Annotated in this window: 102 protein-coding genes and 1 tRNA gene (2 of these 103 cut by a window edge); 67 read left to right on the top strand and 36 right to left on the bottom strand. The window is 70.8% G+C overall.

Annotated features, from left to right (window positions below):
* Nucleotides 1–138 carry the 3' end of a VOC family protein gene (locus RBR11_RS06715; RefSeq protein WP_308488548.1) on the top strand. It extends 258 nt beyond the left edge of the window, so 138 of the gene's 396 nt are visible here — the last part of the coding sequence; the start codon falls outside the window, past its left edge; its stop codon occupies nucleotides 136–138.
* Between the two features lie 124 nt (nucleotides 139–262).
* Here RBR11_RS06715 and RBR11_RS06710 read toward each other — a convergent pair whose 3' ends face one another.
* From RBR11_RS06710 to kynU, 3 genes are all read right to left on the bottom strand, one after another.
* Complete coding sequence (locus RBR11_RS06710) at nucleotides 263–1,465, bottom strand: pyridoxal phosphate-dependent aminotransferase (protein WP_308488547.1); 1,203 nt, start codon at nucleotides 1,463–1,465, stop codon at nucleotides 263–265.
* Nucleotides 1,466–1,626: 161 nt separating this feature from the next.
* Entirely contained in the window at nucleotides 1,627–2,763 is a 1,137-nt protein-coding gene (gene ald / locus RBR11_RS06705) for an alanine dehydrogenase (RefSeq protein WP_308488546.1), read from the bottom strand.
* Between the two features lie 141 nt (nucleotides 2,764–2,904).
* Nucleotides 2,905–4,173: a kynureninase gene (gene kynU / locus RBR11_RS06700; protein ID WP_308488545.1), complete on the bottom strand. Its 1,269-nt coding sequence runs from the start codon at nucleotides 4,171–4,173 to the stop codon at nucleotides 2,905–2,907.
* 181 nt (nucleotides 4,174–4,354) lie between these two features.
* Here kynU and RBR11_RS06695 point away from each other — a divergent pair, with 181 nt between their 5' ends.
* The 14 genes from RBR11_RS06695 (at nucleotide 4,355) to RBR11_RS06630 (ending at nucleotide 19,618) form a co-directional block, all read left to right on the top strand.
* A complete protein-coding gene (locus RBR11_RS06695) occupies nucleotides 4,355–4,825 on the top strand; it encodes an Lrp/AsnC family transcriptional regulator (protein ID WP_308488544.1) in 471 nt (156 codons plus the stop codon).
* A 280-nt stretch (nucleotides 4,826–5,105) separates the two neighbouring features.
* Nucleotides 5,106–6,347, top strand: a complete 1,242-nt coding sequence (locus tag RBR11_RS06690; protein ID WP_308488543.1) for an amidohydrolase — start codon at nucleotides 5,106–5,108, stop codon at nucleotides 6,345–6,347.
* A 147-nt stretch (nucleotides 6,348–6,494) separates the two neighbouring features.
* On the top strand, nucleotides 6,495–7,436 hold the full coding sequence (locus RBR11_RS06685) for an ABC transporter substrate-binding protein (protein ID WP_308488542.1): 942 nt from the start codon (nucleotides 6,495–6,497) through the stop codon (nucleotides 7,434–7,436).
* A gap of 5 nt (nucleotides 7,437–7,441) precedes the next feature.
* Nucleotides 7,442–8,422 carry an amino acid ABC transporter permease gene (locus RBR11_RS06680; protein ID WP_308488541.1) on the top strand — a complete coding sequence of 327 codons (981 nt, stop codon included), beginning with the start codon at nucleotides 7,442–7,444 and terminating at the stop codon, nucleotides 8,420–8,422.
* 35 nt (nucleotides 8,423–8,457) lie between these two features.
* Complete coding sequence (locus RBR11_RS06675) at nucleotides 8,458–9,210, top strand: amino acid ABC transporter ATP-binding protein (RefSeq protein WP_308488734.1); 753 nt, start codon at nucleotides 8,458–8,460, stop codon at nucleotides 9,208–9,210.
* A gap of 88 nt (nucleotides 9,211–9,298) precedes the next feature.
* The gene (locus RBR11_RS06670) at nucleotides 9,299–10,495 is read left to right on the top strand and encodes an amidohydrolase family protein (protein WP_308488540.1); all 1,197 of its coding nucleotides are present in this window, start codon (nucleotides 9,299–9,301) and stop codon (nucleotides 10,493–10,495) included.
* An 84-nt stretch (nucleotides 10,496–10,579) separates the two neighbouring features.
* The gene (locus RBR11_RS06665) at nucleotides 10,580–11,827 is read left to right on the top strand and encodes an MFS transporter (protein ID WP_308488539.1); all 1,248 of its coding nucleotides are present in this window, start codon (nucleotides 10,580–10,582) and stop codon (nucleotides 11,825–11,827) included.
* A gap of 29 nt (nucleotides 11,828–11,856) precedes the next feature.
* Nucleotides 11,857–12,672, top strand: coding sequence for a PaaX family transcriptional regulator (locus RBR11_RS06660; RefSeq protein ID WP_308488538.1), 816 nt, complete (start codon nucleotides 11,857–11,859; stop codon nucleotides 12,670–12,672).
* 188 nt (nucleotides 12,673–12,860) lie between these two features.
* Nucleotides 12,861–13,301, top strand: coding sequence for a cupin domain-containing protein (locus RBR11_RS06655; RefSeq protein ID WP_308488537.1), 441 nt, complete (start codon nucleotides 12,861–12,863; stop codon nucleotides 13,299–13,301).
* On the top strand, nucleotides 13,298–14,164 hold the full coding sequence (locus RBR11_RS06650; protein WP_308488536.1) for an acyl-CoA thioesterase: 867 nt from the start codon (nucleotides 13,298–13,300) through the stop codon (nucleotides 14,162–14,164). Before RBR11_RS06655 ends, RBR11_RS06650 begins: the two co-directional genes overlap by 4 nt.
* 31 nt (nucleotides 14,165–14,195) lie before the next feature.
* The gene (locus tag RBR11_RS06645; protein ID WP_308488535.1) at nucleotides 14,196–15,854 is read left to right on the top strand and encodes an AMP-binding protein; all 1,659 of its coding nucleotides are present in this window, start codon (nucleotides 14,196–14,198) and stop codon (nucleotides 15,852–15,854) included.
* A 1-nt stretch (nucleotide 15,855) separates the two neighbouring features.
* Entirely contained in the window at nucleotides 15,856–18,246 is a 2,391-nt protein-coding gene (locus RBR11_RS06640) for a bifunctional salicylyl-CoA 5-hydroxylase/oxidoreductase (protein ID WP_308488534.1), read from the top strand.
* 113 nt (nucleotides 18,247–18,359) lie between these two features.
* Nucleotides 18,360–18,791: a RidA family protein gene (locus RBR11_RS06635; protein WP_308488533.1), complete on the top strand. Its 432-nt coding sequence runs from the start codon at nucleotides 18,360–18,362 to the stop codon at nucleotides 18,789–18,791.
* Nucleotides 18,791–19,618: a fumarylacetoacetate hydrolase family protein gene (locus RBR11_RS06630; RefSeq protein ID WP_308488532.1), complete on the top strand. Its 828-nt coding sequence runs from the start codon at nucleotides 18,791–18,793 to the stop codon at nucleotides 19,616–19,618. Before RBR11_RS06635 ends, RBR11_RS06630 begins: the two co-directional genes overlap by 1 nt.
* 53 nt (nucleotides 19,619–19,671) lie before the next feature.
* Here the strand turns inward: RBR11_RS06630 and RBR11_RS06625 are convergent, their stop codons facing one another.
* The 13 genes from RBR11_RS06625 to aceB form a co-directional block, all read right to left on the bottom strand.
* The gene (locus RBR11_RS06625; RefSeq protein ID WP_308488531.1) at nucleotides 19,672–21,147 is read right to left on the bottom strand and encodes a chlorohydrolase family protein; all 1,476 of its coding nucleotides are present in this window, start codon (nucleotides 21,145–21,147) and stop codon (nucleotides 19,672–19,674) included.
* A gap of 47 nt (nucleotides 21,148–21,194) precedes the next feature.
* Complete coding sequence (locus tag RBR11_RS06620) at nucleotides 21,195–21,872, bottom strand: FadR/GntR family transcriptional regulator (protein ID WP_308488530.1); 678 nt, start codon at nucleotides 21,870–21,872, stop codon at nucleotides 21,195–21,197.
* 154 nt (nucleotides 21,873–22,026) lie between these two features.
* Nucleotides 22,027–23,652 carry an ABC transporter substrate-binding protein gene (locus tag RBR11_RS06615; protein ID WP_308488529.1) on the bottom strand — a complete coding sequence of 542 codons (1,626 nt, stop codon included), beginning with the start codon at nucleotides 23,650–23,652 and terminating at the stop codon, nucleotides 22,027–22,029.
* Nucleotides 23,649–24,731, bottom strand: coding sequence for an ABC transporter ATP-binding protein (locus tag RBR11_RS06610; RefSeq protein WP_308488528.1), 1,083 nt, complete (start codon nucleotides 24,729–24,731; stop codon nucleotides 23,649–23,651). Before RBR11_RS06610 ends, RBR11_RS06615 begins: the two co-directional genes overlap by 4 nt.
* Nucleotides 24,728–25,765 carry an ABC transporter ATP-binding protein gene (locus tag RBR11_RS06605; protein WP_308488527.1) on the bottom strand — a complete coding sequence of 346 codons (1,038 nt, stop codon included), beginning with the start codon at nucleotides 25,763–25,765 and terminating at the stop codon, nucleotides 24,728–24,730. The genes RBR11_RS06610 and RBR11_RS06605 overlap by 4 nt, the downstream gene beginning before the upstream one ends.
* A 19-nt stretch (nucleotides 25,766–25,784) precedes the next feature.
* Entirely contained in the window at nucleotides 25,785–26,810 is a 1,026-nt protein-coding gene (locus RBR11_RS06600; RefSeq protein WP_308488526.1) for an ABC transporter permease, read from the bottom strand.
* A gap of 11 nt (nucleotides 26,811–26,821) precedes the next feature.
* Nucleotides 26,822–27,718, bottom strand: coding sequence for an ABC transporter permease (locus RBR11_RS06595; RefSeq protein WP_308488525.1), 897 nt, complete (start codon nucleotides 27,716–27,718; stop codon nucleotides 26,822–26,824).
* A complete protein-coding gene (locus RBR11_RS06590; RefSeq protein WP_308488524.1) occupies nucleotides 27,715–28,674 on the bottom strand; it encodes a sugar phosphate isomerase/epimerase family protein in 960 nt (319 codons plus the stop codon). The genes RBR11_RS06595 and RBR11_RS06590 overlap by 4 nt, the downstream gene beginning before the upstream one ends.
* Nucleotides 28,675–29,139: 465 nt before the next feature.
* Nucleotides 29,140–30,243, bottom strand: coding sequence for a ring-opening amidohydrolase (locus tag RBR11_RS06585; protein WP_308488523.1), 1,104 nt, complete (start codon nucleotides 30,241–30,243; stop codon nucleotides 29,140–29,142).
* A gap of 107 nt (nucleotides 30,244–30,350) precedes the next feature.
* The gene (locus RBR11_RS06580) at nucleotides 30,351–30,845 is read right to left on the bottom strand and encodes a 2-oxo-4-hydroxy-4-carboxy-5-ureidoimidazoline decarboxylase (RefSeq protein ID WP_308488522.1); all 495 of its coding nucleotides are present in this window, start codon (nucleotides 30,843–30,845) and stop codon (nucleotides 30,351–30,353) included.
* Nucleotides 30,846–30,942: 97 nt separating this feature from the next.
* On the bottom strand, nucleotides 30,943–31,407 hold the full coding sequence (gene rraA, locus RBR11_RS06575) for a ribonuclease E activity regulator RraA (protein ID WP_308488521.1): 465 nt from the start codon (nucleotides 31,405–31,407) through the stop codon (nucleotides 30,943–30,945).
* Nucleotides 31,408–31,562: 155 nt separating this feature from the next.
* Entirely contained in the window at nucleotides 31,563–33,158 is a 1,596-nt protein-coding gene (locus RBR11_RS06570; RefSeq protein ID WP_308488520.1) for an isocitrate lyase, read from the bottom strand.
* A gap of 49 nt (nucleotides 33,159–33,207) precedes the next feature.
* Nucleotides 33,208–34,800, bottom strand: coding sequence for a malate synthase A (gene aceB, locus RBR11_RS06565; protein ID WP_373889777.1), 1,593 nt, complete (start codon nucleotides 34,798–34,800; stop codon nucleotides 33,208–33,210).
* A gap of 323 nt (nucleotides 34,801–35,123) precedes the next feature.
* On the opposite strand from aceB, the gene RBR11_RS06560 reads away from it, so the two are divergent.
* From RBR11_RS06560 to RBR11_RS06535, 6 genes are all read left to right on the top strand, one after another.
* A complete protein-coding gene (locus tag RBR11_RS06560; protein ID WP_308488518.1) occupies nucleotides 35,124–36,560 on the top strand; it encodes a helix-turn-helix domain-containing protein in 1,437 nt (478 codons plus the stop codon).
* A gap of 289 nt (nucleotides 36,561–36,849) precedes the next feature.
* Nucleotides 36,850–37,962, top strand: a complete 1,113-nt coding sequence (locus RBR11_RS06555; protein WP_308488517.1) for an ABC transporter substrate-binding protein — start codon at nucleotides 36,850–36,852, stop codon at nucleotides 37,960–37,962.
* Nucleotides 37,959–38,756, top strand: coding sequence for an ABC transporter ATP-binding protein (locus RBR11_RS06550; RefSeq protein WP_308488516.1), 798 nt, complete (start codon nucleotides 37,959–37,961; stop codon nucleotides 38,754–38,756). Before RBR11_RS06555 ends, RBR11_RS06550 begins: the two co-directional genes overlap by 4 nt.
* On the top strand, nucleotides 38,749–39,597 hold the full coding sequence (locus RBR11_RS06545; protein ID WP_308488515.1) for an ABC transporter permease: 849 nt from the start codon (nucleotides 38,749–38,751) through the stop codon (nucleotides 39,595–39,597). Before RBR11_RS06550 ends, RBR11_RS06545 begins: the two co-directional genes overlap by 8 nt.
* Nucleotides 39,598–39,702: 105 nt before the next feature.
* Nucleotides 39,703–41,055: an NtaA/DmoA family FMN-dependent monooxygenase gene (locus RBR11_RS06540; protein WP_308488514.1), complete on the top strand. Its 1,353-nt coding sequence runs from the start codon at nucleotides 39,703–39,705 to the stop codon at nucleotides 41,053–41,055.
* Between the two features lie 14 nt (nucleotides 41,056–41,069).
* Nucleotides 41,070–41,936 carry a ribokinase gene (locus RBR11_RS06535; protein ID WP_308488513.1) on the top strand — a complete coding sequence of 289 codons (867 nt, stop codon included), beginning with the start codon at nucleotides 41,070–41,072 and terminating at the stop codon, nucleotides 41,934–41,936.
* Nucleotides 41,937–41,952: 16 nt separating this feature from the next.
* Here the strand turns inward: RBR11_RS06535 and RBR11_RS06530 are convergent, their stop codons facing one another.
* Nucleotides 41,953–42,558 carry a PadR family transcriptional regulator gene (locus RBR11_RS06530; RefSeq protein WP_308488512.1) on the bottom strand — a complete coding sequence of 202 codons (606 nt, stop codon included), beginning with the start codon at nucleotides 42,556–42,558 and terminating at the stop codon, nucleotides 41,953–41,955.
* Between the two features lie 101 nt (nucleotides 42,559–42,659).
* Here RBR11_RS06530 and RBR11_RS06525 point away from each other — a divergent pair, with 101 nt between their 5' ends.
* Together RBR11_RS06525 and RBR11_RS06520 are read left to right on the top strand one after the other, a co-directional pair.
* Nucleotides 42,660–43,172, top strand: a complete 513-nt coding sequence (locus tag RBR11_RS06525) for a flavin reductase family protein (RefSeq protein WP_308488511.1) — start codon at nucleotides 42,660–42,662, stop codon at nucleotides 43,170–43,172.
* Nucleotides 43,169–43,555, top strand: a complete 387-nt coding sequence (locus RBR11_RS06520; RefSeq protein WP_308488510.1) for a riboflavin kinase — start codon at nucleotides 43,169–43,171, stop codon at nucleotides 43,553–43,555. The genes RBR11_RS06525 and RBR11_RS06520 overlap by 4 nt, the downstream gene beginning before the upstream one ends.
* 15 nt (nucleotides 43,556–43,570) lie before the next feature.
* On the opposite strand, the gene RBR11_RS06515 is transcribed toward RBR11_RS06520, so the two are convergent.
* Complete coding sequence (locus RBR11_RS06515) at nucleotides 43,571–44,146, bottom strand: TetR-like C-terminal domain-containing protein (RefSeq protein WP_308488509.1); 576 nt, start codon at nucleotides 44,144–44,146, stop codon at nucleotides 43,571–43,573.
* A gap of 73 nt (nucleotides 44,147–44,219) precedes the next feature.
* On the opposite strand from RBR11_RS06515, the gene RBR11_RS06510 reads away from it, so the two are divergent.
* The gene (locus RBR11_RS06510) at nucleotides 44,220–44,918 is read left to right on the top strand and encodes an MBL fold metallo-hydrolase (RefSeq protein WP_308488508.1); all 699 of its coding nucleotides are present in this window, start codon (nucleotides 44,220–44,222) and stop codon (nucleotides 44,916–44,918) included.
* 205 nt (nucleotides 44,919–45,123) lie between these two features.
* On the opposite strand, the gene RBR11_RS06505 is transcribed toward RBR11_RS06510, so the two are convergent.
* Both RBR11_RS06505 and RBR11_RS06500 read right to left on the bottom strand, forming a co-directional pair.
* Nucleotides 45,124–46,467, bottom strand: coding sequence for an HNH endonuclease (locus RBR11_RS06505; protein WP_308488507.1), 1,344 nt, complete (start codon nucleotides 46,465–46,467; stop codon nucleotides 45,124–45,126).
* A 649-nt stretch (nucleotides 46,468–47,116) separates the two neighbouring features.
* Nucleotides 47,117–48,628, bottom strand: coding sequence for a PucR family transcriptional regulator (locus RBR11_RS06500; RefSeq protein WP_308488506.1), 1,512 nt, complete (start codon nucleotides 48,626–48,628; stop codon nucleotides 47,117–47,119).
* Between the two features lie 99 nt (nucleotides 48,629–48,727).
* On the opposite strand from RBR11_RS06500, the gene gabT reads away from it, so the two are divergent.
* The 19 genes from gabT (at nucleotide 48,728) to RBR11_RS06405 (ending at nucleotide 68,822) form a co-directional block, all read left to right on the top strand.
* Nucleotides 48,728–50,089 carry a 4-aminobutyrate--2-oxoglutarate transaminase gene (gene gabT / locus RBR11_RS06495; protein ID WP_308488505.1) on the top strand — a complete coding sequence of 454 codons (1,362 nt, stop codon included), beginning with the start codon at nucleotides 48,728–48,730 and terminating at the stop codon, nucleotides 50,087–50,089.
* A gap of 104 nt (nucleotides 50,090–50,193) precedes the next feature.
* Nucleotides 50,194–51,552 (top strand): flavin monoamine oxidase family protein, encoded by a 1,359-nt coding sequence (locus RBR11_RS06490; RefSeq protein ID WP_308488504.1) that lies wholly within the window; start codon nucleotides 50,194–50,196, stop codon nucleotides 51,550–51,552.
* Nucleotides 51,549–52,454, top strand: coding sequence for a universal stress protein (locus RBR11_RS06485; protein WP_308488503.1), 906 nt, complete (start codon nucleotides 51,549–51,551; stop codon nucleotides 52,452–52,454). Before RBR11_RS06490 ends, RBR11_RS06485 begins: the two co-directional genes overlap by 4 nt.
* 58 nt (nucleotides 52,455–52,512) lie before the next feature.
* On the top strand, nucleotides 52,513–53,976 hold the full coding sequence (locus RBR11_RS06480; protein WP_308488502.1) for an NAD-dependent succinate-semialdehyde dehydrogenase: 1,464 nt from the start codon (nucleotides 52,513–52,515) through the stop codon (nucleotides 53,974–53,976).
* Between the two features lie 67 nt (nucleotides 53,977–54,043).
* A complete protein-coding gene (locus tag RBR11_RS06475; protein ID WP_308488501.1) occupies nucleotides 54,044–55,405 on the top strand; it encodes an NAD-dependent succinate-semialdehyde dehydrogenase in 1,362 nt (453 codons plus the stop codon).
* A gap of 456 nt (nucleotides 55,406–55,861) precedes the next feature.
* A complete protein-coding gene (locus tag RBR11_RS06470; protein WP_308488500.1) occupies nucleotides 55,862–57,106 on the top strand; it encodes a M24 family metallopeptidase in 1,245 nt (414 codons plus the stop codon).
* Between the two features lie 225 nt (nucleotides 57,107–57,331).
* Nucleotides 57,332–58,921: an ABC transporter substrate-binding protein gene (locus tag RBR11_RS06465; protein ID WP_308488499.1), complete on the top strand. Its 1,590-nt coding sequence runs from the start codon at nucleotides 57,332–57,334 to the stop codon at nucleotides 58,919–58,921.
* 5 nt (nucleotides 58,922–58,926) lie between these two features.
* Nucleotides 58,927–59,964 carry an ABC transporter permease gene (locus tag RBR11_RS06460; protein ID WP_308488498.1) on the top strand — a complete coding sequence of 346 codons (1,038 nt, stop codon included), beginning with the start codon at nucleotides 58,927–58,929 and terminating at the stop codon, nucleotides 59,962–59,964.
* Between the two features lie 11 nt (nucleotides 59,965–59,975).
* Nucleotides 59,976–60,848 (top strand): ABC transporter permease, encoded by an 873-nt coding sequence (locus tag RBR11_RS06455; RefSeq protein ID WP_308488497.1) that lies wholly within the window; start codon nucleotides 59,976–59,978, stop codon nucleotides 60,846–60,848.
* An 8-nt stretch (nucleotides 60,849–60,856) separates the two neighbouring features.
* Nucleotides 60,857–61,885, top strand: a complete 1,029-nt coding sequence (locus tag RBR11_RS06450; protein ID WP_308488496.1) for an ABC transporter ATP-binding protein — start codon at nucleotides 60,857–60,859, stop codon at nucleotides 61,883–61,885.
* On the top strand, nucleotides 61,882–62,706 hold the full coding sequence (locus tag RBR11_RS06445; RefSeq protein ID WP_308488495.1) for an ATP-binding cassette domain-containing protein: 825 nt from the start codon (nucleotides 61,882–61,884) through the stop codon (nucleotides 62,704–62,706). The genes RBR11_RS06450 and RBR11_RS06445 overlap by 4 nt, the downstream gene beginning before the upstream one ends.
* Nucleotides 62,706–63,839: a sugar phosphate isomerase/epimerase family protein gene (locus tag RBR11_RS06440; protein ID WP_308488494.1), complete on the top strand. Its 1,134-nt coding sequence runs from the start codon at nucleotides 62,706–62,708 to the stop codon at nucleotides 63,837–63,839. Before RBR11_RS06445 ends, RBR11_RS06440 begins: the two co-directional genes overlap by 1 nt.
* 100 nt (nucleotides 63,840–63,939) lie before the next feature.
* Nucleotides 63,940–65,229: a hypothetical protein gene (locus tag RBR11_RS06435; RefSeq protein WP_308488493.1), complete on the top strand. Its 1,290-nt coding sequence runs from the start codon at nucleotides 63,940–63,942 to the stop codon at nucleotides 65,227–65,229.
* A 222-nt stretch (nucleotides 65,230–65,451) separates the two neighbouring features.
* Nucleotides 65,452–65,524: transfer RNA gene (locus RBR11_RS06430), tRNA-Trp, on the top strand.
* A gap of 40 nt (nucleotides 65,525–65,564) precedes the next feature.
* Nucleotides 65,565–65,840: a preprotein translocase subunit SecE gene (gene secE / locus RBR11_RS06425; protein WP_159576732.1), complete on the top strand. Its 276-nt coding sequence runs from the start codon at nucleotides 65,565–65,567 to the stop codon at nucleotides 65,838–65,840.
* A gap of 55 nt (nucleotides 65,841–65,895) precedes the next feature.
* Entirely contained in the window at nucleotides 65,896–66,897 is a 1,002-nt protein-coding gene (nusG, locus tag RBR11_RS06420) for a transcription termination/antitermination protein NusG (protein WP_308488492.1), read from the top strand.
* 311 nt (nucleotides 66,898–67,208) lie between these two features.
* Nucleotides 67,209–67,640, top strand: a complete 432-nt coding sequence (rplK, locus tag RBR11_RS06415) for a 50S ribosomal protein L11 (protein ID WP_308488491.1) — start codon at nucleotides 67,209–67,211, stop codon at nucleotides 67,638–67,640.
* A gap of 11 nt (nucleotides 67,641–67,651) precedes the next feature.
* Entirely contained in the window at nucleotides 67,652–68,341 is a 690-nt protein-coding gene (rplA, locus tag RBR11_RS06410) for a 50S ribosomal protein L1 (protein ID WP_308488490.1), read from the top strand.
* A 121-nt stretch (nucleotides 68,342–68,462) separates the two neighbouring features.
* Complete coding sequence (locus tag RBR11_RS06405; protein ID WP_308488489.1) at nucleotides 68,463–68,822, top strand: iron chaperone; 360 nt, start codon at nucleotides 68,463–68,465, stop codon at nucleotides 68,820–68,822.
* 28 nt (nucleotides 68,823–68,850) lie between these two features.
* On the opposite strand, the gene RBR11_RS06400 is transcribed toward RBR11_RS06405, so the two are convergent.
* Entirely contained in the window at nucleotides 68,851–69,324 is a 474-nt protein-coding gene (locus RBR11_RS06400; protein WP_308488488.1) for a DUF1772 domain-containing protein, read from the bottom strand.
* A gap of 53 nt (nucleotides 69,325–69,377) precedes the next feature.
* On the opposite strand from RBR11_RS06400, the gene RBR11_RS06395 reads away from it, so the two are divergent.
* A complete protein-coding gene (locus RBR11_RS06395; RefSeq protein WP_308488487.1) occupies nucleotides 69,378–69,941 on the top strand; it encodes a TetR-like C-terminal domain-containing protein in 564 nt (187 codons plus the stop codon).
* Between the two features lie 16 nt (nucleotides 69,942–69,957).
* On the opposite strand, the gene RBR11_RS06390 is transcribed toward RBR11_RS06395, so the two are convergent.
* Nucleotides 69,958–70,632 carry a LysE/ArgO family amino acid transporter gene (locus tag RBR11_RS06390; RefSeq protein ID WP_308488486.1) on the bottom strand — a complete coding sequence of 225 codons (675 nt, stop codon included), beginning with the start codon at nucleotides 70,630–70,632 and terminating at the stop codon, nucleotides 69,958–69,960.
* A 70-nt stretch (nucleotides 70,633–70,702) separates the two neighbouring features.
* On the opposite strand from RBR11_RS06390, the gene RBR11_RS06385 reads away from it, so the two are divergent.
* Both RBR11_RS06385 and ligD read left to right on the top strand, forming a co-directional pair.
* Nucleotides 70,703–71,593, top strand: coding sequence for a LysR family transcriptional regulator ArgP (locus RBR11_RS06385; RefSeq protein WP_308488485.1), 891 nt, complete (start codon nucleotides 70,703–70,705; stop codon nucleotides 71,591–71,593).
* Nucleotides 71,594–71,651: 58 nt separating this feature from the next.
* The gene (gene ligD, locus RBR11_RS06380; RefSeq protein WP_308488484.1) at nucleotides 71,652–72,734 is read left to right on the top strand and encodes a non-homologous end-joining DNA ligase; all 1,083 of its coding nucleotides are present in this window, start codon (nucleotides 71,652–71,654) and stop codon (nucleotides 72,732–72,734) included.
* A gap of 98 nt (nucleotides 72,735–72,832) precedes the next feature.
* Here ligD and RBR11_RS06375 read toward each other — a convergent pair whose 3' ends face one another.
* Nucleotides 72,833–73,876, bottom strand: coding sequence for an ATP-dependent DNA ligase (locus tag RBR11_RS06375; protein ID WP_308488483.1), 1,044 nt, complete (start codon nucleotides 73,874–73,876; stop codon nucleotides 72,833–72,835).
* Nucleotides 73,877–73,897: 21 nt separating this feature from the next.
* The gene (locus RBR11_RS06370; RefSeq protein ID WP_308488482.1) at nucleotides 73,898–75,349 is read right to left on the bottom strand and encodes a phytoene desaturase family protein; all 1,452 of its coding nucleotides are present in this window, start codon (nucleotides 75,347–75,349) and stop codon (nucleotides 73,898–73,900) included.
* A 156-nt stretch (nucleotides 75,350–75,505) separates the two neighbouring features.
* Here RBR11_RS06370 and RBR11_RS06365 point away from each other — a divergent pair, with 156 nt between their 5' ends.
* The gene (locus RBR11_RS06365) at nucleotides 75,506–76,015 is read left to right on the top strand and encodes a hypothetical protein (RefSeq protein ID WP_308488481.1); all 510 of its coding nucleotides are present in this window, start codon (nucleotides 75,506–75,508) and stop codon (nucleotides 76,013–76,015) included.
* Nucleotides 76,016–76,092: 77 nt separating this feature from the next.
* Here RBR11_RS06365 and RBR11_RS06360 read toward each other — a convergent pair whose 3' ends face one another.
* A complete protein-coding gene (locus RBR11_RS06360; RefSeq protein WP_308488480.1) occupies nucleotides 76,093–77,325 on the bottom strand; it encodes an acyl-CoA dehydrogenase family protein in 1,233 nt (410 codons plus the stop codon).
* Nucleotides 77,326–77,457: 132 nt separating this feature from the next.
* Entirely contained in the window at nucleotides 77,458–78,129 is a 672-nt protein-coding gene (locus RBR11_RS06355) for a TetR family transcriptional regulator (protein WP_308488479.1), read from the bottom strand.
* Between the two features lie 188 nt (nucleotides 78,130–78,317).
* Between RBR11_RS06355 and sucC the strand changes: the two genes are divergently transcribed.
* The 10 genes from sucC (at nucleotide 78,318) to RBR11_RS06305 (ending at nucleotide 91,246) form a co-directional block, all read left to right on the top strand.
* Nucleotides 78,318–79,484 carry an ADP-forming succinate--CoA ligase subunit beta gene (gene sucC / locus RBR11_RS06350; protein ID WP_308488478.1) on the top strand — a complete coding sequence of 389 codons (1,167 nt, stop codon included), beginning with the start codon at nucleotides 78,318–78,320 and terminating at the stop codon, nucleotides 79,482–79,484.
* A gap of 40 nt (nucleotides 79,485–79,524) precedes the next feature.
* Complete coding sequence (gene sucD, locus RBR11_RS06345) at nucleotides 79,525–80,436, top strand: succinate--CoA ligase subunit alpha (RefSeq protein WP_308488477.1); 912 nt, start codon at nucleotides 79,525–79,527, stop codon at nucleotides 80,434–80,436.
* A gap of 197 nt (nucleotides 80,437–80,633) precedes the next feature.
* Entirely contained in the window at nucleotides 80,634–81,872 is a 1,239-nt protein-coding gene (locus tag RBR11_RS06340; RefSeq protein ID WP_308488476.1) for a cell division protein PerM, read from the top strand.
* Between the two features lie 73 nt (nucleotides 81,873–81,945).
* A complete protein-coding gene (purN, locus tag RBR11_RS06335) occupies nucleotides 81,946–82,575 on the top strand; it encodes a phosphoribosylglycinamide formyltransferase (protein ID WP_308488475.1) in 630 nt (209 codons plus the stop codon).
* A gap of 24 nt (nucleotides 82,576–82,599) precedes the next feature.
* The gene (gene purH, locus RBR11_RS06330; RefSeq protein ID WP_308488474.1) at nucleotides 82,600–84,207 is read left to right on the top strand and encodes a bifunctional phosphoribosylaminoimidazolecarboxamide formyltransferase/IMP cyclohydrolase; all 1,608 of its coding nucleotides are present in this window, start codon (nucleotides 82,600–82,602) and stop codon (nucleotides 84,205–84,207) included.
* Between the two features lie 217 nt (nucleotides 84,208–84,424).
* Nucleotides 84,425–85,975, top strand: a complete 1,551-nt coding sequence (locus RBR11_RS06325; RefSeq protein WP_308488473.1) for an AlkA N-terminal domain-containing protein — start codon at nucleotides 84,425–84,427, stop codon at nucleotides 85,973–85,975.
* Entirely contained in the window at nucleotides 85,972–86,478 is a 507-nt protein-coding gene (locus tag RBR11_RS06320; protein WP_308488472.1) for a methylated-DNA--[protein]-cysteine S-methyltransferase, read from the top strand. The genes RBR11_RS06325 and RBR11_RS06320 overlap by 4 nt, the downstream gene beginning before the upstream one ends.
* A 104-nt stretch (nucleotides 86,479–86,582) precedes the next feature.
* The gene (locus tag RBR11_RS06315) at nucleotides 86,583–87,143 is read left to right on the top strand and encodes a cysteine hydrolase family protein (RefSeq protein ID WP_308488471.1); all 561 of its coding nucleotides are present in this window, start codon (nucleotides 86,583–86,585) and stop codon (nucleotides 87,141–87,143) included.
* Between the two features lie 336 nt (nucleotides 87,144–87,479).
* Complete coding sequence (locus RBR11_RS06310) at nucleotides 87,480–89,432, top strand: ABC transporter ATP-binding protein (RefSeq protein WP_308488470.1); 1,953 nt, start codon at nucleotides 87,480–87,482, stop codon at nucleotides 89,430–89,432.
* Nucleotides 89,429–91,246 (top strand): ABC transporter ATP-binding protein, encoded by a 1,818-nt coding sequence (locus RBR11_RS06305; RefSeq protein WP_308488469.1) that lies wholly within the window; start codon nucleotides 89,429–89,431, stop codon nucleotides 91,244–91,246. Before RBR11_RS06310 ends, RBR11_RS06305 begins: the two co-directional genes overlap by 4 nt.
* Nucleotides 91,247–91,393: 147 nt before the next feature.
* Here the strand turns inward: RBR11_RS06305 and RBR11_RS06300 are convergent, their stop codons facing one another.
* The 6 genes from RBR11_RS06300 to RBR11_RS06275 form a co-directional block, all read right to left on the bottom strand.
* Complete coding sequence (locus tag RBR11_RS06300) at nucleotides 91,394–92,902, bottom strand: sulfate adenylyltransferase subunit 1 (RefSeq protein ID WP_308488468.1); 1,509 nt, start codon at nucleotides 92,900–92,902, stop codon at nucleotides 91,394–91,396.
* The gene (cysD, locus tag RBR11_RS06295; protein ID WP_308488467.1) at nucleotides 92,902–93,852 is read right to left on the bottom strand and encodes a sulfate adenylyltransferase subunit CysD; all 951 of its coding nucleotides are present in this window, start codon (nucleotides 93,850–93,852) and stop codon (nucleotides 92,902–92,904) included. Before cysD ends, RBR11_RS06300 begins: the two co-directional genes overlap by 1 nt.
* The gene (locus RBR11_RS06290; RefSeq protein WP_308488466.1) at nucleotides 93,849–94,589 is read right to left on the bottom strand and encodes a phosphoadenylyl-sulfate reductase; all 741 of its coding nucleotides are present in this window, start codon (nucleotides 94,587–94,589) and stop codon (nucleotides 93,849–93,851) included. The genes cysD and RBR11_RS06290 overlap by 4 nt, the downstream gene beginning before the upstream one ends.
* Nucleotides 94,586–96,307, bottom strand: coding sequence for a nitrite/sulfite reductase (locus RBR11_RS06285; RefSeq protein ID WP_308488465.1), 1,722 nt, complete (start codon nucleotides 96,305–96,307; stop codon nucleotides 94,586–94,588). Before RBR11_RS06285 ends, RBR11_RS06290 begins: the two co-directional genes overlap by 4 nt.
* Before the next feature lie 186 nt (nucleotides 96,308–96,493).
* The gene (locus RBR11_RS06280; RefSeq protein ID WP_308488464.1) at nucleotides 96,494–97,837 is read right to left on the bottom strand and encodes an HNH endonuclease; all 1,344 of its coding nucleotides are present in this window, start codon (nucleotides 97,835–97,837) and stop codon (nucleotides 96,494–96,496) included.
* Between the two features lie 240 nt (nucleotides 97,838–98,077).
* On the bottom strand, nucleotides 98,078–98,773 hold the full coding sequence (locus tag RBR11_RS06275) for a sirohydrochlorin chelatase (protein ID WP_308488463.1): 696 nt from the start codon (nucleotides 98,771–98,773) through the stop codon (nucleotides 98,078–98,080).
* Between the two features lie 300 nt (nucleotides 98,774–99,073).
* On the opposite strand from RBR11_RS06275, the gene RBR11_RS06270 reads away from it, so the two are divergent.
* The 10 genes from RBR11_RS06270 (at nucleotide 99,074) to RBR11_RS06225 (ending at nucleotide 108,949) form a co-directional block, all read left to right on the top strand.
* Nucleotides 99,074–100,414 (top strand): MFS transporter, encoded by a 1,341-nt coding sequence (locus RBR11_RS06270; RefSeq protein ID WP_308488462.1) that lies wholly within the window; start codon nucleotides 99,074–99,076, stop codon nucleotides 100,412–100,414.
* Between the two features lie 96 nt (nucleotides 100,415–100,510).
* Nucleotides 100,511–101,158 (top strand): GntR family transcriptional regulator, encoded by a 648-nt coding sequence (locus RBR11_RS06265; protein WP_308488461.1) that lies wholly within the window; start codon nucleotides 100,511–100,513, stop codon nucleotides 101,156–101,158.
* Nucleotides 101,159–101,197: 39 nt separating this feature from the next.
* Nucleotides 101,198–101,980: an aspartate/glutamate racemase family protein gene (locus RBR11_RS06260; RefSeq protein ID WP_308488460.1), complete on the top strand. Its 783-nt coding sequence runs from the start codon at nucleotides 101,198–101,200 to the stop codon at nucleotides 101,978–101,980.
* Nucleotides 101,977–103,398: an amidohydrolase family protein gene (locus RBR11_RS06255; protein ID WP_308488459.1), complete on the top strand. Its 1,422-nt coding sequence runs from the start codon at nucleotides 101,977–101,979 to the stop codon at nucleotides 103,396–103,398. The genes RBR11_RS06260 and RBR11_RS06255 overlap by 4 nt, the downstream gene beginning before the upstream one ends.
* Nucleotides 103,395–104,141, top strand: coding sequence for a maleate cis-trans isomerase family protein (locus RBR11_RS06250; RefSeq protein WP_308488458.1), 747 nt, complete (start codon nucleotides 103,395–103,397; stop codon nucleotides 104,139–104,141). The genes RBR11_RS06255 and RBR11_RS06250 overlap by 4 nt, the downstream gene beginning before the upstream one ends.
* A gap of 138 nt (nucleotides 104,142–104,279) precedes the next feature.
* Complete coding sequence (locus RBR11_RS06245; RefSeq protein ID WP_308488457.1) at nucleotides 104,280–104,744, top strand: DUF3817 domain-containing protein; 465 nt, start codon at nucleotides 104,280–104,282, stop codon at nucleotides 104,742–104,744.
* 152 nt (nucleotides 104,745–104,896) lie between these two features.
* Nucleotides 104,897–106,756, top strand: coding sequence for a molecular chaperone DnaK (gene dnaK / locus RBR11_RS06240; protein ID WP_308488456.1), 1,860 nt, complete (start codon nucleotides 104,897–104,899; stop codon nucleotides 106,754–106,756).
* Nucleotides 106,756–107,361 carry a nucleotide exchange factor GrpE gene (locus tag RBR11_RS06235; protein WP_308488455.1) on the top strand — a complete coding sequence of 202 codons (606 nt, stop codon included), beginning with the start codon at nucleotides 106,756–106,758 and terminating at the stop codon, nucleotides 107,359–107,361. The genes dnaK and RBR11_RS06235 overlap by 1 nt, the downstream gene beginning before the upstream one ends.
* Before the next feature lie 28 nt (nucleotides 107,362–107,389).
* A complete protein-coding gene (locus tag RBR11_RS06230; RefSeq protein ID WP_308488454.1) occupies nucleotides 107,390–108,379 on the top strand; it encodes a DnaJ C-terminal domain-containing protein in 990 nt (329 codons plus the stop codon).
* Between the two features lie 114 nt (nucleotides 108,380–108,493).
* The gene (locus RBR11_RS06225) at nucleotides 108,494–108,949 is read left to right on the top strand and encodes a heat shock protein transcriptional repressor HspR (RefSeq protein ID WP_308488453.1); all 456 of its coding nucleotides are present in this window, start codon (nucleotides 108,494–108,496) and stop codon (nucleotides 108,947–108,949) included.
* A gap of 50 nt (nucleotides 108,950–108,999) precedes the next feature.
* On the opposite strand, the gene RBR11_RS06220 is transcribed toward RBR11_RS06225, so the two are convergent.
* The 4 genes from RBR11_RS06220 to RBR11_RS06205 all read right to left on the bottom strand — a co-directional run.
* Nucleotides 109,000–110,106: an exo-alpha-sialidase gene (locus RBR11_RS06220; RefSeq protein ID WP_308488452.1), complete on the bottom strand. Its 1,107-nt coding sequence runs from the start codon at nucleotides 110,104–110,106 to the stop codon at nucleotides 109,000–109,002.
* Nucleotides 110,103–111,467: an MFS transporter gene (locus tag RBR11_RS06215; protein ID WP_308488451.1), complete on the bottom strand. Its 1,365-nt coding sequence runs from the start codon at nucleotides 111,465–111,467 to the stop codon at nucleotides 110,103–110,105. The genes RBR11_RS06220 and RBR11_RS06215 overlap by 4 nt, the downstream gene beginning before the upstream one ends.
* Before the next feature lie 43 nt (nucleotides 111,468–111,510).
* The gene (locus tag RBR11_RS06210) at nucleotides 111,511–112,371 is read right to left on the bottom strand and encodes a dihydrodipicolinate synthase family protein (RefSeq protein ID WP_308488450.1); all 861 of its coding nucleotides are present in this window, start codon (nucleotides 112,369–112,371) and stop codon (nucleotides 111,511–111,513) included.
* Nucleotides 112,372–112,518: 147 nt separating this feature from the next.
* Nucleotides 112,519–113,114, bottom strand: partial view of a GntR family transcriptional regulator gene (locus RBR11_RS06205; RefSeq protein WP_308488449.1) — the 3' portion only. The gene runs 79 nt beyond the window's last position; the window shows 596 of its 675 coding nt (coding positions 80–675); its start codon lies beyond the right edge, outside the window — the gene reads right to left on this strand; the stop codon is at nucleotides 112,519–112,521.

The following is a 113,114-nucleotide window of genomic DNA, read 5'->3' as shown; positions in this document are numbered from 1 at the left end:
ACGCTCACGCGGTGGTTCGCCGGCCTCGCCGACGGCGGCCGCGTGATCGACCCGCTGCAGGAGCGCGCCTGGGGTGCGCACGACGGCACGCTCGTGGACCGCTTCGGCGTGCGCTGGCTCATCGGCTACGAGGACTGAGGTCGGCGGGCGCACGCCGGATGCGCCGAGGCCCCCTCGCGCCGCCGAGGCCCCCTCGCAGCGGCGCTGCTCAGGAGGGGCGTGGATGGCGTGAGGGGGCCTCGATCGCTGGCGTCGCGCCGGGTCAGGACGCGAACAGGCGCTGCAGGCGCTGCACGCCCTCGAGCAGCTGCTCGTCGCCGAGGGCGTACGACATCCGGATGTAGCCGGAGGGGCCGAACGCCTCGCCGGGGACCACGGCCACCTCGGCCTGGTCGAGGATGAGGTCGGCGAGCTCGAGCGAGGTCGTCGGGGTGACGCCGCCCCAGGTGCGGCCGAGCAGGCCCTGCACGTCGGGGTAGACGTAGAAGGCGCCGGTCGGGTTCGGCACGACGAGCCCGTCGATCTTCGACAGCTCCGAGACGATGAGCCTGCGGCGCCGGTCGAACGCCTCGCGCATCTGCTCGGCCTCGGTCTGCGGGCCGTTGAGGGCCGCGATCGCGGCACGCTGCGCGACGTTGTTCACGTTGCTGGACAGGTGCGACTGCAGGTTGCCGGCGATCTTGATCGCGTCGGCCGGGCCCACCATCCAGCCCACGCGCCAGCCGGTCATGGCGTAGGTCTTCGCGACGCCGTTGACGAGGATCGTCTGGCCGGCGATCTCGGGCAGCGCCTCGACGATCGAGGTCGCCTTGACGCCCTCGTAGGTGAGGTTCTGGTAGATCTCGTCCGAGATGATCCAGATCCCGTGCTCGAGCGCCCACTCGGCGATGGCCTTCGTCTCCGAGGCGGAGTAGACGGATCCGGTCGGGTTCGACGGCGAGACGAACACGAGGACCGTGGTGCGCTCGGTGCGCGCGGCCTCGAGCTGCTCGACGGTGACCTTGTAGTCCTGGTCGGCGCCGGCGAAGACCTCGACGGGGGTGCCGTCGGCGAGACGGATCGCTTCGGGGTACGTGGTCCAGTACGGCGCGGGAAGGAGCACCTCGTCGCCCGGGTTCACCACGGCCTGGAACGCCTGGTAGACGGACTGCTTGCCGCCGTTGGTCACGATGACCTGGGACGGAGAGACCTCGAGGCCCGAGTCGCGCAGCGTCTTCGCGGCGATCGCCTCGCGCAGCTCGGGCAGGCCGGCGGCGGGGGTGTAGCGGTAGTTCGCCGGGTCGGCGAGGGCCACGGCCGCGGCGTCCACGATGAACTGCGGCGTGGCGAAGTCGGGCTCGCCGGCGGCGTACGAGACGACGGGCTTGCCCTCGGCCTTGAGGGCCTTGGCCTTGGCGTCCACCTTCAGGGTGGCGGACTCGGCGATGGCGGAGAGTTTGCGGGAGAGAGGCGCGCGTTCGGTCACCCTCCCAGGGTACCGGGGAGCATGCCGAACGAAATGGCCGTGACGTACAGTATGACGCTCGGATTCGCCGGTGCGGCGAACGGCGTCGCCCGGTACCGCGGCTCTCCACGAGGAGGCGGCGGCACCGGGCAGGTGATCTCACGCCGGGGCGTCGATGTGCGTCACGCCGGGAGGAGCTGAGCGGCGAGGACCTCGGCGGTCGGCGAGAACGGCAGCTCGGGGAAGGCGTCGGCGACGGCCTCGTTCGTGAGGGAGCCCTCGTGCGCGTTCAGGCCGCGGGCGAGCGCGGGGTCCGCGTTCAGCGCGCCGACCCAGCCCTTCTCGGCGAGCGCGACGACGTAGGGGAGCGTGGCGTTCGTGAGCGCAGCGGTCGACGTCTCGGGCACGGCGCCGGGCATGTTCGCGACGCAGTAGTAGAGCGACTCGTGCACGGGGTACGTCGGGTCGTCGTGCGTGGTCGGGCGGGAGTTCTCGAAGCAGCCGCCCTGGTCGATCGCGATGTCGACGAGAACGGATCCCGGCTTCATCTTCGCGACCATCTCGTCGGTGACGAGCTTGGGGGCCTTCTCGCCCGGGATCAGCACGGATCCGATCACGAGGTCCGCGTCGGCGAGCGCCTCGGCGATGTTGTGCGCGTTCGAGGTGCGGGTCTGGATCCGGCCGTCGAAGGCGTCCTCGAGCTGCTTCAGCCGGGGCAGCGCGATGTCGATGACCGTGACGTCGGCGCCCATGCCGAAAGCGATGCGAGCCGCCTGCTCGCCGGCAGCGCCGCCGCCGATCACGACGACCTTGCCGCGGCGGGTCGCGGTGACGCCGCCGAGGAGCAGGCCGCCGCCGCCGTTCGCGGTCATCAGCGCGTTCGCGCCGACCTGCACGGAGAGCCGGCCGGCGACCTCCGACATCGGTGCCAGCAGCGGCAGCGCACGGCTGGCCAGCTGCACGGTCTCGTAGGCGATCGCCGTGGTGCCGGAGGCGAGCACGGCGTCGGTGCACTCGCGGGAGGCGGCGAGGTGCAGGTAGGTGAAGAGCACCTGCCCGCGGCGCATCCGCGCGTACTCCGCGGCGATCGGCTCCTTGACCTTGAGGACCATGTCGGCCTGCGCCCACACGTCCTCCGCGTCGGAGACGATCGTCGCGCCGGCGGCGACGTAGTCGTCGTCGGAGATCCGCGAGCCCAGGCCCGCGCCGGACTGCACGAGCACCTCGTGCCCGCGGCGGGTCAGCTCGTCCACGCCGGCCTGGGTGATGGCGACGCGGTTCTCGTTGTTCTTGATCTCGGTGGGGATGCCGACGCGCATGTGCACGTCCCTTTCTCGTCGGTGAGCGGGTTGGTGGCGCTATGAGGACCCCAGCGGCCGGGGGAGTGGGGGGCGAGGGCGCTTCGACGGGCCCAGCGGCCGGGCTTCGACGGGCACAGCGCCCGCGGCGCGGAGACCGGATCAGGTGACGGCGTCGCGCTCCTGGAACTCGGGCGCGCGCCAGAGCTCCTCGTCGAGCACGCGGCGGAGGGTCTCCACGGAGTCCCAGACGTCGGCGTACCCGATGTACATCGGCGCGATGCCGAACCGCAGCACTTCGGGCTCGCGGTAGTCGCCGATCACGCCGTTCGCGATGAGCGCCTTCATGACCGCGTAGCCCTCGGGGTGGCGGAACGAGACATGGCTGCCGCGGTGGGCCTCGTCGCGCGGGGTGATCAGGGTGAGCGGGTGGTGCCCCACGCGGGTCTCCACGAGGTCGATGAACAGCGAGGTCAGCTCCAGCGACTTACGGCGCAGCGCTGCCTGGTCGGTCTCGAGGTGCATGTCGATCCCGACCTCCATGGTGGCCAGGGACAGGATCGGCTGCGTGCCGACGAGGAACCGCCGTCCGCCGGGGGCGGGCGTGTAGGAGTCGGCCATCTCGAACGGGCGGTCGTGGCCCCACCAGCCGGTGAGCGGCGTCTCGACCCGGCCGAGGTGACGGTTCGCGACCCAGAAGAAGGCGGGGGAGCCGGGTCCGCCGTTGAGGTACTTGTAGGTGCAGCCGACGGCGAAGTCGGCGCCCGCGGCGGCGACGCCGACCGGGACCGCGCCGACCGAGTGGCAGAGGTCCCACACGGCGAGGGCGCCGGCGTCGTGGATGCGGCCGCTGGCGTCGCCCATGTCCCAGAGGTGCCCGGTGCGGTAGTTGACCTCGGTGAGCAGCACGACCGCGACGTCGTCGTCGAGCGCGGCGTCGAGGTCCTCCGGCGCGTCGATGAGGCGCAGCGAGTACCCGCGGTCGAGAAGGGCGATCAGGCCCTCGATGATGTACAGGTCGGTGGGGAAGTTCTCCCGCTCCGAGACGATCACTCGGCGCGAGGGGGCGTCGTCCTGCTGGATCCGCAGGGCCGCGGAGACGGCCTTGAAGATGTTGACCGACGTGGTGTCGGTCGCGACGCACTCGCCGTCGGCGCCGCCGATGAGCCGGCCGATCTTCTCGCCGATCCGGACCGGCAGGTCGAACCAGTGATGCTTGTTCCAGCTGCCGATGAGGTCGTTGCCCCACTCCTGGCTCACGACGAAGGCGGCGCGCTCGGCGGCCTCGCGGGGGCGCGCGCCGAGGGAGTTGCCGTCGAGGTAGATGACGTCCTCGGGCAGGGCGAAGCGCTCGCGCAGCCACGCGAGCGGGTCGTTCCGGTCCGCCTCCACGCACAGCTCGCGGGTGCTCAGCGCCGTTGCGGTCGTCATCGCGTCGTCCTCCTGGGTTCGGGTGGGTGGGTGGGGTGTCCGGCTGTGGATCGGTCGAGGATCCGGCGGTCAGGATCAATGATGACGAATCTTCGGCAGATCGCCTAGGATTTCGTCAGATATCCGAGAATCAGAGCTTCTGACGGCCCAAGGCCGGATCGGTGACGGGTGGAGGGGCATCATGGCGAACGAGATCCGGCTCACGCCGACCGACCGGCGCATTCTCGACGAGCTCACCCGCGACGGCCGGCTCTCGAACAAGGAGCTCGCGGCCCGGGTCGGCCTGCCCCGTTCCACCTGCCACGGGCGGGTGCGCGCGCTCGAAGAGGCGGGCGTGATCCGCGGCTACCACGCGGAGATCGACCCGGTCGCCGCGGGCGCGGGCGTGGAGGCGCTCATCCTCGTCGCGGTCAAGGACGACGCGCGCGACCACGTCTCGTCGATCACGGCGCGGCTGCGCGGCGTCCCCGGCGTGCAGCGCGTGTACCTCATCGGCGGCGTGAACGACCTCGTCATCCACGTCGCGTGCGAGAGCGTGCCGGCGCTGCGGGACTTCCTGCGCGCACACCTCGGATCCGATCCTTCGCTCGGCCAGACGCAGACCCAGCTCATCTTCGAGCAGCACCCCGGCGCCGCCGTCATCCCGTCCTGAGCGCCGGAATACCACCGCGGGTCCACCCCGCGGGCAGCCCCCTCAGGACGCAGTCCCGCGCGCCCCGGAACCGCGTTCCGTGACCCCATCGGAGGGCCGCGGTATACAACTGTGCCCCTTTGTGACGCGGAAGGTCGGACGGTTTCGCGTCTTTCTGGGCCCCGTGCTCATCATGGAATACCAAATTCAGAAATTCGCTTGCCTTCGCGTCCGCGACCCCCTATGGTCATCCATATCCAACTTCCGTGACGACAGTCACAAAAGCGCTAGGAGAAACCGGATGTCCGGATCGACGTCGATGAAGACGCCCGCTCTCGTCATCGAGCGCGTGCGCCTGAGCGGCGCGCACGGCGAGATCGAACGGACCGACGTCGACCTGCACATCGCCGACGGCCGGATCGCGCAGATCGTGCCGACCGGATCGGCTCCCGCCGCCGACGGCGCCGAGGTCGTCGACGGCGCCGGTGCCCTGGCCCTCCCCGGCACGGTCGACGCGCACTGCCACGTCGACAAGACCCTGTGGGGCCGTCCGTGGCGGCCGCACACCGCCGGCCCCGTGCTGGAGGACAGGATCCGCAACGGCGAGGAGGGCCGCGCCGAGCTGGGCCTGCCCGCCCCCGACACGATCCGCGCCCTGCTGAAGCAGATGATCGCGACCGGCACGACCGCCGCGCGCACGCACACCGACGTCGACCCGGAGATCGGCCTCGCCGGTCTCGAGCGGGTCGCCGAGGCGGCCGAGGAGCTGAAGCACGCGATCGACGTGCAGCAGGTCGCGTTCCCCCAGGGCGGGCTGCTGATCCGCCCCGGCACCGCCGAGCTGCTCGAGGAGGCCCTGCGCCGCGGCCTCGCCGACGTCGTCGGCGGTATCGACCCCGCCGCGCTCGAGCGCGACTCGGTCCGCCACCTCGACACCGTCTTCGGACTCGCCGCGACCTACGGCGCCCGGGTCGACATCCACCTGCACGAGCGCGGCACGCTCGGCGCGCACACCATGGAGCTCGCGATCGAGCACACCCGCCGGCACGGCCTGGCCGGGCGGGTGACGCTCTCGCACGCCGTCGCCGTCGCCGAGGTCGACGCGGCCCAGGCCGCGCGGATCCGCGCCGGTCTCGCCGAGCAGGGGATCTCCCTCGTCACGGCGACCGTGTACAACACCCCCGTCCTGCCGATCGCCGACCTCGCTCGGGACGGCGTCAACGTGGGCGCCGGCAACGACGGCGTCCGGGACCTGTGGGGACCGTGGGGCCTGGGCGACATGCTCGAGCGCACCCACCACCTCGCCTACCGCAGCGGCTATCGGACGGACGAGCAGATCGCTCGCGCCTTCGACGTCGCCGTCACCGGCGGTGCGATCGCGATGGGCCGCGAACCGGCCCGGATCGCCCCCGGCGCCCCCGCCGACCTCTTCCTCGTGGGTGCCGACGGCATCGGCGAGGCGGTCGCCGCGCGCCCCGTGCGACGGCTCGTGGTCAAGAACGGAGCGGTCGTCGCCCGCGACGGGCAGACGCTCGACGCCTGACGGATCCTCCAGAACCCGGCACGGTCGCCCGTGTCGGCGCGGTCCCGCCTGCCGCGGAATCGCCCCAGAACTTCCCTTCCCGCACCACCGCATCACCCATCCGGCAACACCCGAACCCGATCCCACACCCCCACCGAAAGGCTGACAATGCTGTCACACCTCACCCGCAAGCGCTCCCTCCGCGTCGTCCTCGGCGGCACCATCGCCGTGCTGACCCTGCTCGGGGCCACGGCCTGCGGCGTGGACACCTCCTCGTCCGCGACCCAGTCCGGTGCCCCGAAGGCGAAGACCGGATACGACTCCAAGGCGCCGCTCGCGAAGCTCGTCCCCGAGGCCTACCAGAAGAAGGGCGTGCTCACCGTGGCCACGCAGCCCGACTTCGAGCCCGCCAACTTCACCCCGGCCGGCACGAGCGGCATCAAGGGCTACAACGTCGACCTGATGGAGGCGATGGCCAAGGAGCTCGGCCTGCCCGTGCAGTGGGAGAAGGTCCCCTTCGACCAGATCCTCATCGGCATGCAGTCGAAGAAGTTCGACGCGGCCATCGCCGGCATGACCGACCGCAAGACCCGCCAGGCGCAGGTCGACTTCCTCGACTACCAGTGGGCCGGCACCGTGTTCATGGTGCAGAAGGGCAACCCGAAGCACGTCACGAGCAAGGTCGACGGCGGCTGCGGCATCAAGATCGGCGACGTGAAGGGCTCTGACGCGAACCGTCTCGTCGACCAGATGGCCGCCGCGTGCGTCGCGGCCGGCAAGCCCGCCACCGAGCTCGTCTCGTTCCCGAACTCGAGCGACAAGAACCTCGCCCTGACCTCGGGCCGGATCGACGCGATCTTCTGGCCGGACATGGCCGTCTCGGTCATCCAGCGCGAGACCGGCAACAAGCTCGAGTCGCTCCCGGTCGACTTCGAGGAGAAGGTCTACCTCGGCATGACGTTCAACAAGGAGGAGACCGGCCTGCGTGACGCCTTCGTCAAGGCCCTCGACGCGATCCACAAGAACGGCGAGTACGACAAGATCCTGAAGAAGTGGGACGTCACGGTCATCGACCTGAAGACCCCCGGACTCAACCTGGCGGTGAAGTGACCATCATGTCCGACCCGCAGCTCGCTGCCGGACGCTCCGTCTCCGGGCCGGCGCACTACGTGCGCCAGCCCGGCGACGAGCCGCCGGTGCAGGAAGCTCCGATCCGGGCGCGCCGGCGCCCGCAGTACGGGCAGATCGTCACGGGGCTGATCGCGATCGTCCTGCTGGCGCTGTTCGTCCAGTCGCAGGCGACCAACCCCAACATGGAGTGGGGCGTCACCTGGGACTACATGTTCAACCCGGTCGTGCTGAACGGCCTCGGCGTGACGATCCAGCTCGCGATCCTGGCGATGCTGATCTCGATCGTCGTCGCGTTCGGCATCGCGCTGATGATCCAGAGCCACAACAAGGTCGCCAGCGCGATCGGCCGGACCTACGTCTGGTTCTTCCGCGGCGTCCCGATGCTCGTGCAGGTCCTGCTCTGGTACAACCTGGCCGTGCTGTTCCCGAAGATCCTCGGCATCGACACGAACACGCTGATCTCGGGCTTCACCGCCGGTCTCATCGCCCTGTCGCTCGCCGAGTCGGGCTACATGGCCGAGATCATCCGCGGCGGCATCATCTCGGTGCCGGCCGGCCAGACCGACGCGGGCGTGAGCCTCGGCCTCACCCGCAACCAGGCCCTCGCCCGGATCGTGCTGCCGCAGTCGATCCGCGTGATCATCCCGCCGACGGGCAACCAGTTCATCGGCATGCTGAAGGCGACCTCGCTCGTGTCCGTCATCGGCGGCAGCGACCTGCTCACGCGGGTGCAGCTGATCTACGGGCAGAACTTCAAGATCCTTCCCCTGCTGATCGTGGCCGTGATCTGGTACCTGATCCTCGTGACGGTCGCCAGCATCGGGCAGTTCTTCCTGGAGCGCCGCTTCAACAACTCGCAGCCGGGCTCGCGCCGGGCGCGCAAGGGCGCGGGGACCGGATCCGGATCGGCGTCCACCACGACGACGATCCGCACGATGACGGGAGGTGCGCTGTGGCGCAAGTGACGCAGGAGCAGGCTGCCACGGTCGGCACCGACATCATGCTCAGCATCCAGGGCGTGCACAAGTGGCTCGGCCACAACCACGTGCTCAAGGGGGTGGACATCACCGTCCGCACCGGCGAGATCGTGTGCATCCTCGGCCCGTCCGGATCCGGCAAGTCGACGCTGCTGCGCTGCATCAACCACCTCGACCCCGTCGACGGCGGTGTGATCGAGGTGGCCGGCGAGCGGATCGGCTACGAGACGCACGGGACCACGCTGTACGAGCAGGGCGAGCGCAAGGTCGCCAAGGCGCGCCAGCAGATCGGGATGGTGTTCCAGCACTTCAACCTGTTCGGACACATGACCGTGCTCGGCAACGTCATCTACGGGCCGACGAAGATCCTCGGCAAGCCGAAGGCGGAGGCCGTGCAGCGCGCGCACGAGCTGCTCGCCAAGGTCGGCCTCGAGGACAAGGCGGGCTCGTACCCGAGCCAGCTCTCCGGCGGGCAGCAGCAGCGCGTCGCGATCGCCCGGGCGCTCGCGATGGAGCCGCGGCTGATGATGTTCGACGAGCCGACCAGCGCGCTGGATCCGGAGCTCGTCGGCGAGGTGCTGACGACCATGCGGCAGGTGGCGGAGGAGGGCATGACGATGGTCGTGGTCACGCACGAGATCGGGTTCGCCCGCGAGGTCGCCGACCGCGTCGTCTTCATGGACCAGGGCCGCGTGCTCGAGGACGGTCCGGCCCGCGACGTGCTGGACAACCCGCAGCACGAGCGCACCGCCGGGTTCCTCCGCCGCGTGCACTGAATCGATCCGGAGCGGATCCCCGAACGCAGCGGATGCCGGAACCCGAGGGTTCCGGCATCCGCGTTCCCCGAGAGAAAGAAGGAACAGGATGACCGACGAGAAGTTCTTCCTGAGGAACGTGCGCCCGTGGGGCGCCGAGGCCGTCGACATCGCGATCTCCGCCGGTGAGATCACCGGGGTCGTGCCCGCAGCCGGCGTGATCGCCGAGGGCGACATCGACGGCGGGGGACTGCTCGCGATCCCCGGCTTCATCAACGCGCACGCGCACGTCGACAAGAGCTGGTGGGGTCAGCCGTGGGTGTCGTACACCTACTCCGACCACCCGACCGTCGAGGGCTGGATCGCCAACGAGCGCGCCGAGCGCGGCAAGCACGGCATCCCGAACGCGAACGCCGCCGCCTCCGTGCTGCGCGAGTTCCTGCGCTGGGGCACCACCGCCACCCGCACCCACATCGACGTCGACCTCGGCGTGGGCCTGCGCGGCCTCGAGGTCGTCCAGGCCGCCCAGGCCGAGCTCGGCGACGCGATCCACGTGGAGACCGTGGCCTTCCCGCAGGACGGTGTGCTGCGCCGCCCCGGCGTGATGCAGCTGCTCGACGAGGCCGCGCAGGCCGGGGCCGACCGCATCGGCGGGCTCGACCCGGGCACGATCGACGGCGACGTCGCGGCGCAGCTGGACGGTCTGTTCCAGATCGCCGTGGACCGCGGCGTCGGGCTCGACCTGCACCTGCACGACTTCGGTTCGCTCGGCGCGTACGAGTACCGCCAGGTGATCCGTCGCACGATCGACGCCGGCCTGCAGGGCAAGGTGAACATCTCGCACGGCTTCGCGATGGGCGTGCTGTCGCAGGGCACCCAGGAGGAGATCATCGAGGGCCTGGCCGAGGCCGGGATCTCCTGGACCACCGTCGCGATGAGCGGCACCGCGCCCCTCCCGTGGCAGCGCATGCAGGAGAAGGGCGTTCCGCTGGGCCTCGGCACCGACGGCATCCGCGACATGTGGTCGCCGTACGGCGACGGCGACCTGCTCCGCGTCGCGTACGCGTTCGCCCGCCTGCACGGCTTCCGCCACGACGACAAGATCGCGCACGCGGTCGCGATGGCCACGAGCGGCGGCGCCTACTTCGTCGGCCGCGACCGGCACGACCTCGTCGCCGGATCCCGCGCCGACATCGTCCTGCTGGACGCCGAGAACGTCCCCGACGTGCTCGTGCGCTGCCCGCAGCGCAAGCTGGTCCTCTCCGGCGGGCGCGTCGTCGCCCGCGACGGCGAGGTCCTGGTCTGACGCGCTGCTCGGGGGTCGCGCCGGCGTCCCGCGGCCCCCGAGCACATCCCCCGGACAGGGCGCTCCGCATCCGAACGGATCCGCATGACCAACCCCGTGGCGCAGCGCAGCGCCGTCCTCCCCCTCGTCCTCCTCGTCGCCGCGATCCTCGCCGACGGCTTCGACACCGCCTCGCTGGGCTTCATCGTCCCGGTGCTGTCGAAGCTGTGGGGGACCAGCCCCGCCGCGTTCTCGATCGCGTTCGTCGCCACCAACATCGGCGCCGTGATCGGCTACCTGCTCTCCGGCCGGCTGTCCGCCCGGATCGGCGCGGCCAGGGTCGTCCCGCTCGCCGTGGCGCTGTACTCGGCCGCCGTCGTGCTCACCGTCTTCGCCGGCAGCATCCCCGTGCTCATCGCGATCCGCCTGATCACCGGCATCGGCCTGGGCGCCGTGCTGCCCGCCGCGGTCTCGCTGGGTACCGCCCTCGTGCAGCCGCGCCGCCGGCCGATGATCGCGATCATCGTGACGCTCGGCATCGCGGCCGGCGCGACCCTCAGCGGCCTCGTCGGCGCCCCGCTCATCGCCGGGCTCGGCTGGCAGTCCGCGTTCTGGGTGCCGGGCGTGTTCGCGCTGGTGCTCGCGCCGATCCTGCTGCTCGTGCTGCGAGGCATCCGCACCGATGCGCGCCCCGCCGGATCCGTCGCCCCCGCCGGCGTCGGATCCCTGTTCGCCCCGGGTCTGCGGTCCGCGACCCTGCTGCTGTGGGCGTACTCCTTCCTCGTCTTCATCACGCTCTACCTGCTCCAGTCCTGGCTGCCGACGCTCGTCATCCAGTACGGCATCCCGGTCGAGCGGGTCTCCTCCGCGACCGCCGCGTTCAGTGCGGGCAGCGTCGTCGGCGGTCTCGCCCTCGCCCTGCTGTCGGTGCTCATCCCGGCGCCGCGGATCATCGTGGCGCTCTCGGTGCTCACCGGCGCCGTGCTCGTCGTGATCGGCGCGACGGCGGTCCCCGCGGGCGGCCTGCTGCTGCTCGTCGCGGTCTCCGGCATCGGCGCCGCCGCCGGCACGAACGGCCAGGCGGGGCTCGCGGTCGCGCTCTACGGCGAGCACCATCGCACGGTGGGCGTCGGCTGGGCGGCGGCCGCCGGCCGGATCGGATCGATCGTGGGCCCGGCCCTCGGCGGCGTGCTGCTGGGCATGCACGCACCGGCGTCGTCGATCATCCTGCTCACCGTGATCCCTGTCGTGCTGTCGATCGTCGTGCTGCTCCTGTTCGCGGCGGCGTCCCGGCGGTCGCCGGCCTCGACCGCGGACGACGCCTCGGACGAGGCTGTGGCCGTGGCGGGGTGAGAGAGGCCGAGCGGATAGGCTCGGTCGATATGGAGAGGGACGTCCACCCCGCCGAAGCCACGCTCCGGCCGCAGCATCTGATCGTGACGATCTTCGGCCGGTACGGCCGTGCGCGCGGCGGGACGGTGCCGATCGCCGACCTCATCGAGCTCATGGCGGCCCTCGGGGTCGACGCGGGCGTGGTGCGCTCCTCGGTGTCGCGGCTGAAGCAGCGCGGGGTCCTCGTCAGCGACCGGGCCGACGGCGCCGGGTACCGGCTCTCCGAGTCGCTCGAAGAGGTATTCGCCGCCGGTGACCACCGCATCTTCGAGACCCGGCGGGCCACCCCCGACGATCCGTGGCTGCTGGTGTCGTTCAGCGTCCCGGAGCGCGAGCGCCCGCTGCGTCACCAGCTGCGCAAGCTTCTGCACCGGCTCGGCTTCGGGCAGGTCTCCGGCGGGCTCTGGGTCGCGCCGGGCCTCATCGCCGACGAGACCAGGACGGCGCTGCAGCAGGCCGGGCTGGACGGATACGTCGAGCTGTTCCTCGGCGCGAGGGTGTCGTCCGAGCCGCTCGCCGAGGCCGTGCAGGGCTGGTGGGATCTCTCCCTCCTGGAGCCGCTGTACCGGTCGTTCGTGGACACCTACGCGCCGGTGCTCGACGCCGGGCCGAGCGACCGCGACGCCTTCAGCGCCTACGTCGCCGCGATCACCCAGTGGCGCCGGCTGACGTATCTCGACCCCGGGATCCCGTTCGCGCTGCTGCCCGACGGCTGGGCCGGCGTCGAGGCGGAGCGGCTCTTCGGCGAGCTGCACGACCGGCTGGAGCCTCCCGCGGCGCGCTTCGTCGCCGCAGTGATGGACTGAGAGCCCTCGTCCCGACGCCCCTGGAGCGCGCCTCCGGGGGCGTCGTCGTCTCCGGAACGATCGCGTCGGAAACTTAGAAATATCTCACTTGCGTGACGGTAGTCACGTATGCGAGACTTCTTGTATGCGGATCGGATCCGCGGATCGGGGCGCGCAGAAGCGCCCCCGTCAGGAGCGAAGGAGCACCCATGACTGAGAACGAACTGCGCTGGGATCGCGTCCCGCAGGTCACTCGCAGCGGCGAGGAGGACACCCACACGATGTCGTCCGGCGGCTGCATCCGCGTCTCCGGCGTGGGCCCGCAGCACACCGAGGCGACGAAGATCTGGTTCGGCCAGGTCTCCAACGAGCCCGGCTACCGTTCGCTGCCGCACCACCACGGCGAGGCGGAGACCGGCGGCTACGTGCTGCGCGGCACCGCCCGCATCTACTTCGGCGAGGACTACGCCGAGTACCTCGACATGAAGCCCGGCGACTGGGTGTTCGTGCCGCCGTTCATGCCGCACGTCGAGGCGAACATGTCCACGACCGAGGAGCTGGTCTGGCTGACCACCCGCACGCCCGACAACATCGTCATCAACCTCGACGAGGTCGACGACGCGATCCTTGAGGGCTTCCGCCGCGCATGAGCACCTCCGCCGCGTTCCTCCGCGCGATCGCCCTGACCGAGTGCGAGCCCGAGCACGCCGACCGCGAGTTCACGGCGCAGCCGCAGCCGGTCCCGTGGCCGAAGGCCTACGGCGGCGACACCGTCGCGCAGAGCGTCGCGGCGGCGATCCGCACCGTCGACGACGACCGCGCCCTGCACTCGGTGCACTCGACGTTCCTGCGGGGCGTCGACATCACGGAGCCGGTCAGGTACGAGGTCGAGCTCATCCGCGACGGCCGCGGCTTCTCCACCCGGCACGTCCGCGGGCACCAGCACGGCAAGCTCGCGTTCATGGCGACCGCATCGTTCCACGTGCCCGAGGAGTTCCCCGAGCACGGGCCGGAGATGCCCGCGGTGCCGGATCCGGAGACCCTGCCGTCCAGCGCCGAGGCGCTCGCCGGGCACTCCGGCGCCGACGTCGACTACTGGTCGCACGACCGCAGCTTCGACATGCGCCACGTCCCCGGTCCGGTGTACGTGCAGATCGAGGGCGAGCGCGTGCCGCACCAGGCGGTGTGGATCCGTTCCTTCGAGAGCCTTGACGACGACCCGGTCACGCACCAGCTCGCGATCGCCTACGTCTGCGACTACACGATCCTGGAGCCGGTGCTGCGGGTGCTCGGCCTGCCCTGGCGGGACGAGGGCCTCGTCACCGCGAGCCTCGACCACGCCATGTGGTTCCACGCCCCGGCCCGCGCCGACGACTGGCTGCTGTACGCGCAGGAGAGCGCCGGCATCTCCGACGGGCGCGGACTCGGTCTCGGCCGCTTCTACGACCGCGACGGGCGCCTCATCGCCACCGTCGCGCAGGAGGGCATGATCCGTCCGGGTCGCGCCCTCTGACCATCCACCTCGAATCTTGAAGGGACCAGCAATGGAGCTTTCCCCGTCAGCCCATGTCGACACGTTCGCGCGCGACTCGCTGCCGCCGGTCGAGAACTGGCCGACGCTGGAGTTCACGATCCCGGACGTGCAGTACCCGGAGCGGCTCAACGCCGGATCCGAGCTCGTCGACCGCACGATCGCCACGTTCGGAGCCGATCGCGACGCGATCCTGCTCGGCGACGGCAGCCGCTGGAGCTACGGCGAGCTGCAGCGCCGCGCGAACCAGTTCGCCCAGGTGCTCACCGAGGACCTCGGCGTGGTCCCGGGCAACCGGGTCGTGCTGCGCCTGCTGAACGGCCCGTGGGCGGTCGCCTGCTGGCTCGGCGCGCTCAAGGCCGGCGCCGTCGTCGTGACCACCATGGTCGCCTGGCGCTCCCGCGAGGTGGCGAACATCCTCGGGCGCGTGCACCCGGCCGTCGTCGCCGTGGACCACCGTGCCGTCGAGGACGTGCAGGAGGTGCTCGACGAGTTCCTCCCCGCGGCCGGTGTCATCGTCGCCGGGGGGCCCGACGATGCACTGGCCGCGGCCTGCGACGCCAAGTCCGGCGTGTTCGAGGCGGTCGACACCGCCGCCGACGACGTCGCGCTGCTCGCGGCGACGAGCGGCACCACGGGCGTGCCGAAGATCACGATGCACTTCCACCGCGACATCCTGGCCAACGCCGACACGTTCGCGAAGCACGTGCTGCACCTCACCGAGAACGACGTCAGCGCGACCACCGCGCCGCTCGCCTTCACCTTCGGGCTCGGCGGGGCCGTCGTCTTCCCGCTGCGCACCGGCGGCGCCGCGGTGATCCTCGAGCGGGCCACCCCGATCGAGCTCACCCGGCTCATCGAGCCGCTGGGCATCACCGTGCTCTACACCGCGCCCACCGGCTACCGCGCCGTCATCAAGGAGGGTCTCGCCGACGAACTCGGCCGGCTGCGCCTGGGCGTCTCCGCCGGCGAGCACCTCTCCCGCGAGACGTTCGAGGCGGTCGCGGAGACCAGCGGGCTGCGCCTGGTGAACGGCATCGGATCCACGGAGATGCTGCACGTGTTCATCTCCGCCTCGGGCGACGACATCCGGCCCGGCGCCACCGGCCGTGCGGTGCCCGGCTACCGCGCCGCGATCATCGGCGAGGACGGCAGCGAGCTCGGCCCCGGCGAACCCGGCCGGCTCGGCGTCATCGGCCCGACCGGCTGCCGCTACCTGAACGACGCGCGCCAGACCGACTACGTCCACGAGGGCTGGAACCTCACCGGCGACAGCTTCATCCGCGACGAGGACGGCTACTTCACGTTCCAGGCCCGCAACGACTCGATGATCGTCACCGCCGGCTACAACGTCGGCGCGCCCGAGGTCGAGGAGGCGGTGAACGCCCACCCCGACGTGCTCGAGTGCGCGGTCGTCGGCCGGCCGGACCCCGTCCGCGGCACGATCGTGAACGCGTTCGTCGTGCTCCGCGACGGGCTCGAGGGATCCGACGAGCTGACCGCCGCGATCCTCGACACCGTCAAGTCGCGGCTGGCGCTGTACAAGAGCCCGCGTCGCGTCGACTACATCACCGAGCTGCCCCGCAACCCCAGCGGCAAGGTGCAGCACTTCATCCTTCGCGACCGCGCCGCCGCCGAGGCCGCCGCCGAACCCGTGACCCAAGGAGCCTGACATGCGCGTCGCCGTCATCGGAGGAGGCCCCGGAGGCCTCTACTTCTCCGCCCTCATGAAGCAGCTCGACCCCACCCACGAGATCACCGTCTGGGAGCGCAACGCCCCTGACGACACGTTCGGCTTCGGCGTCGTGTTCAGTGACGAGACCCTCGGCGGGATCGAGAACGCGGATCCCGTCATCGCCGCCCGGATGGGCGAGCAGTTCGCCCGCTGGACCGACATCGATATCCTGTTCGGCGGCGAGACGCACACCGTCGGCGGGCAGGGCTTCGCCGCGATGGGCCGCAAGGAGCTGCTGCAGCTGTTGCAGCAGCGCTGCATCGAGCTCGGCGTCGAGATCCGCTTCCGCGCGATGGCCCCGGACGCCGCCGAGCTGATGCGCGAGTACGACCTCGTGCTCGCCGCCGACGGCATCAACTCGCAGGTGCGCGGCGCGCACGCCGAGCACTTCGGCCCCGACCTGGACCAGCGCGTGTCGAAGTACATGTGGCTGGGCACCGACCGCGTGTTCGAGGCGTTCACGTTCGCCGTGCTGCACACCCCGCACGGCATCATGCAGCTGCACGGCTACCCGTACTCCGATCAGGGCTCCACCTTCCTCATCGAGATGCACGAGGACGTCTGGCGCGCCGCCGGCTTCGACGCCACCGAGCACGACGTGTTCCCTCCCGGTGTCAGCGACGAGTACTCGGTCGACAAGATCCGCGGCTTCTTCGCGGAGGTGCTGGACGGGCACGACGTGCTCACCAACAACTCCAAGTGGCTCAACTTCACCACGGTGCGCAACGAGCACTGGCACCACGAGAACCTCGTCATCCTCGGCGACGCCGCGCACACCGCGCACTTCTCGATCGGCTCCGGCACCAAGCTGGCGATGGAGGACGCCCTCGCGCTCGCCGCCTGCCTGCACGAGCACGACGACCTCGATGCGGCACTGGAGTCGTACGAGATCGAGCGCCGCCCGGTCGTGGCGTCCACCCAGCGCGCCGCGCAGGCGTCCCTGGAGTGGTTCGAGCAGATCGGGCAGTACGCCGACCAGGATCCGCTGCAGTTCTCCTTCAACCTGCTCACCCGCAGCCGCCGCATCACGCTGGAGAACCTCGGACTGCGCGACCCGCTGTTCGCCGAGGGGCTGCTGCGCGAGAGCGGGCTGGAGGGGCGCACGCCCGACGAGCCGGCGATGTTCCGGCCGCACCGCATCGGCCGGCTCGAGCTCAAGAACCGCATCGTCGTGTCGCCCATGGACATGTACTCCGCGGTCGACGGCGTCCCCGGCGACTTCCACCTCGTGCACCTCGGCTCGAAGGCCCAGGGCGGCGCGGGGCTGGTCATGACCGAGATGGTGTGCGTGTCGGAGGAGGGGCGGATCACGCCCGGATGCGCCGGCCTGTACACCGACGAGCAGCGCGACGCCTGGGGCCGCATCGTCGGCTACGTGCACGGTGTCACCACCGCGAAGATCGGCGTGCAGATCGGCCACTCCGGCCGCAAGGGCTCGACGAAGCGGATGTGGGAGGGGATCGACCAGCCGCTGCCCGAGGGCAACTGGCCCCTGGTCGCGCCGTCCGCCCTGCCGTACGGCGACGCGAACCAGGTGCCGTCCGAGCTCGACCGCGAAGGCATGATCCGGGTGCGGGACGAGTTCGTCGCGGCGACGCGACGGGCGGCGGAGGCGGGCTTCGACCTCCTCGAGCTGCACGCGGCGCACGGATACCTCGTCTCGGAGTTCCTCTCGCCCGTCGCCAACCGCCGCACCGACGAGTACGGGGGGTCGCTCGAGAACCGCCTGCGCTTCCCGCTCGAGGTGTTCGACGCGATGCGGGCGGCCTGGCCGGCCGAACGTCCGATGACGGTGCGCGTGTCGGCGGTCGACTGGATCGAGGGCGGCAACACGATCGACGACGCCGTCGAGATCGCCCGCGCCTTCATCGAGCACGGCGCGGACGGCATCGACGTGTCGTCCGGTCAGCTGCACAAGGACGAGAAGCCGGCCTTCGGCCGCAGCTACCAGACGCCGTTCGCCGACGCCATCCGCAACCGCGTCGCCGCCGACGCCGGGGTCACCGTGATCGCGGTGGGCGCGGTCTCGAGCTACGACGACGTGAACTCGATCCTGCTCGCCGGCCGCGCCGACCTCGTGGCCCTCGGCCGCACGCACCTGTGGGACCCGCAGTGGACCCTGCACGCCGCCGCCGACCAGGGCTACCGCGGGGAGGGCGCCGACTGGGTGGCGCCGTTCCGCGCCGGCTCCCGCAAGCCGCCGACCGCCCGCACCGACGCGGTGCGGCCGCGACTCTCGCTGGTCCGCGACGCGCGCGCCGGCGAGGCCGCGCCCGAGCACCGCCGGTGGACCCCGCAGCGCCAGGTCGTCGAGGCCCTCGCGCAGTGACATCCGGTGGTCCGTACCCTGAGCCCGTCGAAGGGTCCGGATCACCGCACCCGGTTCGGTCCCTGAGCCCGTCGACGGGCCCGAACCCCAGGAACGACACACGAGAAGGAATCATGACGCGGCAGATCATCAACCCCGAGTCCCTCATCAAGCCCAGCGGCTTCGCGCACGGCGTGCGCGCCGGCGAGTTCGTCTACCTCGGCGGGCAGACGGCGATGGACCACACCGGAGCCATCGTGCCCGGCGGGATCGTCGAGCAGTTCGTGCAGGCGTTCTCGAACGTGCTGACCACGCTCGAGGCCGCCGGCGGCCGGCCGGAGGACCTCGTCGACGTCACGATCTACCTCACGGACATCGACGACTACCAGGCGAACGGCCGCGAGATCGGACGCCGCTGGCGCGAGATGGCGGGCACCGAGTACCCGGCGATGGCGGGCATCGGCGTCACGCAGCTGTGGCAGAAGGAGGCGATGATCGAGATCCAGGGCGTCGCGCACATCGATCCCGCGCCGGCCGACGAGGCCGCCGCAGGGGAGCAGGCCTGATGCGGCTCGCGACCGTCCGCATCGACGGCGGCACCCGCGCCGCGGTCGGCGACGAGTCCGGCTGGGTGCTCCTGGACGAGCCCGACGCGCAGGAGCTCGTGGTGAGCGAGGGCTGGCGCGAGCGCGCCGAGGCCGCCCTGCGGCACCCGGCCAGGGAGGACGTGGATCCCGCCGCCTTCGGCGTGCCCGTGCCGCGCCCGGCGAAGGTGTTCTGCTGCGGCCTGAACTACCGCGACCACATCGTCGAGACTGGGCGCGCCGTGCCCGAGTACCCGACGCTGTTCGCCAAGTTCGCGGACACCCTCACCGGCCCGGTCGACGAGATCGTCGTGCGCGACACCGCCAAGCTGGACTGGGAGGCGGAGCTCGCCGTCGTCGTCGGATCCGAGGTGCACCGCGCGGACAAGGACGAGGCCGCGGCCGCGATCCTCGGCTATGCGGTGTCGAACGACGTGTCGATGCGGGACTGGCAGCAGCGCACGCTGCAGTGGCTGCAGGGCAAGGCGTTCGACGCCACCACGCCGATCGGCCCGCACCTCGTGACCGCCGACGCGATCGATCCGAAGGCCGGCCTGCGGATCACCTGCGCCGTCAACGGCGAGACGCTGCAGGACGGCAACACCCGCGAGCTCGTGTTCGATGCGGCGGATCTCGTGTCCTACGTGTCGCAGATCACGCGCCTCCAGCCGGGCGACATCATCCTGACCGGCACGCCGGGGGGCGTCGCGCTGGGCATGGAGGATCCGCGCTGGCTGCGGGACGGCGACGTCGTCACGACCGCGATCGAGGGCCTCGGGGAGCTCCGCAACACGATCCGGTTCGCCTGACGCCGAAGGGGGTGCCGCCCGGAGATCGAGCGGCACCCCCTTCGAGTACCGGATCAGGCGTGCGCGGAGATCGGGAACACCGGCGGGAACAGCTCCGCCTCCGACTGCTTGCGGAAGTCGCGCTCCGCGTACGCGGCGCGCATCTGCTCGAACAGCGCCTGGCCGGTGCGGCGCATCTCGTCGAGGTCGATGCCGTCGATCCTCCCGTCGCGCATGACCGTGCGGCCGGCGACCATCGTCAGGACGGCGTCGCGCGCGGTGCCGTTGAGCACGAGCGTACGCAGCGGGTCGTCGGTCGGGCCCGAGCGGAAGTCCGCCAGCGAGAACGCCGAGATGTCGGCCTGGGCACCGGCTTCGATGCGGCCGAGGTCGGGACGGTGCAGGGCCTTCGCGCCGCCGAGCGTCGCCGCCTCGAAGTACTCGGCGAGCATGTTGCGACCGAGGTCCTCGGACTGCGCCTTCGCGATCTGCACGCCCACGTCGATGCCGCGGATGATGTCGGGCGGGAAGGAGTCGGTGCCGATGCAGATGTTCACGCCCTGCGCGATGTAGTTCTCCAGCAGGTGCAGGTTGTGGCCGTAGCGGGCGTTGGTCAGCGCGCAGTGGATGATCGACGCGCCCGAGGAGGCGATCTTGGCGAGGTCTCCGCGGTCCTCGCCGAAGACCTCGGGGTGCACGTCGATCACGACGCCGTGCGGGATGATCAGGCGCTCGCCGAGCAGGCCGACCTTCTCGAGCAGCTCGAGCGGCGTGACCTCCCAGTGCTCGATGATCCATTCGCGCTCGTAGACGCCCTGCAGCGCGTGCAGGCGCACCAGGACGTTGCGCTCCTCCGAGATGCGGGCGACCTCCTTCAGCAGCTCCGGGTCGATGGTCTCGATCCGGCACGGCAGCAGCACACCCGTCAGCAGCGGATCCTCGAGGGAGTCGATGTGGTCGAGGAAGCGCACGGCCTCGGCCAGGCCCTCGGGGCCGCGCTCCCAGATGTAGCGGACCCGGCGCTGGCCCTCGTCGTTGATGTACGGGGCGGCGGAGCGGAACGACGGTCCGATGAAGCCCCGCAGGCCGATCTTCGACGAGAACGCGGCCATGGCGGCGAAGGTGTCGAAGTCCTCGGCCCAGCTGCTGTGCACCTCGCTCGCGATCGGCATGTAGCTGGTGATGCCGTGCAGGGCGAGCTGCACCAGCGCGTACTCGCGCACCTGCACGAGCTGCTCGGGGGAGAAGACGTGCCGCGAGCGGGGGAAGTACTCCGCGGACCAGGTGAGCGACTTGGAGTCCTCGCCCGAGCTCCACGAGTCCAGGATCAGATGGTCGATGTCGGTCAGGGCGTCCAGGTCGATCAGGCCGGGGGTGACGACGGCGTGGCCCAGATCGATGCGCTCGTCGACCACGACGTCGGCGAACCGGGACTGCGGGCCCACCTCGACGATCAGGTCGTCCTCCACCAGGATCGCGCCATCCGGCAGCTCCACATGGCGGTCGTTCTCGTGGGCGACGATCCAGGATGCGGTGATCAGTTTTCTCAAGGGTGTGCTCAGCTTTCTGGCCGTGGGGGCCGGTCGGGGCGGTGGAGTCAGCGGCCTCGGACCGCGGACTCCTGGGTGTTCAGGATCGCGAGGGCGGCCAGCGTCGCGGCGGCCTGATCCTCGTCGCGGATCGCGGCGAGAAGGTCCTCATGGTCGTAGGAGATCGTCGTGTCCCCCGGCCCGAAGCAGTCCTTCAGCGCGACGGTGGACTCGATGACCTCGGAGAAGCTGTGGTAGAGCTCCTGCAGGGTCCGGTTGTGCGCGGCCTGCGCGAGGCCCACGTGGAACGCGATGTCGGCCTCGACGAACGTCGCCTCATCGCCCTGCTCCCCGGCGATCCGGCGACGTCGCAGGGCGGCGCTGAGCTGCTCGAGCTCGGCCGGGGTGCGGCGCAGGGCGGCGGCATGCGCGACCGCCATGTCCAGTCCGCGGCGCACCTCGATGATCTCGACCACCTCGGCCGTGCCGAGCTGGCGGCGCAGGGCCGCGTCGGACTCGCTCGTCGCGATGACGAACGTGCCGTCGCCCTGCCGGGCCGCGAGCATGCCGGCGTGTGCGAGGGCGCGCGTCGCCTCCCGGACGGAGGCGCGGCTCATCCCCAGCTCCTCGGCCAGCTTGGCCTCGGCGGGCAGACGGTGCCCGACCGGCCAGCTGCCCGAATCGATCCGCTCGCGCAGCACCTCGATGGCGCCGTCCACGAGCGATTTGCGCTGAACCGTGCGCATGGAAGCCTCCAGACTTCGTCCGTGCAGTCTCGGGCAACCGCAGGGTTCCGGTGTGAAAGGAGCGGGGACATCGAGTCGGCTGGACCGGTCGATGCCCCCGCTCGGAGGGTAGGACTACTCCTCGGTCATCGTGGAGATGACGGGGATGCGGGCCTCAACGGCTCCACTCGTCGACACGCAGGTTCGCGGAGTACTTGAAGCTCTTCACGTCGGGGTTGAGCACCGCGGTGAAGTCGGCGTTGTACAGCATCACCGTCGCGGAGTTCGCCACCCACAGCTTCACCAGCTCGTCGATCGGGGCCTGCTGCTGAGCGGACGTGGTCGCGCTGTTCAGCTGGTCCATCCACTTCTGGCTGCCGTCGATGCAGATGTGCTGGTTGTTGAACGACGAGCCGCACGTCATCTTCTTGAAGATCTCGTACGCGCCGATCTGGCCGCTGTTCTCGAAGAGCAGCGCCGACTGGTACTTGCCGCCGTTGAACAGTGTCGAGAAGTCGGCCGGGGCCTTCGAGTCGATGTTCACCTTGACGCCGATCGCCTGCCAGGCGGACTGCACGATCGTGGCGATCTCGGTGACGCCGGCCGCGGTCGGGTTGATCATCAGGGTCAGCTCGGGGTTGGTCAGGCCCGACTCCGCGATCAGCTGCTTGGCCTTGGCGACGTCCTGCTTGCGCGGGGGCTCGAGGCTGGCCTTGTAGCCGGTCATGGTCGGGTTGATCGGACCGTAGAACGACGTGCCGTAGCCGTAGGCGACCTTGCTGATGATGTCGTCGTACGGGATCGCGTAGGTGAGCGCCTCACGGAACTTGGCGTTGCCTGTGGTCGGATCCTGGTGGTTCATCGACACGGTCACCGGTGCGGATGCCGGGGTGCGGAACACCGTGCAGCACGTCTTCGAGCTGATCTCCTTGACCGTCTGCGGCGGAAGGCCCACGGTCACGTCGGCCTGCTTGTTCTGCGCCTGCAGGGTCAGGGTGGGAACCGACGTCAGGAAGTTGATCCGGACCGACTTCTCCTTGGCCGGGGTGCCGTAATAGTTCGGGTTGGCCTCGAGGATCGCGTAGCTGTTCGGGACGTACGTCTTCAGCACGTAGGGGCCGCTCGAGCTGGCCGTGTGGCTGGTCAGCCACTCGTTCGGCTTGTTGGCCTCGACGCCGCCGTGCGCCTCGACCTCCTTGGGGTCGTAGATCGAGCCGCGGCTGAGGGCCAGGCTGTACATGATCTGCGGGTAGGGCTGGCGCAGCGTCATGACGAAGGTGGTGGCGTCCGGGGCGGCGGTGCCCGAGATCAGCGGCGGGTTCGTCAGGCCGCCCTGCAGGGCGAGCGCACCACAGGCGCCCAGCTTCAGCGTCCGGTCGAAGGAGTACTTCACGGCGTTCGCGTCGAGCGGGTCGCCGTTGGCGAACTTGGCGCCGGAGCGGATCTTGAACGTGTACGTCAGGCCGTCATCCGAGATCTTCCAGCTCTCCGCGAGGTCCGGCTGGACCTTCGTGGGGTCCGGGTTGTCGATGAGGAAGCCTTCCTTGGTCTTCGTCTCCGACAGCTTCACGAGGCGCCCGTAGAAGTTGCTGGCGAGGCTGTTGTCGTTGCCGGGACAGATGAAGGCCGGGTCCAGGCTCGTGATCGTCGCCAGCCAGTTCACGGTGAACTGCCGGCCCGAGCTGGCGCCCGTGGTCTGACCGCCGGACGGCGTGCCGGAGCTGCAGCCCGCCGTCACGACCATCAGGACGCCGAGTCCGAGGGCCGCGAGACGACGCGACGTGCGCGAGGTCCATTTCATGGCATTTCCTTTCGTGTGTTGTCGTCGCCCCAGGCCATCTCTCCTGGGAAGTGGCAGGCGGCCTCGTGACGGGGACCGACTGGTGTGAGTTTGGGGGCGACCTCGCCGCAGAGCGGCCGGTCGTGGCCGACGGGGCAGCGGGCCCGCAGCGGGCAGCCCATCGGGGTGGCCGCGCTGGGGTCGTCGATCAGCTGGCCGAGCGTCGACCGGGCGGTCTGCATGAGCTCGGGGTCCGGCACCGGGGCCGCGAGCAGGAGGCTCACGGTGTACGGGTGCTGCGGGGACTCGAACAGCGCCTCGCTGTCGGCGATCTCGACGATCTCGCCCCGGTACATCACCGCGATCCGGTCGCAGATGTGCTTGGCCACCGCGAGGTCGTGCACGATGAAGAGGTAGGTGAGATCGAACGTCGTCTGCAGTTCGCGCAGCAGGTTCAGCACCTGCGCCTGCACCGACACGTCGAGCGCGGTCACCGGCTCGTCGAGCACCACCAGGTCGGGGTTGAGCACGAGGGCCCGGGCGATGGCGATGCGCTGACGCTGCCCGCCCGAGAAGGCGTGCGCGTTGCGCTCGGCCAGCTCGGGGCGCAGGCCCACGCGCTCCAGCATCGCGAGCGCGCGCTCCCGGCGCTCCTCGGGGTCCTTCACCCCGTGCACGAGCAGCGGCTCCTCGATGAGGGCGCGGATGCTGAAACGAGGGTCGAGGGATCCGTACGGGTCCTGGAAGACCATCTGCATGCGGGCGCGGAGCTTGCGCAGCCGGGCGCCGGAGGCCTTGAGCACGTCCTCGCCGTCGAGCTCGACGGTTCCCGCGTCCGAGTCCTGCAGGCGCAGCACGCAGGTGGCTGCGGTCGATTTGCCGGATCCGGACTCGCCGACGAGGCCGAGCGTCTTGCCCCGCTCGATCGTGAAGGAGACGTCGGCCAGGGCCTTCACCGCGGCGGTGCGCTTGCGCAGGCCACCGCTCGCGGCGAACGTCTTGGTCAGCCCGGTGACCTTGAGCAGGGGCACCCCGTCGGGGCGCGGGGCGGTGTCGGTCGCGGCGGAGGCGGTCGGCGTCAGAGGCGTGTCGGCGTTCACTGGACGAACTCCTTGGCGTAGTGGCAGGCGGCGCTGTGCGGCAGGGGGCCGCGGCCGAGCTGGATCATCACGGGCGTCTGGGTCTGGCAGAGCGGATCCCCATGGCCGCGCTTGCAGCGGGGCTCGAACGAGCACCCGATGATCGGCTTGGTGGGATCCGGCAGCGCGCCCGGGATGCTGGGCAGGATGTCGGTGCGCGGGGTGTCGGGGCGCACGACGCAGTCGATCAGGGCCTGCGAGTACGGGTGCCCCGGCTGGCCGAACAGCTCGGTGACCGGAGCCTCCTCGACGAGCTGTCCGGCGTACATCACCTTCACGCTGTCGCAGTAACCGGCGACGATGCCGAGGTTGTGCGTGATCAGCATGAGCGCGGCACCCCGCTCGCGCACGAGGCGGTCGAGGAGCTCGAGCACCTGGGCCTGGGTCGTCACGTCCAGGGCGGTGGTGGGCTCGTCGGCGATGACGAGGTCGGGGGAGTTGACCAGGGCCATCGCGATCAGCACGCGCTGGCGCATGCCGCCCGAGTACTGGTGCGGGTAGTCGGAGAGGCGCCCCGCCGGATTGGTGATGCCGACCTCGCCGAGTGCGTCCGCGGCGATCTTCCGGGCGGTCGCCTTGTTCACGTTCTGGTGCGCCTGGATGCTCTCCACCATCTGCGCGCCGATCGTGCGGATCGGGTCGAAGGCGCTCATCGGGTCCTGGAAGACCAGCGAGACCTCCTTGCCGCGGAGTCGCGCGAGGTCGGCGTCCTTGCGGCCGCGCAGGCTCTTGCCATTGAGTTCCACGCTGCCCCCGACGACCCGGCCGGGGTGCTGCAGCAGGCCGACGACGGACATCGCCATCGCGGACTTGCCGGATCCGGACTCGCCGACGATCGCGACGCGCTCGCGGCGGTGGATGTCGAAGCTGACCCCGCGGACCGCGGAGACCGTGCCGCCGGGGGTGACGAACTCGGTCTGCAGATCGCGGACCGACAGCAGCACCTGCTTCTCGTCGAAGTCCGTTCCCGCCGGTGCGGGGGCCACCTGACTCATGCTCTCTTCTCCCGGCTCGTCAGTTGCCCACGCGGATGCGCGGGTCGATCAGGGCGTATGCGATGTCGGCGAGGAAGCTCACCGTGACGTAGAGGGCCGCGCTGAGCAGGATCACGCCCTGCACGACCGCGAAGTCCTTCGCGAGGATCGCGTCGACGGTCGCCGATCCGACGCCCGGCCAGGCGAACACTTTCTCGATCAGCACGCTGCCGGTCATCAGCTCGGCGAACAGCAGCGAAGTGGCGGCGACCAGCGGGAGCACCGAGTTCGGGATCACGTGGCGGAGGAAGACCTCACGGCGGCGCAGGCCGCGCGACCGGGACACGACCACGAAGGACTCGCGGGCGCTGTTGCGCAGCTGACCGCGGAACAGCCGGCTGAGGAACGCGAACGGGCCGAGGGCGATCATCGCCGCGGGCAGGATCAGGTGCCACACCGCGTTGATGAAGACGTCGAACTCGCCGGCCTTCAGCGCGTCGATCGTGTAGAAGCCCGACCAGTTCGGCGGCGGGTTCAGGTTCGGCGACAGCCGCCCCTCGGGGCCGGGGAAGATGCCGAGCTGGACCGACAGGATCAGCAGCGCGACGAGGGCCAGCCAGAACGACGGGGTGCCCATCGCGAGCGTCGAGGCCGTGCGCAGCGCGATGTCGGTGCCGCGCTTGCGGCGGTAGACCGCGAACGAGGCGAACAGCATGGCGCTGCCCAGCGCGATGATCACGGCGGTGATGCCCAGCTCCGCCGAGGCCGGCAGGCGGGCGGCCATGAGCTCGCTGACGGGCTGGCCGTTGCTGTAGCTGAACCCCAGGTTGCCGCTGAACATGTTGCCCAGGTAGGTGAGGAACTGCTCGGGCAGCGGCTTGTCCAGGCCCATGGCCTGGCGGATGCCGGCGATGGTCGCGGCGTCTGCGAGGTCGCCGCCGACGAGGCGGGCCGGGTCGCCGGGGAGCTTGCGCAGCAGGATGAAGGAGAAGATCGCGGCGCCGAGGATCGTGGCCAGGGCCACGCCGAGGCGACGGGCGATCGTCGTCAGGAGGGTTTTCGACATCGGTTCGTCTCCTACTCGGATGCCACGTACTCGCCGCGCGGGTCGAGCACCTCGCGGGCGCGGTCGGCGATGACCGTGGTGAGGGACACGGCGATCAGCAGGATCAGGCCGGGGAAGGCCGCGACCCACCACTCGCCGGTGAGGAAGTACTGCTGGCCCTCGGTGATCATGGCGCCCAGCTCGGCCGTCGGCGGCTGGGCGCCGAGGCCGAGGTAGCCGAGGGCGGCGAGGGAGAGCACGGCGGCGCCGAACACGGCGGCCATCTGCAGGATCATCGTCGAGATCAGGTGCGGGAAGATGTGCACGAACAGCACCCGCCGCTCCTTGGCGCCGATCGCCCTCGTCGAGCGGATGAAGTCGAGCGACGAGATCCGCAGCACCTCGCCGCGCAGCGTCCGCATGTACCAGGGGAACGAGTGGATCGACAGGCCGATGACGACGGCCTCGATGCCGGGGCGGAAGGCCATCACGACGGCCATGGCGAGCATGATCGTCGGGAAGCACAGGATCGAGTTCGTGAGCCAGGTGAGGGCCGTGTCGACCCAGCCGCCGAACGCGCCGGCGAGCAGACCGGTCAGGGCGCCGAGGACCGCACCGATCAGGGCGATGATCAGGCCGGCGCCGAGGGAGTTGCGCGCCCCGACGAGCAGACGCGCGACCATGTCCCGTCCGACCGAGTCGGTGCCGAGCAGATGCGCGGCGGACGGCGGCTGGAGCTTGTCGGCCAGGCTGACCGCGTTGGCGTCGATCGGCCACACCATCGGCCCGATGAGCACGATGAGGAACAGCAGCAGGACCCCGGCGAGGCAGGCGGTCAGGATCCTGTCCTTCTTCAGGAAGGCCCGGATCCGTCCCGCCTTGGGCGCCTTCTGGGTGGATGCGATGGTCAGCACGGTCACGGTGCTCATGCCGCTGCCTCCTTCTGCGCGTCGGCCAGTTCCCTCAGCCGGGTGATTCCGCGCCGCAGGTCCGCCCGGCGCTCGGCGATGGTGGTCTCGGGATCCAGGTCGGCCAGGCTCGGGCCGCGGCCCTCGCGGGCGGCCGCCTCGGTGCGCACGGCGCCGGCGACCAGCCGCGTCAGCTCGGCGACGGCGAGGTGCGGTTCGCCGGCGAGCCACTCGTCCTCGAAGATGTCGGCGTCGAAGCGGCCCAGGTGCTGCTCGATCACGAGGGTCGTCGCCGGGGTGGTCGCGAGCACGTCCAGCAGGGCCGCCCAGTCGAGGATCCCGTCGCCCACCGGCCGGAGCCGGCGGCGCAGGCCCTGCTCGATGAAGAACAGGACGACGTCCTCGAGGTGCGTCTGGCGGATGTGCGGGGCGAGCCGGCGGGCGGCCTCGACCGGGTCCTCGCCGCGGACGACCAGGTTGGCCACGTCCAGGCTGACCGCGTAGCGGTCGGGCCCTGCCCGCTCCACGAGCTCGAGCACCTGGTGGCTGGAGAGGTCCTCGTGGGTCTTCACGTTGAGGATCTGGCCCGCGTCCTCGAGCACCGGGCGCAGCTGCGCGAGCCGCCCGGCGATGAGGTCCATCTGCGCGCGGTGCCGGGTCAGGCCGGGGTCGCGCACGGTGCGCGTGAAGCCGAAGATCTGCCGTGCGCCGAGGTCGGCGGCGGCCCGCAGTGACGCCGTGAGATCCGCGATCCGGTCCGCGTCCTCGCCGGAGGGGCCGAGCTCACCGACACCGACCTCGACGAAGAGCCCCGCGTCCGCGAAGGCCTGACCGGCGGCCCTCAGCTCGCCGCCGTCGAGATCGGGGCTGACCGTGCGGCTGTGGGCGAACAGGACCCCGTCCAACCCGGCGTCGCGGGCGACGTCCAGGGCCTCCTGCCACGCACCCGGCTCGATGCCCTGGGTGCGGTCGAGCATCGCTCCGACCTGAAAGACACGGTCCGGCTGCAGCATCGCAAGCGTCCTCTCGCACACCCGCTCATCGCTGAGCGGTTTTGTATACCAGGGATCGTGCCAGACATCTGGTCATCTGACAATCGTCAATTTCGACCGTGACTGCGCGGCGAGATCACCTTTCGATAACGGCGTCGTGGGATGCTTTCGCGGCGCGATGGTCGGGCTGTGATCGATCAGTAAAAGGGCGCGGAATTACGCGGATTTTCCGGAGAAGGAGCGCTCGCCGGACAGAATTTTCCGGCCGTCGGTCACTCCTTTAGCACGTCACCCCGAGGTGCGCATCCGCAAGCATTCGACAGATGTTGAATCCTTGTTCGTCGGATCGCCGCGGAAATCAGGTATCCCAAACGCCGCGGCCGACACGTCGACGGACGTGTCGGCCGCGGCGTCGGGGCCCTTCGGAGGAGCCGGGACGGCTTCGCCGGATCAGGCGGTCTCGACGACGACGGCGATCGTGCCGCCCCCGGCAGGGCCCTGGTGCGTGGCCGATCCGGAGATGTAGATCAGGTTGTCCTGCAGCATCCCGGCGAACATCCCCGCGACGGCCGACTTGAGCTCTGCGCCGTAGCCCGGGACGTGGCTGAGCTGCCGGTGGCCGCGCAGCAGCGGCTCGGGGGCCGGGCCCACCTTGACGTACACGGCGATGACGCGCTTGCGCTGCTCCGGAGTGAGGGGGCCGTCGCCGACCTCGAGGCCGGCCCGGCGCAGGGCCCGGCCGAGCGCCTGCACGTCCAGGAGGTCCTCGATGACGGCGTGCCCGACGCGGAGCGTACCGCCCGCGCCGGCGTGGTTGCCCATCGCGATCACCTGCGTGTGCGGTCCCTCGCCGCCGACGGCCTCCCACGGGTTCGACGAGAACGACGCCTTCCCCGACCACAGCTCGAGCCGGCGCGCGATGTCCTCGTCCGCGGGCAGGTCGGCGCCGTCGAGCGCCACGGCTGCCGAAAGGCCGCCGCTGCCGCTGGCCAGGCGGAACAGGTGCATCTCCTCGAAGTTCTGCAGCGCAGGGTCGCCCGTCGCCTTGAGCTCGTCGTTCGGGACGTAGTAGGTCTTGCCGACGACGTACTCGGCCTCGGCCGCGGTCATCGGCGCGCTCGCGAGCGCGCTCCGGATGGCCGCGACGTTCTCCTCGATGACACGCGCGGTGCCGGTCCAGGCCGGCTGCATGACCGCCGAGCGGGCGGTGCCGACGGCGAGTCGCGGGATCCCGTCCTCCGCCGGTTCCGCGGGACGCCGCGAGTACACGACGACCTGCGGGGTGAGGATCCCGAGCCCGCCGGCCGTGAACACCATCGGGATCCTCTCGATCTCCGCGGTGCTGCGCGTGCCGTGCTCGGCGAGCACGCCGCGCATGGCCGCGTCGGCCTCGACGCGCTCCGGGCCGGAGCCCGTGCCGTCGATCTTGCCGGTGATCGCGATGACCTCGTCCGGACGCAGGCGCCCCTCGTCGATCAGCGCGGTCAGCCCGCGCACGTCCTGGCGGTGATCGATCGGAACGGCGACGGCGTCGACTGCGAACGAATCCTGCATGTCACTCCTCAGCGAGTGGATCGCGGCGGGGCCGCGCGGCGGGTGGGGGCCCCGGAGGGCTTTGGTATGCCATTGTGCCGCATCGACGCCCGGAGGAGTGCGGGGAGTCAGCCGTCCGAAGGGGTCTCCGGTGCCGCGGGCGCCAGGGCGGCGCGGATCCGCCAGGCGAGGATGTCCGCCAGCGACTGCTGCGCGGCCGCGAGGGCCTGCGCGCGGTCGGCGAGGGCGAGCCGCTGAACGGCCTCCTCGGCGAGGGCGTCGTCGTCGCGCCCCTCGCGCGCCAGCACGAGACGCACTCCGAAGCGCTCCTCGTGCTCGTGCGCCAGCTCCTCGAGCCGGGCGAGGCCGCGGTTCTCGGCCCGCGTGACGTCGGTCCGGCGCCGGAACGGGTCGACCCCGGAGAGGGCGTCCAGGAGCGCGGCCTCGTCGAGGTCCATCACGGTGTCCCGGGCGATCGTGGTGAGGGAGGCCGTCGGCTGCTCCGCGGCGGCGGAGTGCACGCGCGCGGCCAGCGAGGGGGAGGGGGACACCTCGTCGATCAGCCGGGCGGCGTCCTGCTCCGACATCTCCGTGTTCGCGTGTTCTGGGGCGGCCCGCGTCATCGAGGTCCTTTCTCACCGTTGTGAGACCACAGCCTAACCGCGTGTTCCGCCTGCTCCGGCCCCGACGGATCCGCCCCGGACGGATCCGGGCCCTGCGTCATCGCTCGACGAGGACCCCGTCCTCGTCGGCGTAGAGGCGCGCGCCGGGGCGGAACGCGACGTCGCCGAAGCGCACGACGGCGTCGACCTCGCCGGACCCGGTCTTGCCGCTCTTGCGCGGGTTCGTGCCGAGGGCCTTGACGCCGAGCGGCAGCCGGCCGATCGCGGCGCTGTCGCGGATCGCGCCGTGGATGACGACGCCCGCCCACCCGTTGTCGACGGCGCTCTGCGCGATCATGTCGCCCATCAGCGCGGTGCCGAGGGATCCGGCTCCGTCGATCACGAGCACCGCGCCGTCGCCGGGCGTGGCGAGCAGATCCTTGACGAGCTGGTTGTCCTGGAAGCAGCGCACCGTCCGGATCGGGCCCTCGAACGCGACGCTGCCGCCGAAGTCGCGCAGCGGCAGCGGCAGGGACTGCAGGGCGTCGCCGTGCTCGTCGTAGAGGTCTGCGGTGGAGGTCATGGTGAGGATCCTTCGGCTCGATCGGGGTCGTTGAGCGACGACGCGCGAAGCGCGACGGAGACGGAACGCGGTGACCTGTCGAGCATGCCAGATCACCGCGTTCCGTCTCGCTCGGCCGTCGGCCGTGCTCGCTCAACGACCCCGGGGTGTGGTTGTCAGCTGAACTGGTTCATGGTGTTGTGCTGACCGCCCGCCTTGAGGGCGGCGTCGCCGGCGAAGTACTCCTTGTGGTTGTCGCCGAGGTCGGATCCCGCCATGTTCTGGTGCTTGACCGTGGCGATCCCGCCGCGGATCTCGCGGCGCTGCACGCCCTTCACGTACGCGAGCATGCCCTCGTCGCCGAAGTAGCCCTTCGCGAGGTCGTCCGTCGACAGCGCCGCCGTGTGGTAGGTCGGCAGCGTGATGAGGTGGTGGAAGATCCCGGCGCGGGCGGAGCCGTCGCGCTGGAACGTCCGGATCCTCTCGTCGGCCAGGCGCGCCAGCTCGGTGTCGTCGTACTCGACGTTCATCAGGGCGCCGCGGTCGTACGCCGACACGTCCTCGCCCTGCTCGGCGAGGGCGTCGTACACCTGCTGGCGGAAGTTCAGCGTCCAGTTGAACGACGGGCTGTTGTTGTAGACCAGCTTCGCGTCCGGGATCTCCGCGCGGATCGCGTCGACCATGCCGGCGATCTGCTCGACGTGCGGCTTCTCGGTCTCGATCCAGAGCAGGTCGGCGCCGTTGCGCAGCGAGGTGATGCAGTCGAGCACGACGCGCTCCTCGCCGGTCCCGGCACGGAACCGGTACAGGTTGCTGGCCAGGCGCTTCGGCCGCACCAGCGCGCCGTCGCGCGTGATGACCACATCGCCGTTGCCGAGGTCGCCGGCCGAGATCTCTTCGACGTCGAGGAACGAGTTGTACCGGTCGCCGAGGTCGCCGGGCTCGTGGGTGACGGCGATCTTCTGGGTGAGCCCGGCGCCGAGCGAGTCGGTGCGGGCGACGATGATCCCGTTGTCGATGCCGAGCTCGAGGAAGGCGTAGCGGACCGCGTTGAGCTTGGCGATGAAGTCCTCGTGCGGCACGGTGACCTTGCCGTCCTGGTGGCCGCACTGCTTCTCGTCCGACACCTGGTTCTCGATCTGGATCGCGCAGGCGCCCGCCTCGATCATCTTCTTGGCGAGCAGGTACGTCGCCTCAGGGTTGCCGAATCCGGCGTCGATGTCCGCGATGATCGGGACGACGTGGGTCTCGTAGCCGTCGATCTGGGACTGGATGAACTCGGCCGCAGTCTCGTCTCCCGCCACGCGCGCCGCGTCGAGCCGGGTGAAGAGCAGGTCGAGCTCGCGGGCGTCGGCCTGGCGGAGGAACGTGTAGAGCTCCGCGATCAGCGCGGGCACCGCGGTCTTCTCGTGCATCGACTGGTCCGGCAGAGGGCCGAACTCGGAGCGGAGCGCGGCGACCATCCACCCGGACAGGTAGAGGTAGCGCTTGTTCGTCGACTTCAGGTGCTTCTTGATCGAGATGAGTTTCTGCTGCCCGATGAAGCCGTGCCAGACCCCGAGCGACTGGGTGTACAGCGACGAGTCCGCGTCGTACTCGGCCATGTCGCGGCGCATGATGTCGGCGGTGTACTGCGCGATCTCGAGCCCGGTCCGGAAGCGGTTCTGCGCCCGCATCCGGGCGGCCGCCTCGGGGTCGATGGCGTTCCAGGGGGAGCCGTGCTCCTCCTTCAGAGCCCGGATGGCGTCGATGTCGTCCTGGTAGTGGGTCATGTCCATGTCCTTCGTGGGTGGGGCGGGTGTCGGTCGGCGTCGGGACGGATCAGTCGGTCTCGCGCAGGAAGCGGGCGTAGGCGGGCAGCGTCAGGAACGCCGGGAACTCGGGGCGCAGCGCGACCTCGCGGAACACCTCGGCGGCGTCGTCGAACCGGTCGCCGGCGAAGCGCGTCGATCCGGCCAGCTCATCCCCGATCAGACCCTCGACGTGCTCGACCGTGATGGGGGTGCCCTCCGCGGTGATCTGGCCCTGCTGGATCCACTGCCACACCTGCGAACGGCTGATCTCGGCCGTCGCGGCATCCTCCATGAGGTTGTCGATCGCGACGGCGCCGATCCCGCGCAGCCACGCCTCGATGTAGCGGATCGCCACGGAGACGTTGTCGCGCACGCCCTCGGAGGTGATGGGGCGTCCGATGTGCACGTCGAGCAGATCCTCCGCCTGCACCTGCACCTCGGCGCGCTCCCGGCCGAGCTGATTCGGGCGGTCGCCGAGCACGGCGTCGAACTCGGCCCGCGCCGTGGGGATGAGGTCGGGGTGGGCCACCCAGGTGCCGTCGAAGCCGTCGCCGGCCTCGCGCTTCTTGTCGGCGGCGACCCGCTCGATCGCCCGGGCGGTCGCCTCGGGGTCGCGGCGGTTCGGGATGAACGCGCTCATGCCGCCGATGGCATACGCCCCGCGCTTGTGGCAGGTCTGCACGAGCAGCTCGGTGTAGGCCCGCATGAACGGCACCGTCATGGTGACCTCGCTGCGGTCCGGCAGCACGAAGCGGGCACCGCGGCCGCGGTAGTTCTTGATGATCGAGAAGATGTAGTCCCAGCGACCGGCGTTCAGGCCCGCGCAGTGCTCGCGCAGCTCGAACAGGATCTCCTCCATCTCGAATGCGGCGGGCAGCGTCTCGATCAGCACGGTCGCGCGGACCGTGCCCCGGGGGATCCCGAAGTACTCCTCGCTGAACGTGAACACGTCGTTCCAGAGCTTCGCCTCCTCGCTCGACTCGATCTTGGCGAGGTAGAAGTACGGGCCGCGGCCGGCGTCGATGAGCGCCTGCGCGTTGTGGAAGAAGTACAGCCCGAAGTCGACGAGCGAGCCCGAGGCGTCCAGCCGCCGGCCGGTGCGGTCGGTGAAGGCGAGGTGCTTCTCGGACAGGTGCCAGCCGCGCGGCCGCATCACGATCGTGGGCGTCCGCCCGGCGGTGACGCGGTACGCGCGTCCGTCGTCGCCGGTGTGCGTGAGCCGGCCGCGGATCGCGTCGCGCAGGGTCAGCTGGCCGCCGATGACGTTGCGCCAGGTGGGGCTGGTGGCGTCCTCCTGGTCGGCGAGCCAGACGTTGGCGCCGGAGTTCAGCGCGTTGATCGTCATCTTCGGATCGGTCGGCCCGGTGATCTCCACGCGGCGGTCCTCGAGGCCAGGGCCGGCGCCGGCGACGCGCCAGTCGGCGTCGTCGCGGATGTGCCGGGTGTCGTCGCGGAAGCGCGGGTCGTGCCCGTTGCCGATCTCGAAGCGCCGGCGCATCCGGTCGGCGAGGCGGTCGTGGCGGCGGCCGCCGAAGCGGTGATGCAGCTCGGTGAGGAAGGCGACGGCGGCCGGCGTGAGGATCTCGCCGAAGCGCTCGTGCATCGGGCCGGTGATGTGCATCGCCGGGCCCTCGCTCGCGGCGACAGCGGTGCCGACGGTCCGGATCGGGGCGGTCGGCGACGCAGCGGGAATGGTCATGATCTGTCTCCTCCGTGAGATGTCGGTCAGGCGCCGGATGGCTTGGCAACCACTCTGAGCGAAGAACCGACCCTCTCCCCGCCAAAATCGTGGTGAAGTTTGATCGAAATTCTGTTTTCGTGACAGAATCGGGCCCTGTGGGGTCGTTGAGCGAGCGAAGCGAGACGAAACGTCCGTCGCCGACGGGCGGCGTTTCGTCTCGGTCGCCGGCGGCGTCCTCGCTCAACGACCCCAAGGAGACCCGCATGACAGAAGAGGTCGACGCCCTCACGATCGGCCGACGGATCCGCCGGCTCCGTCTCGCCGCCGGGATGACGCTCGAGGAGCTCGCCGCCGCCGTCGAGCGCGCGCCCAGTCAGCTGTCCATGATCGAGACCGGCAAGCGCGAGCCGAAGCTCACCCTGCTGCAGTCGATCGCCCGGGCGCTCGGCACCACGATCGACCAGATCCTCGCCGACGAGCCGCTCGACGAGCGGGCCGGCATGGAGATCGCCGTCGAGCGCGCGATGAAGGGGCAGACCTTCCGGGCGCTCGGGATCGCGCCGTTCCGGATCGCGAAGTCGGTGCCCGACGAGGCGCTCTCCGCGATGCTCGCCCTGCACGGCGAGATCGAGCGGCTCCGCGACGAGCGCGCCGCCACGCCGGAGGAGGCGCGGCGCGCCAACCTCGAGCTGCGCCACCTCATGCGCCGGCAGGACAACCATTTCCCGGAGCTCGAGGCGAAGGCCGCCGAGATCCTCGCCGCGGTCCGGCACGGCGGAGGCCCGCTCACCCAGCGCACCGCGAGCGACATCGCCGCGCATCTCGGCTTCACCCTGCACTACGCGGCCGACCTGCCGCAGTCGACCCGCAGCGTCGCCGACCTCGCGCACGGCCGGCTGTACCTGTCCAGCCGGGTCGCGGACCGCGGCGACTCCCGCGCCGCCGTGCTGCAGGCGCTGTCCAGCCGGATCCTCGGACACGCCGAGCCCCGCAGCTACGCCGAGTTCCTCCGCCAGCGCGTCGAGACGAACTACCTCACCGGTGCCCTGCTGATGCCCGAGGAGCACCTCGTGCCCGTGCTGCAGGACGCCAAGCAGCGCCGGGCGATCTCGATCGAGGACCTCCGCGACGCCTATTCGGTGTCGTACGAGACGGCCGCGCACCGGTTCACGAACCTCGCGACCCGGCACCTCGGGATCCCCGTGCACTTCCTCAAGGTGCACGAGTCCGGCACGATCACGAAGGCGTACGAGAACGACGACGTGAACTTCCCGACCGACCGGCTCGGATCCATCGAGGGGCAGATGTGCTGCCGGCGCTGGACCAGCCGCGTCGTGTTCGAGGAGGAGGACCGGTTCAACCCGTACTACCAGTACACCGACACCGGCAACGGCACGTACTGGTGCACCGCGCGCGTCGAGCCCTCGAGCGAGGGCCTGCACTCGGTGAGCGTGGGTGTGCGCTTCGACGACACCAAGTGGTTCATCGGGCGCGACACCCCGAACCGCGGCGTCTCCACGCACTCCGTCGAGGTGTGCTGCCGGCGGGCGCCCGCCGAGCTCGAGGTGCGCTGGCGGGAGCAGTCCTGGCCGAACGTGCGCACTCCGCGCACGCTCCTGGCCACGCTGCCGACGGGAGCGTTCCCGGGCGTTGACACGACCGACGTGTACGAGTTCCTCGAGGCGCACGCCCCGCGCTGATCGCAGAGCCGCACTCTGAACCGTCGTCGTTGTCGTCGTTGCCGTCGCTGTCGTAGTTGTCATCGCTTTCGGGGCGGCGTCCACCCGTTCACTGGTCGCGACACGCCCCCATTCGGCCCGTTCGGCGGCGTGTCGCGACCAGTGAACGGGTGGGAAGCCCGTCGCCGGGGGAGGGCTCGCCCGGCGACGGGACGCGTTGCGCCATCGTTACCTTCAAGATTGCATAGTCAAGATTGACTATGTTACTTTCGGTGGGCCATCAACGATGAACGGCCGAGAAGGGACCCCCATGGCACTCTCCCCCGCGGTTAAGACCCGAACCCGCATCGCCGCCGCGCTCACCTGCGTGATCGCCGCCACGCTCGCCCTGAGCGCCTGCTCGCAGTCGGCGAGCGGCGCCGCCCTCCCGAAGAACGCGGCGGTCGACGCCACCACCTGCAAGCGCAACCAGGACGCCGGCACGATCACGTACATCTCCGGTTACGGCTACTCGGCCAGCGCCGGCCAGCTCGACGTGTTCCTCGCCAAGGAGCTGGGCTACTTCGACGCCCTCTGCCTGAAGGTCGACATCAACGCCTCCGGCGCGAACGGGCAGCAGCTCGTCGCGAGCGGCCAGGCGCAGTTCACCGCCCTCGGATCCGCATCCGACGTCATGCTCGCCGCCGCGAACAGCAAGAACCTCACGGCGGTCGCGACCTACGGCACGACCTCGCCGTTCTCCATCTTCGGCAACGAGAAGCTGAAGAGCCTGAAGGACCTGCAGAGCGGATCCCTGGGCTACTTCATCAACCTCACGCCGATCGCCTCGGCCATGCTCGACAACGCCGGCGTCGACGTGTCCAAGGTCGACAAGGTCAAGATGACCAACTACGACCCGACGGTGGTCGTGCGCGACCAGGTCGACGCGATCGTCGGCTACGCCTCGAACCAGCCCGAGGCCCTGCGTGCGGCGAAGCAGCCGTTCAGCGAGTTCAAGCCCGCCGACTTCGGCGTCAAAGGCACCTACAACGTGATGGAGGCGAACTCGCGCTTCCTCAAGGAGCACCGCGAGGTGGCCGCCGACTTCATGCGCGCGAGCCTCAAGGCGCTGCGCTACTGCCTCGACTCCTCCGACGCGTGCATCGACAAGATCGCGAAGCTCGCGAAGGACAACAACCAGGGCGCCGCGTTCCCGCGCGACCAGCTCGCCCGCACCTGGGCCGTCGAGTCCCAGTGGGTGAAGGAGAGCACCGGCGGCAACCCCGGGGTGCAGAGCGAGGCCATGTGGCAGCCCGAGTACAAGATCGTGCAGAAGTACGGCGACGTGAAGACCCTGCCCGCCCTCAAGGACATGATGGACACGAAGCTCGTGTCCGACCTCTACAAGGGCGACACGCTGATCTGGCCGGGGAGCGGCAAGTGACCTCCCCGTCCGGTGCGGGGGTCGAGGTCCGGAACGTCCACAAGTCCTTCCGCGTGGACGGGCAGTCGGTCACGGTGCTCGACGACGTCAGCCTCACGATCGGCATGGGCGAGTTCGTCTCGGTCATCGGACCCTCGGGCTGCGGCAAGTCGACGCTGCTGAAGGTCGTCGCCGGCCTGCTCGATGCGGACTCCGGATCCGTCACGATCGACGGGGAGAGCGTCTCCTCCGCCTCGGCGGACAAGAAGATCGGCCTCGTCCCGCAGTCCCCCGCGCTGCTGCCGTGGAAGACCGTGCTGGAGAACGTGCAGCTGCCGCTGAACGTGAACCGCCGATCGAACGGCGGGCGTTCGATCGGCGACGCCGAGACGCTGCTCGGCCGGTTCGGCCTGGGGGCGGCGACGAAGAAGTACCCCGGGCAGCTGTCCGGGGGCATGCAGCAGCGCGCCGCCATCGCGCGGGCCTTCGTGTTCGACCCGGCGATCATGCTCATGGACGAGCCGTTCTCGGCCCTCGACGAGATGAACCGCGACCTGCAGCGGATCGCGCTGCTGGACTTCTGGCAGTCGAACCGCAAGGCGGTCATGTTCGTGACGCACTCCGTGCCGGAGGCGATCATGCTCTCCGACCGGATCGTCGTGATGGCCGCCCACCCCGGCCGGATCGCCGAGATCATCGACGTCGACCTGCCGCGACCCCGCAACGAGGACGTGTACGCGACGGACGCGTTCCGCGACCTGGAGAAGATCGTGCGCGACGCGCTGCGTGCGCAGACGGAGAGGGCCCATGTCTGAGATGGCCGTTCGAGACACCACCGCGACGCTCGCCGCCGCCCAGGTCCGCAGCGGCGCCCGGGCCCGGCGGATCCCGTCCTGGCTGCGCTGGGGCGCCTGGCTGCCGACGGTGGTCACGTTCCTCATCGCCGCGCTGCTCTGGCAGATCGTGGCCTGGACGAACCCCTACGTCCTGCCCACGCTCGACGCGATCGCGGGCAGCCTCGGCCAGGACGCCGGGATGTACGGATCCAATTTCCTCACGACGCTGCTCGAGGTCGTCGTCGGTGCCGCGATCGGCATCGTCGCCGGATTCGCGCTGGCCGTCGTGATGGCCGAGTTCGCCCTCATCGAGCGGGCCGTGATGCCGCTCGTGATCATCGTGATGGTCACCCCGATCGTCGCGATCGCCCCGGCGCTCGTGGTCGCCTTCGGGTTCGGCATGATCCCGAAGTTCATCGTCACCGCGCTCGTGGTGTTCTTCCCGATGCTGGTCAACTCGCTCGCGGGGCTCCGCGACGTCGACAAGCGCGCACTCGACGTCTTCAAGACGCTGCACGCCAGTCGCTGGGAGATCTTCCGCGAGCTGCGCTTCCCGGGCAGCATGCCGTATGTGTTCGCGGGTCTGCGGATCGCGCTTCCGCTCGCCGTGGTCGGCGCGGCGGTCGCGGAGTTCGTCGCGGCCGGTCAGCAGGCGGGCCTCGGATCCCTCGTCACGACCTCCGCCGCGCAGGCGAACCTCCCGGTCACCTGGGCCAGCATCACCCTGCTCTGCGTGCTCGGGGTGCTCCTCATCGTCCTGCTCGCCGTCGCCCGCAAGCGCGTGCTCTGGTGGAGCGACGGCGAGGTCACCGCCAAGTAGGCACCGGATCCGGATCCCGGAGCGCCGCGCGCCGCGAGCGCTCCGGGGTTCCTCCGGCGCGCCCGAAACCCTTCGTCCCCGATCCCTCGACAGGAAGGCATCACCATGGCCAAGCAGCTGCGACTCGGACTCTTCGAGAACGCCCAGGCGAACGACTCCGGAACCGCGACCTGGCGGCACCCGGACAACAAGCGCTACCTCTTCGACAAGCTCGAGTACTGGCGCGACACCGCCCGCATGGTCGAGGACGCGGGCTTCGACTTCCTCTTCCTCGCCGACGCGTGGGGCTGGGCCGACGTCAACGGCGCCCGCCCCGACGTCTGCTCGGTCGAGGGGCTGGACCTGCCCCGCCTCGACCCGGCCATCATCCTCGGCGCGCTCATCCCGGAGACCTCGCGGCTGGGCCTCGTCGCCACCGGGTCCACCCTGCTCGAGCCGCCGTACGCCTTCGCCCGCCGGATGGCGACGCTGGACATCCTCTCCGGCGGACGGATCGGCTGGAACGTGGTCACGACGGGCACCGCCGACACCGCGGTGCAGGGCTTCGGCGTGCCGATGGTCGGCCACGACGAGCGCTACCTGATGGCCGACGACTTCATGCAGGTCGTCTACAAGCTGTGGGAGCAGGCCTGGGAGGCCGGGGCGCTCGAGCGCGACAAGGACGGGCGGTTCGCGGATCCGTCCAAGGTGCACCGGATCGCGCACGAGGGCGCGTACTTCCGCTCGCACGGCTTCGGCAACACCGCGCGCTCCCCGCAGGGCACGCCCGTGCTGTTCCAGGCCGGGGCGTCGCCGGCCGGGCGCGAGTTCGGCGGCAAGCACGGCGAGGCGATCTTCGTCGGCAGCGGCACCGTCGAGCAGCTGCTCGCGCACTCCACTGCGATCCGCGCCGAGGCCGTGAAGAACGGCCGGGCCGCGAGCGACGTGAAGATCATGTCGGCGTTCGCCGCCGTCGTCGGCAGCACCGAGGAGGAGGCCCGCCGCAAGTACGCCGAGGTCGCCGATGCGCAGAACCCCGACGTGACGGTCGCGTCGTACGCCTGGTTCACGGGCCTCGACCTCTCCGCCTACGCGCCGGAGACCCCGATGGCGTCACTCAGCACGGAACTGTCGCAGACCCAGGTCGCACGCTTCGCCGACAAGACCGTCGGCGACGTGCTCGGCGACTGGCACGCGCACGGCGTCGGCGCCCGCCCGATCGTGGGCACGCCCGAGCAGGTCGCCGACCGGATGATCGAGCTCGCCGACGGCGCCGACCTGGACGGCTTCCTGTTCTCGCCGGTCATCCCGCCGGCATCGACGGCCGACTTCATCGAGCACGTGCTGCCGATCCTCCGCGAGCGGGGCGCGATCGCGGCGCCCTCGGACGAGCCGCAGAGCCTGCGCGAGCGCCTGATCGGCACGCCGACCGCCGCGCTCGCCGACTCGCACGTCGGATCCTCTTTCCGCGCCGCGTGAGTAGGGTGGCGGACATGCCCGTCGTCACCGTCGTGGGGAGCGCGAACCTCGATCTCGTGGTCGAAGTGGCGCGTCTCCCCGCGGTCGGCGAGACCCTGCTCGGGCGGGCCGTCGGCCGGTTCCCGGGCGGGAAGGGGTTGAACCAGGCGGTGGCCGCCGCGCGCTCGGGTGCGACGACGCGGCTGTGCGCCGTGGTGGGCGAGGACGAGGCCGGCGACGTCCTGCAGCGCGCGGCGCGGGACGCCGGCGTCGTCGGCGACCTGCGCCGGACCCCGGCCGCGCCGACCGGCGTCGCGCACGTCTTCGCGATCGGCGGCGACAACAGCATCGTGGTCGCGGCGGGTGCGAACGGCGAGCTCCGCACGGAGGACGCCGTGCGCGAGGTCGCCGGCGCCGCCGTGGTGCTGGCTCAGCTCGAGGTGCCGCTGGACGCGGTCGCCGCCGCCCTCGCCGCCGGACGGGCGGGCGGATCCGTCACGCTCCTGAACGCGGCCCCCGCCGCGGACGACGTCCTCGGGATGCTCGCGGACGTCGACGTGCTGATCGTCAACGAGACGGAGTGCGCGGAGCTCGGCGGTGTCGAGCGCCTGCACGTGGCCGGGGCGCGGACGATCGTCCGCACGGCCGGTGGCGACGGCGTCGCGCTGCACCGGGCGGGGGAGCGGCCCCTGCACGTGCCGGCGTTCCGGATCGACCCGGTCGACACGACCGGGGCCGGCGACGCGTTCTGCGGTGCGCTCGCGGCGGCCCTCGCGGGTGGCGCCGCGATCGAGGACGCGCTCGTTCGCGCCTCGGCGGCCGGGGCGATCGTCGCCCGGCACCTCGGTGCGACGACGGCGGAGCTGACCCCCGCCGCGATCGACGCGCTCATCGCGCGCTGAGCCGTCCGGTCCCGGCTCAGCCGTCGGCGGCCCGGGGCACCGGATCCGCCGGGGCCGGCGTCTCCCCGGCGAACACGTACTCACCGGCGCGGAGGCGGGTGATCAGCGCGAGCGCCCACTCCTTCTCCGCCGTGAGCCGCGCGGTGGACAGGTCGAAGATCTCGCGCACGTACTTCGGCGTCGTCTCCGAGCGCAGCGTGTCCTGCACGTGGAAGCCGTTGGTCGTGATGATCGCGTCGCTCTTGCTCAGCCGGTTCTCCAGGCCCGCGATCACCTCCTGCCGGCTGAGCACGAACATGAACGACGCGATCGTCATGATCGCCTCGGTGTCGAACGGCTTCACGTCCCACAGGTTCTCGCGGAGCATGCGCTGCAGCTCGACCTCGCCGGACGGGGTGATCCGGTAGGTGGTGCGCGCGGGGCGCTTGCCCTCGACGACCGTGCCGTTCTCGGCGATGTAGCCGTCGACCTCGAGGGCGCGCAGGGCGTTGTAGATGGAGCCGGGCTGGATGTGCGCCCACTCGTCGATGTGCCACGTCATCAGCTCGCGGCGCAGGAAGTAGCCGTGCACGGGCTGGAACTGCTTGACGGCTCCGAGGACGACGAGACGCGTGGTCGACATGCCTTCATGCTAGCGGCGCGAGTGGATCCGCCGTTGTTTTGTATGTTCAAACTGGTTTATGCTCTTATATAGTCAAAGTTGACTAATGAAAGGACGCCGAGATGTCGACTGCCGTGACCGAGCCCCTCTCCCGGGACCGCGCCCTCCGACGGGCCTTCTCGCTGTATCCGACCGGCGTCGTGGCGCTCGCCGCGATGGTCGATGGTGCGCCCGTCGGCATGGCGGTCAACTCCTTCACCTCGATCTCGCTCGAGCCCGCCCTCGTCGCCGTCAGCGCGGCACGCACCTCGAAGACCTGGCCGCAGCTCAGCTCCGTCCCGGAGCTCGGCATGAGCGTGCTCGCCGCCGACCAGGAGTCCTTCAGTCGACGCCTCTCCGCCCGGGAAGGCGACCGCTTCGGTGACCAGGCGCGGACGGTCTCCCCGGGCGGCGCTCTTCTCATCGAGGGGGCGTCGCTGTGGCTGACCTGCCGTCCGCACGCGACCTACGACGGCGGCGACCACGAGATCGCCCTGTTCGAGATCGCCGACGTGCAGGTGTTCGACGACGTCGAGCCGCTCGTCTTCCATCAGAGCCGGTACCGCAGCATCCTCGGCGACGCGCCCCGTCCGTGATCCCGGAGCTCACCGGACTCGTCGTCCAAGGCGACGGCCGCGGCCGCGCGCTCGGCTTCCCCACGGCGAACCTGCACTGCGACGGCGGCGGGCTGCCGGCGGACGGGATCTACGCGGCCTGGGCCGCCGTCGACGGCGAGGCGCGGGAGTGGGAGGCGAGCGTGAGCGTCGGCGCGAACCCGACCTTCGACGGCCTGCGCGAGCGCCGTGTGGAGGTGCATCTGCACGACGCCGACCTCGATCTGTACGGACTGCGGATGCGGATCCGCCTCGTCGCGTTCCTGAGGCCGACGCTCCGGTTCGACGATGCCGAGGCGCTCATCGCGCAGACGGTCCTCGATGTCGAGCAGTGCCGGCGGATCCTGGCGGGAAGGGTCGACTGAGGGGAGCGGATCCGATCACGATCCGCGCGGACCCCCGGTGAGCGCCCCGACGAGCGTGGTCAGTCCGAACTCGAACGCCTCGTCGACGCTGCCGCCGAGCTGGAACGCGCCGGCCTGCTCCATGGTGCAGAAGCCGTAGACCCAGGCGGTCAGCGTGCGGGCGGCGGGAAGAGGGTCGTCGCCGGCGGTCGCCGTCCGGACCGCGGCGAGCAGAGTCTCGATGAGAGGACTCAGGGCGCTCGCGGAGGGCCCCGCCTCGGGGGAGGGGGCGGAGAACAGCAGAGCGGCGGCGCGGGGCGCGCGGACGCTGAACGCCCGGACCGCGTGCGCGATCCCGGTCAGCACGACCGCGGGATCCGCCGAGGAGCCGACGACCGTCGCGACGTCGGCGCCGAGCTCGCGGGCGGCGTCGTCGGCGGCGAGGCGGAGCAGGTCGTGCCGGTGCGCGACGTGCTTGTAGAGGCTCGGCGGGCGCACGCCCACGGCGGCCGCGACCGCGCTGACGGTGACCGCGTCGATCCCGTCGCGCTCGGCGATCTCACGCGCGGCGGCGGCGAGGGCGTCGGTCGTGACGCGCTGCGGTGCGGGCATGGGATCCTCCTGATTCTGTTTCCGATCATAAGGCTATTGACAGTAGCCATGATAGCTATATAACGTAGCCATCATGAACGCACAGCTTCTCCGGATCGGCGACGACATCGTCGCCATGCACGCCGTCGTCACGGACGAGGGCGTCACGCTCATCGACGCGGGCCTGCCGGGCGACCGGCGGATCCTGCAGGACGCGCTCGCGGGCGCAGGCCGCACCCTCGACGACATCCGCGGCGTCGTGCTCACGCACGGCGACGGCGATCACATCGGCGTCGCCGAGTGGCTGCGCGCCGAGCACGGCGTGCCGACTTTCGTGCACGAGGCCGACGCCGGCCGGGCGAAGGGCGAGAAGGCGCCGTCGTCCTCGGGCGGCGCGTGGAAGCTCGGGCCCGCGCTGCGGTTCTTCGGCACCGCGCTGCGGCGCGGCGCGCTGCGCACCACGCACCTGGGCGAGGTCCGCACCGTCCGCGACGGCGACGTGCTCGACCTCCCCGGCGCCCCCGAGATCATCGGGATGCCCGGTCACTCGCCCGGGTCGATCGCGATCCGCATCCCCGCCGTCGACGCGCTGTTCGTCGGCGACGCGATCACGACCCGGCACGTGCTGAACGGATCCGAGGACGTGCAGATCGGGCCGTTCAGCGATGCTCCGGAGCAGACGCCGGAGAGCCTCGAACGCCTCCGCGCCCTGCCGGAGCGGAGCATCGTCGTCGGCCACGGCCCGATCTTCCGCGGCACCGCGGCGGACATGCTCGCTGCCCTGAAGCGCTGAGCTCCCGCGCCGATTCGCGGTGACCGATTCGCGGTGACCGTTTCGTCTCGCTCCTCGCTGCGCGACGGGCTCGCTCAGCGACCGGAAGACGAGACGGGCTCGCTCAGCGACCGAAAGACGAGACGGGCTCGCTCAGCGACCGAAAGACAACGGGCTCACGCAGCGACCGGACGGTCGGGTCGGGGGGTGGGTCCGGACGATCGCGTCAGGCGATGAGTTCGGTGCGGGCTCTGCCGCCGGGCCGTGGGGTGCGTTTCGGGTCGATGTGTGGGGGTGGTAGGAACCAGACCTTCGCGCGGGTGCCGATGCCGTCGATGTGGATGTCCCAGGCGTTGTCGTGGATGAGGTGGTGGCAGGTTTCGCAGAGCAGGATCCCGTTGGTGAGGTCGGTGGGGCCGGTGTCTCTGGCCCACCAGCGGATGTGGTGGGCCTTGGTCATCTGGGGCGGGAGCCCGCAGAACGCGCAGCCGCCGTCGCGTTCGGCGAGGGCGAGCCGCTGCGCCGGGGTGAACAGGCGGCGGGTGCGTCCCCAGTCCAGGACCTCGCTGTCCGCCCCGCATACCCAGGGGATGACTCCGCCGTCGGCGGCCATCCGCCGGATCGTGCCGATGCTGACCGGCTGGTCGGTCCCGTCGATGAGCCCGTACCCGGTGCCGTGTTCGAGGTCTTCCAGGTCGACGCGGACGACGACGGTCGCGCCGTTCAGCGGGCCGGTGCTCTCACAGGACAGGTCGTGCTCGGCGAGGTGCACGAGCGCGTCGGCCTGGATCTGCCCGAGCGGGCGCCGGTCCGCGTCCGCCGCGGCCGGGTCGCGGCCGTCGCGTTTCGCGGCGAACTCCGCCGAGACGTACCCGTGCACAGCAGCGAGGAGCGGCGCGGCCTTGTCCGGCGCGAAGGCGCCGTTCAGGTGGAGCATGCCGTCCCGCTGGAACATCGACAGCGACGTCCGCGCCCGCAACTCGTCCTCCCTGGGCGCGACACCGTCCGGATCCAGGTGCGCCTCGGTGCGCGCGATCAGCTTGCGCACCTCATCCAACGACAGGCCGGCCGCCTTCTCCACGAGGAGTTCCTCGGCCTCGGCGGCCACCGAGCGCCCCACGCGAAGCAAGACCCGGTCCAGGAACGTCACGATCGCGTCGGCCGCTGCCGCCGCGATCCGCCCCCGGCACATCGCGTCCCGCACGACGGGGAACTTCGCCGGCAGCACCTCGCCGAGCAGGTTCGTGCGCCGCGCGGTCGCCTCGCCGAGCTTCACCAACCGGGCGGCATCCCCCGTCGACGTGCCTGTCGTCGTCGCGATCAGCTGCGCCGAGCTGCGGAACCCCTGCTGCCTCGCGAGTGAGTCCGGTCCCAGCTCCCGCCGCGACTCACGCGCGAGACCCGCCGCCACTTCCGCATGCACCGCATCCGTGGTCCGGCGCAGCACACCGAGCGCGTTGTTCACCGCGATCAGCTGCGCCCGGGAGAGATCGGCCCCGCCGTCCGCGTCCGCCCACGAATCCTGCACAAGCGCGACCGCTTCGAGGAGAGGGGCGAGGCTGCTGGACATGCTCCGATCCTACCAACAATCGAAGATTTGTTCTAGTCTTTTCCGCAAGAACTTTCCGACCGAATCGGCCCTCGTGAGAGGACGCCACGTTTCGTCTCGCTCCTCGCTCCGCTCGGTGCTCGCTCAACGACCGGGCGAAGGGCTCGCTCAACGACCGCGGGAAGGGCTCGCTCAACGACCGCGGGAGGGACTCGCTCAACGACCGCGGGAAGGGCGCGTTCAACGACCGCGGGAAGGGCTCGTGCAACGACCGCGGGAAGGGCTCGTGCAACGACCGCGGGAAGGGCGCGTTCAACGACCGCGGGAGGGACTCGCTCAACGACCGAGGACAGGGCTCGCTCAACGGCCGGGGGAAGGGCGCGTTCAACGACCGCGGGAAGGGGTCGCTCAACGACCGCGGGAAGGGCTCGCTCAACGACCGGAGGAAGGGCTCGCTCAACGACTGCGGGACGGGCTCGCTCAACGACCGCGGGAAGGGCTCGCTCAACGACCGGGGGAAGGGCTCGCTCAAACACCAAGGACAGGGCTCGCTCAACGATCGAGGACAGGGCTCGCTCGACGACCCGGGGTGCGTTCCCGGTCGTCGTCCGACACTTCGGCTCGCCTCGCTCGCTCGGTGCGGATCTCCGTGAGACGAGACGCCGGCCGCTCACTCCGCGGCGGTGCGCAGCGTCGCCCAGAGCTCGGCGCGGGCGGGGAAGGATCCGAGGTCCATGCCGAGGATCGACGAGGCCTGCGCGATCCGGGTGCGCAAGGTGTGCCGGTGCACGCCCAGGGCGGCGGCCGCCGACTCCAGGCGGGCGTCGTGCTCGAGCCAGACCCGCAGCGACTGCTCGAGTCCTCCCTCGCCCTCATGGCCGTCGCGGGCGTCGTACCGGCGCAGCGGCGCCAGTCGCGATGCGGCGATCAACCGGGCCTCGTCCGTCGCGAACGCCGCGAGCACGCTGGCCCCGGCGTCGTCGGCGTAGCGGGCTGTACCGGCGCCGGTGCCCGCACGGCGCAGCGCGGTGAGCGCCTGCGCGTGCGCGCGGGAGAACCCGGCGTACTCCTCGGGTGCGGAGACGCCGATCCGCACGCCGACCCGGTCGGCCAGTTCGTCCAGCACCGCGGCGTCGGCGGCGGCCACGCACATGACCACGCCGTCGTCCGAGTCCGCGAGGAAGACCGCGGGGGTGCCCTCCCCGCGCCGCCGCTCCCACCACTCGGAGACCGCGCCCGAGCGCTCCCCGCCCGCGATCGCCACGACCACCGGGGCCTGCGGCAGCGCGCCCAGCACGCGGCGGGCCAGAGTCGGGTCGTCCGCGAGCAGCGATGCGAGCACCTGCCGATGCAGACGCCGCCGGCTGCGGGCGAGCTGCTCGCTCTGCTCGAGCGCCAGCCCCGCCATCGCGATGACCGACGTCACCACGCTGCGGGTCTCGGGATCCAGGGACCCGTTCGCGATCGCGACGACGCCGCGGAGATGACCGGCGCGGCCCACGGTGAGAAGAGTGTGCGCGGCGCGGCCGTGCTCGACGACCCGGTTCGCGGATCCGCCGCGGGCGAGCAGTTCCGAGGCGGCCTCGGCGACCTCCGGGGCGGATCCGCCGGCGGGATGCTCGTGTGCGAGCTGCCCGGCGGCGTCGTACATGCCCACCCAGCAGTCCAGCCGGCGGGCGAGCTCGGTGAGCGTCGAGTCCAGGCCGCGGGGGCGCAGCGCCGCGATCGACAGGGCGCGCTGGGTCTCGAGCGCCCAGGTGCGCCGGGCGTAGACCTGCGCGGCGATCGCCTCGGAGTGCGCCCGGGCGACCGCGATGAAGGGCGTGCCGTAGGGAACCGCGAACAGCGGCAGCCCCGCGTCCGCGCACGCCTCGACGAGCTCGGCCGGCACGCCGGTGCGGTGCACCTCGGTGCCGAAGCCCAGCCCGACCACGCCCCGGTCGACGAGGCGCCGGACGTAGGCCGTGGCCGCCGCGGGATCGTCGTCGACGAACTGCGTGCCCGTGGTGAGCAGGGCGAGGTCGTCGGCGAGGAACGGGGTCGGATCCGTGAGGTCGGAGTTGTGCACCCAGCGCAGCGGGCGATCCAGCGCACCGGCCGGCAGATCCGCCTCGGCTCCGACGAGGGAGAGGTGCAGGTCGCGGCGTGCGAGCAGGGCGCGCACCGTGGGCTGCTGGTCCATGCGTGCGCTCCTTCTGAATTGGCCGCATCGGCGAAATCCTGAACCAGATTGTACGCCCCGGCGAATGCACGTCGCCGGTCCCGGACGTAGCCTCGAGCCATGACCACGATCGACGCGCAGACGCACACGCTCCCCCTCGGCGGACCGTCCCTCCCGCAGGAGCGACGCCTCGTCACCGAGCTCCCCGGCCCGCGCTCGGCCGAGATCCTCGCCCGCAAGGCGGCCGCGGTCCCCGCCGGCATCGGACACACCGTCCCGGTCGCGGCGGTCGCCGCGGGCGGCGGCGTCGTGGTCGACGCGGACGGCAACTCGCTGATCGACCTCGGATCCGGCATCGCGGTGACCACGGTCGGCAACGCGCACCCCAAGGTCGCCGCGGCCATCGCCGCGCAGGCCGCGCAGTTCACGCACACCTGCGTCATGATCACGCCGTACGAGCCCTACATCGAGGTCGCCGAGGCCCTGAACCGGCTCACCCCCGGTGACTTCGCCAAGAAGAGCGCCCTGTTCAACTCGGGCGCCGAGGCGGTCGAGAACGCGATCAAGATCGCCCGCAAGCACACCGGCCGTCAGGCCGTCGTCGCCTTCGACCACGGCTACCACGGCCGCACCAACCTGACCATGGCGCTCACCGCCAAGGCCATGCCCTACAAGAGCGGCTTCGGTCCGTTCGCCCCCGAGGTGTACCGCGCCCAGGCCTCCTACCCCTACCGCGACGGCCTGTCCGGCGCCGAGGCGGCCGCCCGCACGATCCTCCAGCTCGAGAAGCAGATCGGCGCGGACAACCTCGCCGCGGTCATCATCGAGCCGATCCAGGGCGAGGGCGGCTTCATCGTCCCGGCCGACGGGTACCTGCCCGCGATCGTGGAGTGGTGCCGCGCGAACGGCGTCGTCTTCATCGCCGACGAGGTGCAGACCGGCTTCGGTCGCACCGGCGCGATGTTCGCGAGCGAGATCTTCGGCATCGAGCCCGACCTGATCACCACGGCCAAGGGCATCGCCGGCGGCATGCCGCTCGCCGCGGTCACCGGCCGCGCCGAGATCATGGACGCCTCGCACTCCGGCGGCCTCGGCGGCACCTACGGCGGCAACCCCGTCGCCTGCGCCGCCGCGCTCGCTGCGATCGACGCCTACGAGAACGACGGCCTCGTCGAGCGCGCCACCGAGATCGGCGCGCTGCTCAAGGCCCGCCTCGCCGAGATCCAGGCGGCCGACCCGCGCCTGGGCGACATCCGCGGCCACGGCGCCATGATCGCCGCCGAGTTCGTGGACCCGGTGACCAAGGCCCCCGACGCGGCGCTCACCGCCGCCGTCGCGAAGGCCGCGATCGCCGAGGGCGTCATCGTCCTCACCTGCGGCACGTTCGGCAACGTGATCCGCTTCCTCCCGCCGCTGACGATCGGCGACGACCTCCTGAACGAGGGACTCGACATCGTCGCGAAGGCCCTCGCGGCCCATTGAGACGTCCGGGCGCGATCGGGATCGGGGGATGCTGGATCGCGCCCGGCAAATTCTTTCTTCGTCCGCACCGCTGAGGTGCTTCCCCCGGAAAGCAGGAGTGGGAATTGGCAGACATCACCCGTGACGTGCTGATCGTCGGAGCCGGGGCCGCGGGCACCACCGCCGCGAACGAGCTGCGCAAGGCCGGCCTCTCGGTCGTCGTCCTCGAGGCGCGCGACCGCGTCGGCGGACGGCTGTGGACCGACGTGATCGAGGGCGCCATGCTGGAGATCGGCGGCCAGTGGGTCTCGCCCGACCAGGACGCCCTGATCGAGACGATCGACGAGCTGGGGCTCGAGACCTTCAGCCGCTACCGCGAGGGCGATAGCGTCTACGTCGGCCCGGACGGCGAGCTGCACCGCTTCACCGGGGAGATGTTCCCCGTCTCGCCCGAGACAGAGAAGGTCATCGCCGAGATCACCGATCGCCTCGACGCCATGGTGGCCGAGATCGACCCGGACCGCCCGTACGCGCACCCGAAGGCCGCCGAGTGGGACGGCGTCACCTGGGACGCGTGGCTGCGTCAGCAGACCGACGACGACGAGGCCGTCCGCAACCTCGCGTTCGCGACCGGATCCGCCATGCTCACCAAGCCGACGCACGCGTTCTCGCTGCTGCAGTCGCTGCTCATGGCCGCCTCGGCCGGCTCGTACTCGCACCTCGTCGACGCGGACTTCATCCTCGACAAGCGCGTGGTCGGCGGCCTCCAGCAGGTACCGCAGCTGCTCGCGGAGCGCCTCGGCGACGACGTGCTGCTGAACCAGCCCGTGCGCACGCTCGAGTGGGGCGAGAACGGCGTCACCGCGACCACCGACTCGCTCACCGTCAGGGCGCGGTACGCGATCCTCGCGCACGCCCCGGTCCTGTACGACCGGATCTCCTTCGCCCCGTCGCTGCCGCGCCGCCAGCACCAGATGCACCAGCACCTGTCGATGGGCTTCGTGATCAAGGTGCACGCCGTCTACGACCGCCCGTTCTGGCGCGAGCAGGGCCTGTCCGGCACCGCGTTCAGCCCGTACGAGCTCACGCACGAGGCGTACGACAACACCAACCACGGCGACGAGCGCGGCACCCTGGTCGGCTTCGTCAGCGACCAGAATGCGGACGACGTGTTCGAGCTGAGTGCCGAGGAGCGCAAGGAGCGGATCCTCGAGTCCCTCTCGCACTACTACGGCCCTGCGGCGAAGGATCCGGTCGTCTACTACGAGAGCGACTGGGGCACCGAGGAGTGGACCCGCGGCGCCTACGCCGCGAGCTTCGACATGGGCGGCCTGCACCGCTACGGCAAGGACCTGCGCACGCCGGTCGGCCCGATCCACTTCGCCTGCTCCGACCTCGCCGGTGCCGGGTACCAGCACGTCGACGGCGCGATCCGGATGGGTCGCCTGGCCGCCGCGCAGATCCTGGACGCGAGCCGGGCATGACCTCGGCGATCGTCGTCGGGTACACGGCGACGGATGCCGGCGCGGATGCGCTGGCCCTCGGCGTGCGCCTCGCGCGGAGCACGCACCGGCACCTGCACGTGCTGGTCGTGCTGCCCGACGACGGCAGCGGGAGCGCTACGGCGCCCACGGAGTCGCTGTACGCGGACCTCATCCGCGGCCAGGCCAAGGAGTGGCTGGACGCCGCGGCGGAGCTGATCCCGGACGGCGTGGCGCACACCGCGCACGCCCGGATCGCGGACTCGTTCGCGGAGGGGCTCGTGCACGCGGGGGAGGAGCTCGGCGCCGACCTCATCGTCGTCGGCGCCGCCAACGGCGCCACGATCGGCCTGCACCGGATGGGCAGCGTCGCTCGGGCGCTGCTGCACTCCTCGCCGATCCCGGTGGCCCTCGCCCCCGCGGGCTTCGCGCACCGCGAGGACGCCGACGCCCCGATCTCCCGGGTGACCGCCGCGATCGGCAGCCGGCCGGGCGCGGATGTGCTGCTCGATGCCGCGGTCGCGCTGTCCGCCTCCACCGGGGCGACGCTCCGCCTGGTGTCCCTCGTGGCGTTCGACGTGCCGCGCGGGCTCGACGTGCAGACGATCCGCCTGGTCAGCGCCGCGCACGGCGACGACGTGCTCGCCCGGGCGGAGGTGGAGCTGCCCCCGGGCATCCCCGTCGAACTCGAGCGTGCCCCCGGCGACACCGTCGAGGAGGCCGTGGCGCAGCTGGGCTGGCTGCCCGGCGAGCTCATCCTCGTCGGATCCAGCCGCCTCGCGCAGCCGCGCCGGCTGTTCCTCGGATCCACCGCCGCCAAGATGCTGGACGTCATCCCCGTCCCGATGATCGTCGTGCCGCGCACCCGCGCGACCGACGCCCCCGACGCCCTCCCGGACGCCTGAGCGGATCCGCTCCGCGACCACGGGACACCAGAACAACACGACAACGAGAGGATCTGCAATGAGCGACAAGGAGAAGACGCTGCTGGACAGCGTCCCCACCGGCCTGTACATCGGCGGCGAGTGGGTCGAGGCCGAGGGCGGCAAGACGTTCGACGTGCACGATCCCGCCACCAACGACGTCGTGCGCACGATCGCCGACGCGTCGCCCGCCGACGGCATCCGCGCGCTCGACGCCGCGGTCGCCGCGCAGGACGCGTGGGCCGCCACGGCGCCCCGCACCCGCAGCGACATCCTCCGCCGTGCGTTCGACCTCGTGCAGGCGCACAAGGAGGACCTCGCCCTGCTGATGACGATCGAGATGGGCAAGCCGCTGGCCGAGGCCCGCGGCGAGGTCGTCTACGGCGGCGAGTTCCTGCGCTGGTTCAGCGAGGAGGCCGTGCGCATCGCCGGCCGCTACGGCCTGAACCCCGAGGGAACGGGTCGCATGGTCGTCTCGCAGCGCCCGGTCGGCCCGTCGTTCTTCGTCACCCCGTGGAACTTCCCGTTCGCGATGGCGACCCGCAAGATCGCGCCGGCGCTCGCCGCCGGCTGCACCGTGGTCATCAAGCCGCCGGCACTGACCCCGCTCACCACGATGTTCTTCGTGAAGCTGCTCGAGGAGGCCGGCCTGCCCGCCGGCGTCGTGAACGTCGTGCAGACCTCGCGCTCCTCCGCGCTGTCGGCGCCGATCATCGCGGACCCGCGTCTGCGCAAGCTGTCCTTCACCGGATCCACCGAGGTCGGCCGCAAGCTCATCTCCCAGGCGGCGGAGGGCGTCCTGCGTGTCTCGATGGAGCTCGGCGGCAACGCGCCGTTCGTCGTGTTCGAGGACGCCGACCTGGACAAGGCCGTGGAGGGTGCGCTCGCCGCGAAGTTCCGCAACATCGGCCAGGCCTGCACCGCCGCGAACCGCTTCATCGTGCACCAGGACGTCGCGGACGAGTTCGCCCGCCGGATCACCGAGCGCGTGAACGCCATGAAGATCGGCCGCGGCACCGAGGAGGGCGTCAGCATCGGCCCGCTCATCGACCACGACGCCGTCGCCAAGGCGCAGGAGCTCGTCGGCGACGCCGTCGAGCGCGGCGCGACGCTGCTCTCCGGCGGCAAGGCGCTCGAGGGCGTCGGATCCTTCTACGAGCCCACCGTGCTCGCGAACGTGCAGGCGGGCAGCGAGATCCTCCGCGAGGAGATCTTCGGCCCGGTCCTGGCGATCGCGACCTTCGCCGACGAGGCCGAGGCCGTGCGCCTCGCCAACGACACCGAGTACGGCCTGGTCTCCTACGTGTTCACGCAGGACCTCGCCCGCGGGCACCGGATGATCGACGCGCTCGAGACCGGCATGATGGGCCTGAACGTGGGCGTCGTGTCCAACGCGGCCGCCCCCTTCGGCGGCGTCAAGCAGTCCGGCGTGGGCCGCGAGGGCGGCTTCGAGGGCATCCACGAGTACCTGTCCACGAAGTACACGCTGATCCCGGTCGACTGATCCCGCCGATCGGTCCCTGAGCCCGTCGAAGGGCCGATCCCACCGAACGAACTGAAAGGAACCGGACATGACCGACTACGCCGTCGTCAACCCGGCCACGGGCGAGACCCTGGCGACCTACGAGACCTTCACCGACGCGCAGATCGAGGACGCGGTCTCCCGCGCCCACGCCGCCGCCGGCGTGTGGGGGAGCACCCCCGCGTCCGAGCGCGCCGCCGTGATCCGCCGGATCGCGGAGGGCCACCGCGCTCGCCGTGACGAGCTCGCCGCCGTGATCGTGCGTGAGATGGGCAAGCCGCTCGCCGGGGCCGTCGGCGAGGTCGACTTCGCCGCCGACATCATCGAGTTCTACGCCGACAACATCGAGAAGATCACCGCCGACCAGCCGCTGGACATCCTCGGCGACGGCACCGCGGTGATCCGCCGCGCCCCGATCGGCGCGCTGCTGGGCATCATGCCGTGGAACTTCCCGGCCTACCAGGTCGCCCGTTTCGCCGGACCGAACCTGGCGATCGGCAACACGATCCTGCTCAAGCACGCACCGCAGTGCCCGGAGTCCTCGGCGCTGCTCGAGGAGATCTACCGCGACGCGGGCCTGCCCGACGGCGCGTACGTGAACCTCTACGCGACGAACGAGCAGGCGGCGACGATCATCGCCGACCCGCGCGTGCAGGGCGTGTCGGTGACCGGTTCCGAGCGCGCCGGCGCGGCGGTCGCCGAGGTCGCCGGACGCAACCTGAAGAAGGTCGCGCTCGAGCTCGGCGGGTCGGATCCGTTCATCCTGCTCTCCACGGACGACCTGGACGCGACCGTGCAGGCCGCCGTGGACGCCCGCCTGGACAACAACGGCCAGTCCTGCAACGGCGCCAAGCGCTTCATCGTCGCGGACGGCCTCTACGACGCGTTCGTGGAGAAGTTCGTGGCGTCGCTCGCCGCGGTGCAGGCGACCGACCCGACGCAGGAGGACACGATCCTCGGCCCGCTGTCCTCGCTGGCGGCGGCCGAGCGCCTGCAGGAGCAGGTCGACGGCGCCGTGGCGCAGGGCGCGACCCTGCTCACCGGCGGAACCCGGGAGGGCGCGTTCTTCGCCCCGACCGTGCTCGCCGACGTCACCGCCGACATGGACGTCTACCGCGAGGAGCTGTTCGGCCCCGCCGCGGTCGTGTACCGGGTCGCCGACGAGGACGCCGCCGTGAAGCTCGCGAACGACACCTCGTTCGGCCTCGGCTCCTACGTGTTCACGACCGACCCGGCGCAGGCCGAGCGCGTCGCGAACGGCATCGACGCGGGCATGGTCTACGTCAACGTCGTGCTCGCCGACAGCCCCGAGCTGCCGTTCGGCGGCGTGAAGCGCAGCGGCACCTCGCGCGAGATGGGCCTGCTCGCCGCCGACGAGTTCGTGAACAAGAAGCTCATCCGCGTGGCCTGAACCCGGCCACCGGACGCTGCCCCGCCGCACACCGCGGGAAGGAAGGGCCGGGCGACGCCATCCGCGTCGCCCGGCCCTTCCGCGTCGTGTCCGATCAGAGGGATCCGGCTCCCGCGTTCTCGGCGGCGAACCAGCGCACGCCCCGGGGGCGGAATCCCCGTGTTTCCGCGAGTTTTCCGCTCCTTGGGATCCCGGAAAAAACTTTCGTGTAGCGAAATCTCGATTTCCTCTTGTGGAAGCTTTCTCCGACCCTTAGATTGTTCTCACCCCCGGAAATCTGGGATCCCAACGTAGACAGATTGACTCTGAACCAATGATCGTTTCAGACGCTCGAGTGCCGAAGGCGAGTTCGGCACCGCAGGAGGCGGGAACCGCGATGCGGCTCTCCGCGTCCCGTGCACCGATCGCCAGGAATGGCGTCGTCTCCACCCGCTCCGACCTCACCGCGAGCGTGTCGTGAGCGTGCAGAGCGGAACGATCGCGTCGCTGGAGCGCTTCACCAGCCGGATCCCCGTCCCCGTCCTCCAGGAGCGCATCGCGCGCGTGCGCGCGGCGCTCGCCGAGCAGGGCATCGACGCTGTGGTGGCCTTCGGCGCCCCGCGCATGCTGGGATCGCGGACCAAGACCAGCGGCTACGTCCAGTACCTGGCCGGGTTCGCGGCCAAGCCGACCTCGTCCTCTGTGGTCCTCTCCGCCGCCGGCGACGCCGCCGTGCTGACCTTCGGCCCGCACGAGACCCGTGAGTGCACGCAGCGGTCCGGCTGGTTCGGCAGCGTCCTCCAGACCGGCGAGCAGCGCCTGCACCCGGCCGCCGCCGCCCGCTTCCTCGCCGACGCGGGCATCCGCCCCGGATCGCGGATCGGCATCGTCGGTGCGGAGGAGCTGAACCACGCCACCCACGTCGCCCTCGAGCAGGAGTTCGCCGGCTTCGAGACCGTGGCCGCCGACGCCGTGCTGGACCGCCTCCGGCTGACCCGCGCGCCGGAGGAGGTGGAGATGATCCGCATCTCCGCGAAGATCTCCGACGCGATGGTCGCGGCGGCGTTCGCCGAGTCGATCCGCCCCGGCGCCTCCGGGCCCACCGTCATGGCGGAGATCGAGCACACCGGGCGTCTCCTCGGTGCGGACTCGGCCAACTGCTGGCTGTCGATCGGTGAGGCCCCGCCCACCACGTATTTCGAATTCATGGAGCTTCCTGACGTGGTCACAGACCGTGACCGCGTGCAGATGGGCACGACCACCGCCTACGAAGGCTACTTCGGTCAGTGCCTGAGGATGGGGGTCCGCGGTACTCCGAGCGCAGAGCTCGCGAAGTACGGCGAGATCCTCATGGAGATCCAGGACGGTGCCCTCGCGGTCATGCGTCCTGGGGAGCCGCTGCATCGCGTCATCGATGTCATCGAGGACCTGTATGCGAAGTACGCTCCCTTCACTCGGGAGACGGACCCGTTCCGTTTCCAGAGCTGCCACGGGCTCGGCCTCAGCTATGTCGAGCCCGGGATGGCGAGGGACCTGAACCCCCTGCGGGACAAGTCCCTCGACCCGTCCGGCGTCCTGATCGAACCGGGGATGGTCATCGAAGTGCACCCCAACTTCACCGTTCCCGGACTCGGATGTGTCGTCGCCGGCGACATGGCCCTCGTCAACGACGACGGAGCCGAATGGATCACCGAGTCCCCCAGAGGCATCTGGGAACTCTGATCCGTCACCCCACCGGCTGAGCGTCACGACGCTCACCCCGCCGCAGGCCTCGGAGGCCGAGGCGCACAACTACACACTGGAAACACCGGAGCACTCCACAAGAGCCATCGCATGGCAGGCCCTCACCCTTAAGGGTCTTCCGTGATGGTGATGCCCGATTCTGTAGCAGGGCGCTGCCCCGCGCCCTGAGAAATCACCCCATTTTCTCAATCACAGGAGTACTCCATGTTCTCTCAGCACCGTCACCGCAGGTTCATCCTCGGTGCAGCACTTCTCGCCGTTCCGCTCGTCGCATCCACGCTCACCGCCTGCACCGCGGGCGGATCCGCCGGCGGCGGAGGCGGCGGCGCCGCGACGGCCGCGTCCACCTCGGTCGTCGTCGGCTTCAAGCACGAGTTCAACACGATGGACCCGCTGCGCGCCGACTACGCGCAGACCAACATGGTCGACAACATCGTCTACGAGCCGCTGGTGCGCTTCGACGCCCAGAACGGCAACAAGATGGTCGGCCAGCTCGCGACCGACTTCAAGGTCGCCGCCGACGCCACGTCGATCGCCTTCACGCTGCGCAAGGGCGTGACCTTCCACGACGGCACGCCGTTCACCGCCAAGGACGTGAAGTACAGCTTCGACCGCTACATCCGCCTCGGCCAGGGCATCGCATCGGTGCTGGCGGGCTACGCGTCGACCACCGTCGTCGACGACACGCACGTCGTGATCAACCTCAAGTCGCCGAACGCGTTCTTCATCAACGGCATCGCCAACGTCTACATCCTGGAGGCCGACGCGGTCTCCAAGAACGCGGGCACGGACGACAGCCAGGGCTGGCTGCAGGCGAACGAGGCCGGCACCGGCCCGTTCCAGGGCACCGGCACCTCCTCCGCCGACGGCACCACGGTCAAGCGGTACGACAAGTACTGGGGCTTCGACGCCAAGCGGCCCACGCAGATGGTGTTCCGCCGCATCGATGAGAGCGCGACCAACCGCGACGAGCTCAAGGCCGGCAACATCGACGTCTCCTTCGGCCTCTCGGCGATCGACGCCGCCTCGCTGAAGGGCCAGAACGGCATCTCGGTGAAGTTCGTGCCGACCGCCGGCCTGAACCAGCTCTGGTTCAACACGTCGACAGGCCCCACCGCCGACCCGAAGATCCGCGAGGGTCTCAAGCTCGCCTACGACTACACCGGCGGCTTCCAGAAGATCCTGAACGGCAACGGCGCGATCGCCAACGGCATCCTGTCCCCGGCGTTCAGCTGCCGCCCGGACGCGAAGCCGTCGGCGCAGGACAAGGCGAAGGCCAAGTCGCTGCTCGCCGGGCTCGGCTCGACCTCGCTCGACCTGCGCTACCAGTCCGTCGACTCGACGCAGACCCAGATCGCGACGCTGTTCCAGTCCAACCTGAAGGACCTGGGCGTGAACGTGAACCTCGTGCCGATCGCCTTCCCGGACTACCTGAAGACGCTGTCCGACCCGAAGACGATCCCGGGCCTGACGCTCATCAACGACTACATCCAGACGCCCGACCCGGGTGCCGGCCTGGACAAGCTCTACAACTCCGCCAACATCGGCGGCACGAACAAGGGCGCGTACAGCAACCCGAAGGTCGACGCTCTCCTGAACGAGGCCCGCACCACCGCTGACGCGAGCAAGCGCTGCGACCTGTACAAGCAGGTCGAGACCCAGGTCGCGAACGACTCGGTTCAGGCGAACCTCAGCCAGGTGGCGTTCCCGGTCGGCTACCGCAGCGACCTGAAGGGGATCGACTTCTCCTGGTCCGCGACGCCGATCTCGTTCTTCACGCTCCGCGTGGGGTGATCCCGATGTCGAACAATCCCGCACGTCAGACGACCGTCTTCCTCTTGCGGAAGGCCCTGTCGTCGGTCATCACGCTGGTAGGTCTGAGCGTGTTCGTCTTCCTGATGGTCAAGCTCATCCCGGGTGACGAAGCCCGCGTGGCGGCCGGCGAGAACGCCACCGCCGCGCAGGTGGAGGCCGTCCGCAAGAGCCTCGGTCTGGACCAGCCCTTCTTCCTGCAGCTGCTCGGCTTCTTCGGCCGGCTGCTGCGGGGAGACCTGGGCACCTCGATCACGACGCACATCGCGGTCACCCAGGGCATCGCGCAGGTGCTGCCGCAGACGATCGAGCTGGTGCTGCTGGCAGTGATCATCGTCGTCACCGTGGTGACGCCGCTGGCCACGCTCTCGGCCCTGCACCGCGACGGCCCGACCGACTTCACGGTCAAGCTCCTCGTGATCATCGGCGCCGCCCTGCCGACGTTCTGGCTCGCCCTGCTCCTGCAGTACGCGCTGGGCACCCTGCTCGGACTGGTCCCGATCTCGGGCCGCCTGTCCCGCGGGTTCAACGTCCCGACCCGCACCGGGTCGGTCGTGCTGGACTCGCTCCTGGCGGGCAACCCCCTGGCGGCGTGGGACGGTCTGCAGCACCTGATCCTCCCGGCCATCGTCCTGGCCCTCCCGTTCGGCGCCCAGCTGTACCGCGTGATGCGGGCCGAGCTGGTCCAGGTCCTGGCCCGCGAGCACCTCACGGTGGCGCGTGCCAAGGGCGTGCCGCAGCGGGTCCTGGTCTGGCGGCACGTGCTGCCGAACGCGATCGGCCCTGGAATGACCCTCGTCGGCATCCAGTTCGGCGCCATGGTCGGCGCTGCGGTCCTGGTGGAATCCGTGTTCGGTCTGGTGGGAGTCGGCTCCTACCTCACCAACGCGGTCGCCCAGAAGGACACGTTCGCCGTCCTCGGCGGGGTGCTGGTGATCGGCGTCCTGGTGGTCGTCTCCAACTACATCGTCGACGTCCTCCAGCTGGTCCGCGACCCGCGTCTGCGGGCTGGGCAGCTGGGTTAGGAGCCGGAATCATGAGCAACACTCTCGCAATGATCGCGCCCATGCGGCGCAAGACGGTCCGGTCCATCACCGGCATCACCGGGGTCCAGATCATCGTCCCCATCGCCGTCGTGCTCCTGCTGGTCCTCGCGATCGTCGGTCCGCTGATCGCCCCTGACGCGGCGGTCTACCGGTCCAGCATCCTGGATGCACTGCAGGCGCCGAGCGCGGCGCACTGGTTCGGCACCGACGAGCAGGGTCGAGACGTCTTCTGGCGCATCATCGCCGGGGCGCAGTCCTCGCTGCTGAGCTCGGTGATCATCGTCACCGGCTTCTCGGTCCTCGGCATCCTGGTGGCCTCGGTGGCCACACTGGGTGGCAAGTGGGTCGACGAGGTCGTGATGCGGATCGTGGACGCGGCGCTGTCGTTCCCGCCGATCATCTTCGCCCTCGGTGTCGCCGCGGCACTCGGCCCGAGCCTGAGCTCGGCCGTCATCGCCATGATCCTCACCGGATGGCCCGTCACGGCCCGCCTCCTGCGCGGTGTCATGAAGGAGACGATGAGCCAGCCGTTCGTCGAGAACGCCCGCGTTCTGGGCGTCTCGCGGACTCGTCTGATGCTCCACCACGTGCTGCCGAACTCCCTCGACGTGCTCCTGGTCAAGTGGGCCGGCGACATCGGCAACACGATCCTGATCCTCGGCGGTCTGTCCTTCGTCGGCGTCGGCGCCCAGCCGCCGAGCGCCGAGTGGGGCGCGATGGTCACCAGCGCGAAGGGCGTCATCGCGACAGCCCCGTGGGCGGCGTTCGCCCCCGGCCTCGCGATCGCCCTCACCGCGGTCGCCTTCGGTCTCCTGGGAGACATCCTCCAGGTCCGCTTCAACCCCGCGCTCCGCAGAAGGTGAGTCCGGAAATGATCACTTTGACGAACACCCCCGCAGGCAAGACCGGCAACCGTCCCGAATCCACCGCACTGCTGTCCGTGCGCAACCTCACCATCGACGCGGGTCCCAAGAGCGAGCCCATCCGGCTCGTGGAGGACTTCAGCCTCGAGATGTCCCCGGGCGACCGGGTGGCGCTGGTGGGCGAGTCGGGATCCGGCAAGTCCGTCACGGCCCGCTCCATCATGCGGCTCGACCCCGACTTCCGGATCTCCGGGACCGTCGAGTTCCAGGGGCAGGACCTCCTGAAGCTCAGCGACAAGCAGATGGTCGGCGTCCGCGGGCACAAGATCGGCATGGTCTTCCAGGACCCGATGGGAGCGCTCAACCCGCTCATGACCGTCGGCGAGCAGGTGATGGAGCCGCTGCGGATCGCGGGCGTGTCCCGCGCCGAGGCGGAGAAGCGAGCGAAGTCGGTCCTCGAGGAGCTCGGCGTCGTGAACGCCGAGGCCCGGATGAAGGCCTACCCGCACGAGTTCTCCGGCGGCATGCGCCAGAGGGTCGTGCTGGCGATGGCCCTCATCTCGGACCCGTCGCTCATCATCGCGGACGAGCCCACCACCGCCCTGGACGTCCGCGTCCAGGAGCAGGTGCTCACTCTGATGGACAAGGTGTCGAAGGAGCGCGGCCTGGCCGTGCTGCTGATCACGCACGACCTCGGCACCGTGGCCGGATTCACGGACCGCGTGGCGGTCATGTACTCCGGCCGCAAGGTGGACGAGGGCACGGTGGACAACCTGTTCGAGAGGCCCGCGCACCCGTACACCCAGGGTCTGCTGCAGGCCGTGCCGCGCATCGACCAGACGGTCCCCCGTCTGCTCACGATCGCGGGCGCCCCGCCGCACCCGGCCAACCGGCCCACCGGCTGCGCGTTCAACCCGCGCTGCCCGAAGGCGTTCGACCTCTGCCGGCAGGAGGTGCCGGAGCTCCGGCCCTCGCCGGACGGCGGCGTCGTCGCCTGCCACCTCTACCCGGCTGCTGGAAAGGAGCTGGCATCATGAGCCTTCTGGAACTCCGCGACGTCAACAAGGTCTTCCACGCTCTCGGGCGCGAGCCCGTCCACGCTCTCCGCGACGTCAACCTCACCGTCGAGGCCGGCACGATCTCGGGCCTGGTGGGCGAATCCGGTTCGGGCAAGACCACCATCATCAAGAGCATCATGGGTCTGGAGAAGCCCACGAGCGGCACGGTCACCTACGACGGGATCAACATCCCCGAGGCCAGGGGCGAGACGCTCAAGCGCATCCGGCGCGAGGTGCAGTTCGTGTTCCAGGACCCGACCTCCAGCCTGAACCCCCGCATGACGGTGGAGAAGCTGGTGGGCGAGGGGCTCCTGGTCCACAAGCTCGAGCCGAACCGCGACAAGCGCCGCGCCAAGGTCGCCGAGCTGCTCACCATGGTGGGGCTCAGCGACCGCGACCTCGACCGCTACCCGCGTTCGTTCTCGGGCGGTCAGCGTCAGCGCATCGCGATCGCGCGGGCGCTCGCCGTCGGGCCGAAGCTGCTGATCTGCGACGAGCCCGTCTCGGCACTGGACGTGTCGGTGCAGGCGCAGGTGCTCAACCTGCTGCAGGACATGCAGGAGGAGCTCGGCTTCACCGTCCTGTTCATCGCGCACGACCTCGCCGTGGTGCGGCAGATCTGCTCGCAGGTCGCCGTCATCCAGCTGGGGCAGATCGTCGAGGAGGGCCCGAGTGAGACGGTCCTCGCCGCGCCGTCGCACCCCTACACGAAGGCCCTGCTGGCCGCCGTGCCCAACCCCAACCCGACCGTCGCCCGGCAGCGGGCGCTGGAGCGGCTCACCGAGGAGAAGGTGGCCTGATGGGTGAGAGCATCGCGTCGGTCCACCCCGTCCGGGTGGGCGTCGACGGCAAGAAGATCCCGGAATCGGCCAAGCGGGGACCCCTCGCGACGATCGACCACGCCCACGAGCTGGGCATGGACGGGCTGTTCTTCCGCAGCGTGCTGGACATGAGCCCGACGCTGGACGCGGGGGTGCTGCGGGAGCTCCGTCAGCGCGCCGACGAGCTGGACCTCTACCTGGAGACCGGTCTCGGCAAGGTGAACCCGTACGCGAACCCGGAGGCCCCGGAACTGCGGGCCATCGGCGACGGGGACATCCTGCGCGGCTTCCGCCGGATGATGGAGGCCTGCGCCGCCATCGACTGCCGGGAGCTGTGGGTCGCCACGGCCAACTTCAAGGGGACGTTCTTCGGCCGGCTCGCGTACGACCGGTTCCGCACCGACGTGGACTGGGCGGATCAGCTCGCCGCGACGGAGAAGTTCCTGAAGCGGCTCGCCCCGATCGCCCGTGACCTCGGGATCCACATGAACCTGGAGACCCACGAGGAGATCACCAGCTTCGAGCTGGTCCGCCTCGTGGAGGCCGTCGGCCCGGACACGACCGGCATCGTGTTCGACACCGCCAACGTCCTCCAGCGCATGGAGCACCCGGTGTTCTCCGCGCGGCGCGTGGCGCCCTACGTCCGCCAGACGCACCTCAAGGACGCGTATGTGGCGCACGAGGAGGGGGGCCTCGCCCACCAGCTGCGGCCCTACGGAGACGGCGTGGTCGACTTCGCGGGCGTGCTGCCGATCATCGTGGCCGCCAACCCGGCCATGAACGTGACGATCGAGCCGCCGCAGCCCTACTCGGACAAGGCTCCCGCCCAGCGTCCGCGCGTGATCGAGGCGTTCGACCCCGAGTTCCTGGCCGGGCACCCCGACCTGGGCGTCGAGGAGCTCGCCGCGTATCTCGACATGATCCACGTCTACGAGGAGCGCGTCGCGTCCGGAGAGGTGCCGGACTGGCGCCAGTACTTGACGCAGCGCTACGAGTACGAGGAGGCCGTCGAGACGATCAAGACGGGGGCGCGCATCGCCCGGACCATCATCGGCGAGGCGGGCTTCCCCGTGCACACGCCGGTGGTGGAGACGGCGGGCGCCGGCCGCTGAGCCGCGTACGAGAACATGAGGACATCGGTCCGGTGCGCATCGGAGAGGTGCGCACCGGACCGATGCCGAGAGGACGGACACACATGACGAAGGACGAGACATGATCAACCCCCACCGCGAGTTCCGTGTCGAGGGGAGCCACTGGGTCAGCCCGGTCAACTTCGACGAGGAGGTCACCCGCGACTTCGACTTCCCCCGCCCGCTGGGCCTGATCGACAGCACCCTGCGCAAGACGAACTACACCGCCGGCACCCGGACGACGATGGACGGCTATCTGCGGATCGCGCAGGCGCTCGACGACATCGGCATCAAGGACGAGAGCCTCAACCTGGACTGGTGGGGCGACGACGAGCCCAACGCCCGGGAGCTCGCGCTGGTGCGCGAGATCCTCGCCGGGGGCTTCGGCTTCACCTGCAACGTCTACGCCGACACCCTGCTCGGCAACGGCGAGGGCACCCCGAAGATCGACCCGCGCTCGACCGTCGACCTGCTGCTCTCCCTCGGGGCGAAGGTCATCGGCCCCGGGATCGTCGAGGCCGCCTCGCCCGAGGCGGAGGCCCGGCAGTTCGCCCAGCTCGCCGAGGTGACCGAGTACGCCACCTCGAACGGGCTGGAGTGGACCCTCACGCTCGCTCAGGCGGGCCGGCGCGACTTCGAGAAGATGATGCGGGCGGCGAACGAGGCCGTGGCGCTGGGCGCCAAGCGGATCGACCTGATGGACTCGACGAGCAGCCTCAGCCCGGAGGCCATGCGGGTGTTCATCCGCCGCTTCCGGTCCCGGCTCACCACGCCGGTGCCGCTGACCATGCACGTGCACGACGACTTCGGTCTCGGCACGGCCGCCGCGATCGCCGCGGCCGCCGCCGGCGCCGGCCCCGACGTCTCGGTGAACGGCGTCTCCTACCGCTGCGGCTTCCCGCCGCTGGAGGAGGTCGCCACGAGCCTCGAGGTCCTCTACGGCGTCGACACCGGCATCAAACTGGAGGGCCTGCAGGCGCTCTCCGACCTGGTGTACCGCGAGACGGGGCTTCCGAATCCGGCGCTCAAGCCGGTCACGGGGGAGTACGCCTACCTGAAGAGCACGACGGCCGACGTCCTGAGCTCGCTGCGCGACGGCGTGCGGACCTTCCCGCCGATCTCCGGTTGCGTCCACGCCGACGTCGTCGGTGCGGACATCCGCTGGGTGTGGGACCGGCTCAGCACGCGCGCCATGGTGCGCCAGCTGGCGGCCAACCTCGGCCTGGAGATCGACGAGACCGAGGTCGAGGCCGTGTACAAGGCGCTCAACGACGCGATCGACGAGCTCACGGAGTACCCGCGCTGGCTGACGCCGGAGCAGGCTGAGACGCTGTGCCGGGAGACGGTGGAACTCGCCCGGGCAGTGGCGTGACGATCCCCTCGGCGCAAGCCTGATCGTCGCGTCCAACGGCACGGAGGGGGCGTGCGGACGAGGGCCGGGATCCCTGGGCGGGCGCGCCCGGGATCCCGGCCCGGTTCGGTGGGGGTCCGCGGATGCCGTACACTGGACGAGCAGTTGTTGTCTGCATTCTTTCGCCGTGCCTCGGGTCTCCCGAGTACGGAAGAGGATGCGGGCAGAGGTCTGAAGACCTCTAGGGCGGTAGCTCAATTGGCAGAGCAGCGGTCTCCAAAACCGCAGGTTGCAGGTTCGATTCCTGTCCGCCCTGCGCGTCAGCTCACAGCTGGCACACGAAAGGTACTTCACGAATGGTTCAGGACGCATCGGGCGCTGTGGTCTCCACGGCGAACGGCGGCGCGGGCCGCGACAAGAAGCTCGGCTTCTTCGGACGCATCGCGCTGTTCTTCCGCCAGGTGATCGCGGAACTCCGCAAGGTCGTCACCCCGACGCGCAAAGAACTCGTCAAGTACACCCTGGTCGTCCTCGGGTTCGTCATCGTCATGATGGCCCTCGTGTACGGGCTCGACATGGCCTTCTCGTGGCTGACGACGCAAGTCTTCGGGGTTCCCGGGAAAACCGCGTGATCCCGCGACCTCGAGTCGATTGACCCGGGGTCGAACCTGAAGGAGAGAAGAGCAAGTGTCCGAACGTTACTCCGACGACGCCGACTGGGCGACCGCCGCCGAGCAGTCGAGCGAGGAAGACGAGGCCCAGGAGGGTGAGGAGCTCTCCCGCCAGGAGCGCTCCTCGACCGCTGCCGAGCACATCGCGCTGCACATCGAGGGCGACGAGGAGTTCGACGAGGAAGACATCGACATCGACGACGACCCGGAGGCAGACGCGATCGTGAACGACGCTCTCAACCTGGACCAGGCAGCCGAGTCCGAGGCGGCCGCCGAGGTCCTCAACGAGTCCGTGGCCGAGGAGGTCGCCGACCTCGAGGCCGCCGCGGCCGGCGAGGTGAGCCCGTACGACGGCCCCGACCTGAACGGCGACGACGACGCGGAGGAGACCGAGGAGGACCCGTACGAGGCCTTCCGCCTGGACCTCCGCATGCTCCCGGGCAAGTGGTACGTCATCCACTCCTACGCCGGCTTCGAGCGCAAGGTGAAGGCCAACATCGAGCAGCGCAAGTCCACGCTCGAGGTCGAGGACGACATCTACCAGATCGAGGTCCCGATGGAGGACGTCGTCGAGATCAAGAACGGCCAGCGCAAGATGGTCACGCGCGTCCGGATCCCCGGCTACGTGCTCGTGCGCATGGAGCTCAACGAGGACACCTGGTCCGTCGTCCGGCACACCCCGGGCGTCACCGGCTTCGTCGGCAACGCGCACAACCCGACCCCGCTCCGTTTCGAAGAGGCCTTCAACATGCTGAAGTCCCTCGTCGAGGTCAAGGACGTCCCGACCGCCAAGGCCGTCACGGCCAAGGGTGGCACCGCCGTGGCCCGTCCGGTCGCGGCCGAGGTCGACTTCGAGATCGGCGAGACCATCACGATCAAGGAGGGCTCGTTCGCGGGCCTGCCCGGCTCGATCTCCGAGATCAAGCCGGAGAGCGGCAAGCTCACGGTCCTGGTCTCGCTCTTCGAGCGCGAGACCCCGGTCGAGCTGTCGTTCGACCAGGTCACCAAGATGATCTGATCCCGCTCACTGAGCCTGTCGACGTACCGAAGAGCGGCCGTCCCTGAAGAGGGGCGGCCGTTCTCGTCGTCTCTGTACGCGAGACATCACTTTCCGCGTGAGACACCACGCCTGGTGTGATGTCTCATCCGGGAAGTGGTTTCTCGCGTGCAGGGGCGGGGGATCGGACTGGTAAGCGGAGGAGCCCGGGATCCGGTAGACTCCTATGGTTTGTGCGCCGCTTCGGCGTGCGCGCGAACAGCACCGCGCTCCGGAGATGCCGGATCCGCGGGAGAGGGATGCCTCGGCGTCCACTCGAGAAAGGAATCACCATGGCACCGAAGAAGAAGGTGACCGGCCTGATCAAGCTCCAGATCAACGCCGGCGCCGCCAACCCGGCTCCGCCGATCGGCCCCGCGCTCGGTCAGCACGGCGTCAACATCATGGAGTTCTGCAAGGCGTACAACGCGGCGACCGAGTCGCAGCGCGGCAACGTCATCCCCGTCGAGATCACCGTCTACGAGGACCGCAGCTTCACGTTCATCCTGAAGACCCCGCCGGCCGCCGAGCTGATCAAGAAGGCTGCGGGCGTGCAGAAGGGCTCCGCCACTCCGCACACCGTCAAGGTCGCGAAGATCACGGCCGAGCAGGTCCGTCAGATCGCCGAGCAGAAGCAGTCCGACCTGAACGCGAACGACATCGACGCCGCGTCCAAGATCATCGCCGGCACCGCCCGTTCCATGGGCATCACGGTCGAGGGCTGAGGGAGATAACAATGGCTACCAAGTCCAAGGCTTACAACGCTGCCGCCGCGAAGATCGAGGCGGACCGCTACTACACCCCGACCGAGGCCGTCGCCCTGGCGAAGGAGACCGGCTCCGCGAAGTTCGACTCCACCGTCGAGGTCGCGCTGAAGCTCTCCGTCGACCCGCGCAAGGCGGACCAGATGGTGCGCGGCACCGTCATCCTCCCGCACGGCACCGGCAAGACCGCCCGCGTCATCGTCTTCGCCACCGGCCCCGCGGCCGAGGCCGCGATCGCGGCCGGCGCCGATGAGGTCGGCGGCGCCGAGCTCATCGAGAAGGTCGCCGGCGGCTGGACCGCGTTCGACGCGGCCGTCGCCACCCCGGAGCTCATGGGCCAGGTCGGTCGTCTCGGCAAGGTGCTCGGCCCCCGTGGCCTGATGCCGAACCCGAAGACCGGCACCGTGACCCCGAACACGGCCAAGGCCGTCGAGGAGATCAAGGGCGGCAAGATCGAGTTCCGCGTCGACAAGCACGCCAACGTGCACTTCGTCGTCGGCAAGGCGTCGTTCTCGGCCGAGCAGCTCGACGAGAACATGAAGGCCGCGCTCGAGGAGATCGTCCGCCTCAAGCCGTCCAGCTCGAAGGGCCGCTACATCCAGAAGGGCGCCGTGTCGACCACGTTCGGCCCCGGCATCCCGCTGGACGTCAACGCCATCTGAGCCTGACTCCGATCGAAGGCCCTCACCCGCCCGGGTGGGGGCCTTCGTCGTTCCCGGATCCGTCGGTCCGGTCGTCGGTCGTTCCGAGCTCCCGCCGATCACGGCGTGTCAGGATGGGCGCATGGGTGCGGTGGACGACTATCTCGCGGGCGTCGAGAACGCCGCGGATCGCGCGGCGCTCGCGAGGATCTACGCGATCGCGCAGGAACTCGCGCCCGACGCGGAGCAGGGGATCAGCTACCGCATGCCGGCGCTGAAGCACGGGGGAAAGGCGCTGATCTCGGCGATCCGCGCAGCGAAGCACATCGGCGTGTACCCGTTCAGCGCCGCGGCGGTCGCCGCCGTGGCCGCCCGAGCCGAGACCGTCGACGGCGCGGAGTCGAGCACGGGGGCGATCCGCTTCGCCCTCGGGTCGGCGATCCCGGAGGATCTCATCCGCGACCTCGTCGCGTTCCGGCTCGCGGAGATCGACGGGCTCTGATCCGCGTCCTCGGTCTCACGGGCCGCGATCAGCGCACGACCAGGGCGACGCAGAGCAGCACGAGCGCCAGGCCCTGCAGCGTCGCACGCGCCGGGAGGATCGACTCCCACCGATCCTGCAGCGCCCGCGCGTCGCCGGGCACGGTGCCGGCCAGTGCGGCCGCGGTGAGCGTCGTGTTGATCGGCTTCGAGATGCGGCCGAACAGGACCAGCCAGGCGAGCAGAGCGGCGAGGGCGGCGACGGCGAGCACGGTGGCGGCGGCGCTTCCCCAGAAGGCGGAGAGCGCGGCGGTCGCCGCAGTGAGCACGACCCCGGCGATGCCGACGATCGGCAGGCGGCGGTCGCCGTAGTAGTGGCCGCGGCCGACCACCTGCACGAGGGTGCGCTCGTCGACCTCGGCGTAGACCGCGCGCAGCACCACGGCGGTGACCACGTCGGTGCCGAAGATGACGGCGATGGCGGCGATCGCGCCGATGGCGGCGGCGATGATGGCGATGGACATGGCTTCTCCCTTCGGTTAGCGGTGCTAACAGTTAGCGATGCTAACATCGGAGCATGAGCCCGTCAACGCCTCCGCGAACCGACTCCCGCGACCGCTCCGGCGCGATCGTCGCGGCCGCGCGCCGCGTCGCGGAGTCCGAGGGCTGGCCCGCCGTGACGGTGCGCCGGCTCGCGGCGGAGATCGGCTTCAGCCAGCCGATCCTGTACCGCTGCTTCCCCCGCGGACGGGACGAGATCGTCGAGCAGGTCATGATCGAGGGGTTCGCGGCGATGGGTGCCGAGCTCGAGGATCCGAGCGGCGCGGATCCGCTCGCGCACCTCGTCCGCGCCTACCTCGCCTTCGCCCGCAGCCGCCCCGCCCTGTACGAGGCGATGTTCGAGGCGCGTACCCGCATCGTCTTCGCGTCCGACGAGACGCCCGCGCCGCTGCGGGACGCCTTCGGGCCGTTCCTGTGCGCGGCGTCGGCCGAGGGCGGCGATGAGCGGACCGCCGTCGTGCGGGCCGAGCTGCTGTGGAGCCTGCTGCACGGCGTCGCCCAGCTCGCGGCATCCGGTCGGCTCGATCCCGCTCTGGAGGCGGCGCGCCTCGACGCGATCGTCGGCCTGTTCCGGTCGTGAGTCGGGGCGGGCGCCGTCAGGGCAGCAGCACGGGCAGGACGAGGCTGACGCCCAGCACGACCAGCACCGCGGCGATGATCGTGTCCAGGATCCGCCACGCGCGCGGGGTGCGCAGCCAGCGGCCGAGGTGGCGGGCGCCGAAGCCGAGTGCGAAGAACCAGACGACGCTCGCCACGATCGCGCCGGCCGCGAAGAGCCACCGCTCGTCGCCGTGGGTGGCCGCGATCGAGCCGATCAGCAGGACCGTGTCGAGGTACACGTTCGGGTTCAGCCAGGTGAATGCGAGGGTGGCGACGATCACGGGAGCCAGCGGTGCACGGGTGAGCGTCGCGGCGGCGCCCGGCGACGTCGCAGGGCGCGGTGCGGGGTCGGATCCGTCGTCCGCGGGGTCGACGACCAGCGCCTCGCCGCCCGACTTCCACGCGCGCCGGGCCGCGAGCGCGCCATAGAGCACGAGCGAGACCGCCCCCGCCCAGCGCGCGATGACGACGAGCCACGGGAGCGACTTCACGAGGTAGCCGAGGCCCGCCGTGCCGGCGATGATGAGCACGGCATCGGAGACCGCGCAGATCAGCACGACCGGGAGGATGTGCTCGCGGCGCAGGCCCTGGCGCAGCACGAAGACGTTCTGGGCGCCGACGGCGATGATGAGCGAGAACATGAGGCCGAGGCCGGCGAGCAGGGTGAGCACTCATCGAGAATACGGATGCTGCATCTTCAGCACCAGCAAAGATTCCTTACGTGAGATTAGGATCGCTGATGTGAAGGTGGATCCGGATTCCGCGCGGACCGTCGCAGCCGTGCTGGACGAGGGCACGTTCGACGCGGCCGCACGCCGGCTGATGATCACGCCCTCCGCGGTGAGCCAGCGGATCAAGACGCTCGAGCAGCAGCTCGGCCGGATCCTGCTCATCCGCAGCAAGCCCGCCCGGGCGACCGAGGCGGGGGAGGCGGTGGCGCGGTTCGGCCGCCAGGTCGCCCTCCTGGAGCGGGACGCGGTCGCCGGGTTCGGGCTCGCGGGGGAGGGTGAGGGGGTGCGGATCCGGATCCCGCTCGCCGTGAACGCCGACTCGATGGCTACGTGGTTCCTGCCGCCGCTCGCCCGGCTCTCCGAACACTACGACGTCGAGTTCGACCTGCACCGCGACGACCAGAACTTCACCGCGCGGCTGCTGGAGTCGGGGACCGTGATGGCGGCCGTGACGAGCGAGTCCGAACCCGTCGGCGGCTGCCGGGTCGAGGCGCTCGGCGCGCTGGACTACGTCGCAGTGGCGGCACCCGGCCTGTTCCACCGGTGCTTCCCGGACGGCGTGACCGCCGCAGCGCTGGCCCGCGCTCCCTTCGTCGACTTCGACCGCCGCGACATCATGCAGCAGGACTGGCTGCGCGAGCGCGGCGTCGACTCCTGGACGGTGCCGCGGCACCACGTGCCCGCGTCGGCGGACTTCTCGATCGCCGTGGAGCTCGGCTTGGGCTGGGCGCTGCTCCCGGTGCCGCACGCCGAGGCGGGCCTCGCGGACGGACGCCTGGTCCGCCTCGACGACACCGTGACGACCTCGCCGCTGTTCTGGCAGCAGTGGAACCTGCGCTCCGAGCTGCTCGACGCGATCGCCGCAGAGGTCCGCGCCGAGGCCGCGCGCGTGCTGCGCTGACGTCGCGCGCCGGGCGGGGTCCTGGCGCGAGGTCGGCGGCGCGCCCTAGGGTCGAGGCATGGCATCCGAGCGCATCACGCTGACCATCCCCGGCCCCGACGGCGAGCGGACGCTGGACCTCTCCAGCCCCAACCGCGCTGTCTGGCCGGCCCCTTCGACAGGCTCAGGGACCGGCCAGGGCCCGATCACGAAGGCCGAGCTCGCCGAGTACGTGCAGACGGTGTCGACGCCGTTCCTCACCTCCACCGGGAACCGGCCCGTCTCGCTCGAGCGCTACCGGGACGGGATCGACGGCGAGAGCTTCTTCTCCAAGAACCCGCCCAAGGGCACGCCCGACTTCGTGCAGAGCGTGATGTGCACCTACAACAGCGGCCGCAAGCACCCGCAGATCGTGCTCACCGAGACCGCCGCGATCGTCTGGGCCGTGCAGATGAACACGGTCGTGTTCCACCCGTGGGCGTCGCTCGCATCGGACGCCGACAACCCGGTCGAGCTGCGCATCGACCTCGACCCGCAGCCCGGGACCGGCTTCGCGGAGGCGATCCCCGCCGCGCACGAGCTGCGCGCCGTGCTCCGCGAGGCCGGACTCGAGGCGTTCATCAAGACGAGCGGCAACCGCGGCCTGCACGTGTTCTGCCCGATCGTGCCGGAGTGGGAGTTCCTCACGGTGCGGCACGCCGTGATCGCCGCGGGCCGCGAGCTCGAGCGGCGGATGCCCGATCGGGTCACCACGGCGTGGTGGAAGGAGGAGCGCGGGGAGCGGATCTTCGTCGACTTCAACCAGGCCAACCGCGACCGCACGATGGCCGGCGCGTACAGCCCGCGGGCGCTGCCGGGCGCCACGGTCTCGACGCCGATCGAGTGGGACGAGCTGGACGACGTCGATCCGACGCGCTTCACCGTCCGCACGGTCCCGCAGCGCCTCGCCGACCTCGGCGACCCGTGGGCGCACATGCAGGACGACCCGGGCCGGATCGACACCCTGCTCACGTGGTGGGAGCGCGACGTCGAGAACGGGCAGGGCGAGATGCCGTTCCCGCCCGAGTTCCCGAAGATGCCCGGCGAGCCCCCGCGCGTGCAGCCCTCGAAGAAGGTCGCCGCGAACTGGGACGAGAACGGCGAGCCGATCCCCGGTCGCTGAGCGATCCGCGAACGCGGTTCGCTGGTCGCGACACGCCGCTTCGGGAGCGCCAGAACGGCGTGTCGTGACCAGCGAACGGGGGGTGGGCCGAGCGGGCCTCAGTCGATGACGTCGGCGAGGTCGTAGCCCGCGACCGTCTCCAGCTGCTCGTACGTGCACGAGCGGGCCTCGCGGTCCTCGCGCCATCGTTCGAACTGCACGGTGTGCCGGAACCGCCAGCCCTCGAGCTGGTCGTAGCGCACCTCGAGCACGCGCTCGGGGCGCAGCCGCACGAACGACGTGTCCTTGCTGCTGCTGAACCGCGAGCGCTCGCCCTCGCCGGTGACCGCCTCGCCCGACTCGTCCCGCTCGACGAGCGGCGCGAGATCCTCGATCAGCTGCAGCCGCATCGCATCGCTCCAGGCCGCGACCCCGCCGACCGGGCGCAGCACGCCGTCCTCGCCGTACAGGCCGACCAGGAGGGATCCGACGCCGGAGCCGCTCTTGTGCACCCGGTAGCCGAGCGCGACGACGTCGGCGGTGCGGGCGTGCTTGACCTTGAACAGGGTGCGCTTGTTCGGGGCGTAGGGCTGATCCAGGGGCTTCGCGACGACGCCGTCGAGGCCGGCACCCTCGAACTCCGCCAGCCAGCGGCGGGCGTCCGCCGGATCCGTCGTCGTGCGGGTGAGGTGCAGGGGGTGCGGAACGTCGCCGAGCAGCCGCTCCAGCCGCTCACGGCGCTCTCCGAAGGGTCGATCCTGCAGATCCTCGTCGCCGACCGCGAGCAGGTCGAATGCGATGAACATGGCGGGGGTCTCGGTCGACAGCTTCAGCACGCGCGACGCGGCGGGGTGGATCCGCTGGCTCAGCGCCTCCCAGTCGAGCCGCTGGGATCCCTCCGGCCCCGTGGCGACGACGATCTCGCCGTCCAGCAGGCAGGGCTCAGGGAGGAGCCGCGAGACCGCCTCGACGAGCTCGGGGAAGTAGCGGGTGAGCGGCTTGGCTCCGCGGGATCCGATCTCGACGGTCTCGCCGTTCCAGGAGACGAGCCCGCGGAAGCCGTCCCATTTCGGTTCGTAGAGCAGGCCGCCGGGGAACTTCTCCGGGTCCGGTACGGAGGTCGCGGCCTTGGCGAGCATGGGCGCGGGGATCTCGTAGCGCATGGGACCATCCTGCCGTCTGCGTCAGGATCCGAACAGATCCGTCAGCGCGAGACGCTCGCCGGCGTCGGCGAGGGCGGTGCGGGCCGCGTGCCAGCCGGCCATGCCGTTCACGCCCGGGCCCGGCGGGGTCGCCGCGGAGGCGAGGTACACGCCCGGCATCGGCGTGCGCCATGGCACGGGGGAGAGCACGGGGCGCACGACGGCCTGGCGCATCGTGAAGGCGCCGCCGAAGATGTCGCCGCCGATCTCGGCGTGGTTCAGCCGGACGCGCTCGTGCGGGGTCACGGCGTGACGGGCGAGGATCCGGTCGCGGAAGCCGGGCGCGAACCGCTCGATCTGCCGGGTGATGAGCTCGGTCGCGTCGACGTCGGAGTTCGCGGGGGCGTGGATGTACGTCCAGAGCACCTGCTTACCCGCCGGTGCGCGGCTGTCGTCGAGAATCGAGGGCTGCACGGCGAGTACGTACGGGCGATCGGACACCCGGCCCCGGGCGACCGCGTTCTCGCTCGCCCAGACCTCCTCGCGCGTTCCGCCGACGTGCACGGTCGGGGCGAGCGCGACGTCGGGGTTCGTCCACGGCACCGGGCCGTCGAGCGCGAAGTCGACCTTCGCGGCGGCGGCCCCGTACCGGTATGCGCGGATCGCCTTCGCATAGCCCGGCGGGACGTCGCGCAGGGTCAGCGCCAACCGCGGGGCGGTGTTCAGCAGCAGCAGGTCGCCGCGGCGGGGATCGCCCCAGTCCAGCGAGGACAGGTCGACGACGTGCTCCTCGGTGCGGATGGAGCCGCCGTGCACCAGGAGGTCCTCGACGAGGGCGTCGGCGATCCGCTGCGCCCCGCCGCGCGGGTAGGCCCATCCGCCGGCGTGCGCCTGCGCCATGAGCAGGAGGCCTGCCGCGGCCGCACTGAGCGACGGCAGCGCGGTGTTGGCGTGCGCGACGACCCCGGCCACGAGCGCGGCGGCCTCCGGCGTGCGGAACGTCCGTGCCGCCATCGACGTGCCCTGCTCGAGCGCGCGCAGCCCGTAGCGCACGGCGGTGACCGGATCGGCGGGGATCCGCAGCAGGGATCCGCCGGTGAAGTCCTGCACGCCGTCGATGTGCGCGCTCAGCGGGCGCAGCAGCGCGCGCCAGGCGCTGGCGTCCGGGCCGAGGCCGTCGGCAGTGCGCTCGAGGTCGCGCCACGCGATGCCCGCCCGGCCGTGGTCGAGCGGATGCGCGTACGACATCTCCGGGACGATCCAGTCGATCCGGTCCCGGCCGAAGGCGTGGAAGAACGGCGAGGAGTACGCCCCGGGGTGCACGCTCGCGCAGACGTCGTGCACGAAGCCGGGGAGGGTGGTCTCTTCGCTGCGCACCCCGCCGCCGACGGTGTCGGCCGCCTCGAGCACCTCGACGGCGTAGCCGGCGCGGGCGAGGCAGACCGCAGCGGCCAGGCCGTTCGGTCCGCTCCCGATGATCGTGGCGCGGGGCATGCCGCCAGTCTGGCATGCACGGTGGGGCGCCGGAGAGGGGCCGAACTCAGTCTCCAGGTCGAAGACCTCGACACGGGCTGCGATTCGGTCCGGAATCGACTGAGTTCGGCACATGCACGCAGGTCACGCAGAGCAGGACGTGGGATCCTGGAGGAGATGAACGAAGTCCAGGGCCCGACCCCCACCGGCACCTCCCGTCCCTACAAGTCGCTCGTCGAGGCGCTGCGCGGTCAGCGGATCGACCCCGTGAACTACGAGTTCATCGGCGCCATCGTCGACGCGGTCGGCATCTCGAGCCTCATCGACCGCGGCCGCTACATCGAGGCGATCCGCCGCGTCCCCGGCACCGCGCTGCACATCGGCCGGACGTACACGAACGGTTTCGCGGAGGACGAGCAGATCGTCGTCGGCGGACGCATCCTGCCGCTGTTGCCCAGCGAGGGCCGCGCACCGTACTTCTACGTCATCCACCCCAGCGAACTGCCCGGCGCGCCGGTCGTCGCCCAGCGCGCACCCCGTACCCGCACCGCGGGCACCCGGGCCCCGGCGAAGCCCAAGCCCGAGCCGCGCGCACCCAAGGCCACGCCCCGCGAGGACCGCGACTACGGCGTCTGCGACGTGTGCTTCATGGTGAAGACCCCGTCCGGCGGCTGCGGCTGCGACTGAGTCCTTCCCTCTGCAAGTGAGCCTCGTGGCCTGAGGAGACCGATCGCGGAGCGGAGTCCGGGCGACCGGAACCGGCCTCAGGCGAACGCGCTCATCCCGGTGATGTCGCGGCCGATGAGCAGCGCCTGCACGCTCTCCGTGCCCTCGTAGGTGTGGATCGCCTCGATGTCGGCCATGTGCTGCATGACGCCGTTGGAGAGAAGGATCCCGTTGCCGCCGAGCAGGTCGCGCGCGCTCGCCGCGATCCGGCGGGCGGCCCGGGTGTTGTGGAACTTCGCGAGCGAGGCCTGCGTGGGCCGCAGTGTGCCCGCGCCGTCCATGTCGGCCATGCGGCGGCAGAACAGCTGCATCGCGGTGAGGTCCTCGAGCATGTGCGAGAGCCGCTCCTGCACCATCTGGAACTTGGCGAGCGGCTTGCCGAACTGGATCCGCCGCTGCGCGTACGACAGCGCCGCCTCGTAGCAGGCGGTCGCGTGCCCGAGCGCAGACCAGGCCACCCCCGACCGGGTCGCGTAGAGCACGGTCGAGGCGTCCTTGAAGCTCTTCGTGCCGGGGAGCACGGCGTCCACGGGCACGCGGACGTCGTCGAGGCGGATGTGCGCCTGGTGGATCGCGCGCAGCGAGACCTTGCCGGTGATCACGGATCCGAGGTAGCCGGGGCGGTCCTGCTCGACGAGGAAGCAGCGCACGGATCCGTGCTCGGCCGCACCCTCGTCGTCGACCCGCGCCCAGACGAACGTGATGCCGCCGGACGCGCCGTTGCCGATCCACTTCTTCGCGCCGCGGAGCACCCACTCCTCGCCGTCACGGCGGGCGACCGTCTCGAGCGACACCGAGTCCGAGCCGTGGTCGGGCTCGGTGAGCGCGAAGGAACCCAGCACGGACCCGTCCGCGAGCGGGGCGAGCCAGCGCTCCTGCTGCTCGGGGCTGCCGAACAGGGCGAGCGAGCGCAGCGCGAGACCGCCCTGCACCGCGAGGACCGTGCCGAGCGAGCCGTCGCCGCGGGAGATCTCCATGTTGACCAGGCCGGCGGCGAGCGGGCTCATCCGGGTGAGGGCAGGGTGCTCGATGCCGTCCACGACGAGGTCGAGCTCGCCCATCCGGCGCGCGATGTCGAGCGGGTACTCGGCCCGGTCCCAGGCCTCGAGCATCATCGGGCCGACCTCGTCGATGTAGGCCTGCGCCCGCTCCCAGTGCGCGCGGTCCTCGGCGGAGATGTCCGAGAACACCTCGTAGTAGTCGCTGCCGAGGCGGTCGGTCACGTCGTAGGACCGGACGGACTCGCCGGGGAAGAGGGCGTCGCTGCTCATGGGGCTCCATCCGAGGGAGTGAGACTGAGTCTCAGGATTCATGAGACAGCGTACCGCGTCGGGCGGAATCCGCGCATGCCGGCCGAGCCCGCCGCGGGAGGGCTGCACGGCGAGGAGGTCCTTCGGGAGCGGTCAGGCCAGGTCTTCGCGCAGCCGGCGCGTGATCTCCGCCATCGGCATCGACCGCGGGAAGACGGCGACCACCATCGCGTCGGGTCCGGGATCCGCGACCGAGTCCGGATGCACGCCGTAGCGGCGCATCACGTCGTCGAGCGCGCGCCGGAGCGAGGCGGCCGAGGTGCGCGAGCCGCGCAGCAGCCGGCGCAGCACGTGATTGTGCACGGCGGTCACGAGCGCCGCGAAGCCGACCGCGTCGAGCGGATCCAGATCCGGGAGGGACCGTCGCAGGTACTCGTCGAACAGGCGCTCGTAGCGGAACACGGTCACGATCTCGCGATCGCGCAAGGTCGGCACGTCGCGCACCACCTGGTAGCGGAGGCGGGCGAGCTCCGGGTCGGCGGCGAACGAGCGGAACACGAGGAGGGAGGCGTCGCACACGGCCGTCCACGGGTTCGGGTGCGGCCGCTCGAGGTAGCGGCGCAGGCCATCCAGCAGCTCCTCGTGGTCGGCGAACACCACGTCGTCCTTGCCGCCGAACTGGCGGAAGAAGGTCGATCGGGAGATGCCCGCGGCCCGCGCGATCTGCTCGACCGAGGTCTGATCGAACCCCTGGGTCGAGAACAGTTCGAGCGCAGCGCGCACGACGGCGGTGCGAGCGGGGGACACGTCGGCGTGCTCGGTCATAGCACGAAGCCTAGTTGCCCGTCATCGGCGCGCGAGGTGCGCCCTGTCCGGCGGGCCAGACAGGGCGGCAGCCGGCTGTCAGGAAGCGGAATTCCGCGGTAGTAGGCTGGGGGATCGGGTCGAATCACCTCGACACCCGACAGGCATCCTGTCGCGTCCCAATCGTCGCAACCAGCGAAGGACTGCACGTGGACCTCTACGAGTACCAGGCACGAGACCTTTTCGAGAAGTACGGAGTGCCGGTCCTCGCCGGCATCGTCGCCGACACCCCCGAGGAGGTGAAGGCAGCCGCGGAGAAGATCGGCGGCGTGGTCGTCGTGAAGGCGCAGGTCAAGGTCGGCGGTCGCGGCAAGGCCGGCGGCGTGAAGGTCGCGAAGACTCCGGAAGAGGCCTACGAGGCCGCGAAGGCGATCCTCGGCCTGGACATCAAGGGCCACGTCGTCAAGCGCGTCATGGTCGCCGCGGGGGCGCGCATCGCCGAGGAGTTCTACTTCTCCGTGCTGCTGGACCGCGCCAACCGCTCCTACCTGAGCCTCTGCTCGGTCGAGGGCGGCATGGAGATCGAGCAGCTCGCGGTCGAGAAGCCCGAGGCGCTCGCCCGGGTCGAGGTCAACGCGCTGTCCGGCATCGACAAGGCCAAGGCCGTCGAGATCGCCCGGGCCGCGAACTTCCCCGAGGAGCTCGTCGACAAGGTGTCCGACGTCTTCGTCACGCTCTACGACGTCTACAAGGGCGAGGGCGCCACGCTCGTCGAGGTGAACCCGCTGGTGCGCACCGAGGACGGCGACATCATCGCCCTCGACGGCAAGGTCACCCTCGACGACAACGCATCCGAGGTGCGCCACCCCGAGCACGAGGAACTCGCCGACAAGGCGAGCGAGGACCCGCTCGAGGCCAAGGCGAAGGCGTCCGGCCTCAACTACGTCAAGCTCGACGGCGAGGTCGGCATCATCGGCAACGGCGCGGGCCTGGTCATGTCCACCCTCGACGTCGTCGCCTACGCCGGTGAGAGCCACGGAAACGTGAAGCCCGCCAACTTCCTCGACATCGGCGGCGGCGCGAACGCGCAGGTCATGGCCAACGGCCTCGACGTCATCCTCGGCGACGCGCAGGTCAAGAGCGTGTTCGTGAACGTCTTCGGCGGCATCACCTCCTGCGTCGCCGTCGCAGAAGGCATCGTCAAGGCCCTCGAGATCCTCGGCGACGCGGCCACCAAGCCGCTCGTCGTGCGGCTCGACGGCAACCAGGTCGAAGAGGGCCGCGCGATCCTCGCCGCGGCCAACCACCCCCTCGTCACTCTCGCCGCCACCATGGACGAGGGCGCCGACAAGGCCGCAGAGCTGGCGAACGCCTGAGCCTTCGACAGGCTCAGGGACCGGAAAAGGATTAGGGAAAATGTCGATCTACCTCAACAAGGACTCCAAGGTCATCGTCCAGGGCATCACCGGCGGTGAGGGCACCAAGCACACCGCTCTGATGCTGAAGGCCGGCACCGACGTCGTCGGCGGCGTCAACGCCCGCAAGGCCGGAACCACCGTGTCGCACATCGACCAGAACGGCAACCCCGTCGAGCTGCCCGTCTTCGGGTCGGTCGCCGAGGCCATCGAGAAGACCGGTGCGAACGTGTCGGTCGCGTTCGTGCCGCCGGCGTTCACCAAGGACGCGATGATCGAGGCCATCGACGCCGAGATCCCGCTGCTCGTGGTCATCACCGAGGGCGTCCCGGTGGGCGACTCCGCCGAGGCCTGGGCGTACGCGATCGAGAAGGGCAACAAGACCCGGATCATCGGCCCGAACTGCCCCGGCATCATCACCCCGGGTGAGGCGCTCGCGGGCATCACGCCGGCGAACATCACCGGCAAGGGCCCGATCGGCCTGGTTTCCAAGTCGGGCACCCTGACGTACCAGATGATGTTCGAGCTGCGCGACCTGGGCTTCTCCACCGCCATCGGCATCGGCGGCGACCCGGTCATCGGCACCACGCACATCGACGCGCTCGCCGCGTTCGAGGCCGACCCGGAGACCCAGGCGATCGTCATGATCGGCGAGATCGGCGGCGACGCCGAGGAGCGCGCGGCCGACTTCATCAAGGCGAACGTCACCAAGCCGGTCGTCGGCTACGTCGCGGGCTTCACCGCCCCCGAGGGCAAGACCATGGGCCACGCCGGCGCCATCGTCTCCGGCTCCGCGGGCACCGCCCAGGCGAAGAAGGAGGCCCTCGAGGCCGCGGGCGTGAAGGTCGGCAAGACCCCGTCCGAGACCGCCGCGCTGATGCGCGAGGTCATCGCCGCCCTGGTGACGGTGTAACGAGTCGCACGCGCGATCGGAGGGCCCCGGGTGTCACACCCGGGGCCCTCCGTCGTTTCGGGGTGGGACCGTGTCCCGAATTCTGCTGCCGATCCGGCCCGGCGGCAGCAGAAAGCGGGACACGGCGGTGCGGAAACCGGGACATGGTGCGGCAGAGCGGGGGTGGCCGGGGTTCAGCACGTAGGCTCGGATCCGTCATGCAACGCCTCCTCATCGTGCTCCTGGCGGCGGTCGATGCGATCGTCGCGGCGGCCGTCGGCCTCGCCGTCCTGCTCGCCCCGCTCACGCTGATCTGGGCGATCGCCTTCGGCGCCCACGCCGACTGGGGCGCGCTCTGGCCGAGCGCCGCGACCCTCTGGCAGTTCGGGCACGCCGTGCCGCTCGCGGTGTCCCTCCCCGACGCGCTCGTGCGCTCGGTCGGCATCGCGCCGAGCGCCGCGACCTTCGCGCTCTCCGTGCCGCCGCTGCTGCTCCTCGCGTTCACCGCGATCTTCGCCGCGCGCTCGGGCCGCCGTGCGGCCCTGGCCGGATCCTGGATCACCGGCGTCGTCTCCGGGACCGTCGTCTTCGCCGTGATCTCGGTCCTCGTCGCGCTGACCGGGCGTGCGCCGATCGTGACGACGGCGCTGTGGGCCGCGGTGCTCTCCCCGGCTCTCGTGTTCCTCTGCGGCGCTCTCGCCGGCGCGGTCACCTCGGCCTGGACCGAGGGCGACGGCGGACCGATCGACGCCGTGCAGGACGCCCTGGACCGGTGGCCGGACTGGGCGCACGTTCCCGGCGACGTCGTGCGCGGTGCCTTCGCCGCGGTCTCCGCCGTGATCGGCGCGGCCGCGCTCGGGCTCGCGATCGCCGCCCTCGTCCGCGGCGGCCAGGTGGTGGCGCTGTTCGAGTCGCTGCGGTCCGACGGCCTCGGCGTCGTCGTGATCGGGCTCGCCCAGCTCGCCTACGTGCCGACCCTCCTGGCCTGGAGCGTGGCGTGGCTCGCCGGCCCCGGATTCGCGATCGGCACGGGCACCGCGGTCTCCCCGGCGGGGACCGTGCTCGGGGTCGTGCCCGGCGTGCCCATGCTGGGGCTGGTGCCGGAGAACGGATCCCCCTGGTTCCTCATCGTCGTCCTGGTCCCGATCGCGGCGGGCGCGTTCGCCGGCTGGCTGATCCGCTCGCGGCAGGTCTCGGCGGGCGTCGAGGCGGCACTGCTGCCCCGAGTCGCCGTCGCATTCGGCATCGCGGTCGTGTCCGGCGCGCTCGGCGCGCTCCTCGCGGCGCTGTCGAGCGGATCTCTCGGACCGGGCCGGCTCGCGCATGCGGGACCGGAGCCCGGACCGGTCGCCCTCGCGCTCGGGATCGAGGTGTTCGTGGGCGCGGGGATCCTGCTGCTCTCCCCGCGCCGGCACGGCCTCGCGGATGAGTCCGCGGGCCACGAAGACCGATTCTGAGCGCGGCGGAACCCGGCCTGCTCCGCAGGGCCGCCGGACGGGGAGAGGCGCCCGTCCCGGCTAGACTGTGCAGGTGCTGACGGTCGCCGTTCTCATCTCGGGCACCGGCTCGAATCTTCGTGCCCTGCTCGACGCGGCCGCCGACCCCGGATTCCCCGCCCGGATCATCGTGATCGGCGCGGACCGGGAGGCGGACGGACTCGCCCACGCGGAGGCGTTCGGGATCCCCTCCTTCGTCGTGCCCTGGGAGGCGTACGACAGTCGTGAGGACTGGGGCGCCGAGCTCGACGCCCAGCTGCGGGTGTGGCAGCCCGACCTGGTCGTGCTGAGCGGGCTCATGCGCCTGCTGCCGCGCGACGTGGTCGCGGCCTGGTCTCCGCGCATCATCAACACCCACCCGGCGTACCTGCCCGAGTTCCCCGGCGCGCACGGCGTGCGCGACGCGCTCGCGGCCGGAGTCGCACAGACCGGGGCCAGCGTGATCGTGGTCGACGACGGCGTCGACAGCGGACCGGTCCTTGCGCAGGAGCGCGTCTCGGTGCTCGAGGGCGACACCGAGCACGCGCTGCACGAGCGCATCAAGCCCGTCGAACGGCGCCTGCTGATCGACGTCGTCCGCCGCATCGCCGAGGGTGACCTCGAGCTCGGCGCCCGCCCCGCAGATCTGGATGCTCATCGGCCGCAGGCCGCTGACGAGAACTGAAGCCCCTCCCGGAAGGAACCCCCGATGGCCGGTCCCCGACACGATCCCTCCCTCTACCGCGACCGCGACGTGGTGCCGGTGCGCCGCGCACTCGTCTCCGTCAGCGACAAGGCCGGCCTCGTGCCGCTCGCGCAGACCCTCGCCGACAACGGCGTGGAGATCGTGTCGACCGGATCCACCGCGCAGTCCATCCGTGACGCGGGCATCGCCGTGACCGACGTGGCCGCCGTGACCGGCGTCGCCGAGATGCTCGACGGCCGCGTGAAGACGCTGCACCCGTCGATCCACGGCGGACTGCTCGCCGACCTCCGCCTCGAGGACCACGAGCGTCAGCTGCAGGAGAAGGGGATCGCCCCGTTCGAGCTCGTCGTGGTGAACCTGTACCCGTTCGTGCAGACCGTCGCCTCGGGCGCCACCGGGGACGACGTCGTGGAGCAGATCGACATCGGCGGTCCCGCGATGGTCCGCGCTGCCGCGAAGAACCACGCCAACGTCGCGATCGTCGTCTCGCCGGAGTCGTACCCGGCCATCATCGACGCGGTCACCGCGGGCGGCACGTCGCTCTCGCAGCGGCGCGAGCTGGCCGCACGCGCGTTCGCGCACACGGCCGCCTACGACACCGCGGTCGCGCAGTGGTTCTCCGAGGGCACCCTGAGCTCCGACTCCGACCTCCCGGCGCACCTCACGATCAATGCCGAACGCCTGGCCACGCTGCGCTACGGCGAGAACTCGCACCAGCGCGCCGCGATCTACACCCGGGCCGGCGGGCACGGCATCGCCCAGGCCACGCAGCTGCAGGGCAAGGAGATGTCGTACAACAACTACGTCGACGCCGACGCCGCCCTGCGCGCCGCGTACGACATGGTCCACCCGGCCGTCGCGATCATCAAGCACGCCAACCCGTGCGGCATCGCGACCACCGCGCCGAACGCCCTCGACCCGATCGCCAGCGCCCACCTGCGCGCGCACGAGTGCGACCCGGTGTCGGCGTACGGCGGCGTGATCGCCGCGAACGGCACCGTGACGCTGAAGATGGCCGAGAACCTGAAGGACATCTTCACCGAGGTCATCGTCGCGCCCGCGTTCGAGCCGGCCGCGCTCGAGGTGTTCAAGGCGAAGAAGAACCTGCGTCTGCTGCAGCTCCCCGACGACTGGCAGCAGGAGCGCATGGACGTGCGCCTCGTCTCCGGGGGCCTGCTGCTGCAGGACGCCGACCGCTTCCCGGACGACATCGTCTCGGTCGCGAAGAACTGGGAGCTCGTCTCCGGCGAGCGTCCGGACGAGCTGGAGATGGAGAACCTCATCTTCGCGTGGAAGGCCTGCCGGGCCGTGAAGTCCAACGCGATCGTCCTCGCCAAGGGCAACGCCACGGTCGGCGTCGGCATGGGCCAGGTCAACCGGGTCGACTCCTGCCGCCTCGCGGTCGAGCGCGCCGGCGACCGCGCGGCCGGATCCGTCGCCGCCTCCGACGCGTTCTTCCCGTTCGCGGACGGCGCGCAGGTGCTCATCGACGCGGGCGTCACCGCGATCGTGCAGCCGGGCGGATCCGTGCGAGACGGGGAGGTCGTGGATGCTGCCCGCAAGGCCGGTGTCACGATGTTCTTCACCGGGGAGCGCCACTTCTTCCACTGATCCTGAGCGGCCCCGCTCCGGGGCCGGGATCCCGGTCCCGGACCTGCACCGGACTTCGGATCCGGTCGCGCTGCTCTTTCCTGAGGGCGCTGCGGATATCGGCGCAGCGACCTCAGGATTCGACAGCGTGAGCGGAACCGGCGAGCGGCGGTTCTACCGCCACCGCAATGTCCGATTTCCGCGAGCTTGCGGGAAACGGACGTGTCAGAGTGGAGGCATGAGCCTCCCGGTGATGACCTTCGACGAGCGGTACCGTGCGATCGGCGCGCGGGACACCCGCTTCGACGGGCAGTTCGTCACGGCGGTGCGTTCGACCGGGATCTACTGCCGGCCGAGCTGCCCCGCGCGCACCCCGAAGCCGGAGAACGTGACGTTCTTCCCGACCAGCGCGGCGGCGCACGAGGCGGGCTACCGCGCCTGCAAGCGCTGCCTGCCCGAGGCTGCGCCCGGATCCCCGCAGTGGAACCTGCGCGGCGACGTCGCGGCGCGCGCCATGCGCCTCATCGCGGACGGCGTCGTGGAGCGCGAAGGCGTGCCGGGGCTGGCCGCCCGGCTCGGATACTCGTCACGCCACCTCACCCGGCTGCTGGCCGCCGAGCTCGGCGCCGGTCCGCTCGCGCTCGCCCGGGCGCACCGCGCGCACACCGCGCGGATGCTGCTCGTCGGCACCGACATGCCGATCGCCGACGTCGCGTTCTCCGCGGGATTCGCGAGCGTCCGCCAGTTCAACGACACGGTCCGCGAGGTGTTCGGCCTCGCGCCGGGAGAGCTGCGGGCTCGGCGGCACGGCTCCGGGAACGGCCGGACCGCGCCGGATCCGGCCGTCGCGCCTCCCGGCGAGATCGACCTGCTGCTGCCGTACCGCGCCCCGTTCGACGGCGACGGCCTGTTCGCGTGGATGCGCGCCAGGGCGCTGCCCGGAGTCGAGAGCGCGGCGGAGCGGTCGTTCGCCCGGCACCTCCGCCTCGACGGCGGCCCGGGCTGGTTCGAGTTGCGCGTCGACGACCGGGAGCGCCTGCACCTGCGCGCCCGGCTCACCCAGCTCGGCGACCTCGCCCCGCTCGTCGCCCGCGCCCGACGGCTGTTCGACCTCGACGCGGATCCGCAGGCCGTCGACGCGGCCCTCTCCGCGCACGCCGAGCTCGCGCCGCTCGTCGCTCGGACACCGGGCATCCGGGTGCCGGGCGCCGCCGATCCGCACGAGATGCTCATCCGCGCGATGGTCGGTCAGCAGATCACCGTCGCCGCCGCCCGCACCGCCCTGACGCAGCTCGCTCACGAGCTGGGGGAGCGGGTCGGATCCGCCGACGATGCGGAGCGGGGGATCCTCTTCCCGACCATGGCCGCGATCGCCGAGCACGGCGCCGAGGTGCTGCGCGGACCCGCCGCCCGGATCCGCGCGATCACGGGAGCCGCCGCCGCGCTCGCGGACGGATCCCTCCGCCTCACCCTCGGCGACGACGGCGAGGCGCAGCGCGGCGCCCTGCTGGCGATGCCGGGGATCGGCCCGTGGACGGCCGACTACGTGCGGATGCGCGTGCTCGGCGACCCCGACGTGCTCCTGCCCGGCGACGTCGCCGCCCGCGCCGGAGCCGCCGCCGCGGGGATCCCCTCGGATCCCGTCCCGCTCGACACCTGGGCCGCGCGCACCGCGCCGTGGCGCAGCTACCTCACCGCGCACCTCTGGCGCGCGGCCCCGGCGCGACCGCCGGGGCGCGCCGCCCGGACGCGCACACCGAAGACCACGATCACGGAAGGATCGAAATGACCGCCCTCATCCAGACCGTCGACACCCCCGACGGCCCGTTCACCATCCTCACCGACGAGCACGACCGCGTCCTCTCCTCGGGCTGGACCGCCGACCGGGAGGCGATCCTGAACCGCCTGCCCGAGAAGCACCGCCCGGCGGACATCGCGGAGGGATCCACGTCCGCCGCGGACGCCGTCGCGGCCTACTACGCCGGGGACGTCGCCGCGATCGACGCCGTCGAGGTCCGCCAGTTCGGCACGGACATGCAGTACGCCGGCTGGGCGGCCCTGCGCCGCATCGAGCCCGGCCGCCCGCTCACCTACACCGAGTTCGCGGTCGAGCTGGGCAGCCCCGGTTCCGTCCGCCCGGCCGCCTCGATCTGCGCGCGCAACGCCCCGGCCCTGTTCGTACCCTGCCACCGGGTGCTGCGCACCGACGGCACCCTCGGCGGCTTCGCCTGGGGCGTGGACGTGAAGCAGCGCCTCCTCGACCGCGAGGCGGCATCGCTCGTGGTGGCCTGAGCCGCGCACCGGCACGGGCGTCCCCGGTCCCTCCGGACGCCCGTGCCGGGCGCAGGCTACGCTGGCCACGGCGACCGGACGGGCCGCCCTGAGTCGGAGGATCCATGCGCCGCGCCCTCGTCATCGTCGACATCCAGCGGGACTACTTCCCCGGCGGAGCCTTCCCGCTCGCCGGGCCGGAAAAGGCCGCGGCGGCGGCGGCACGGGTGCTCGCCGGGTTCCGCGAGAGCGGGCAGCCCGTCGTGCACGTGCGCCACGTCTGGGACGCCAGGGACGCGATCTTCCTGCGTCCCGGCACGCCGGGCGCCGAGATCCACCCGGTGGTCGCTCCGCAGGCGGGAGAGCCCGTGCTCGACAAGACCGAGCCGAATGCCTTCCTCGGTACCGACCTCTCCGAGCGCCTTGATGCGCTCGCCGCGGACGAGGTCGTGATCGTCGGCATGATGACGAGCATGTGCATCGATTCGACCGTGCGCGCCGCCGCCGAGCGGGGCCATGCCGTGCGCGTCGTCGCGGATGCCTGCGCAGCCCCGGATCTCGAGTTCCGCGGTGTGGCGCTGCCCGGAGCCCAGGTGCATGCCGCCTTCCTGGCGGCGCTCGCCGCAGGGTTCGCGACCGTGACGACCGCGGACGAGCTGATCGCGGAGCTGACGCCGATCGGCTGAGCGCCCGCCGCAGGGCGCCGGGAAGACGCGAGCGCCGCAGGATCCGGATCCGATTCCCGGAAAGCGCTTGCGCTCAGGAAGATCACAGACATAGGCTGGTGGGCTGTCGCGTCGACCGACCGACGGCTGCCGAACCGAGGAGGACATCATGCCCGCGATCACCACTGCATCGTTCATCCGCCCTGTCCCCGGTTCGCTCCTCGCCCCGGCCGAGGCCTGACTCCGAGCACAGCTCCGAGCGCAGCTCCGCCGGCCCCGCGGCCGCCGTATGAACGGATGCATTGCATCCGTCCTTTCTCGTCCCCTCCGTCCTGTGACACGTAACCGCTGAGAACCATGTCTGAGAACCCCTCGTCGTCCCCCACCCCCACCAACCCCCCGCTGTCGACGCCCCGCGCCCTCGCGCGCCTGGCGCCGTTCGTGAAGCCCGTCGCCTGGCGCCTGATCGGCGGCGGCCTGTCCGCCCTCGCCGCCGCGGTCATCGCGCTGTGCGTGCCGCTGCTGCTCCAGGTCGTGCTGGAAGGGCCGATCGCCTCCGGCGAGATCGGCGCGATCGTCTGGGGCGCGGTCGCCATCGCCGCGCTCGCGCTCGGCGAGGCGGTCATGGTGTGGCTGCGCCGCCAGTTCGTGCTGAAGCCCGCCACCCAGGTCGAGTACACGATGCGCACCCAGCTGTACGCGCGGCTGCAGACCCTGCCGGTCGCGTTCCACGACCGCTGGCAGTCCGGCCAGCTGCTCAGCCGGATGATGCAGGACATCGGCCTCATCCGCCGTTGGCTCGCGTTCGGCGTCGTGCTGCTCGTCGTCAACCTGCTCACGATCCTGATCGGTGCGGCCCTGCTGTTCCGCTGGCACTGGCTGCTCGGCACGATCTTCCTGATCACCGCCGTCCCGCTGTGGATCTCGGGCTTCCTGTTCGAGAAGCACTATGGCGTGCTCACCCGTCGCAGCCAGGATCAGGCCGGCGACCTCGCCACGAGCGTCGAGGAGAGCGTGCACGGCATCCGCGTGCTGAAGGCGTTCGGCCGCGGCAAGCACGCGCTGCTGAAGTTCAGCGATCAGGCCGAGTCGCTGCGCACGACCGAGCTGAGCAAGGCGAAGGCCGTGGGCTGGATCTGGTTCTGGCTCGTGTTCATGCCGGAGGTCGCGTTCGCGGTCAACCTCGTCGCCGGCATCTGGCTGATCGCGCAGGGCGCCCTGAACGCGCCGGAGCTGTTCGCGTACTTCGCGATGGCGACGGTGCTGCGCTGGCCGATCGAGTCGATCGGCTTCCTGTTCTCGTTCCTGCTGGACGCGCGCACCGCGACCGACCGCGTCTTCGAGATCTACGACGCGCAGAACACGATCACGGATCCCGCGACGCCGACCACCGTCCGTGCGCCGCGCGGCGAGCTCGCGTTCGAGGGCGTGCACTTCCGATACCAGGACGCCCGCCCCCACGAGCGCGACCTGCTCGACGGCGTGGACCTCGTGCTGCGGCCGGGCGAGACGATGGCGCTGGTCGGCATCACCGGATCCGGCAAGACCACGCTCACGACGCTGCCGACGCGCCTGTACGACGTGACCGGCGGGCGGGTGACCCTCGACGGCGTCGACGTGCGGGATCTGACCCTCGCCGAGCTGCGCACGCACATCGCGATGGCGTTCGAGGATGCGACGCTGTTCTCCGCGACCGTGCGCGAGAACGTGCTGCTGGGCCGGGCGGATCTGGACATCCGCAGCCCCGAGGCGGAGCGCGTGCTCCGCGAGGCGCTCGATGTCGCCCAGGCCGGCTTCGTGGACACGCTGCCCGAGGGCACCGAGACGCTGATCGGCGAGGAGGGGCTGAGCCTCTCCGGCGGTCAGCGGCAGCGGCTCGCCCTCGCGCGGGCGGTCGCGGCCAAGCCCCGGGTGCTCGTGCTCGACGACCCGCTGTCGGCGCTCGACGTCGACACCGAGGCGCTCGTCGAGGAGGCGCTGCGGCACGTGCTCGCCGAGACGACCGCGCTCATCGTGGCGCACCGTCCGTCGACCGTCGCCCTCGCCGACCGCGTCGCGCTGCTGCAGCAGGGGCGGGTGAGCGCCGTCGGCACGCACTCTGAGCTGCTGCGCGCGAGCGCGCACTACCGGCACGTGATCTCCAGCCTGGAGGCGGAGCAGGCCGCGCGCACCGGCGCGATCCCGGTCGTGGGGTCCGCCGCTCCCGCGCCCGAGCCCGATCCCGATCCGGTCGCCGAGCCGGATCCGGTCCCTGAGCCCGTCGCAGGGACCCCCGTCACCCACACCGAGACCGAGGAGGTGCAGGCATGAGCGCCGTCGAGACCGTCGGGACCAAGGACGAGGACCGCTCCAACCTGACCCGGGAGGAGAACGCCGCGATTCGGCGCCGTTCGCTGCGGCTGTTCGGATCCCTCATCGCGCCGCTGCGCGTGCAGATCGTGCTCACGGCACTCGTGCTGGTGATCTCGACCGCGGCTCAGGTCGCCGGCCCCGCGCTCGTCGCGTACGGCCTGAACACCGCGCTGCCGGCCGTGCTGCAGCACGCGGACTGGATGCCGACCCTCGGCGTCGGGATCGTGTTCCTCGTGGTCGGCGCGGTCGGATCCGCCCTCATCGGCTGGTACGCCGTGCTGACCGCCCGGATCACGCAGGCGGTGCTCATCGACCTGCGCAAGCGCATGTTCCTGCACACCCAGCGGCTCAGCCTGGAGTTCCACGAGAGCTACACCTCGGGCCGGATCATCTCCCGCCAGACGAGCGACCTGGACTCGATCCGGGAGCTCCTCGACGGCGGATTGAACCAGCTCGTCTCCGGGCTGCTCTACGGCGTGTTCACGTTCGTCGCGCTCGTGCTGGTGGACTGGCCCTCGGGCGTCGTGCTCGTGCTCGCCGGAGTGCCGCTCGTGTATCTGATGCGCTGGTTCTACCAGCGCTCGCAGCGGGTGTACCGCGAGTCGCGGGTGATCAGCGCCAAGGTGATCGTGCAGTTCGTCGAGACCATGACAGGGATCCGCGCGGTGAAGGCGTTCCGCAAGGAGCCGCGCAACGACGTGTCCTTCCAGGGCGTCGCGGGCGAGTACCGCGACGTCAACCGCCGCTCGATGCTGCTGTTCGGCACGTTCGAGCCGGGGCTGATGGCCGTCGCGGCGCTGACGCTCGGCGTCGTCGTGGTCTGGGGCGGGGTGCGCATGGCGGACGGGCAGATCCAGGTCGGCATCCTGCTGGCCGCGGTGCTGTATGTGCGCAACTTCTTCGCGCCGATGCAGGACATCGCGATGTTCCTGAACTCCTTCCAGTCCGCGACCGCGGCCCTGGAGAAGGTGTCGGGCGTGCTCGACGAGGTGCCGACGGTGCCGGATCCGGCGAAGCCCGTCGACCTGTGGAGGTCCGCGGGGCACGTGCGCTTCGACGGCGTCGAGTTCGGGTACTCGGCGGATCGGACGATCCTGCCGGACTTCACCCTGGACATCCCGGCGGGGCAGACGATCGCGCTGGTGGGCACCACCGGCGCGGGCAAGTCGACGCTCGCCAAGCTCGTGTCGCGGTTCTACGACCCGACCGCGGGCGCGGTGACGCTGGACGGCGTGGATCTGCGCGACCTGCACCCGAAGGACCTCCGCCGCGCGATCGTCATGGTCACCCAGGAGGCGTACCTGTTCAGCGGCACGGTCGCCGACAACATCGCGCTCGGCAAGCCCGACGCGACGCTCGAGGAGATCCGCGCGGCCGCCCGCGCCGTGGGCGCCGACGCGTTCATCGAGTCTCTGCCGGACGGCTACGGCACCGACGTGAACAAGCGCGGCGGACGGGTGTCGGCCGGGCAGCGGCAGCTGATCTCGTTCGCGCGCGCGTTCCTCGCCGACCCGGCCGTGCTGATCCTGGACGAGGCGACCGCCTCGCTGGACATCCCGTCGGAGCGGCTGATCCAGGACGCCCTGCAGACCCTGCTCGCCGACCGCACCGCGATCATCATCGCGCACCGCCTGTCGACGGTGGCGATCGCCGATCGCGTGCTGGTCATGGAGCACGGCCGCATCATCGAGGACGACGCCCCCGACGTGCTCATCGCCGGCACCGGCAAGTTCGCCCAGCTGCACAGCGCCTGGCAGCAGACGCTGGTGTAGGGGCTGTTCGCTGGTCGCGACACGCCCTCAAACGCCGCGGCGGACCCCGGGGGGCGGCCACCCCACCGGGGGGGGGGGGGGGGGGGGGGGGCGGGGGGGTGCGCCGCCGGGGGGGGGGGGGCCCCCCCCCCCCCCCACCCCGCATGATCACGTGGTCTCGACGACGGTCGCGGCGGCGAGGGTCGCGCCGTCGGCGGGGTGGATGAGCAGCAGCGCGCCGCCCTCGCGGTCGTCGGCGTAGGTCTCGAGCGGCAGCGGGGACGCGAAGCGGATCCGCACCCGGCCGATCTCGTTCACGGCCAGCTCGGACGCGTCCTCGAGGGCGAGGGTGTCCAGGTCGCGGCGGGAGAGCACCTCGCTCACGATCGCCTGCACCGTGGACGTGCCGTGCTTGGCCAGCACGCGGGCGCCCGGAGTGATCGGCCGGACATCGAGCTGGAAGATCTCGACCTCGGCCTCCTGGTGCCCGGTCGGCAGGGTGCCGGCGGCGGCGATGAGGGCGCCGCGGGCGGCGTCGACCTCGTCGGCGAGTGTGACGGCGATCGACTGCGCGGTGTGCGCGTACTCCGCCTCCCGGCCGGCGACGCGGATCCCGGTCACGGTCGTCTCGTGCCCGCCGGGGAAGACCTGCACGCGGTCGCCGACCCGGACGGATCCGCTCGACACGCGCCCGGCGAAGCCGCGGTAGTCGCGGAGCCCGGCGGCCTCGTCCTCATCGATCAGCGCCGAGACGCCTCCCTGGGGGCGGATCACGGTCTGCACCGGCAGGCGGAACGCGGCGTCCTCCTCGGCGGCGCGTGCGGGCAGCGTCTCGAGCAGCTCCCGCAGCGTCGGGCCGCCGTACCAGGGGGTGCGCTCGGAGGCGTCCACGATGTTGTCGCCCTCGAGGGCCGACACCGGGATGACGTGCGCGTCGATCAGGCCGAGCTCGACCGCGACCTGGTTCGCCTGCTCCTCGACGGCGCGGTAGCGCTTCTCGTCGAAGCCCGTGAGGTCGATCTTGTTCACCGCGATGATGACGTGCGGCACGCGCAGCAACGACACCACGGCGAGGTGGCGGCGGGTCTGCTCGACGACGCCCTTGCGCGCGTCGATGAGCACGACCACGGCGTCGGCGGTCGCGGATCCGGTGACCATGTTGCGGGTGTACTGCACGTGCCCGGGGCAGTCGGCGAGGATGAAGCTGCGCGCATCGGTCGAGAAGTAGCGGTAGGCCACGTCGATCGTGATGCCCTGCTCGCGCTCGGCGCGCAGACCGTCGGTGAGCAGCGCGAAGTCGAACTCGCCGTGCGCGAAGCCGCGGTCGGCGGAGGTGCGCGCGACCTGCTCGAGCTGGTCGGCGAGGATCGCCTTCGCGTCGTGCAGGAGTCGGCCGACGAGCGTGGACTTGCCGTCGTCGACGGATCCCGCGGTCGCGAACCGGAACAGGGTCGTGTCCCGCAGCAGCGCCGAGGCTCCCTCACGGTCGTTGAGCGAGGACGGCGAAGCCGCCTGCTTTTCGGGGTCGTTGAGCGACGACGGCGAAGTCGCGTGCTTTTCGGGGTCGTTGAGCGAGGACGGCGAAGCCGACCGAGACGAAACGCGGCTTCCGGCGGGCGATGGCGTTTCGTCTCGCTTCGCTCGCTCAACGACCTCAGAGGTCTCGGTGGTGCTCATCAGAAGTATCCGTTCTTCTTGCGGTCCTCCATGGCGGCCTCGCTGATCCGGTCGTCGGCGCGCGTGGCGCCGCGCTCGGTGAGCGTGGAGCGGGCGACCTCGGCGACGACCGCGTCGACCGTGTCGGCGTCGGACTCGACGGCGCCGGTGCAGCTCGCGTCGCCGACCGTGCGGTAGCGGACGACGCGGCGCTCGACCTGCTCGCCCTCGCGGGGCCGGGCGTGCTCGTTCACGGCCCACCACATGCCGTCGCGGCGGAACACCTCGCGCTCGTGCGCCAGGTACAGCGGCGGCAGGGCGATCCGCTCGCGGGCGATGTAGCGCCACACGTCGAGCTCGGTCCAGTTCGAGATCGGGAACGCGCGCACGTGCTTGCCGGGGGTGTGCCGACCGTTGTACAGGCTCCACAGTTCGGGGCGCTGGTTGCGCGGATCCCACTGCCCGAACTCGTCGCGCAGGGAGATGATGCGCTCCTTGGCGCGGGCCTTGTCCTCGTCACGACGGGCTCCGCCGAACACGGCATCGTGCTTGCCGGCGGCGATCGCGTCGAGCAGCGGCTGCGTCTGCAGCACGTTGCGGGTGCCGTCGGGGCGCTCGGCCAGGCGGCCGTCGTCGATGTAGTCCTGCACCCGCGCGACCTCGAGCGTGAGTCCGAGGCGCTCGACCGTCTCGTCGCGGAACCGGATCACCTCGTCGAAGTTGTGGCCGGTGTCGACGTGCAGCACCGAGAACGGGATCCGGCCGGGCGCGAAGGCGCGCGCGGCGAGGTGCAGCACGAGCACGGAGTCCTTGCCGCCGGAGAACAGCAGCACGGGTCGCTCGAACTCGGCGACGACCTCGCGGATGATGTGGATCGCCTCGGCCTCGAGCAGGTCGAGGCCGCTCAGGGTCGGCGCCGCAGCGCGGCCGGCCAGGGCCGGGACCGGGGCGGTGAGGGTGTCGATGCTCATAGGTGGAGTCCGCATTCCGTCTTCGAGAGCCCGGCCCAGCGGCCGGAGCGGGGGTCTTCGCCGGCCGCGACGGGCCTGGTGCACGGGGCGCAGCCGATCGAGGGGTACCCGTTCGCGACGAGCGGGTTCACCACGACCTCGTGCGCGGTGGCGTAGTCGATGAGGTCGTCGAAGCTCCAGCTCGCGACCGGGTTGACCTTGATCAGGCCGTTGCGCTCGTCGAAGACGATGACCGGGGTGTTCGTGCGGGTGGGCGCCTCGTCGCGGCGCACCCCCGTGAACCACACCTCGTAGCCGCCGAGCGCCTGGTGCAGCGGGGCGACCTTGCGGCGCTCGCAGCACAGCGCGGGGTCGCGGGAGAAGAGGTCCTTGCCGAACTCCTCGTCCTGTTCGCGCACGGTCTGGGCGGGCTTGACGTCGACGATCCGCACGTCCAGGGTGCGGGCGACCTCGTCGCGCGTGAACGTCGTCTCGAGGAAGTGGTAGCCGGTGTCGAGGAACAGCACGTCCACGCCGGGGATCGCCTCGGCGACGAGGTGGGGGAGCGCGGCGTCGGCCATCGAGCAGGCCACGGCGGCCAGGCGCGGGGAGACGTTCGCGGCGACCCAGGCGACGACCTCGGCGGGGGAGGCCTCGTCGGCGGATCCGCTGCGCAGCTCGCGGGCGCCCCGCTCGGCGAGCGCGCGGAGCTCGTCGATGCTGCGGCGCGCGGGGCGGAGATCGAGGGCGATGCTCATACCAGTGCCTCCTCGTCGGCGCGGTGTGCCCAGGTCGCGAACGTCTCGTCCGCGTCGACGCGGTCGGCCAGGTAGCGGCGGATCACGCGCTCGGCGTAGTCCGCGATCCCGTCGGCCGGAACCTTGAGGCCGCGCACGGTGCGGCCGAGGCCGGCCTCCTCGCGGTCGGAGTTCGCGAGGCCGCCGCCGAGGTGCACCTGGTAGCCGGGCACCTGCTCGCCGTCGATCATGACGAGCTGGCCCTTGAGGCCGATGTCGGCGGTCTGGATGCGTGCGCACGAGTTCGGGCAGCCGTTCACGTGGAGCGTGATCGGGCGGCCGATCTCGGGCTCGAGCGCACCGAGGCGCTGCTCGAGCTGCTCGATCGCGATGGTCGCGTTGACCTTGGTCTCGACGATCGCGAGCTTGCAGTACTCGATGCCGGTGCAGGCGATGGTCGCGCGGCGGAACAGGCTCGGGCGGGCTTCGAGGCCCAGCTTCGACAGGCCCGCGATGAGCGACTCCACCCGATCCTTCTCGATGTCGAGCACGAGCACCTTCTGGTACGGCGTGGTGCGGACCCGGGAGGATCCGTGCGCCTCGGCGAGATCGGCGAGCCCGGTGAGCACGGTGCCGGAGACCCGGCCGACCGCGGGGGCCGCGCCGACGAAGTAGAGGCCGTCCTTCTGCAGATGCACGCCGACGTGGTCGCCCTTGCCGACCGGCTTCGGGGCGGCGGGGCCGTCGGGCAGCGGCGTCTCGAGGTACTCGCCCTCCAGCACCTGGCGGAACTTCTCCGTGCCCCAGTCGGCCAGCAGGAATTTCAGTCGCGCCTTGTTGCGCAGGCGCCGGTAGCCGTAGTCCCGGAAGATCTGCGTCACCCCGTGCCAGACCTCGGCCACGCGGTCGGGGCTGACGAAGACCCCGAGGCGCTCGCCGAGCCGCGGCACGGTGGAGAGGGCGCCGCCGACCCACAGGTCGTAGCCGATCCCGAGCTCGGGGTGTTCGACGGCGACGAAGGCGCAGTCGTTGATCTCGTGCACGACGTCCTGGCTGGGGTGGCCGGTGATCGCGGTCTTGTACTTGCGGGGCAGGTTCGCAAGCGTCTCGTCGCCGATGAACCGCTCGGCGATCTCGAGGATCTGCGGTGTGGGGTCGATCAGCTCGTCGGCCGCGATGCCGGCGACGGGGGATCCGAGGATCACGCGCGGCACGTCGCCGCACGCCTCGGTCGTGCTGAGGCCGACGCCCTCGAGGCGGCGCCAGATCTCGGGCACGTCCTCGACGCGCACCCAGTGCAGCTGGATGTTCTGGCGGTCGGTGATGTCGGCGGAGTCGCGCGCGAACTCGGTGGAGATCCCGCCGATCACGCGCAGCTGCTCGGTCGTGAGCTGGCCGCCGTCGATGCGCACCCGCATCATGAAGTACTCGTCCTCGAGCTCGTGCGGCTCGAGCTGGGCCGTGCGGCCGCCGTCGATGCCCGGCTTGCGCTGGGTGTACAGGCCCCACCAGCGGAACCGGCCGTGCAGGTCGGTGGGGTCGATCGAGGAGAAGCCGCCGGCGGCGTAGGTCTTCTCGATCCGCTCGCGCACGCTCAGCCCGCCGTCGGCGAGCTTCCACTCCTCATTGCCGTTGAGGGGCTCGTTGCCGTCGACGGCCCACTGGCCGTGCGGCTTCGTGGGCACGCGGGCAGTGCGGGTGCGCGCGCCGCGGACGGGGGCGATCGATTCGGAGGACATGCGGACACGGTACGTGCGGATCCTTACCGGACGCTCGAGTGTGTCAGCGGCTCCGACACGCGACGACATTCTTCGACATTGTCCAGATTCGTCCCGGTTGGATGCGGTTCAATAGGGGCGCCGCCGCTCGTCCTCCTGTGCTTTCCGGCTTCCCGAACCGGTCCGTGAGGCCAGCGGTGCGCGGGCTCAGGCGATGAGTTCGGTGCGGGCTCGGCCGCCGAGGCGGGGTGTGCGGTGCGGGTCGACGGTGGGTGGTGGCAGGAACCAGACTTTGGCGCGGATTCCGGTGCCGTCGATGCGGATGTCCCAGCCGTTGTCGTGGATGAGGTGGTGGCACGTCTCGCAGAGCAGCACCCCGTTGGCGAGATCGGTCTTCCCGCGGTCGCGTTTCCACCAGGCGATGTGGTGGGCCTTCGTCACGCCGGGCGGGAGCCCGCAGAATGCGCATCCTCCGTCGCGTTCGGCGAGGGCGAGCCGCTGCGTGCGGGTGAACAGGCGCCGCTCGCGCCCCCAGTTCAGGATCTCCCCGTCGTCACCGCACACCCACCGGGTCACGCCGCCCCCGCCGGCCATGCGGCGCACGGTGTCGATGCCGACCGGCTGCTCGATGCCGTCGATGAGCCCGAACCCGGTGCCGTCCTGCAGATCGGCCGCGTTCACGCGGACGATCACCGTCGCCCCGTTCAGTGTCGTGTTCTTCACGCAGGTGAGGGCGTGCTCGGCGAGGTGCACGAGCGCGTCGGCCTGGATCTGCGACACGGAGCGGCGGTCGCTGTCTGCGGCATGCGGGTCCCGGCCGTCGCGCTTCGCGGCGAACTCCGCCGACACGAAACCCTGGATCGCCGCCTTCACCGGGGCGCCGCGGGCCGGATCCAGCACCGCGTTCACGTGCAGCATCCCCTCACGCTCGAACATCGTCACCGCCGCCCGGGCACGCAGCTCGTCCTCGCGCGGCGCGACCCCGTCGGGATCCAGATGGGCCTGCATGCGGGTGACCGTCCGTCGCACCTCGTCCCCCGACAGCCCCGGCGCGAGCCCGACCAGTGCCCGCTCGGCTTCCGCGACCCGCTCACGCCCCGCCTTCGGGATCATCCGGTCCAGGAACGCGACGATCACGCCCGCTGCCGTCGCACCGATCCGACCCGCGGACAGGGCCTCACGCACGGCGGGGAACTTCACCGGCAGTGCTTCCCCGATCAGGTTCGTCCGCGGCGCCGTCGCCTCCCCGACCTTGACCAGGCGCACCGCCTCCCCGGTCGACGCACCCGTGGTCGTCGCGATCAGCTGCGCGGTGTTGCGGAACCCCTGCTGCTTCGCGAGCGACTCCGGCCCCAGCTCGGGCCGGGACTCCTCGGCCAGGCGGGCCGCGACCTCGGCATGCACCGCGTCGGCCGTGCGCTTGAGCCGCCCCAGAGCCTCATTCACCGCGACCAGCCGGGCCCGCGACAGCCCCGCCCCGGAGTCCGCCTCACCCCACGCGCCCTCCAGAAGCCGGGCGGCTTCGAGGAGCGGGTCGAGGGTGCTGGTCATGAGCCCAGCCTAGCAACATTCGAACATAAATACTACTGTTCCACAGCGTGGATCCGCGGCGGCTGGGGGGCGTGTGGTCTCGCTGTGCTCGCTCGACGACCGGTGCGCGTTCAGCCCCGGAAGCGGTGGGATCCGGTCTCGCCTTCTCCTGCTCGCTGGTCGCGACACGCCCTCAAACGCTGGTTTTGGCGGCGATTCGCGACAAGTGAGCAGCCCGGAAGGCCGCGGTACGCACCGCTCTCAGGCCTCCGCCCGCGCGAGTTCTGCCTCGCCGGCACGGTACCTGTCGACCACCAGGTCCACGAGCTCGACCGGGGGCTCGCCGTCGTCCAGCAGCGGCTCGGTGACGGGCGCCGAGTCGGCGACGCGGCGGGTGACGTCGTAGAAGTACCCGTGCGCGAGCAGATAGGTCGCCACCGGCGCCCCCGGATGCGAAAGAAGGACGTCGGGAACGCTCGGCTCGCGGGCCGCCAGATACGCCGGCACGACCTCGCGGCCGAGCCGCACGGCGAGCAGCGCCGCCATGCCCTCGGCATCCGGCAGCGAGCGCGGATCCCGGGATCCGGCGACCGCCAGCACGACCGGGCCGACCGGTTCGGCTCCGGCCTCGTCGAGGCGTCGCGCGAGGATCCCCGCCAGCCGCCGATCCGGCCCGAGCGGATCCGTCACGACCGCATCGGCGCGCGGCCGGGCGGCCCGGCCCAGATCCACCCGCACGTGGAAGCCCTGCGACAGCAGCAGCGGCACGATGACGGCGGGCCCGTCGATCGCGGCGAGGGTCGAAGGCGCGTCCGGCTGCTGCACGTCCACGAAGCCCTCGTGCACGTCGACGTCGGGCAGCCGCTCGGCGACGCGGCGCACGAGCAGCGCGATCGCGGCGGCGCCGGCGGCATCCGACGTGCCGTGCGAGACGGCCAGCAGAGCGGGGCGGGGCATGCCCGGAGCATAGGCCGATCCGAACCCTCACCGCGCCCCGCCCTGTCACACGGCGAAAGACGCCCCTGTCGCGCGGCGCAAGACGCCCCTGCCACACGGCGAAAGATGCACGCCGTCCGGAGGTTCTCGAATGTTGGGATCCCAATACTTGACGAACCGGGGATCGTCCGCTTACCCTGATTGTGGGATCCCAAACTGGGATCCCACAATCCTAGGGACTCTCCCGAGCTCCCGCACCCGATTGAACGGGCCGACGAGGACTGTCGGCCCGCCCTTCTCGAAGAAGCGAAGGAGGACCACGTGTCCCTTCAGAACGAGGCCACCGCGGACCGCACCGCGGGGGCCACCGACACCGCGACTGGAAGCAGCGCCAAGCCCACGCGGGTGAGGTGGCGGCTCTTCATCCTGCTGCTGATCCTCGTGACGGTGAACTACGTCGACCGTGGATCGATCTCCGTCGCCCTGCCGATCATCCAGAAGGACTTCCACCTCTCGCCCGAGCTGGTCGGCCTGCTGCTCTCCGCCTTCTTCTGGACCTACGCGCTCATGCAGGTCCCGGTCGGCTACCTCATCGACCGTTTCGGCCCGCGCAAGGTCGTCACCGCCTCGTGCATCGGCTGGGGTGCGGCGACGGCCGCGTCCGGCCTCACCGGCGGGTTCCTCAGCATGTTCATCGCCCGCTCCGCGATCGGCGTCACCGAGGCCGGCGTCATGCCCGCCGGCGGCAAGCTGAACGCCCTCTGGATGCACTCCAAGGAGCGCGGCCGCGGTGCGACGATCCTCGACGCGGGCGCCCCGCTCGGCGCGGGCGTCGGCGGCATCCTGATCACCTGGCTGATCGCGAGCACCGGATCCTGGCGGTACTCGTTCATCATCGCCGGTGTCGCGACCGTCGTGCTCGGCCTGTTCATCTGGTGGTACGTCCGTGACAACCCCCGTGCGCACAAGGCCGTCAACGACGCCGAGGCCGAGTACATCGAGACCTCGCACCGCGAGGAGGAGGCGCTCACCGGTCCCGTGCCGACGCGCCGCGGGCTCGCGCAGTACCTCCGTTTCCGCTCCTTCTGGGCCATGTGCTTCGGCTGGCTCGGTTTCAACGGCGTCTTCTACGGTCTGCTCACCTGGGGCCCGCTGTACCTCGCCCAGGCCAAGCACTTCGACCTGAAGACGGTCGGCTGGTCGACCTTCGTGATCTTCGGCGCCGGTTTCGTCGGCGAGATCCTCGGGGGCACGATCGCCGACAAGCTGCGCTCCCGCGGCTTCGGCGCGAACCTCGTGATGCGCTCGATGCTCGGCTTCGCCGCCGTCGTCGTCACCCTCGGCCTGGTCGGCGTGACCCTGGTCGGCGACCCGATCACCGCGGTCATCCTGCTCTCGGTCGTGCTGTTCTTCCTGCGCTGGGTCGGCCTGTTCTGGGCCGTGCCCGCCACCCTGGGCGGCCGTGAGAACGCCGGCGTGCTGGGCGGCGCGATGAACCTCAGCGGCAACATCGCGGGCTTCATCACCCCGATCGCCGTCGGCTTCATCGTCGGCGCGACCGGCGGCTACACCTGGGCGCTGCTGTACTTCGTCGGTTCGGCGATCGTCATGGGTGCTGCGGTCCTCGTGCTGGACTACAGCAAGAGGCTCGTGCGCGCATGATCGCCCCCGTCCGCGGATCGGACTTCGGCCCGATCCGCGGACGGGTCGCATCACTAGGCTGGGATCCCATAACGGGAACATGGGGAGGTGAGCTCGATGGACCAGACGGTCGACGAGGGCCATCGCGCGCAGCCACTGCGCGAGGTGATCAGGGACGCCGTGCGAGCCAGGATCTTCGAGGGGCAGTACGCCCCCGGGTTCCGGCTGGTCGAGCGGGATCTCGCGGCGGAGTTCACGGTCTCCCGGCTCCCCGTCCGGGAAGCGCTGCGGATGCTGCAGCAGGAGGGCCTGGTCACGGAGCCGGCGACCCGCGGCTCGGTGGTGGCGTCGCTGGACGAGGATCAGGTCGAGGACCTGTTCAGCGTCCGCAACGCCCTCGAGGTGCTGGCCTGCTCGCTCGCGGCGCAGCGGGCCACGCCGGCGGACATCGACCGGTTGAGGGATCTCGTGCGCCGCGCGAAGGACGCCATGGCCCGGGGCAGCCTGCCCGAGACCCACGCGCTGAACAGCGAGTTCCACGACGAGGTCACCCGGATCGCGAACAACCCGTTCCTGCGCAGTGCGCTGGAACCCCTGCAGGGCCGGATGCACTGGCTGTTCCGGCACGTGCAGAACCTGCCGGAGCTCATCGATGACCACCAGCTGCTTCTCGAGGCCATCGCGACCGGCGATCCGAAGCGGGCCGCCGACCAGTCCACCGAGCACATCGAGAAGTACCGCGAACAGTATCCAGAGACCGTGTGAGCTGCCGGAGGCAGCAGGGTCTGCCGACGAGAGAGCGACATGAGACTCCTGATCATCAACCCCAACATCAGCTCGGCCGTGACCGAGCTCATCCGCACCGAGGCGCTGCGCTCGGCCGGCGCTGACACCGAGCTGGTCGTCGAGACCGCGCCGCACGGCGTGGAGTACATCGAGACCCGGTTCGAGTCGCTGATCGCCGCCGGCGCCGTCGCCGAGGTGATCGCCGAGCACGCCGGATCCGTCGACGGCGTCGTCGTCGCCGCGTTCGGCGACCCGGGCATGCCCGCGCTGAAGGAGCTCGTGGACGTGCCGGTCATCGGCATCACCGAGGCCGCGCTCTGCGCCGCGGCCCTGCAGGGCCACCGGTTCTCCATCATCGCGATCTCGAACCGGATCACCGCCTGGTACCGCGAGTGCGTCGAGAACTTCGGCCTCGCCGGCCGGCTCGCCTCCATCCGCTCGATCAACGAGGCGCTCGGCGGCATCGGCTCCGTGCAGGAGGACTTCGGCCCCACGCTCGTCGCCCTCGCCCAGCAGGCGGTCGCCGAGGACGGCGCCGACGTCATCATCCTCGCCGGCGCGCCGCTGGCGGGCCTTGCGCGCGAGGTCGCCGCGCAGATCCCGGTCCCCGTGGTGGACGGCATCGGCGCCGGGGTGCGCCTCGCCGAGGCCGTCGTCGGCCTCGCCTCCGGATCCCACCGCGCCGGCGCGTTCGCCGCGCCTCCGATCAAGCCCCGCAAGGGCCTCTCGCCCGCACTGGAGCGAGCCCTCGACATCGCGCAGCAGCCCGCTGCCCCCACGGAAGGAGGCGAGCGCGTATGAGCGACCTCGTCATCGCGAACGCCCGGATCGTCAACGCGGACGGCACCGCATCCGGCCACATCGTCGTCTCGGACGGCCGGATCGAGGAGATCCTCGACGTGACCGAGCCCGTCCCCGTCGCCGATCGCGTGATCGACGCCCAGGGCCGCGCCGTGATCCCCGGCGGCGTCGACGGCCACTGCCATGTCGCGCAGATCACCAGCAGCCACCGCACGCTCGACGACTACGCGACCACGAGCGCCGCGGCTCTCTGGGGCGGCACCACCACGATCATGGACTTCGGGATCCCCCGCGATGCGAACGAGACCCCGCTCGAGGCCGCGCGGAACAAGCGCGAGCTCGCGCTCGCCTCCCGCTGCGACGTCGCGCTTCACGGATCCGTCATCAGCTGGGACGAGACCGTGCCCGCGCAGCTCGATGAGCTCGCCGCGATGGGCATCCGCTCGGTCAAGATGTACATGACCAACCGCGGCTCCACGATGAGCGACAACGACACCGTGCTCAAGGTGATGAAGGAGATGAAGCGGCTCGACGGGCTGACCATCATCCACGCCGAGCACGACGCGATCATCGTCGACTGCACCGAGGAGCGCGCCCAGGCCGGCGAGATCGGTATCGAGCACCTGCACGAGACCCGCCCCGAGCTCGCCGAGGAGCTCTCCGTGCGCGAGGTCCTGGCGATGGCGGAGTACATCGGAACGCCGGTGTACTTCGTGCACCAGTCCACCCCGGGCGCGGTCGACCTCGTCGCCGACGCCCGCGACCGGGGACTCGAGGCCTACTCCGAGACCTGCCCGCACTACCTGCTCATCGACGACGGCGTCTACGCCTCGGAGTACCCCGAGTGGTTCGCCTGCTGCCCGCCGATGCGGGACGCGGAGACGGTCGCGGCGCTGCGCGAGCGCTTCGCGGGCGGAGCGGTCGACACCGTTGCGAGCGACCACTCCTGCTACGACATGACCCAGAAGCGCGTGCACAGCGACGACGTCCGGGAGATGCCGCACGGCCTGCCCGGCGTGGAGACCCGGATGCCGTCCGCGTTCACCGCGCTCACCGAGGGCGCCGCGGTCACCGACGCCGTGCTCGAGCGCTTCGCCGACCTGTTCTCCACCGCGCCCGCGCGGATCAACGCGCTGCCGGGCAAGGGCCGGATCGAGGCCGGTTACGACGCCGACCTCGTCGTGTTCGACCCGACCGAGGAGCGCACCGTGGACGGCGCCGCCCTGCACATGGGCACCGACTTCTCGCCGTTCCACGGCCGGACGCTGCGCGGCTGGCCGCAGGTCGTCGTGGCCGGTGGCCGCACCGTGCTCGACGAGGACGGCTTCCACGACCCGGGCGCCGTGGGGCGCCTCATCGAGCGGGGACCGCAGTCCGCACCCGCGGCCGTCGCCTCCCTCGCCGGAAAGGGCGCATGACCATGGCGCAGAACGACATCCTCACCGACGCGCGGCCGACCCGGATCGGGATGATCGTGCCGTCGTCGAACACCTGCCTCGAGCCGATGACCTACCGCCTGCTCGAGGGGCGCGACGACGTCACCGTGCACTCCGCGCGGATCCCGGTCACCCGCATCGCGCTCGACGCCGGATCCGACCAGCAGTTCGACGCCGCCGGCATGCGCGCGGCCGCCGAGCTGCTTGCGACCGCCGATGTCGACGTCATCGCCTGGAACGGGACCTCCGGATCCTGGCTCGGGATCGAGCACGACCGCGCGATCGCCGACGAGATCACCCGGGCCACCGGGATCCCGGCGACCACGTCGACGCTCGCCTACTTCGCCGCGTTCGAGCGGTTCGGGATCGGCGACATCGGGCTCCTCACGCCGTACACCCAGGACGTGAACGACCAGGTCGTCGCGCGGTACGCGGCCGAGGGCATCACCGTCGGCGGGCAGCACGCGCTCGGGCTCAGCGACAACGAGTCGTTCGGCCGGGTGCGCCCGGAAGCCCTCGTCGACCCGTCGATCGCCCTCGCCGAGGGGCGCCCCGACGCGCTCGTCTACCTGTGCACGAACCTCTACGGCGCTCCGATCACGGAGGAGGTCGAGCGTCGCACCGGCGTGCCCGTGCTCGACTCGGTGGCCGTCACGCTCTGGCACTGCCTGGACATCGCCGGATCCGCGCTGCTCGACCCCCGCTGGGGCCGGCTGCTCGGCTGAGCACCGACGCGCGTCGCGGACCGCGAGCGCCGCGTCGCCGCGTTCGGGGGAGAAGACCCTCCGAAAGGTGGAGGAGGGCGGGAGGCGAAGGCCGGATCCGGATTCCTAGGCTGGAACGGACCCGACCCGAGGAGAGAAGTGTTCACCACTCCCGCCCGCCTTTTCCGCGTGCTCGCGATCGCCGAGGCCATCACCTGGACCCTGCTGATCGGCGCGCTCATCGGCCGCGCCACGGGGCTCTCGCCGCTCCTGGTGACGATCGCCGGATCCATCCACGGCTTCGTCTTCCTCTCCTACGGCGCGACCGCGGTGCTGCTCGCCTTCCACCAGCGCTGGGGCGTCGGCGTCGCGATCCTCGCCATCGCGAGCGCGATCGTCCCGTATGCCACCATCCCGGCGGAGATCGGGCTGCACCGCACCGGCCGGCTCGCCGGAACCTGGCGGCTCGAGCAGACCGACGACCCCCGCGACGGCGCCTGGTACGACCGCACGATGCGCTGGTTCCTGCGCCGTCCGTGGGTGCTCGCGGTGCTCATCCTCGCCGCCGTGATCGCGATCTTCGCGGTGCTGCTGATGGTCGGCCCTCCCGGAGGGAAGCACTGACACCGCACCTGCAAACTTGAGCTACCTCGTGTCAAGTTTGTTGACAACTCTGGACGTCGGGCATATCCTTGAGTCATTGCGACTCAGGTTTCCCGTACCGGGATCCGGGGGTCGCGCAGACTTCCCACACTTCCGACTGAAGGAGAAAACAAATGGCACGTGCTGTCGGTATCGACCTCGGTACGACGAACTCCGTCGTCAGCGTCCTCGAGGGCGGCGAGCCCAAGGTCATCGCCAACGCAGAAGGCTTCCGGACCACCCCGTCGGTGGTCGCCTTCACCAAGGACGGGGAGGTGCTCGTCGGCGAGACCGCGAAGCGCCAGGCCGTCACGAACGTCGACCGCACGATCGCGTCGGTCAAGCGCCACATGGGCACCGACTGGCACTTCGAGGTCGACGGCAAGAAGTGGACGCCGCAGGAGATCTCCGCGCGCATCCTGCAGAAGCTGAAGCGCGACGCCGAGGCGTACCTGGGCGACACGGTGACCGACGCGGTCATCACCGTCCCGGCGTACTTCAACGACGCCGAGCGCCAGGCCACCAAGGAGGCCGGCGAGATCAGCGGCCTGAACGTGCTCCGCATCATCAACGAGCCCACCGCGGCCGCCCTCGCCTACGGCCTCGACAAGGGCAAGGAGGACGAGCTCATCCTCGTCTTCGACCTCGGCGGCGGCACGTTCGACGTGTCCCTGCTCGAGGTGGGCAAGGACGACGACTTCTCCACCATCCAGGTCCGCGCGACCGCCGGCGACAACCGCCTCGGCGGTGACGACTGGGACCAGCGCGTCGTCGACTACCTGATCACCCAGTTCAAGAACGAGACCGGCGTCGACGTCTCCGGCGACAAGATCGCCCTGCAGCGCCTCAAGGAGGCCTCGGAGCAGGCGAAGAAGGAGCTCAGCTCCTCCACCTCGACCAGCGTCAACCTGCCGTACCTCTCGCTCACCGAGAACGGCCCGGTCTCCCTGTCCGAGACGATCACCCGCGCCAAGTTCGAGGACCTCACCAAGGACCTCCTCGACCGCACCAAGAAGCCCTTCGAGGACGTCATCCGCGAGGCCGGCATCAAGGTCGGCGACATCGCGCACGTCGTGCTCGTCGGCGGATCCACCCGCATGCCCGCCGTGGCCGAGCTCGTCAAGCGCGAGACCGGCAAGGAGGCCAACAAGGGCGTGAACCCGGACGAGGTCGTCGCCGTCGGCGCCGCCCTGCAGGCCGGCGTGCTGAAGGGCGAGCGCAAGGACGTCCTGCTCATCGACGTCACCCCGCTGAGCCTCGGCATCGAGACCAAGGGCGGCATGATGACCAAGCTCATCGACCGCAACACCGCGATCCCGACCAAGCGCAGCGAGACCTTCACCACCGCCGACGACAACCAGCCGTCGGTCGCGATCCAGGTCTTCCAGGGCGAGCGCGAGTTCACCCGCGACAACAAGCCGCTCGGCACCTTCGAGCTGCAGGGCATCGCCCCGGCCCCCCGCGGCATCCCGCAGATCGAGGTCACCTTCGACATCGACGCCAACGGCATCGTGCACGTGTCCGCGAAGGACAAGGGCACCGGCAAGGAGCAGTCGATGACCATCACCGGCGGATCCTCGCTGTCCAAGGACGACATCGACCGCATGGTGCGCGAGGCCGAGGAGCACGCCGCCGAGGACAAGAAGCGCCGCGAGTCGGCCGAGGTCCGCAACCAGGCCGAGACCCTGTCGTACTCGATCGAGAAGCTCATCTCGGAGAACGAGGACAAGCTGCCCGAGGAGGTCAAGACCGAGGTCAAGGCCGACGTCGACGCGCTGAAGACCGCGCTCGCCGGCGACGACGACGAGGCCGTGAAGACCGCGTTCGACAAGCTGAACCAGTCGCAGTCGAAGCTCGGCGAGGCGATCTACGCCCACTCGCAGGCCGACCAGGCCGCCGGCGCCTCCCAGGGCGCCCCGGCCGGCGAGCACGCGGCCTCCGAGGAGGACGTCGTGGACGCCGAGGTCGTGGACGAAGAGGACGAGAAGAAGTAATGACGGATCCCAAGGACTTCGACGAGAACGACGTCCCGGGCGAGGGGTCGGACGCGAACGCGTCCGGCCCCGCGGCCGAATCCGCGGACGACTCGGACGACGAGCTCACGGTGGACGACATCCTGAACATCGCCCAGAACGAGGACGCCCTCGCCGAGGACGCCGTCGAGGACGCGGCCCTGCACGACGCCGAGCACACCCTGCTCGTCGACCTCAAGCGCCTCCAGGCCGAGTACGCGAACTACCGCCGCCGCACCGAGGAGCAGCGCAGCGTCGAGATCCAGCGCGCCAGGGGCGAGGCCGCCAAGGGCCTGCTCCCGGTGCTCGACGACCTCGATCGCGCCGCCCAGCACGGCGATCTGGTGGAGGGATCCCCCTTCGCCGCGATCGCCGAGAAGGTGCGCACCGTGGTGGAGCGCCTCGGCGTGACCTCCTACGGCGAGAAGGGCGAGGAGTTCGACCCGCAGCACCACGAGGCGATCTTCCAGCAGCCCACCCCGGGCGTGACGAAGGCCACCGTGCTCGAGGTCGTCGAGGTGGGCTACCGCCTGGGCGACGTGGAGCTGCGCCCCGCCAAGGTCGTCGTCGCCGTACCCGCGGAGTAGTCGATGACGACGCTGCAGGGGGTGGTCGATGGCTAGCCAGGACTGGTTCGAGAAGGACTTCTACAAGGTCCTCGGGGTCGGGAAGGACGTCTCCGAGGCCGACTTGAAGAAGACCTACCGCAAGCTCGCGCGCAAATACCACCCCGACTCCAACCCCGGTGACGCCGCAGCGGAGGCGAAGTTCAAGGAGATCAGCGAGGCCTTCTCGGTGCTCTCCGACAAGGAGCAGCGCGCCGAGTACGACCAGATCCGCGCGATGGGCGCCGGCGGCGCACGGTTCACCGCCCCGGGAAGCGCCGGCAACGGCGGCTTCGAGGACGTGTTCAGCGCGTTCGGGCGCGGTCGCGGTGGCCAGACCGCCGACTTCGAGGACCTGTTCTCGATGTTCAACCAGGGTGGGGGAGGATCCTTCGGCTCCGGCCGGTTCGGTCAGCCCTCCGGCGGGTTCCGCGGCTTCGGCGGTCCCCAGCGCGGGGCCGACGTCACGGCGCGGACGACCCTCTCGTTCGCGACCGCGGTGCAGGGCGAGACCGTCACACTGCAGGGCGAGGACGGCCGGCCGATCAAGGTCAAGATCCCCGCGGGCGTGAAGGACGGCCAGAAGATCCGCCTCCGCGGCCGCGGCCGGCCCTCGCCGGACGGCGGGGAGACCGGCGACCTGGTCGTCGCGGTCACCGTCAAGCCGCACCCGGTGTTCACCCGCGACGAGCTGAACCTGCGCGTCACGGTGCCGGTCACGTTCACCGAGGCGGCGCTCGGCGCCACCATCGAGGTGCCGACGCTGGGCGGGGATCCGGTCAAGCTCAAGGTCGCGCCGGGCACGCCGTCCGGCCGGGTGCTGCGGGTCAAGGGCCGCGGCGTGACCACGGCCAAGGGCGTCGGCGACCTGCTCGCCGAGGTGCAGGTGGCCGTGCCGTCGCACCTGGACGACGCCGCCCGTGAGGCGCTCGAGCGCTTCCGAGCGACCGAGCCTGCGGAGAACCCCCGCGCCGAGCTGCTCGCGAAGGCACGGGCATGACACCTCTCTCGGTCGTTGAGCGAGCGCAGCGAGACGAAACGCGGCGATTCCCTGAGACGCGTTTCGTCTCGCCTGCGGCTCGCTCGACGACCGGAACCGGGCAGGAGGCTTCCCATGGCCGATGACCGCATGAACGCGGACACCCCGGTCTTCGCGATCGCGGTGGCGGCGGAGCTCGCGGGCATGCACCCGCAGACCCTGCGCCAGTACGACCGGCTCGGGCTGGTCGTGCCCGGCCGCACCCGCGGCGGATCCCGCCGCTACTCGATGCGCGACATCGAGCTGCTCCGCGAGGTCGCGCAGCTGTCCAGCGAGGGCATGAGCCTGCCGGCGATCGCGCGGCTGCTCGACCTCGAAGCCGAGAACCGCGCGCTGCGGCGCCGTGTCGCCGAGCTCGAGCACGACCTCCGCGAGGAGCGCGCGAACCGACCCGGCGTGCGCGTCTTCGCCGCCGGCACGAGCGGATCCGTCATTCCCGTCCCGTCCGGCCGCCGGATCCGCCGCTCGACCGAGGTCGTGCTCTGGCGCCCGTGGGTGGCTCCCGCCGACCCGGACGACACGGCGCGCTGACGCGACCGAGCGCCGAAGCCGCGCGGGTCGTCGTGCGTGTAACCCGTCGATCAGCCCAACGCGGCGACGGGGATGTCGGCGACGACGATGCCGCGGCGCTGCCAGGTGTAGGAGATCAGCAGGCGCTCTCCGTCGAGGATGATCGCCGGGTAGGAGTACTCGCCGACCCCGGTCGTCACGACGCCCGTGGCCGACGCGGTGGTGGGTGCGTGGCCGGATCCGTCCGAGGGCTCGGGGCCGTCGCCGATCCGCGTCACCCCGTCCTCCACGGTGAGCGCGTAGCGCCAGGTCGGCCCGTCATCGTCGGAGACCGACAGGCCCAGGGGGCAGCGCGCCGCCCAGTCGCCGGAAACCGGGTTGTGCGCGCACACGAGGCGGCCGTCCGGCAGCGCCAGGACTGCCAGCCCGCTGTTGTTGTTGGGCAGGCCCGCCGGGCGTGCCGGCTCGAACCCGCGCACGTCGTCGGCGGTGCCGATCGACCGGCTGAGGTAGACCGACCCTTCGGTGGAGCGGCACAGAGCGCTGATCCCGCCGCGGCGGTCGAACCACAGTGCGGGCTGGATGATGCCCGCCCCGCGCAGCGCGGTTCGGTCCAGGGGGATCCGCAGCGCGGTCCACGTCGCACCGTCGTCGGCGCTCACGTCGACGAACGACTCCCATACCGCGCCGCCGTCGGCCTCCCAGTCCTCGGTCGAGGCCGGCGCGAACCAGCGTCCGGCGGCGACGATCGGGGCGTTGCGCACCGGGCCGCGACCGCCGCTGTCTCCGGGCACGAGTTCGCGCGCAGGCTCCCAGGTGCGGTCGTCACGGCGGCGGCGGAACCGGGTGGACCACGCCGAGATCAGGGCGCCGTGCTTGTAGAACAGGCCGAGGCGTCCCGTCGGATCGTGCGCGAGCACGGGGTTCCAGTGCGCGACGGCATCGCCCTCGTCCATCCGCAGCGGATCCGTCCACGTCGCGAGATCCGTGGAGGACGCCATCAGGATCCGGTTGTCCGGCGTCCCCTCGGCGGTGCCGGCGAAGAACGCCACCTCCACGCTGTCGCCGGAGCGGATCAGCGTGGAGGCATGGCACTGCACCCAGCGGGTGTCGTCGACGGCGACGAAACGTCGGCGCACGGTCGGCGACACCCGCGGGAAGGAGGCGGATCCGGTCACGCGACGGTGACCTTCTCGCCCTCGCCCTCTCCGGCGCTGCCGGTGAGGAACAGGTTCTTCTTGAACGTCTCGGGCGCCAGCCACACGGAGATCATCGTGATCGCGGCGCCGAACATGACGTACCCGGCCACGAGCGGCCAGTTCGTGCCCTGCGGGCCCGCCAGCCAGGTCGCGATGAACGGCGTGAGTCCACCGGCGATGATCGAGGCGATCTCACGGCCCGCGGCGGCGCCGCTGTATCGGCGGTCGGCGGGGAACAGCTCGGCGAAGAACGCGGGCTGCACGGCGTTGATGGCGTTGTGGCCCAGGTTCAGCACGATCACGTAGCCGAGCACGATGAGCACGAACACCCCGCTGTGCAGCAGGCCGAAGAACGGGAACGCGGCGAGGAAGACCACGGCTGCACCGAGGAAGTACACCGGGCGGCGGCCGATCCGGTCCGACAGGATGCCGAACAGCGCGTGGGCGGGGAATGCGAGCACGGCCATGATGAAGATCGCCCAGGTGAGTTGCTCCTTCGGGATGCCGAGGTTGTTCGGGCCGTACGACAGCACGAACACCGTGAGCAGGAAGTAGGGCAGCGCCTCGGCGAAGCGCAGGCCCAGGATCAGCAGCAGCGCACGCCAGTCGTGGGCGAACACGCTCAGCAGGGGGTCGTGGCGCTTCTCGGCGGTCGGGGCGAGCTCGGTGGGCGTGCTGATCGCCTCGGTGAAGACGGGGGTCTCGTGCAGGCTCCGACGCATGTAGATGCCGACGGCGAGCATGACGGCGGCCAGTAGGAACGGGATCCGCCAGCCCCACATGATCTGCGCGTCCTTCGGCATCAGGAACACGAGCCCGAACACAGCGGTGATGAGGATCTGCGCGGAGAAGCCTCCGGTGTTGGGGATGGCGCTGAAGAACCCCCGCCGATTCTGCGGCGCGGATTCGAGCACGATGATCATCGAGCCACCCCACTCGCCGCCGACGGCGAAGCCCTGGACGAGCCGCAGCAGGATGAGCAGGATCGGCGCCCAGATCCCGATCACGCTGTACGCCGGGATCAGGCCGACCAGGAAGGTGCTGAGTCCCATGATCGCCAGGGTGAGGATCAGGGTCGACTTGCGTCCCTGACGGTCGCCACGACGGCCGAAGAACATGCCGCCGATCGGGCGGGCGATGAAACCCACCGCGAAAGTGCCGAACGACGCCAGCGTCGAGATGAAGCCGTTGCCGGTGGGGAAGAACACGGTCGGGAACGCGAGCGCGGACGCCGTGCCGTACACGAGGAAGTCGTAGTACTCCAGGGTGTTGCCGATGAAGCTCGAGGTGGTGACCTTGCGGATGTAGCGTTTTTCCTCGGCCGTGCGGGTACTGCTCATGGAATCCTCCTTGATCGAGAGCTCTGGGGAAGAGGGGCGGGGGTCAGGCGGCGGAGTCGATGGCGCTGCGGATCTGCTCGGCGCGGTCGGCGGCCGGGGTGTCGATGCTCATGCGCACGGATCCTCCGGTGAGGCCGAGGTGGTCCAGTCCCAGCTTGAGGGCGGCGATGCTGGGCCCGAGCAGCGGCACGAGGGTCGCGATCCGCCGCTGCGCGTCGTCCCGCGCAGCGGCGTCGCCCGCGGTCTCTGCGTCGCGGTAGGCGGCCCATGGGCGCGGGCAGACGGCGGAGACGCCCGACACGGTGCCGCGTCCCCCGGCGGCGAGCACGGCGGGCAGGTCGGCGTCGTTGCCGCTCCACAGGGCGAACCCTTCGGGGGCGGTGGCGAGATACTCACGGACGCGGGTCGATGCGAGGCCGGAGACCTTGATCCCGTCGATGCCGGCGTCGACCAGCGCGCCGAGATCCTCGGGGTGCACGTCGGTGCCGGCGACCTCGGGGAACACGTACGCGTACAGGGCGCGTTCACCGGCGATGTCCTTGAGCTGCCGATAGTACGTGGCGACGCCGGCGGTCGACGCGGCGAGGAAGTACGGGGTGATCGCGGCGCAGCGGGTGGCGCCGAGGGTGATCGCGGAGCGCAGCAGGCCCGCGGCCTGGCGGGTGGACGCCGCGCCGACGTGGGCGACCACGCGGTTGGGACCGAAGACGGCGAGTGCCGCGTCGATCAGGACCAGGCGCTCGGTGTCCTCCAGGGCGGGGAACTCGCCCGTGGTGCCGGCGACGAACACGCCGTCCACCGAGCCGACGAGGCGATCGAGGTTCTCCCGGAACGCGGGCAGATCCAGCTCACCCGCGGCGGTGAACGGGGTGGGGATCGCGGAGAGGATCTCGGGGGCGGTCATGCCGTCATACTCCTTCGTAAACCGTTAACGAAAACTGAAGATACCTGGAATCGATTTCAGACGCAAGGGGATCGTGCATCTGCACGAGGCTCTCAACGGGGGTGACCTGCGCCGGGATGGACGCACGCCGGCAACGGGTCGACGCCGTCAGCGGGCTGTGGCCCGCGCCCAGAACGGCGCGAGGGCCGTCGTCATGCGGCGCTCGGATCCGCTCAAATGCTCGGCGAGGCGCGCGGCGAGCTCCGGGATCCGGCCCTCCCGCGTGAGCGCGAGCAGCGCCGCGTGATCGTCTGCGGAGGGGCGCAGATCGATGTCCTGCTCGTTGGTGACGTCAAGCATCGCCCCGAACGTCGGCTGGTACTGATCCCACATCGCCTGCAGCCGGGAGTGCCCGGACAGCCGGTAGAACGCGCCATGGAAGGCGAGGTCGTGCTCGGCGAAGACATGCCAGTCCCGGTGCTCCGCGGCGGCGTACATGCCGGCGAGCTCGGCCTCGACGGCACCCCACTGCTCCGGTTCCGCCTGCTCGGCGGCCCGCTGCATCGCCAGCTGCTCCATCGAGGAACGCAGCGAGTACAACTCCTCGACGTCGCGCGGGCTGAAGCCGCGCACGAAGAACCCGCGGCGTCGGTCGTCGAGCAGGCCCTCGGCGCTGAGGATCTTGAAGGCGTCCCGCACCGGACCCCGGCTGACGTCGTAGCGCGCGGCGAGGGTATCCTCCACGAGGTGCGCGCCCACCTCGA

This window comes from Microbacterium capsulatum, from assembly GCF_030865425.1.
Lineage (GTDB): Bacteria > Actinomycetota > Actinomycetes > Actinomycetales > Microbacteriaceae > Microbacterium > Microbacterium capsulatum.
This window is presented reverse-complemented; position numbering and strand designations above follow the sequence as displayed.

What these genes read in the sequence shown, in the direction of transcription:
- ald (WP_308488546.1), bottom strand. Translation starts at nt 2,763, where the DNA reads ATGCGCGTCGGCATCCCCACCGAGATCAAGAACAACGAGAACCGCGTC.
- kynU (WP_308488545.1), bottom strand. Translation starts at nt 4,173, where the DNA reads ATGACGACCGCAACGGCGCTGAGCACCCGCGAGCTGTGCGTGGAGGCG.
- RBR11_RS06695 (WP_308488544.1), top strand. Translation starts at nt 4,355, where the DNA reads ATGGCGAACGAGATCCGGCTCACGCCGACCGACCGGCGCATTCTCGAC.
- RBR11_RS06690 (WP_308488543.1), top strand. Translation starts at nt 5,106, where the DNA reads ATGTCCGGATCGACGTCGATGAAGACGCCCGCTCTCGTCATCGAGCGC.
- RBR11_RS06685 (WP_308488542.1), top strand. Translation starts at nt 6,495, where the DNA reads ATGCTGTCACACCTCACCCGCAAGCGCTCCCTCCGCGTCGTCCTCGGC.
- RBR11_RS06680 (WP_308488541.1), top strand. Translation starts at nt 7,442, where the DNA reads ATGTCCGACCCGCAGCTCGCTGCCGGACGCTCCGTCTCCGGGCCGGCG.
- RBR11_RS06675 (WP_308488734.1), top strand. Translation starts at nt 8,458, where the DNA reads ATGCTCAGCATCCAGGGCGTGCACAAGTGGCTCGGCCACAACCACGTG.
- RBR11_RS06670 (WP_308488540.1), top strand. Translation starts at nt 9,299, where the DNA reads ATGACCGACGAGAAGTTCTTCCTGAGGAACGTGCGCCCGTGGGGCGCC.
- RBR11_RS06665 (WP_308488539.1), top strand. Translation starts at nt 10,580, where the DNA reads ATGACCAACCCCGTGGCGCAGCGCAGCGCCGTCCTCCCCCTCGTCCTC.
- RBR11_RS06660 (WP_308488538.1), top strand. Translation starts at nt 11,857, where the DNA reads ATGGAGAGGGACGTCCACCCCGCCGAAGCCACGCTCCGGCCGCAGCAT.
- RBR11_RS06655 (WP_308488537.1), top strand. Translation starts at nt 12,861, where the DNA reads ATGACTGAGAACGAACTGCGCTGGGATCGCGTCCCGCAGGTCACTCGC.
- RBR11_RS06650 (WP_308488536.1), top strand. Translation starts at nt 13,298, where the DNA reads ATGAGCACCTCCGCCGCGTTCCTCCGCGCGATCGCCCTGACCGAGTGC.
- RBR11_RS06645 (WP_308488535.1), top strand. Translation starts at nt 14,196, where the DNA reads ATGGAGCTTTCCCCGTCAGCCCATGTCGACACGTTCGCGCGCGACTCG.
- RBR11_RS06640 (WP_308488534.1), top strand. Translation starts at nt 15,856, where the DNA reads ATGCGCGTCGCCGTCATCGGAGGAGGCCCCGGAGGCCTCTACTTCTCC.
- RBR11_RS06635 (WP_308488533.1), top strand. Translation starts at nt 18,360, where the DNA reads ATGACGCGGCAGATCATCAACCCCGAGTCCCTCATCAAGCCCAGCGGC.
- RBR11_RS06630 (WP_308488532.1), top strand. Translation starts at nt 18,791, where the DNA reads ATGCGGCTCGCGACCGTCCGCATCGACGGCGGCACCCGCGCCGCGGTC.
- RBR11_RS06620 (WP_308488530.1), bottom strand. Translation starts at nt 21,872, where the DNA reads ATGCGCACGGTTCAGCGCAAATCGCTCGTGGACGGCGCCATCGAGGTG.
- RBR11_RS06615 (WP_308488529.1), bottom strand. Translation starts at nt 23,652, where the DNA reads ATGAAATGGACCTCGCGCACGTCGCGTCGTCTCGCGGCCCTCGGACTC.
- RBR11_RS06605 (WP_308488527.1), bottom strand. Translation starts at nt 25,765, where the DNA reads ATGAGTCAGGTGGCCCCCGCACCGGCGGGAACGGACTTCGACGAGAAG.
- RBR11_RS06600 (WP_308488526.1), bottom strand. Translation starts at nt 26,810, where the DNA reads ATGTCGAAAACCCTCCTGACGACGATCGCCCGTCGCCTCGGCGTGGCC.
- RBR11_RS06595 (WP_308488525.1), bottom strand. Translation starts at nt 27,718, where the DNA reads ATGAGCACCGTGACCGTGCTGACCATCGCATCCACCCAGAAGGCGCCC.
- RBR11_RS06590 (WP_308488524.1), bottom strand. Translation starts at nt 28,674, where the DNA reads ATGCTCGACCGCACCCAGGGCATCGAGCCGGGTGCGTGGCAGGAGGCC.
- RBR11_RS06585 (WP_308488523.1), bottom strand. Translation starts at nt 30,243, where the DNA reads ATGCAGGATTCGTTCGCAGTCGACGCCGTCGCCGTTCCGATCGATCAC.
- RBR11_RS06580 (WP_308488522.1), bottom strand. Translation starts at nt 30,845, where the DNA reads ATGACGCGGGCCGCCCCAGAACACGCGAACACGGAGATGTCGGAGCAG.
- rraA (WP_308488521.1), bottom strand. Translation starts at nt 31,407, where the DNA reads ATGACCTCCACCGCAGACCTCTACGACGAGCACGGCGACGCCCTGCAG.
- RBR11_RS06570 (WP_308488520.1), bottom strand. Translation starts at nt 33,158, where the DNA reads ATGACCCACTACCAGGACGACATCGACGCCATCCGGGCTCTGAAGGAG.
- aceB (WP_373889777.1), bottom strand. Translation starts at nt 34,800, where the DNA reads ATGCACATCACCGGCCCGATGCACGAGCGCTTCGGCGAGATCCTCACG.
- RBR11_RS06560 (WP_308488518.1), top strand. Translation starts at nt 35,124, where the DNA reads ATGACAGAAGAGGTCGACGCCCTCACGATCGGCCGACGGATCCGCCGG.
- RBR11_RS06555 (WP_308488517.1), top strand. Translation starts at nt 36,850, where the DNA reads ATGGCACTCTCCCCCGCGGTTAAGACCCGAACCCGCATCGCCGCCGCG.
- RBR11_RS06545 (WP_308488515.1), top strand. Translation starts at nt 38,749, where the DNA reads ATGTCTGAGATGGCCGTTCGAGACACCACCGCGACGCTCGCCGCCGCC.
- RBR11_RS06540 (WP_308488514.1), top strand. Translation starts at nt 39,703, where the DNA reads ATGGCCAAGCAGCTGCGACTCGGACTCTTCGAGAACGCCCAGGCGAAC.
- RBR11_RS06535 (WP_308488513.1), top strand. Translation starts at nt 41,070, where the DNA reads ATGCCCGTCGTCACCGTCGTGGGGAGCGCGAACCTCGATCTCGTGGTC.
- RBR11_RS06530 (WP_308488512.1), bottom strand. Translation starts at nt 42,558, where the DNA reads ATGTCGACCACGCGTCTCGTCGTCCTCGGAGCCGTCAAGCAGTTCCAG.
- RBR11_RS06525 (WP_308488511.1), top strand. Translation starts at nt 42,660, where the DNA reads ATGTCGACTGCCGTGACCGAGCCCCTCTCCCGGGACCGCGCCCTCCGA.
- RBR11_RS06515 (WP_308488509.1), bottom strand. Translation starts at nt 44,146, where the DNA reads ATGCCCGCACCGCAGCGCGTCACGACCGACGCCCTCGCCGCCGCCGCG.
- RBR11_RS06510 (WP_308488508.1), top strand. Translation starts at nt 44,220, where the DNA reads ATGAACGCACAGCTTCTCCGGATCGGCGACGACATCGTCGCCATGCAC.
- RBR11_RS06505 (WP_308488507.1), bottom strand. Translation starts at nt 46,467, where the DNA reads ATGTCCAGCAGCCTCGCCCCTCTCCTCGAAGCGGTCGCGCTTGTGCAG.
- RBR11_RS06500 (WP_308488506.1), bottom strand. Translation starts at nt 48,628, where the DNA reads ATGGACCAGCAGCCCACGGTGCGCGCCCTGCTCGCACGCCGCGACCTG.
- gabT (WP_308488505.1), top strand. Translation starts at nt 48,728, where the DNA reads ATGACCACGATCGACGCGCAGACGCACACGCTCCCCCTCGGCGGACCG.
- RBR11_RS06485 (WP_308488503.1), top strand. Translation starts at nt 51,549, where the DNA reads ATGACCTCGGCGATCGTCGTCGGGTACACGGCGACGGATGCCGGCGCG.
- RBR11_RS06480 (WP_308488502.1), top strand. Translation starts at nt 52,513, where the DNA reads ATGAGCGACAAGGAGAAGACGCTGCTGGACAGCGTCCCCACCGGCCTG.
- RBR11_RS06475 (WP_308488501.1), top strand. Translation starts at nt 54,044, where the DNA reads ATGACCGACTACGCCGTCGTCAACCCGGCCACGGGCGAGACCCTGGCG.
- RBR11_RS06465 (WP_308488499.1), top strand. Translation starts at nt 57,332, where the DNA reads ATGTTCTCTCAGCACCGTCACCGCAGGTTCATCCTCGGTGCAGCACTT.
- RBR11_RS06460 (WP_308488498.1), top strand. Translation starts at nt 58,927, where the DNA reads ATGTCGAACAATCCCGCACGTCAGACGACCGTCTTCCTCTTGCGGAAG.
- RBR11_RS06455 (WP_308488497.1), top strand. Translation starts at nt 59,976, where the DNA reads ATGAGCAACACTCTCGCAATGATCGCGCCCATGCGGCGCAAGACGGTC.
- RBR11_RS06450 (WP_308488496.1), top strand. Translation starts at nt 60,857, where the DNA reads ATGATCACTTTGACGAACACCCCCGCAGGCAAGACCGGCAACCGTCCC.
- RBR11_RS06445 (WP_308488495.1), top strand. Translation starts at nt 61,882, where the DNA reads ATGAGCCTTCTGGAACTCCGCGACGTCAACAAGGTCTTCCACGCTCTC.
- RBR11_RS06440 (WP_308488494.1), top strand. Translation starts at nt 62,706, where the DNA reads ATGGGTGAGAGCATCGCGTCGGTCCACCCCGTCCGGGTGGGCGTCGAC.
- RBR11_RS06435 (WP_308488493.1), top strand. Translation starts at nt 63,940, where the DNA reads ATGATCAACCCCCACCGCGAGTTCCGTGTCGAGGGGAGCCACTGGGTC.
- secE (WP_159576732.1), top strand. Translation starts at nt 65,565, where the DNA reads ATGGTTCAGGACGCATCGGGCGCTGTGGTCTCCACGGCGAACGGCGGC.
- rplK (WP_308488491.1), top strand. Translation starts at nt 67,209, where the DNA reads ATGGCACCGAAGAAGAAGGTGACCGGCCTGATCAAGCTCCAGATCAAC.
- rplA (WP_308488490.1), top strand. Translation starts at nt 67,652, where the DNA reads ATGGCTACCAAGTCCAAGGCTTACAACGCTGCCGCCGCGAAGATCGAG.
- RBR11_RS06405 (WP_308488489.1), top strand. Translation starts at nt 68,463, where the DNA reads ATGGGTGCGGTGGACGACTATCTCGCGGGCGTCGAGAACGCCGCGGAT.
- RBR11_RS06400 (WP_308488488.1), bottom strand. Translation starts at nt 69,324, where the DNA reads ATGTCCATCGCCATCATCGCCGCCGCCATCGGCGCGATCGCCGCCATC.
- RBR11_RS06395 (WP_308488487.1), top strand. Translation starts at nt 69,378, where the DNA reads ATGAGCCCGTCAACGCCTCCGCGAACCGACTCCCGCGACCGCTCCGGC.
- ligD (WP_308488484.1), top strand. Translation starts at nt 71,652, where the DNA reads ATGGCATCCGAGCGCATCACGCTGACCATCCCCGGCCCCGACGGCGAG.
- RBR11_RS06375 (WP_308488483.1), bottom strand. Translation starts at nt 73,876, where the DNA reads ATGCGCTACGAGATCCCCGCGCCCATGCTCGCCAAGGCCGCGACCTCC.
- RBR11_RS06370 (WP_308488482.1), bottom strand. Translation starts at nt 75,349, where the DNA reads ATGCCCCGCGCCACGATCATCGGGAGCGGACCGAACGGCCTGGCCGCT.
- RBR11_RS06365 (WP_308488481.1), top strand. Translation starts at nt 75,506, where the DNA reads ATGAACGAAGTCCAGGGCCCGACCCCCACCGGCACCTCCCGTCCCTAC.
- RBR11_RS06360 (WP_308488480.1), bottom strand. Translation starts at nt 77,325, where the DNA reads ATGAGCAGCGACGCCCTCTTCCCCGGCGAGTCCGTCCGGTCCTACGAC.
- RBR11_RS06355 (WP_308488479.1), bottom strand. Translation starts at nt 78,129, where the DNA reads ATGACCGAGCACGCCGACGTGTCCCCCGCTCGCACCGCCGTCGTGCGC.
- sucD (WP_308488477.1), top strand. Translation starts at nt 79,525, where the DNA reads ATGTCGATCTACCTCAACAAGGACTCCAAGGTCATCGTCCAGGGCATC.
- RBR11_RS06340 (WP_308488476.1), top strand. Translation starts at nt 80,634, where the DNA reads ATGCAACGCCTCCTCATCGTGCTCCTGGCGGCGGTCGATGCGATCGTC.
- purH (WP_308488474.1), top strand. Translation starts at nt 82,600, where the DNA reads ATGGCCGGTCCCCGACACGATCCCTCCCTCTACCGCGACCGCGACGTG.
- RBR11_RS06325 (WP_308488473.1), top strand. Translation starts at nt 84,425, where the DNA reads ATGAGCCTCCCGGTGATGACCTTCGACGAGCGGTACCGTGCGATCGGC.
- RBR11_RS06320 (WP_308488472.1), top strand. Translation starts at nt 85,972, where the DNA reads ATGACCGCCCTCATCCAGACCGTCGACACCCCCGACGGCCCGTTCACC.
- RBR11_RS06315 (WP_308488471.1), top strand. Translation starts at nt 86,583, where the DNA reads ATGCGCCGCGCCCTCGTCATCGTCGACATCCAGCGGGACTACTTCCCC.
- RBR11_RS06310 (WP_308488470.1), top strand. Translation starts at nt 87,480, where the DNA reads ATGTCTGAGAACCCCTCGTCGTCCCCCACCCCCACCAACCCCCCGCTG.
- RBR11_RS06305 (WP_308488469.1), top strand. Translation starts at nt 89,429, where the DNA reads ATGAGCGCCGTCGAGACCGTCGGGACCAAGGACGAGGACCGCTCCAAC.
- RBR11_RS06300 (WP_308488468.1), bottom strand. Translation starts at nt 92,902, where the DNA reads ATGAGCACCACCGAGACCTCTGAGGTCGTTGAGCGAGCGAAGCGAGAC.
- cysD (WP_308488467.1), bottom strand. Translation starts at nt 93,852, where the DNA reads ATGAGCATCGACACCCTCACCGCCCCGGTCCCGGCCCTGGCCGGCCGC.
- RBR11_RS06290 (WP_308488466.1), bottom strand. Translation starts at nt 94,589, where the DNA reads ATGAGCATCGCCCTCGATCTCCGCCCCGCGCGCCGCAGCATCGACGAG.
- RBR11_RS06285 (WP_308488465.1), bottom strand. Translation starts at nt 96,307, where the DNA reads ATGTCCTCCGAATCGATCGCCCCCGTCCGCGGCGCGCGCACCCGCACT.
- RBR11_RS06280 (WP_308488464.1), bottom strand. Translation starts at nt 97,837, where the DNA reads ATGACCAGCACCCTCGACCCGCTCCTCGAAGCCGCCCGGCTTCTGGAG.
- RBR11_RS06275 (WP_308488463.1), bottom strand. Translation starts at nt 98,773, where the DNA reads ATGCCCCGCCCCGCTCTGCTGGCCGTCTCGCACGGCACGTCGGATGCC.
- RBR11_RS06265 (WP_308488461.1), top strand. Translation starts at nt 100,511, where the DNA reads ATGGACCAGACGGTCGACGAGGGCCATCGCGCGCAGCCACTGCGCGAG.
- RBR11_RS06260 (WP_308488460.1), top strand. Translation starts at nt 101,198, where the DNA reads ATGAGACTCCTGATCATCAACCCCAACATCAGCTCGGCCGTGACCGAG.
- RBR11_RS06255 (WP_308488459.1), top strand. Translation starts at nt 101,977, where the DNA reads ATGAGCGACCTCGTCATCGCGAACGCCCGGATCGTCAACGCGGACGGC.
- RBR11_RS06250 (WP_308488458.1), top strand. Translation starts at nt 103,395, where the DNA reads ATGACCATGGCGCAGAACGACATCCTCACCGACGCGCGGCCGACCCGG.
- dnaK (WP_308488456.1), top strand. Translation starts at nt 104,897, where the DNA reads ATGGCACGTGCTGTCGGTATCGACCTCGGTACGACGAACTCCGTCGTC.
- RBR11_RS06235 (WP_308488455.1), top strand. Translation starts at nt 106,756, where the DNA reads ATGACGGATCCCAAGGACTTCGACGAGAACGACGTCCCGGGCGAGGGG.
- RBR11_RS06230 (WP_308488454.1), top strand. Translation starts at nt 107,390, where the DNA reads ATGGCTAGCCAGGACTGGTTCGAGAAGGACTTCTACAAGGTCCTCGGG.
- RBR11_RS06225 (WP_308488453.1), top strand. Translation starts at nt 108,494, where the DNA reads ATGGCCGATGACCGCATGAACGCGGACACCCCGGTCTTCGCGATCGCG.
- RBR11_RS06215 (WP_308488451.1), bottom strand. Translation starts at nt 111,467, where the DNA reads ATGAGCAGTACCCGCACGGCCGAGGAAAAACGCTACATCCGCAAGGTC.
- RBR11_RS06210 (WP_308488450.1), bottom strand. Translation starts at nt 112,371, where the DNA reads ATGACCGCCCCCGAGATCCTCTCCGCGATCCCCACCCCGTTCACCGCC.